Source organism: Flavobacterium sp. 22659 (assembly GCF_052044235.1).
GTDB lineage: Bacteria > Bacteroidota > Bacteroidia > Flavobacteriales > Flavobacteriaceae > Flavobacterium > Flavobacterium johnsoniae.
On the sequence record NZ_JBQEMU010000018.1, the window covers coordinates 1 to 115,343 of the forward strand.

The window sequence follows — 115,343 nt, forward strand, 5'->3', positions numbered from 1 at the left end:
TAGACTGCACCCAAAAGTTTAGACAAATTAATAATTAAGTTTTATAATAATGAGCTCGATATTGTATCGGGCTCATTCCTTTTAGATTAAGTTTAATCCTGTCATTATTATAATAATTTATATACTCGATAATCTCTTGTTTCAATTGATTAATGGAAGTGTATTTTTTTAGATAAAACAACTCTGATTTTAATATTCCAAAGAAGTTTTCAATTATCGCATTATCAAGACAATTGCCTTTTCTGGACATGCTTTGCATAATTCCTTTTTTCTTTAATAAATGCTGATATTGTATCATTTGATACTGCCATCCTTGGTCAGAATGCAGAGTCAGATTAGTATTATCGGGTATTTTTTTAAATGCTTTTTCAAGCATATTTAAAACTTGATTAAACACTGGTCTTTGCGATAATTCATAGCTAATTATCTCTCCATTAAACAGATCGATTATCGGCGATAAGTACAATTTATTGCCAGAAACATTAAATTCAGTCACATCGGTTGCCCATTTTTGATTAGGTATATCAGCCTTAAAATTGCGCTGCAGTAGATTAGGGGCTATTTTTCCCTGCTCTCCTTTATACGATCTGTACTTCTTGATTCTGATTAGACTTTTTAATCCTAAAAATTTCATTAATCGAAGCACTGTTTTGTGATTAATTAAAATCCCCTCTTTTTTGAGTAATAGAGTAATACGTCTATATCCTAACCTGCCCTTATGATAATTGTAAATCTGTTTAATTAAATCTTTTATCTCTTGATATTTATCGATTACCTGACCTTTCTTTTCATAGTAATAATACGTACTTCTAACCATGTTCATACAATTTAGCAAAAGATCTAAATCATACTTATGCCTTAATTCCATTATGGTTTGAGCTTTTTGTTTTGATTGGCTTGCTCGGCTTGAACTAAGGCGTTGAACTTTTTTAGAATTTCGTTCTCAGCGCGCAGGTACTCTAACTCCTTTAAGAGTTCCTCTTCCCTGGTTAAAGGTTTGTCTGTTTTTCGTTGCTTTCTCTTAAAATTCATAACTGCTGGTCTGCCACGTGATTTAAGTTCTAAGCCTGCCAAATCATCTTTTGCATATTTTCTTTGCCAGCTAATTATGGTTGACTGCGCTGGAATTTTGAAAATCAAGCAGGCTTCATCCAAAGATAAAGACTTATTTTCAATGGTTTGTATTACTTTTAATTTAAAGTCTGCAGTATAAACTTTATTTTTCTGCCTTGGTAAAAGACCTTCAATTCCAAATTCATTATAGCGGCTAATCCAGCATGTAAGGTTGCTTTCAGCTATCTTGTTTGCTCTAGCTGTGCCTTTAACCGAGTTATGCCTTTTCATAACTTCTTCTACACAACGAAGTTTAAATTCACAATTGTACTTGACTTTTCTTTCCATAAAAATGCCCCCAAATAGTGTCTAACTTTTTGGGGGCAGTTCACTTCGAGATCTCTTTTTTATTTGTGTTCACGAACGAACGTTTAAGTTACTTTATATTGTATGTGATTTTACACGATTAGTTATTCTTACCATGTCATTTTGCAATTCTGCAATTCGTAATCTTAATTCATTATCATCAAATCCTATATTTAAATTTAAAGAGGAATTAAGGTTGTGAATTAGTTCATTTTGATAAAGATATTTTTTTGCAAAATAATCAGCATGGAATTCATTTTCAAGCTGAATTTGGTTGTTTGTATTATCTAAATCATTTAGATTAATTTTTCTTAAGGAAGCTTGAAATGGATTTAATTTTTCTCCATATTCATTTACAATATGACCAATTTCATGTAATATAACCGCTGTAAGATTTGCATCATATCTTGAACATAATTCTTCATTTACAATTATTAAATGAATAATATTATCGTTATGAAAAAAAGATTGTGTTATTCCATAGCTTTTATTAGCTACTGGCGAAATTCTTCCAGGATAGTTTTGTATTGCGTCAGCATAATTAATAATAAAAGTTTGATCTGTTATAATAGGTATATTTTCTTCAAATTCAATATTATTAACGAGATTGATTGAGGTACTTAGATTTTCCGATATTGTTGTATCAATTAAATATTGCATTTATTTTTATTTTTATAATTACACTTTAGTGTTTGTAATGCTAATAATTAATTCTCTTGCTAGTGCGAACTTGTCGCTTGTGTCTGTTTTAATTGGGGTGTGAATTTCTTTGTGTTCACGAGTGAGGGAATAATAATTATCTTCTATTTTCTTTATATGCGATTCCTACTTTTTTTGTTGTTTGATCTATAAAATAATCATGATTAAAAGAATAAATCTCAATACAGTTGTCTTTAATAACATGTAAATGATTTTCATAGAAATGTGATCTTGGGTACACTCTCCATTTTGTAATTGGTCCCGGAATTTTAAGAACCTCTTCATTGCTAAAAATTATTATTAGTGAGTTTTCGCATTCTACAATTGTTCCAAAATAGGATGTTCCACCGCCTATAACTTTTCCATCCCAAGAATTTATATTTAATTTATATACAGATGAGAAATAATCTTCTCCATTTTTAATCTTTGCGTAATTATTAAAGCGAACAATTTGAAAATCTTGTGTAGTTGCTCTGTAAACTTTATCTTCAACCGCCCAGCTTAACAAATGCTTTTTATTATTATCGAATATTTTTTCCTCTGGTATATCTTCTAAATATTTTCTTCTGAATCTTGGTCTGTTAGATAAACTCATTAATGATAAATCATCATCATCATCATCATCATCATCATCATAATCATTGATAACGTTTTGATTTTTAAGTTCATATAACGACATGAATGATTTGTCAATTAATGAAGAATTGTAAATACTCTGATAAGCATAATTTGCAAAAGAAGAATGTTTTGAACTTATCAATTTAGGAGTTTTTCGATTCCATGTCTTAAAATTATTAATATCCAATTCAAACAATCCCTCACTACCTCCTGATAAAGATAATTGAGGATATTTGTTAGCCTTGAGAGATAATAAATTACAATCCCAAATTTTATTCGGTTTTGAGCTTACAGGATATTTTTTTTCTTTTCGGTGTGCAGAAGATTGAAAAAGTCCTTTTTCAGTAATGAAGTACAAATTATTGGAATAAATTTCTGTATCAGTTGGTAAATACTTTCCAGGTGTTTCTTGTTGACCATACAAAAACGAATTTGATTTTTTTTCAGAAATATGGTAAATTTCCTTGAAAAGTAAATTAAATTTGTTTATTAATAATTGGTTAAACTCTTGATCTTCGAAAAGCATTTTTAAATTATTCTTGTATAAAAAGTTTCCGTCTAAAAAACAAAATTGAAGAGCAATTTTGTCGTTATGATTTTTTGATAAAGAATAAACCATTTCTGACCAATTAAATACTTTAAGTTCACCATTAAATGTCCATAAGTATAGCCTGTCACGGTATATTTGACAATCTAGATAATCTCCATCTATTGAAATTTTTATAGGTTGCATGTTTTTCCTTGTCGTATTTTTAGAATTTGATGTTTTTCAATAACTTGGTTTGTGCGCCAAGTTCTTAATATGTCAATGCTTGGACGATCTTGTGGATTTCTTGCAAAATCGGCTGGATAGCCATGCCATATTTTTACTTCATTTTTATCAACGAATTTGGCAATTTTTAAAATCTCTTTATGACCATTTATTCCTAAATCAGTGAAATTGTTAGCGGTTTTTAAATATCCCCAAGCTAGTCCTTTGTTTTCTAAATATTTGTTTATTTGAGCATTTTTAAAACAAGCTAATTCTTCATGCGTTGAAATAATCCATTTAGCTTTATCTTTCTGTGTTCTACGATGTGCTGATGAAAATATATATTTAACTTTAAAATCTTCAAGTTTATTAGTAGTTTTAATTTCTACTTCAGTTTCAACATCTAAATTATGTTTTGTCATGAATAGAGCGTCTATTTTAATGATTTTATCAACTCGTTTATTTCATTATTCTTTCTCAAATATATGTATTTTTTCTTACCAATTTTTACGGATTTCCGTACTTGATATTTTTTATTTGTTAAATCAAAATAATTTTAGTTTAATGCAATAAAAAAAGCGAGTAAAAAACTTTTTACTCGCTTTAATCATTTATCGTATGTTTTTTACCCCAAAAAAGCTTTCACCTCCTCATAAGTCCCAATCTTCGTACTAACTTTCTCCTCATTAATAACACTCTCAATTTGAGCAGGAATGGGAAGCGTAATTCCTAGAGCAGGTTCAACAACATCTAAAAACTTAATAGGATGTGCTGTTTCTAAGAAAATACCAATTGCGTTAGGGTGTTTTTCTAGTTCTTTTTTCAAACCTAAATAACCCACAGCGCCGTGTGGTTCTGCGATATAACCGTCCGTGTTATAAATTTTCTTTAGAGCTTCAAGAGTTTCTTCATCGGTATAGCTATAAGAAGAAAAGTCTTTTTCGAAAGCTTTTAAGTCGTTGTTGTACAATTCCTGAATTCTGATAAAGTTGCTTGGGTTTCCAACGTCCATGGCGTTAGAGATTGTCGCTTTAGAAGGTTTTGGGTCGTATTTTCCGTTTTCTAAGAATCTTGGCACGGTGTCGTTTACGTTTGTAGAAGCTACAAAATGTTCAATTGGCAAACCTAATTTCTTTGCCATAATTCCGGCGCAGATATTTCCGAAGTTTCCGCTTGGGCAAGAGAAAACTAAAGGTTTATTTTGACTTTTCAACGCTTTGTAAGCAAAGAAGAAATAAAACATTTGTGGTAACCAGCGCGCAATATTAATAGAATTTGCAGAAGTCAGGTTTTTGTGCGCCAAAGTTTCGTCTAAAAACGCTTTTTTCACCATATCCTGACAATCGTCAAAAACACCGTCTACTTCAAGCGCTTTAATGTTTTGCCCTAAAGTAGTCAATTGTTTTTCCTGAATATCGCTCACTTTTCCAGACGGATATAAAATGACAACATCAACGCCGTCAACGCCAAGAAATCCGCTTGCAACAGCTCCGCCTGTATCTCCAGAAGTGGCTACTAAAACAGTGTTTTTAGCGTCTTTTTTGTCTTTATTGAAATAACCCAAACAACGTGACATAAAACGCGCTCCAACGTCTTTAAAAGCCATTGTTGGTCCGTGGAATAATTCTAATGAGTAGATTCCGTTTTCGACTTTCACAACCGGGAAATCAAAGACTAAAGTTTCGGCAATGATTTCTTTTAGTTTTTCTGCTGGAATTTCGTCACCAACAAATTGTTTGATTGCTTCAAAAGCGATTTCTTCGTGGCTTAAACTTTCGATTTTATCAAAAAAAGAAGGATCAAGCGGTGTGATGCTTTCTGGGAAATATAATCCTTTGTCAGTTGCTAATCCTTGTATAACAGCTTCCTGAAAAGAAACTTTTGGTGCATTATGGTTTAAACTGTAGTATTTCATTTTTTTGTGGCTTTAAGCTTTAGGCTTTAGGCATTAGGCTTTTTTATGGCTTTAAGCTATAAGCATTAGGCTTTATGCTTTTTCCTTATGCGTTTGGCTGTTTTAGCTAATTGCTTTTTCTTTTTTTTGTTTTCAATATTTTCTGCAAAGATTTTAAGCTTATTGCTTAAAGCCTATTGCTTACAGCGTGCTATAGCACACGGACGCCGTCTGGGTTAATTTTCGAAACGTGAATTTCATACGGTAAATTCATTTTTTCGTAAACGTCGCTCATGGCTTTTGCGATTTGGTCGGCGGTTTCTTTTCCTCTGCTTAAAGCGAAAATAGACGGACCAGAACCTGAAATTCCAGAACCTAAAGCGCCGTTTTCGTAAGCCGTTTGTTTAATTTGGTCGAACCCTGGAATTAAAACACTTCTTAAAGGCTCAACGATTTCGTCATGAAGCGAACGTCCGATTAATTCGTAATCTTTTGTGTAAAGACCTGCAACCAATCCGCCGACATTTCCCCATTGCATAATGGCGCTTTTTAGGGAAACATTTTGTTTTAAAACCGAACGAGCGTCAGAAGTTTTCAACTCAATTTGCGGGTGAACCACTGTTGCGTACAATTCTTCTGGGCTATCAATTCTGATAATATCAAGCGGAGCATAACTTCTTACCAGCGTAAATCCGCCTAAAAGGGCAGGAGCAACGTTGTCGGCATGCGCGTTTCCGCTGGCTAATTTCTCGCCCTGCATCGCAAACTGAACCAGATCTTTACGAGAATAAGGTCTTCCCAATAATTCATTAATTCCGAAAACCGCTCCGGCAGAACTTGCAGCACTGCTTCCAATACCGCTTCCGGCTTTAATGTTTTTATAAATTTCGATTTCGAATCCAAAATCCAATTCGTCCAAAGTTTCAAGCATTGCCAAAGCCGCAACTCCAGAAACGTTTTTCTCGGTTTCCAAAGGCAGATCGGCACCCACAATTTTAGTGATTCGAACTCCTTTTTGATCGACTTTTCGAACAATCATTTCATCGCCCGCATTGTCTAAGCAAAGTCCCAATACGTCAAATCCGCATGAGAGATTGGCAATTGTAGCGGGACAGAATAATTTTATTTCCATTTTTTGTTGTTTCAGGTTTCAGGTTTAAAGTTTCACGTTGCCAAACTTTGTGAGCTTAACCGCAAGGTTCGCAAGGTTTTTTCGCAAAGTTCACAAGAAAAAACAAAGCTTTGCGAACCTTGCGTTCCCGATAGCTATCGGGATTGCGTACTTTGCGGTTAAACTTCAAACCAGAAACAAAAATTTATATATTACCTATTCGAATAACGTCAGCAAAAATTCCTGATGCTGTAACCGCTGCTCCGGCACCGGCTCCTTTGATTAATAAAGGCTGATCTACGTAACGATCTGTGTAGAAAAGCACGATATTGTCTTTTCCTTCTAAATTGTAGAAAGGATGCTCTTTTGGGATGAATTGCAGACCTACGCTTGCTTTTCCGTTTTCGAATTGCGCCACGTATTTCAATCTTGAATCTTTGGCTAAAGCTTCTTTATAAATACCTTCAAAATGAGCAGCATGTTTGATTAACGATGCGAAGAAATCTTCGTTGTTTGTTGTTGCTAAACATTCTGCAGGCAGGAACGATTCGTTTGCAATGGCATCAATATCCATTTCGTAACCGCTTTCACGAATTAGAATCAGGATTTTACGCGCTACGTCAATTCCGCTTAAGTCAATTTTTGGATCTGGTTCTGTGAATCCTTGAACTCCGGCTTCTTTTACCACGTCGTGGAAAGAATTATTTTCGTCAAAATTGTTGAAAATAAAGTTCAAACTTCCTGATAAAACTGCCTGAATTTTATGCACTTTATCGCCAGAAGCAATAAGGTTTTTTACGGTGTCAATAATTGGTAATCCCGCACCAACATTCGTTTCAAACAAGAAAGGAGCGTTGTATTGACGAGATAGATTTTTTAATTTTTTATAATTGTCGTAAGCAGATGAACAAGCAATTTTATTACAAGTTACAACCGCAATACTTTCTTTTAAGAATTTCTCGTACATTTCAGAAACGCTTGCATTTGCAGTAATATCTACAAAAATACTGTTACGTAAATTCAGTTCTTTTGCACGGGCGATAAATTCTGCCGCAACTGCATTTTCTCCTTTTTCTAAAGTCGACTGCCAGTCTTTTAAAGAGATTCCGTCTTCATCAAAAATCATTTTTCTTGAGTTTGATAAAGCAATTACGCGAACATTAATTTTTAAAACATCTTTTAAAAATTTTCTTTGGTTGTGAATCTGCTCTATGAATTTTTCTCCAACATTTCCAACTCCCATTACAAATAAGTTGAGCTGTTTTGTGTTTTCTTCAAAGAAGTTTTCGTGAAGAGTATTCAGTGCTTTTTTAACGTCTCTTTCGTTAATTACAGTCGAAATATTTCTTTCAGAAGCACCTTGTGCAATTGCACGAATGTTTACGTTGTTTTTTCCTAAAGTACTGAACATTCTTCCGCTCAATCCCTGGTGATTTTTCATGTTTTCACCCACCAAAGCAATAATGCAAAGGTCTTTTTCTACATAACAAGGATCGATTTTGTTTTGCGAAATTTCGATTTCAAAAGCTCTGTTAATTGCAGCTTCGGCTTTATCAGCATCAGAATTCAGGATTCCGATACAAATTGAATGCTCAGAAGAAGCCTGAGTAATAAAAATCACGTTGATTTTTTCCTGAGACAATACTTCAAACAAACGTCTTGAAGAACCCGCAACTCCAATCATTCCCGGACCTTCAAGAGTTACAAGTGAAATATTGTCGATATGGCTGATTCCTTTTACAACGGTATCTTTTGATACAACAGTGTCAGAAATCAAAGTTCCCTCAGCTTCTGGTTCAAAAGTATTTTTGATTAAAATAGGAATGTTTTTTCTTAAAACCGGCTGAATTGTTGGCGGATATAAAACTTTTGCTCCAAAATGCGACAATTCCATCGCTTCCTGATAAGAGATATTTGCAATTGGCTGTGCTTGTTTTACGATTTTTGGGTTTGCAGTAAACATTCCGTTTACATCTGTCCAAATTTCCAATTGTTCGGCATCTAAAGCTCCAGCTATAATTGAAGCAGTATAATCAGAACCGCCGCGTCCTAAAGTCGAAGTAATTCCGTCTAAAGTCTGTGCAATAAATCCCGGTAGAATATTGATTTTTGCTTTATTTTCAGCAAAATATTCTTTAATCAGCTGATTTGAAACTTCAAAATTAACAGCTGCTTTTCCAAAATTATTATCAGTTTTAATTAACTCACGGCTGTCTTTATAAACGGCATCTTTTTCAGTTTGCTGAAATGCCTGAGCAATGATGAATGATGAAAGTAATTCTCCAAAACTTAAAATAGTATCGGCAGTTCTTGGAGACAATTCGCCTAATAAGAAACAACCGTCTAATAAAGTTTCTAAATGGTTAATAATTCTTTTTACATGGCTTAAAAGACTGCTTTGTTCACTTACGGGAATTAGTTCTTTTAAAGTATCAAGGTGTTTTTTCTCGATTTCGGCAACAACTTCTCTAAAGCTTTCATCGTTTGCCGCTGCTTTTGCTGCTGCAGATTGAAGCAGATCGGTCACTTTGCTCAGTGCAGAAACTACAACAACAAGTTTATCATTTGCAGCTTTTTGATTAACAATTTCGAGAACAAGTTTTATATTTTGAGCATTGGCTACAGAAGTTCCGCCAAATTTTAATACTTTCATTTTGTGATATTTTTTAATAAGGTGCAATTTTGAGTAACAAAGGTTCAAAGGTTATTAGCTGTGAACTGAAACTGAAAACTGCGGCTATTTTTTTTCTTTTCTAAATGTTTTTCATGTATCCAATAACTCTCTTCTTTCAAGAAAAAAGTATAGGTAACCTAGGATTATATGTAAAAATGTATACCCCTAAGGGGTAGTAGTTGTTGTAGTAGAAATTGTGGCAGCAGCAATTGCAGCTCCTGTTTGAGCTGTAATAATTGTAGATTGATATTTTATGCTGTTACTTTTCATTTTGGTTTTCCAAAAGTACAGCTTTTTATAAAAGTTAAAAACTTCAAAAGCCTTTTTACGAATATTTTAATAATTCAAACCTCTGCAATTCAATATTGAGCATTTGTTAAAATTAGATATGTTAAGTTGAGTTTTTAATATATTTCGGAATTCATTTATTAAAGAAACAGGATTGGCAGTGTTTTGATTTTTAATAAAAACTGCCGGAAAAAGCACTAGCTGACACCATTTTACTATTGTTAAAAAAATAAAAGTATAGAAATGTGCAGGTTAAATTTTTAATTATTGTGATAAAATGTTGCTTTTTAATGTTGATTTGTTGAATTTTGACGTTTTAAAATTTGAAATCATCATGAGAGAAATCCATTATATAAGTACAGAAACGATAACTTTAGAAACACTTCACGAAATTTTATCAAATAATAAAACACTTGAACTGTCTGAAGAAGCTAAAGTAAACGTTCAAAAATGCCGTGATTATTTAGATAAAAAAATGGCAACGCATACAGCGCCCATTTATGGTATTAATACTGGTTTTGGATCTCTTTACAGTGTAAAAATCTCGAATGAAAATTTATCTAAACTTCAGGAAAACCTTGTAAAATCTCATGCCTGCGGAACAGGGGAGGAAGTTCCTGCTGAAATTGTAAAAATGATGCTTTTGCTAAAGATTCAATCTTTAAGCTACGGGCATTCTGGAATTCAGTTAATTACATTACAGCGTTTGGTTGATTTTTATAATAATGATGTTTTACCCATAATTTATACTCAGGGTTCACTTGGAGCTTCTGGCGATTTAGCGCCTTTAGCACATTTATCTTTGCCTTTAATTGGTGAAGGAAAAGTGTTTTTTGAAGGAAAAAAAACAGATTCAGCAGAAGTTTTAAAACATTTTGACTGGGAACCAATTATTTTACAGTCAAAAGAAGGTTTGGCTTTATTGAACGGAACTCAGTTTATGAGTGCTTATGGCGCTCATATTTTGATCAAAGCATATAAATATTCGTATCTGGCAGATTTAATTGGAACCATTTCTTTAGAAGGTTTTGATGGAAGAATCGAGCCTTTTAACGAATTGATACATTATATTCGTCCGCACAAAGGACAGATCGTAACGGCGCAGCGAATTACAGAGTTTTTAGACGGAAGCGAAATCATTGCTCAGGAAAAGAAACACGTTCAGGATCCGTATTCTTTCCGTTGTATGCCTCAGGTTCACGGCGCTTCAAAAGATGCAATTGATTATGTTCGAAAAGTATTCAAAACAGAAATCAACTCAGTAACCGATAATCCTAATATATTTATTGAAGCCGATCAGATTATTTCAGGCGGTAATTTCCACGGTCAGCCTTTGGCTTTGGCTTTAGATTTTATGGCGATTGCTTTGGCAGAATTAGGAAGTATTTCTGAAAGAAGAACGTATCAGTTAATTTCTGGATTGCGTAACCTTCCTGCATTTTTAGTTGATAATCCGGGATTAAATTCTGGATTTATGATTCCGCAGTATACTGCTGCAAGTATTGCCAGCCAGAACAAACAATTGGCAACTCCTGCCAGTATTGACAGTATTGTTTCGAGTAACGGACAAGAAGATCACGTAAGCATGGGAGCAAACGGCGCAACAAAAGCCTTACGAATTTTAGATAATTTAGAGCGTATTTTAGCAATCGAATTATTAAATGCTTCGCAGGCAATTGCCTACAGAGAGCCTTTAAAATCAAGTGATTTTATTGAAATGTTTTTAAGCAGTTACAGAGAAGTAGTGCCTTTGGTAAAAGAAGACAGAATCTTACATAATGATATAGAAAACACAGTGTTATTCCTGGAGAGTTTCCAAATAGAAAACGATTTGTTAACAATGGCTTAACATTGCAAAGTATTAATGGAAGTAATTTTGCGCTATCAAAAATATAAAAATGTCAATAAACAGTATTTTCCAATTTTTAGTGCCGAAAGACAAGAAATTCTTTCCACTTTTTGAAGAAGCTTCAAGCAATTTAATTGAATTAGCTTCTAACTTACACGAAGCTGTAAACCTTCCATTAAAAGAAAGAGAAATTCTTTTTCAAAAGATTGACGAATTAGAACAAAAAGGCGAAGACATTACACGTCAGACCAATTTGGAATTAAGCAGAAACTTTATTACTCCATTTGATAGAGAGGATATTCATACATTAATTACTTCTATTGATAACGTTGCTGATTACCTTCATGGTGCAGCAAGCCGTATGAGATTATATCAGGTTGATAAGATTACAAAATCTATCAGAAAAATGACAGAGATTAATCTTGAAGCTTGTCAAAACATTGACAGTGCGGTAAAAGAGTTAAGAAATTTACAGAATTTTAAAATCATTAAAGATGCTTGTGCCAGAATTAATAAACTGGAGAACAAATCTGATAATGTTTATAATAAAGCAGTTTTTGAAATTTTTGAAAACGAAACAGATGCTAAAAACATCATTAAATATAAAGAAGTTTTATCTGTTTTAGAATCAGCAACAGACAAATGTAAAAGTGTTGCAAACATACTAGAATCTATTTCTGTAAAACATTCTTAATTCAATTTTTCAATCTGAAGTTATAACTTTATGACGCTACTTATATTAATTATAGTATTAGCCTTAATTTTTGATTACATCAATGGTTTTCATGATGCGGCAAATGCTATAGCGACTGTTGTTGCAACAAAGGTTTTAACACCTTTTCAGGCGGTTGTCTGGGCAGCATTTTTTAACTTTTTGGCTTATTGGGTTTTCGGATTTGGTGTTGCAGATACTGTTGCCAAAACTGCGCACACCATGGAAATTAACCTGGTTGTAATTCTCGCTGGAGTAATTGCAGCAATCTGCTGGAACTTATTGACTTGGTGGTTAGGAATTCCTTCAAGTTCTTCACATACATTAATTGGAGGTTTTGCCGGAGCAGCTGTTGCACACGCAATCGCAGTTCACGGTTTTTCTGGTTATGTTGGAGAAGACGGCGCAACACATTATTGGTATGAAATTGTAAGCTGGTATAAGGCAGGAAAAGATGGTGCAATGCCCTCCGGAGTCCTTATTATTATTGCTTTTATAGTTCTTGCGCCATTATTAGGAGCTTTGGCTTCATATTTAATTTCTATTTGGTTATTAAATGCTTCTCGAAAAAGTATTGGTCCTAAAATTTTTACTGGAGCATTAATGATTGCTACAATCGTATTTGTATACTATCAGATGATTCCTTATTCAGAGATTGATAAACCAAGATTTGATTCTCATTTTTGGAGTGTTGCTTTTGAAGCCCACAATATTAAATGGTTTTTAGTTGCTTTCATTGTCTTGACAGTTAGTGGTTTTTGTTTAATATTCAGTAGCTTAAACCTTCATCAGGCTGATGCTGCTTTGAAAAAAATGCAATTATTATCTTCTGCGGCGTTTAGTTTAGGACACGGAGGAAATGATTCTCAAAAAGTAATGGGAATTATTGCTGCAGCAGTTGCTGTTTATATCAATACTAATCATGGAGTACATATGGATGCCTGGTTAGATGTTGTTCTGCCAAATGAAGATTTAGGTGTTAAAGGACAAATGCCAAGCTGGATTCCATTAGCATGTTATTCTGCAATTGCAGCCGGAACCTTAAGCGGTGGATGGAAAATTGTAAAAACAATGGGATCTAAAATCACAAAAGTAAGTTCGTTTGAAGGTGTTGCGGCTGAAACTGCAGGAGCTTTGACACTTTACTTTACAGAGCATTTAAAAATTCCGGTAAGTACAACGCATACTATTACAGGATCTATTATTGGTGTTGGATTAACAAAACGTGTATCTGCAGTTCGCTGGGGAGTTACGGTAAGTTTAGTCTGGGCCTGGATTTTAACTATTCCAATTTCGGCTATATTAGCAGGTTTGGTTTATTTTATACTAAGCGTATTTATCTCATAATATGAATATTGTAAAATGTGATATATAATCACATTTTAAAAAATATCTTAAAGCCGATTTCAATTTGAAATCGGCTTTTTTGTTTGTATTCATAGATAAATATTTTGTCTTAAAATGAAAGTTTAAAAACTTTTAGCGGATATTTTAAAAATGAAATAAAAAGACCTTTGCAAAAAAATATGAGCAGTAATAAACTTTGATTTACGGCTCAATTATGTAATATAAAACAAAATACAAATGCAAAGAATTAATCGTTTCGCGGCTTCAGTTGCTGCTTTAATGTTTATGGGGATCACTTTTTGTTCATGTGATAATAAGCCAGATGATAAAAGAAAGGTTTATTTGCTGGAAGATAAAAAGAAAGTTACTGATACTCCAGATCAAAAAACAGATTCTATTTCTTATTTCTTAAAAGAGTGTGTAAACAGAACACTAACAGGTATTAAGACGGATGAATTAAAATATTTTTCAAAAGAAAAAAACGATACAGTTCTGGTAATTGTTAAAGTTGGAGATATGAAAGATATTGAAAAATCATCCAGAAAAGAATTATTGTTTGCTGTTGAAGACTGCCTAAAAGCGGTCGACTATTTTAAAGATAAGAAGATTTATATTGATGTTGAAGGAAGATTTAATACGTTATTAGTAAAAACACCGGTAAAAGCTGATTTGGACGGTAAATTTGCAGATAGTGATTTGATTTTACCATTTTACGGAAAAAATATAATTCCTAATAAAGAAACTAAGTAATTTAGCGAATTTAATTTACTCGTTTTAATAAAATATGAATTCTGAAACAACATATCAAATACAAAGAATCAAGAAGAAGCTGCTTTTAGCAAAAGAAATTGATAAGGATTTAGAAGTTTTTGGAGCAGATAGTCATGTATATGTTCTAAGTGAAACGGCAGCTGTTGATGATATTTTTGAATTTGAAAAAAAGTACAATGTTTCTCTTCCAGATTGTTATAGGGCTTTTTTACTGCACATAGGAAATGGCGGGATATCCTATCAAAATTCTGCAGCGGGGCCTGGTTATGGGATATTTCCTTTTGGTGAAAATGTTGATGAATTTGTTTATTCTAATCCAGAGAATTGTTTGAGTCAGGATTGTTTCATTTATCCAAAAATGAGTGATGAATTTTGGGAAGAATCAATCAAAAATATTGAGGAGAACGATGATATTTCCGAGGAAGATTTTGAAGCTGAACTAGGCAGGATATTTGCGGGAATTTTGCCTCTTGGAACAGAAGGCTGTACTTACTATTATGGTCTTGTTTTAAATGGAAAATTTAAAGGAAGGGTTGTAAATGTAGATTTAGACAGACAGAAACCTTTTTTTGCTTTTGAGTCTAATTTTTTAGATTGGTACGAACGCTGGTTAGACGGAATTACAGCAGAAACAGTAATAGATGAAAAAGATTTGTTTAATTATACTTTGGGTGGATCTACAGCACATATTTTAGATGTATTTGTTACTGCAGAAGATGAGGAAACAAAATTAGAATGTTTACAAGGTCTTTTAAAAAAGAAAAAGATTGATTCTCAAACATTAGATATTTTAGAAAAAGAATATAGTTTAAGTGCAGATAAAATCCAGAAAAAACTTCTTCAAATACTTGTAAAGTTCGATTATAACCGCGCATATCCTTATTTAATAGATTGGGTTCAAAAAGATTTATTAAGTGTTTTTCAATTTGTATACTGGTATGCAAAAGACAGAAGTCTTGACTGGCTGGACGTAATTAAAGAAAATGCTTCAAAAATTAACGACGATGAGACTTTTAACTTCTGTACGTATTTATTAAAAGAAACAGGTACTGATTATAGTTCAGTTATAATCTCATTTACTTCGCATAAAAATGCCGCAATACGAGTAACTGCCTTTTTTGCGCTTGGGCAGTTAAAAAATAAGGTTGATTATTTAGAAACTTTTATTTTAGGTTTAAATGATGAAGCAAACAGAGTTGTTCATATTACATTACAAGCTTTAGAAGGTATCAACAACAAAAAGCTTTTGCAGCATTATAAAAATATTGCTGTACGATTTCCAAAAGAACAAGATTATATTTTAATAAATTTAAATCATAGACTTAAAGCTTTTGGATTAACGAATGAAACAATAAAAGAAATAGATCCTGATAACTATTAAACAAAAGCCGATTTCAAATTAGAAATCGGCTTTTTTGATGTCTGCAATTAAAACTTTTGAAGATTTTTATGATTGTGTTTTCGCTTATAATGCGATTGCTTAAGATGTTTTTGATCTGCAGAAATAACACTTATTGTTCCATCCATTTCCAGCATAGCAAGTTTGATGTCGGTAAGATGTTCTAAACCGTGTTCGCGTGCCGCTTCCTTTAATTCTTCGTGCGAAATATCTAGTCTGCTCAAAGCTTTGAAATCTAATACTCCGTCATGAATTAAAACTTCGGGTTTGTCAAGTATCAAATCGCCTAAGATTTTGGATCTCTTTGTTAGTTTTTTAATGGCAAAGTTAATTACAAATAAAACTAAAGCGGCAACCAAACCGCCAACAAGGCTAGTGTCTGGACCCACCATTGCGTTTTGAACAGAATTGCTGATTAGTAAAATCAGAATAATATCGGCAGTATTTAATTGTGAAAGTTCTTTTTTACCGAAAATGCGAAGAGCAATTGTCATGAAAAAATAAACGGCAACACTTCTAAAAATAATATCTAAATAAGGAAATGGCATAACTTTTTATTTTAAAGTTAAATAAAAAAGCTTTGTCAAAGGTTTTAAACTTTGACAAAGCAGCTAAATTATTTTGAGATGATTAAGTTAAAATGAACTTAATTATAGTTTGAAATTTTTCTCAATCGCTTTAATCATTTCTCCGGCAACGTCTTTGTTTGTTGCGCCCTCAATTCCTTCAAGTCCTGGAGAAGAGTTTACTTCAAGCAATAATGGTCCTTTTGAAGAACGAATAATATCAACTCCGGCTACTTTTAAATCCATTGCTTTTGCGGCTTTTATGGCAATCTTTTTTTCTTCGGCCGTTACTTTGATTACAGATGCTGTTCCGCCAAGATGTATATTAGCTCTAAATTCGCCCGGCATTGCTTCGCGCTGAATAGCGGCAACTACTTTTCCATCGATTACAAAACAGCGTATATCTTTTCCGTTTGCTTCTTTAATAAATTCCTGAACTAAGATATTGGCATTTAAACTTTTAAAAGCATTGATTACACTTTCGGCGGCTTTTTTGGTTTCGGCTAAAACAACGCCTTTTCCTTGTGTTCCTTCTAATAATTTTACAATTAGAGGTGAACCGCCCACCATTTTAATTAAATTGTCTGTATCAAGCGGAGAATTGGCAAATCCTGTAGTTGGAATATCAATTCCGCTGTTTAAAAGAAGTTGTAAAGAATATAATTTATCTCTGGATTGTGTAATGGCTGTGGCAGAATTTAAAACAAAAACCTTCAAAGCTTCAAACTGACGTGTTAATGCACATCCGTAAAAAGTAATACTCGGACGGATTCTTGGAATAATAGCGTCAAATTCGTTTAGGATTTTTCCGCCTCGGTAGTGAATTTCAGGTTTTTTAGCATCAAGTTTCATGTAACATTCCTTTATGTTGAGGAAATGCATTTCGTGGCCGCGCATTTCGCCGGCTTCCATAATACGTTTATTACTGTATAATTCAGGATTACTGGCCAAAAGACCAATTCTTAAACCTGTAGTTGCTTTTTCAGAGTTTTGGTATAATTCTTTTAAAGTTTCCGGAGAAGGCTGTCCTAAAAGGTATTTTTGTTCAGGATCTACCAAAACTCTTCCGCTCATGGCCTCGCGTCCAAGAAGCATACGGAAACCCATCGAATCACGATTGGTCAAAGTCATTTCAATCGGCCATTTTGCATCGCCAATTTTTAAATGCGTCTGAATAACATAACGATGTTCTCTGTAACCGCTTGAACTTTTTACAATTCGTTTATCAACAAGCGGGGCTTCACAGTGAATAATGGTTTTAATGTTATTTTGAATTGGGTTAATATCAAATTTTACCCAATTAGCATCATTTTTTATAAAAGGAGCAATATTGATTGCATGCATTGCCGAAGTTTTGGCACCAGAATCGACACGAGCTTTAATTGTCGGGATTCCAAGTTCTGGAAATGAGCACCATTCTTCACTGCCTAAAATGACTTTGTTTTGAAGCATATTTTGTTTTTTATTATAGAATTTGAATTCAAAAATAGCTATTTGCTTTTACTAAAGATAGTGATTTTTGCAAAAAAAATACCCGTTATGTTATGAAAACGTAACGGGTAAATTATTTTTGTTATAAATTTTAACTAATTTATTGATTAGTCGGCTCTTCGGCTTTATGAATTTCTACTGATAGTTCTTGCGAATCATCTTTTAGATCCATCATAATTTCATCACCTGAATGTATTTTTGAAGTGATGATTTCTTCAGCCAGCAAATCTTCAACATATTTCTGAATTGCTCTTTTAAGCGGTCTTGCTCCAAACTGTTTGTCGAAACCTTTTTCAGCAATAAAAGCTTTTGCTTTGTCAGTTAAGCTTAACTTGTAGCCTAACTCTGCAATACGAGAATATAGTTTTTTCAATTCAATTTCGATAATCAAATCGATATCAGCTTTTTCTAGTGCATTAAATACAATTACGTCATCAATTCTGTTTAAGAATTCAGGAGCAAAAGTTTTCTTTAATGCATTTTCGATAATGCTTTTTGAGTTTTCATCTGCCTGAGCTGTTCTTGCTGCAGTCCCGAATCCAACACCTTGTCCAAAATCTTTTAACTGACGAGCACCAACGTTAGAAGTCATGATAATGATAGTGTTTTTAAAGTCAATTTTACGACCTAAACTATCCGTTAAATATCCGTCATCTAAAACCTGAAGCATCATATTGAATACATCTGGGTGTGCTTTTTCGATCTCATCTAAAAGAACTACACAATATGGTTTTCTACGAACTTTCTCAGTCAATTGTCCGCCTTCTTCGTACCCAACATATCCCGGAGGCGCTCCAACTAAACGAGAGATAGCAAATTTTTCCATGTATTCACTCATGTCGATACGAACCAATGCATCTTCAGAATCGAATAATTCTTTTGCTAATACTTTTGCCAGCTGTGTTTTACCAACACCAGTCTGACCTAAGAAAATAAACGAACCAATTGGTTTGTTTGGATCTTTAAGTCCGGCTCTGTTACGCTGAATAGAACGTGCAATTTTAAGAACGGCATCATTTTGACCAATTACTTTGTTCTGAATTAATTCAGGTAATTTGGCTAATTTATTGCTTTCTGTCTGTGCAATTCTGTTTACAGGAATTCCGGTCATCATCGAAACAACATCGGCTACATTATCTTCTGTAACTTCAATTCTGTTGTTTTTAGAATCTTCTTCCCATTGTTCTTGTGCAGCAGCAAGATCTTTTTCTATGCGTTTTTCGTCATCGCGAAGTTTGGCAGCTTCTTCATATTTTTGTTTTTTAACTACCATATTCTTCATTTCGCGAACTTCTTCTAACTGACGCTCTAAATCTAAAATTTGTTTAGGAACATCAATATTAGTAATGTGAACACGAGATCCGGCTTCGTCAAGAGCATCAATCGCTTTGTCTGGTAAGAAACGCTCAGACATATAACGATCTGTAAGTTTAACACAGGCTTCAATAGCTTCTTGTGTATAAGTTACATTGTGGTGATCTTCGTATTTGTCTTTTACGTTATTTAAAATAGCGATTGTTTCTTCAACAGAAGTTGGTTCTACAATAACTTTTTGGAAACGTCTTTCTAATGCACCGTCTTTTTCAATATATTGTCTGTACTCATCAAGAGTAGTTGCACCAATACATTGGATTTCACCTCTTGCTAAAGCAGGTTTAAACATGTTAGATGCATCAAGCGAACCTGTTGCACCTCCAGCTCCTACAATAGTATGGATTTCATCAATAAAAAGAATGATATCGTCGTTTTTCTCAAGCTCGTTCATAACGGCTTTCATTCTTTCCTCAAATTGTCCTCTGTATTTTGTTCCGGCAACTAAACTAGCCAGATCCAGAGTAACAACACGTTTGTGGAAAAGAATACGTGATACTTTCTTTTGAATGATACGTAATGCAAGTCCTTCTGCAATAGCAGATTTACCAACCCCGGGTTCTCCAATAAGAAGAGGGTTGTTCTTTTTTCTTCGGCTTAAAATCTGCGAAACACGTTCAATTTCTTTTTCGCGTCCCACAACAGGATCTAGTTTGCCTTCCTCAGCCATTTCTGTTAAATCTCTCCCAAAATTATCTAAAACCGGAGTCTTAGATTTTTTGTTTGACTTATTGGCGGGATTATTAAAACTACTTTCCTTTAAACTGTCATCTTGTCCTGAATCGTCATTATACGATTCGTTTCTTGGCAAGTTTTCTAAGAATTCTTCTTCGTTTGGCGTCATATTTAAATATTGTTCTTTAGCCACGTCATAATCTATTTTAAGTTTATTCAGCAGCTTGGTTGTTGGATCGTTTTCGTTTCGTAAGATACACAGAAGCAGGTGAGCAGTGCTTATCGACGAGCTTTGAAATACTTTAGCTTCAAGAAAAGTGGTCTTCAGGGCTCTTTCGGCCTGTCGGGTAAGATGAAGGTTTTTCTTTTCTGTATTTACCTCAACGCTGTGATTTGCCGGGCTCAGTATTTCTACTTTCCTGCGTAAATGATCTAAATCAACTGCTAGGTTATTAAGTATATGAATAGCTTTTCCGTTACCATCTCTTAATATGCCCAGCATAAGATGTTCTGTACCAATAAAGTCGTGTCCTAAACGAAGGGCTTCTTCCTTACTGTACGTAATAACATCTTTTACTCTTGGTGAAAAATTATCATCCATAATATATAATTGGTAGTGTAAATTTAATTATTTACTGGTTGAAAAACAAAAATCATACCTATCGAGATCTGCTGTCAGCTAATTGACAAAAAAAATAACAATAAAAGCGTTAAAAAACGCTTAATTTATTAACTAAAAGCGAAACTAAAGTTGTTAATAAATCATTTAAATAAGTGTAAGGAAATAGCTGAAAAAATTTTAAAAAAACGTATCTTGGCACGCTTTGAAACTAATATAATTATTTAAACATAACAACTTATGTCTGAAGGAGAAAAGTTAATTCCTATTAACATTGAAGATGAAATGAAATCAGCTTACATCGATTATTCGATGTCAGTAATTGTATCGAGAGCGCTTCCTGATGTTAGAGATGGCTTGAAACCAGTACATCGAAGAGTACTTTATGGAATGTATGATTTAGGTGTAACTTCAAGATCTGCCCATAAAAAATCTGCGAGAATTGTGGGAGAGGTTCTGGGTAAGTACCACCCGCATGGAGATACTTCTGTTTATGATGCAATGGTGCGTATGGCACAGGAATGGAGTATGCGTTATTTATTAGTGGATGGTCAGGGTAACTTTGGGTCTGTTGATGGTGACAGTCCGGCAGCGATGCGTTATACTGAGGCCAGAATGCGCAAAATTTCAGAAGAAATTATGGCAGATATCGAAAAAGAAACAGTTGATTTTCAATTGAACTTTGACGATACAATATATGAACCAAAAGTAATGCCTACAAGAGTTCCTACTTTATTAGTAAATGGAGCTACCGGTATTGCAGTTGGTATGGCAACCAATATGCCGCCACACAATTTAACGGAAGTAATCAATGGTACTTTAGCTTATCTTGATAATAATGATATCGAAGTAGATGAGTTAATGACTCATATTAAAGCTCCTGATTTCCCAACGGGAGGTATCATTTATGGTTACGAAGGTGTTCGTGAAGCTTTTAAAACAGGTAGAGGGCGTATTGTAATGCGTGCTAAAGTTGGTTTTGAAGAAGTTGAAGGAAGAGAATCTATCATTGTTACCGAAATTCCATATCAGGTTAACAAAGCCGAAATGATTAAACGTACGGCAGATTTAGTTAACGAGAAAAAAATTGAAGGTATTGCTAATATCCGTGACGAATCGGATAGAAATGGTATGCGTATCGTTTATATCCTAAAACGTGACGCTACACCAAACGTAGTTTTAAATACCTTATATAAGTATACTCAATTACAATCTTCTTTTAGTGTAAATAATATTGCATTAGTAAAAGGACGTCCTCAATTATTGAATCTAAAAGACATGATTCACTATTTTATTGAGCACCGTCATGATGTAGTAGTAAGAAGAACGCAGTTTGAATTGCGTAAAGCAGAAGAAAGAGCGCATATTTTAGAAGGTTTAATTATTGCTTCTGATAATATTGACGAAGTAATTGCGTTAATTAGAGGTTCTAAAAACACAGATGAAGCAAGAGAGAAATTAATCGAAAGATTTAAATTGTCAGATATTCAGGCTCGTGCAATTGTTGAAATGCGTCTGCGTCAGTTAACAGGTCTGGAGCAGGACAAATTAAGAGCTGAGTATGATGAATTGATGAAATTAATCGAGCATTTAAAAGCTTTACTTGCAGATGTTAATCTTAGAATCGACTTGATTAAAGAAGAACTTACTGAAATTCGTGATAAATACGGAGACGATCGTCGTTCTCAAATCGAATATTCTGGTGGAGATGTAAGCATCGAAGATTTAATTGCCGATGAAAATGTAGTAATTACAATTTCGCATGCAGGTTATATTAAGCGTACAAACTTATCAGAATACAAAACTCAGAATAGAGGAGGAGTTGGTCAAAAAAGTGCAGGAACAAGAGATCAGGATTTCTTAGAGCATATGTTCGTTGCAACAAACCACCAGTACATGATGTTCTTTACTCAAAAAGGAAAATGTTTCTGGATGCGTGTTTATGAAATTCCGGAAGGAAGTAAAACGGCAAAAGGAAGAGCAATTCAAAACCTTATCAATATCGAAAGTGATGATAAAGTAAAAGCTTTCATTTGTACACAAGATTTAAAAGACAAAGATTATATCAATACTCATAACCTTGTAATGGTAACAAAACAAGGACAGGTTAAGAAAACTTCTTTAGAGAAATATTCTAAACCTCGTGCTAATGGAGTTGCCGCTATTACTATTAAAGAAGGAGATGAATTACTTGAAGCAAAATTAACAGATGGAGAAAGCCAAATTATCCTGGCAGTTAAATCTGGTAAATTGGTTCGTTTTGAAGAAACAAAAACACGTCCGATGGGAAGAACAGCTTCTGGAGTTCGTGGAATTACTTTAAAAGACGATACTGATGAAGTAATTGGTATGGTTACTGTTGGTAAAAATGATGTCGCTGATTCTCAAATTTTAGTTGTAACCGAAAACGGATACGGAAAACGTACAAAATTAGTTGATGATGATGGTGAAGACGTTTACAGAATTACAAACCGTGGCGGTAAAGGAGTTAAAACCTTAAATATTACAGATAAAACAGGAAAACTGATTTCTATTAATGCTGTAACAGATTCAGATGATTTAATGATTATCAACAAATCTGGATTGACAATTAGAATGGCAATTGAGGATTTACGTGTTATGGGACGTGCTACTCAAGGTGTTAGATTGATTAACCTGAAAGGAAAAGATTCTATTGCGGCTGTTACAAAAGTAATGAAAGATGACGCCGAAGAAGTTGTAGTTGACGAAGATGGTAACGTTGTAGAATCTGCTATTGAAAGAGTTAAACCGGATCTTGATGAAGTTCTTGAAGATGATGGAACTGCTGACGATGACGATGACGACTCTGATGATGTAGTTGAAGACGAAGACGATTCAGAAGAAGAATCTGAGGAATAAATTTAAATTAGTCCACAAGAAAATTAAATTAAATATACAAATTGAACATTATGAAAAGTAAATATGTTATACTAGCATCAGCATTACTGATTTCTGTAGCTACATTTGCTCAAAAAGATCAAATTAAAAATGCAGAAAAAGCGTTAAAAAGCGGTGATGCACAAGGAGCTCTTGCACAATTAAAAGATGCAGAGAACTTAATTGTAAATGCAAAAGATACTGAGCAGGCACAGTACTATTTCGTACAAGGAAATGCGTATTTAGACCTTGCAAACAAAAAAGTTGAAGAAAGCAAAAATTTAAGTGCTGCTGCTGACAGCTACAAAAAATTAATTGATGTTGAAAAAGCTTCTGGAAAACAGAAATATTCAACTCAGGCTGCAGCATCTATAACAAACATCAAAGGATTATTAATTAATTCTGCTATTGCTGATACTCAGGCTAACAAGCATTCAGAAGGAGCTAAGAAATTGTATGATGCTTATTTGTTAGACAAAAACGATACAATTAATCTTTATTATGCAGCTTCTACAGCTGTAAATGCTCAGGATTTTGATACTGCGCTTCCTATGTATGAAGAGTTAAAAAAATTAAACTATTCTGGAAAAGGAACTTTATACTTAGCAGTAAACAAAGCAAATAATAACGAAGATAACTTCGCTAATGCAAAAGAAAGAGATTTAGCTGTAAAATTAGGAACTCACGAAAAACCTAAAACAGAAGCTATTCCTTCAAAAAGAGGAGAAATCTACAAAAACCTGGCTTTGATTTTAGTTCAAAAAGGAAAAATTGAAGAAGCTAAGAAAGCAATTGCAGATGCAAGAAAAACAAATCCAGATGACAGCTCTTTAATTCTTACTGAAGCTAATTTATATCTTGAAACAAAAGACTACGATCAGTACAAAAAATTAGTTGGAGAGGCTTTACAAAAAGACCCAAACAATGCTGATTTAGTATTTAATTTAGGTGTATTGAGTGCAAATGCAAAAAACAATGCTGATGCTGAGAAATACTACTTAAAAGCAATCGAAATTAACCCTAACTACACAAATGCTTATTTAAATCTTGCTGCATTAAAATTAGAAGCTGAGAAACCAATCATTGATGAAATGAATAAATTAGGTACATCAGCTAAAGATATGAAGCGTTACGATGTATTAAAAGCACAAAGAGAAGATGTTTTTAAAGGTGTTATTCCTTACCTTAAAAAAGCAAATGAGTTAGATCCTAAAAATGATGATGTTGCAAAAACATTATTAGGAGTTTACAAAGCGTTAGAAATGACAGCTGAGGCAAAAGCTCTAAAAGCTACAATGAACCAATAATATTGGCTGTAATAATAAAAAAAACCATTCACACTGTGAATGGTTTTTTTTATGCCTTATAATTACTTTTTAGCTCACTAATGAAGCAGATAAAGTAATTGTTGTGTTTAGAAGTTTTGAAATCGGGCAGATTTCTTTTGCTTTAGCTGCTGTTTTTTCAAATTCTTCTGCTGATATAGAAGGCACTTTTCCTTTTAAATCTAAATGGATTAAAGTAATCGAACCGTCTTCAAAAGTTACTGTAGCTTCTGTAGAGAGATCATCAGCAGTAAAACCTGCTTCGTTAAGCAAGAAGCTTAATTGCATCGTAAAACAGCCTGAATGAGCCGCAGCAACCAATTCTTCAGGGTTAGTTCCAACTCCGTCAGCAAATCTTGTTTTAAAAGATAATTGAGCGTTATCTAAAGTTGTACTCTGAGTACTTATAGTTCCTTTTCCTTCCATGCCGGTTCCTTTCCAGTTGGCATTTGCTTTTCTTGTAAATTTCATTGTCTTTTAATTTAAAAATTAATATTAAATGTTATTTGTTGTTAATAGTGGTAACTCAAATATAATCAATATTTTGCAGAATAGTTTTATAGAATTTAATTAGAATGTTAAGTTTGGTGTTGAAATAGCGTGAAGGTTTAACCGTAAAGTACGCAAGGTTTTTTCTATAGCTGAATTCTATTAAAACGCAAAGTTCGCAAAGCTAATTAATAAAAAGCTTTGCGAACTTTGCGGTAAAATGCACACATAAAAAAAACTGCAATGAAAATTCACTGCAGTTCTTATATTTTAATTACTCCTGACCTAAGTTTCGTAATTGTTTCAATTTGTCTTTCCAAACCTCAAGGCTTTCTTTGTGAATAGCAATGTTTTTGCGTACTTCTGTAACAATTGAATTCTCTTTTTTAGCATTTTTAGTGTTGGTAAAGAACTGAATGTTATTTTCTAATTGGAAAATTTCATTCTGTACTTCTTCAATTTTACGCATAATAAAGATTTTTTCATTATCTAATTTGCGTGTATCGTTACTGTCAGATAAAGAATCTATTCTGTTGGTAAAACGCATCATTTCAGATTCTTTTTTGCTTAAACTTAGTTTTTCAAAAAGAGCATCTAAAATTTTATTGAATTTACCTTCAATATGACGTCTGGAAAAAGGAACTTTTCCATAACCTTTCCAGATTTCAATATGCTGTTTAATTGCATCAAGATCTGTTTTATGATCTCCAGTTAACTGGTAAGCTCTTAAAGTCTCTAAATATGCTTTTTTATTATCAAAAGCAGCAACCTCATCAGCGTTTTCTTCTGATTTGTGTTCTTTTAATTTATCAAAATAATGATTGCAGGCATCTTTAAACTCTTTCCAGATTTTATCTGAATATTTCTTAGGAACGTGTCCAATTTGTTTCCATTCTTCCTGAATTTGTTTCATTACTGGAGTAGTAGAACCAAAATCAGTGCTTTCCTGTAATTCTTTAGCTTTTGCAACAAGAGCCATTTTCTTGTTCAAATTATCGTTTTGATCTTTTTTGATGTCTTTATAAAACGAGTTTTTGAATGCGTTGAAATTTCTAACCGCAGTTTTAAAGGCAGCCCAGGTTTCTTCGTTTACTTCTGAAGGAACTTTTCCTGCTGCAAAAAAATCATTTCGTAAAGCTTCAACTTTTTGAATCTGAACCAGCCATTGAGAATGAGAATTCACTTTTTCAGTTCCTAAAACCTCAATTTTAGCAATGATTTCTTTTTTAGCCTCAAGATTTTGCTGTTCGTTAGCTCTTTGGCTTTCAAATAAAACTTCTCTCTTATCGTGGATTTTTTTAGTCAGTTCGCTGAATTTATTCCAGATAGAATCACGATGTTCTTTTGAAACCGGACCAATGTCTTCTTTCCATAAACGGTGTAAATCTTGTAATTCGCGGAAAGCTTTATTTACATCAGTTTCATTTACAAGTTCTTCAACTCTTGCAATGATTTTTTGTTTTTGATCAAGATTGTGTTTAAAATCTAAATCGCGGGCTTCACGATCTAAATGCAGATAATCATAGAAATTTTCTACATGAAAGTGATAATTATTCCAAACGTGATTGTACTTGTCTTTTGGAATTGCTCCTGCATTTTTCCATCTTTCTCTTAAATCGTTAAAATGTTTAAGAGTATCTTTTATGTTTTCCTGCGGATTTATAAGTTCTTTTAGTTCCTCAACAATCGCAAGTCTGTTTTCCAGATTTGATTTTAGATTGGTTTGTAAATGCTTAAAGTGTGCATTTCTTTTCTCTCTAAAAACATTATAATATTCATCAAATTTTGATTTTAAAGGAGAATGATACTCAAACTCTTCGTTTGGATCTTCTTTAGATGCATTAAATTCATCTCTTTTTTCATCTAAAAAATGATTGTATTGTAGTAAAAATGATTTTTTGATTTCTTCAATATGATCTTTTACAGACATAATTTTGTCTATATTGATCAGCTTTTTAAGTTCATCAACAAGAGCATCTAAAGAAAAAGTATGATAGTCCTTCATAGGAATGTCATGACGTTCTTTTAGTGTCTCATCTTCGCTTTCTTCAGCATTTGAATTTGTTATGGCATCTAATGCATTTTGATGATCTGGCTGTTCTGTTTCAACGGTTTCTGCTGCTGTGTTTTCAACAGCTGCTTCAGCTTTTTCAGAATCTGAGTTTTCAATTGCATTACTTTGCGTAGAATCGCTTATTTCGATTCCTGATTTTCCGTCTGCTTCTTGCAGGTTATCATTCTTTTCTTCTAACATTTTTAAATGTATAAGGTTTTTACTTTAAACAGTGCGAAAGATAGTAAAGGTGTTTCTAACTACAAAATAAATCGTTTGTTTATGCAGTATTTTACGATAAAATTCTTATTCATAATAGAATAATGCATATAGATATATAAAATTTTATCCCTTTTTTAGAAGAAATAGAAATTTCAAATCATTACATTTTTTAGTAATTAACTAAAATAAAATCATGTTTTTTGAACGTTTTTCTGATTTTCTGCTTAGAATAAAATCAAAATTCCTGCCTCTAATCCGTAATTGTATGTTTTTTGGCCTCCAAATGCAATGCTGGGATGAATGTAAATTAAATTATCCGGAGTAATTTTTCTTCCAAATTCTAAAAATGCATTGTTTTGATATCCTTTTACAGTGTTATTATACCGAAATGCAGCATCGACAGCAATCCAGTTTCTTCCAAAAAACCATAGAATAACATTTTCAAATGCCGTTACATTTATATCATTTCGGCTGCTTGAACCCGCAAAACTTGTTTGGTACTCAAGAGACGAAATCCATAAATACTTTTTTGATTGTAAATAACGGCCATAAAAAACGGTGGGAATAAAAACCCATTTTCCACTTCCAAAACTGGGATCAGAGGCTGAATTTGAAACAACTCTTGCTCTCAAAGCAATGCCGTTATTTCTTTCCATATACGGAATAAAACTTATCCCGGCGCTGACGTCGCCAATTCCGGTTTTATTATCAGAATTAGTATTTGCAGATATTAAAGGAAGATCAAAACGAAGGTTCCAGGCTTTATTTCCTATTGGATAAAGGAAACGCGTAATTGAGTAGTATTGTATGATCCATTTTCAGTATCTAAATACTCATTAAAAAATAAAATAGTTTTTAGAAAATAATGATATCTGGCTTCTGAAAATGGATTATTGTATTGAATAGTATCTTGTGCTTTAACAGCAGATGAAAAAAGAAAAATTATGCAGAAGTAAAATTGTAATATTTTCATAACTATCTACAAATGAGTAGACTAATTTACGAAAATTACTTTAACTTATTGAAAATCAGCTTTTTTATTTGTTCCAGATCTTCCAGGCTTTCTCTGCCTGAAAAATAAGCATATCGTATCCGTTTTTGATTACTGCGCCTCTTTCTTTTGCATTTTTTAGAAATTGAGTTTCTGCAGGATTGTAAATCAAATCGTAAGCAATATGTTTTTCTGTAAAAAACTCATAAGGCAGATCCGGACAGGCTTCTACGTTAGGACTTGTGCCAACAGGAGTACAGTTAATGATAATTTGAAAATTATCAAAAGTTGTTGCGTTGATTAAATTATAATCGATAATATTTTCTTTGGCTTCTCTTGAAACAAAAGTGTATGGAATATCAAGTTCATCAAGCGCAAAAGCAACACCTTTTGAAGCGCCTCCGGTTCCTAAAATCAAAGCTTTTTTATGGTGTGGCTCCAATAATGGTTTTAATGATTTTTTAAAACCGTAATAATCGGTGTTGTAGCCTTTTAATTTTCCGTTTTTGGTAAATTTAATAGTATTTACAGCACCAATTAAAGCCGCTTTTTTTGAAAGTTTATCTAGAAAAGGAATAATTTGCTCTTTGTATGGAATTGTAACATTTAAACCTTTCAAATCAGGATTGTTTTTCAATAATCCGGTAAAATGGCTGATTTCAGAAATATCGAAGTTTTCGTAGCTGTTGCCGGCGAAAATTTCATCGTTAAATTTTTCTGTAAAATAACCTTTTGAAAATGAGTAACTAATATTACGGCCCAATAAGCCAAATCTTCTCTTTAAAACTCCAATCATTCTTATTTTCTGTGTTTTTCGATATAATTTCTAACTGTCTTTTTTGTCCATACTACAGGGAATAAATCTTCGATAAGGATATAATTATCAAAGTTTAAACGCAAACCATTACTTAAGTGGAATTTTGCTTTTGTATTGTCCTGAATCATGAAATATAGTCCTGCTAAACGATATTCGATTTCGTTTTCTTCCGGAAAATATTCTGAAGCTTGTAATAAGGTTTGAATAGCACTTTCAAATTCTCCTAAAAACTGCAGTATATCAACCCAGTATAACCAGGTATCAAGCGCATAATCTCCAAATTCTACTGCTTTTCTGTATCCAAATTCAGCCTCTTCAAAAAAGTTCATTTGTTTGTTGATCGTTGCATAACGTTTCCAATACAAACGGTTTTGATTGTCAATTGCTAATGCTTTATTGACAAAAAATAAGGCTTTTTGAAAGTTTTTCTGGCGAACATGGAAATCAGTAATTGCGATCCAGCCTTTATCTAAAAGCGGGTCTTCGTGAACAGTCTGGTTGTAATATTGAAGTGCTTTTACGGCATTTCCCAGTTTTTCATAACATTTTCCTATACGAAGTAAAGCATAAGATGTTGCGTCGTCTAATTCGATTGTACGATTATAACTTTCAATTGCTTCATTGTATTTTTTAAGACGCTCATAAGCTTTTGCTTTTTCCATAAAAGCGCCCAAAAATTCATCATCAATTAAAGTTGCGTAATCAAAAGCACGTATCGCTTCCTCATATTCTTTTACTCCATAGTGAAGTCTGCCAAGCTGATGCCAGGCAATTTCGCTGTAAGGATTTTTGTTAATGTAGTCGTTTAAATATACAATAGCCTCTTTGTTTTGATCTAAAAACTCAAAACAATACACTACGTTATATAAGGCAGATTGATCTTCAAAATCTTCTTCAAGACATTTAATGAAGCTTTCCTTTGCCAGTTCAAGATTATCCATAAAAAGATATTCCATTCCAATTAAGTTGTACACGTCAGCATAATCATCTGTATACTGCAGAGCAATTTTAAGTAATTCTACAGCTTTTTCGTGTTGATCTCTTTTAGAACAGATATTGGCTTTCTGGATATAAATTTCCTCGTTGTTAGGTTCAATTGCATACAACTCGTTTAAAAGCTTCTCAGCGATTTCAAGTTTGTCTTCGTAAACCAGCATTTCTACTTGTACTAATTTTAAGCCCGTAGATTTTGGATGCTGATCTAATGCAAGTTTTAAGGCCTTTTTTGCTAAATTAGCCTTGCCTATATCTAAATAATGAAGAATAATTTCTTCAAATTCTTCAGAATCAAAAAAGAGTACTTTGTTAGTTTTTAACATCGACTCAAATTTTGATAAGGATAGGTTATAATCTTCTTCTTCGTTGCTTAATTGCATACTTTGTTTTATTTGAAATTAGCCTGTTATAAATTTAGGCAACCATATTATTGATGCGGGGAAGGCAAATTAATTGTTTTGAACAATTTAATTAACAATAAGGACAGAATTTTTATTCTGTTTTTAGATTTAATCTTTTGATTTTTAAAAGATTAATTTGGTTGATATTAAGCTTGCTGTTTTCTCATTATTTCGTCCATAACTTCTAAAATTATAGAACAGCCTTCCTTTATTTCTTCTTCGGAAATGGTTAATGGCGGTGTTATTCGAATTGCACATCCTTCAAACAAAAGCCAGAACAGTATTAAACCTTTATCTTGACAATTTAAAATCACTTCATTGGTTATATCTGCTGTTTCGGTCATTGCGGCCAGCATTAATCCTTTTCCTCTAACTTCTTTTATCAAAGGATGTACCAAAAGCGATCTGAACAGTTTTTCCTTTTCCAGCGCTTCGTTCATTAAATTTGTTTCAGTTAATTCCTGCAAAGTAGCCAGGCAAGCTGACGCAATGACAGGATGGCCTCCAAAAGTGGTTATATGACCTAATTTTGGATTTTCTGTTAAAAGGTCCATTTTTTCTGCCGAAGCTGTAAAAGCTCCAACCGGCATACCGCCTCCCATACCTTTTCCCATAACCACAATATCTGGAATAACATCATAGTTTTGAAAACCAAAAAGCTTTCCTGTTCTTCCAAAACCCGGCTGAATTTCATCAACAATCATCAAGGCTCCAACTTCATCACAACGCTTGCGGACTTTTTGCAGAAAGTTATTTTCCGGCTGAATAAATCCGGCACCTCCCTGAATGGTTTCAAGAAGAATTGCTGCGGTTCTGGTTGTTATTTTTTCAAGATCGGCTTCGTTGTTAAAAGTAATAAAATCTACATCCGGAAGCAAAGGTCTAAAAGCTTGTTTGCGTTCTTCAAATCCCATTACGCTCATAGAACCCATTGTGTTTCCATGATAAGCATTGTGACATGAAATAAGCTGACTGCGTCCTGTTGTTCTTTTAGCGAGTTTTAAAGCACCTTCTATCGCTTCTGTACCCGAATTGACTAAATAGGTTTTATTTAAAGATTCCGGCAGGAGAGAGGCCATTAATTTGCAATATTGCACAGCCGGACTTTGCGAATATTCTCCGTAAACCATTACATGCGAATATTTGTCTAACTGGTCTTTTATTGCCTGATTTACTCTCGGGTGCTGATGCCCTAGCGTGCAAGCAGAAACTCCGGCAACAAAATCTAAATATTTTTTATTGTTTGTATCGTATATGTAAGATCCAACAGCGTGCGAAACTTCCATTCCTAAAGGATAAGGAGAAGTTTGTGCCTGGTATTTTATAAAATCTGGGTTCATTTTTTTAAGGTTCAAAGTAGCAAAGGTACTAAGGTTCTGAGGTTTTTTGTTTCAGGTTCTGTAAACAGAGAATGAAAATTGTACTGAATACTTAAAACTGCGACTAATTCTACCGCAAAGATCGAAAAGATTTATGCAAGGTTTGTAAGCTTAAAATTAAGATTACATTTTAATTGCAAGATCTTAATGTTAGACAAACTGAAAACTGTGACTGCGGCTCAAAACTAAAAAAAACTACTTCTTTTTATCTTTTGCTTCTGTCTTTGGCGCCGGTTTTTTCTTGTCGTAATTCAAAGTTTCTTTCCTTACTTTCAGCGGAACATTTTTGTTTTTCTCTTCCTGTTCTTTGCCTTCTTTTATTAATTTTTCATTCAGTTCATTATCTTCTTCTGTAAAAATATCATCTTTCGATTTTATTCTTTCATCGCCGCGCCAGACAAAACCACGCAGTTTACGGGCATTTTCAGGCAAATCGGTTTCCGGATAAATATCGCCGTCAACTTTATTAAAGAAAGTAATAGTTTCAATTAGGTTATTTTCTAAAATCAAATTGATTTTACTGCTCACATTTTTATTAATCCCGATAAGTTCATTATCGTCGTTCCGCATAAAATAGACGACTTCGGTATTTTTGATAACGTCGACATCATGGAGTTTCCCTTCTTTAAACTTTCCAAATAAATTGATGCCCTTGACCTGATTATAACCTGTTCCGAGTGTATCCTTCGATATTATAAAAGTGTTATTGAGGACTTTTAAAGAGTCTAATTTCTTAGTATTATTATCGCCTATTAAATGCATTATATCTCCGGTAATTTGACTTTCTCCGTTCCAGATAATTGGATTTCCAATTAGTTTAGTTAATGCCGTTTTTGAGTTTGAATGTATCGAATCGCATTTTCCGCTCATATCCGTTTTATAGAAACGAACATTATTAAAAGCTCTTAAAATTCGTTCGCCTTCTTTTCCGGTTACCATCAGTTTTTTTCCGTGAATGTAAACCGAGTCATTTTCAACTAAATTAATGGCAACAGCTCTTTTGGTAACAAACATCGAATCTTTCAGTTTGAAAATTTCTGCATAATGCCCTTTTACGATACCTTTATTTATAGAATCGGTTATTTTTACATTTCGCGTTGCCGAAGCAAATTCGGTATTTCGGTTGTAATATAAACTATCGCCTTCAATAAGCCTGTCATCATATTTTATATACGATTTCCGTAAAAAATGCGCGAGATTCTTCTTAGTGTCATAAAAACCTCTTTCGGTATAAATATAATTGGCTTTACTCGTAATAGTCGATGGACCAAGTAAATAAGTATGCCCAGAATTGCTGTAATAATCTAAATGATTTGATTTAATAACATATTTTGGGTTTGTAATCGTAACTTCAGTCAGGAATTGAAACTTTTTTTCTGCTGCAAAATATCTTCCTGATTTACTCACTAAAGTATTTTCTTTGTTTACGATTGTTCCTTTTGTGTTATAATAAGCCTGCTGAATATTACGGTCAAAATGAATGGTATCTGTTTGCAAAGTAGCGTCAGGAGAAGTCATAACGGCATCTCCGGTTGCAAAAGCCTGCTTTAAATTACCACTGTATTCAGCATATTTACTGTTCAAAAACAAAGTATCACCTTGTACCAGCTGTACATTTCCAAAAGCTTTTAGATAATTTTCTCCTTCAAAAATATAAGCTTTATTACATGTCAGAACGATTCCGTCGTGATCTACTTTTACATTACCGCTCAAAAGCACTGCACCCGGCACCAAAGGTTCGTTACGTTCAAAATTATCGGCATGTTCTACATGAATCTGTTTCGGAGCAGTTTTTGCTGGTTTTGCTGCTTGCGCAAAAGTAGATTGGACGCTTAAAACAAGCACGCAAAATATAAAAAAGAGTAATTTCTTCAAGTGATTAAATTTTTGTCAAATTTATGAAAAAGGATACAACCTTAGATTGTTATTAGCATTAATTTATATTTTTAGGTTTAGAGGCGCAAAGAGGTAAAATTTCAAAGGCAGAAATTGATTTTTTTTGCATTTTTAAGACATTTAAAAAAGCTTTGTTCTTTTGAAACTCTGCTTCTCTGCACCTTAAAATTTATCAACAAAACCCTGAACTCTTACGTTGTAGTTCACGATTTCTGAATCAGGAAAAAACAAATCAGGTTTACTGTATTCTGAGTTTTAAAAAATAAACTAAATTTAAGAATTGGTTTTGGATTAAACTTTCATTTCCATATCGTTAAGTTAGATTAAAAAATATGATAAAAAGTAAATTTGTTGCCACAGGAATAGCTGTGACAATGTTGTTTTCGGCTTGTAAAACAAAAGATTTAAAAATGAGTGAAGTAAAACAGGAAAATTCAAAAGAACAAAAAGTTGTAGTTTATCAGGTTTTTACCCGTTTGTTTGGAAATAAAAATAAAACCAATAAACCTTGGGGAACAATTGAGGAAAACGGAGTTGGAAAGTTTAATGATTTTACAGATAAAGCACTTCACGAAATTAAAGATTTAGGTGTAACTCATATTTGGTACACTGGTGTGCCTCATCACGCTTTGGTTCGGGATTATACAGCTTATGGAATTTCAAATGACGATCCCGAAGTAGTAAAAGGACGTGCAGGTTCGCCTTATGCCGTAAAAGATTATTACAATGTAAACCCGGATTTGGCTGTAAATCCTGTAAACCGACTTCAGGAATTTGAAGATTTAATTGCACGTACGCACAAAGCAGGATTGAAATTGCTTATTGATATTGTTCCCAATCATATTGCGAGAAAATACGAAGGGAAAAACAATCCTGAAGGTGTAAAAGATTTTGGTGCCGATGATGATATAACGGTTGAATATAAAAGAGATAATAATTTCTACTATATTCCAAATTCGCATTTTGAAATTCCTGAAGGAGATATTCCATTAAATGGAGAAAAAAATGCTCTTGTTGATGGTGTTTTTGATGAAAATCCGGCAAAATGGACAGGAAACGGCTCACGAAAAGTAAAACCGGATCAAAACGATTGGTATGAAACCGTAAAAGTAAATTACGGCGTTCGCCCAGACGGAACTAAAGATTTTCCTGAACTTCCGGCAGGTTTTGATCAAAAATCATACAAAGAACATTTTGCTTTTTGGCAGGATAAAGATGTTCCTGATTCGTGGAAAAAGTTTAAATCGATCGCTTTGTACTGGACCGCGAAAGGTGTTGATGGTTTTCGTTACGATATGGCCGAAATGGTTCCGTATGAGTTTTGGAGTTATATGAACTCGGCAGTCAAAATGAAAAATCCTGATGCATTTTTACTCGCAGAAGTTTATAATCCTAATGAATATCGCAATTATATTCGTTTAGGAAAAATGGATTATTTGTATGATAAAGTAGAAACGTACGACAAATTGAAAGATATCATTCGCGGAAAATCGTCTCCTGATGAATTATCAGATATTCAAAAAGGAATGGCGGATATCGAACATCATATGCTTCATTTTTTAGACAATCATGACGAACAGCGTTTGGCTTCGCCGGAATTTGCTGGAACACCAGAAAGAGGAAAACCTTTAATGGTTGTTTCGACAACTTTAAGTAGTTCGCCAACGATGGTGTATTTTGGGCAGGAAGTAGGAGAGGCCGGAAATGAAAATGCCGGTTTTGGAACGCGTTCCAGAACTTCGATTTTTGATTATATTGGAGTACCAAGTCATCAAAAATGGATGAATGAAGGTAAATTTGACGGCGGACAATTGTCTGATTCTGAAAAAGCTTTGCGTGATTTTTATAAACGATTGTTGAATTTTTCTCTAAAAAGTTCGGCTTTAATGGGAAGTTTTCAGGAAATCCAATCCGTTAACCGTCAAAATACGGCTGGTTACGACGAATTAATTTATTCTTATGTTCGCTGGTCTGAAAACCAAAAGTTAATTGTTACAGCTAATTTCTCTTCAGAAAAAACAAGCGAGTTTGATTTAAAGATTCCTGTCGATGTCATTTTAAAATGGAATTTAAAAGATGGAGAATATCAGCTTACAGATCAATTGTACAAAACAACTTCGGTAAAACTAATTGTGAAAAATGGAGAAGGGAGCGCCAGAATAAAAATCCTGCCTTCTGAATCGTTTATTTTTGAATTGCAATAAACAAAAATTGAGATATAAAAAAAGCTGATACAATTTGTATCAGCTTTTTTTGTTTTATACTTTCTTAACCTTTTTGAGGGCTTCGATATAATATTCGTTTACTTTTTCCCAATTTATATGTTCGTAAAAAGCATCAATATAACTTCCTTTTCTGTTTTGATAATCCAGATAATAAGCATGTTCCCATAAGTCGATGCCTAAAATTGGCGTTCCCGGAATCAAAGCGTTTTTCATCAGCGGGTTATCCTGATCTTCGGTAGTAGTAATTTGAAGTTTTCCGTATCTGTCAACCACTAACCAAACCCAGCCTGAACCAAATTGTTTTTCGGCTTGACCTTTAAACTGCGTTGTAAGATTGTTAAACGAACCAAATTCTTTATTAATTGAGCCGGAAAGCGTATCTTTTGGTGTCTGCTCTTTTGGTGTCAGAATATTAAAATAGAGAGTATGATTGTAATACCCTCCTGCATTCTGACGCAGTTTTGCATTGTTTAGATCTAATTTCTTTAAAATATCCTCAATTGGCATATTTTCAAACTCAGTCGAAACAATAGCTTTGTTAAAATTATTGGTATACGACAAATAGTGTTTAGAATAATGCGTCTCCATTGTAAGAGATCGTAAAGCAGGGCTTAGTCCGTCATAAGCAAAAGGCAGTTTGGTAAGTTCAAAAGAACCCGGATCTGCTTTTACATCATTTGGTGACCCAATTACTATTTTTTCTTCCTTCGTCGGAAGAGGAACTTCTACAACTTCAGTCAGTTTGTTATTATCATTGCAGGAAAATAATAATATGAATGAAGGTAAAATGCTGAAAAGAACAATGATTTTCTTCATAATATTAATTTATTTTGATGTTAGCGAATTGATAATTTCTATGTAATTTTCTTTAGCTTCATCTGTCGATAAATGACTAATCTGCATCCAGGCATTAGTTTTAAAAGCATTTCTTAAATCAAAATTCTCCGACTGATTGTAAACAGCAGTTCCAAAAGTGGCCTGTTTGTAAAATGCATAAAGTCTTAGCTGCACATCTTGCGGCAGCGAGGCCTGAGTCATATTCATTGCAATCTCTACAGCCTCAGAAAAACGTTTATCTAAATCTTTGTCTGCCATTTATGCTTTTGTAGCAATAATAGTTTTACCGCCAATTGCTTTTTGTCCTAAAACAACATTTATTGGTGTACCTAAAGGTAAAAATAAATCTACTCTCGATCCAAATTTAATAAATCCTGCATCAGTTCCTTGTACAACCTGCATTCCTTCTTTAGCATAATTTACAATTCGTCGTGCCAAAGCTCCTGCAATTTGTCTGTAAAGAATAGCGCCAAAAGTATCATTTTCGATAACTACAGTCGTTCTTTCATTTTCTTCGCTGGCTTTTGGGTGCCATGCAACCAAAAATTTTCCAGGATGATATTTACTGAATTTTATAATTCCGTCCATCGCATAACGTGTAACGTGAACGTTGATTGGCGACATAAAGATAGAAACCTGTAAACGTTTATCTTTAAAATATTCACCTTCGTAAACTTCTTCAATAACTACAACTTTTCCATCTACCGGAGCAAGAACATGCTCGATATTTCTGACAGCGATTCTTTTAGGATTTCTAAAAAATTGCAGAATGATAATTAAAATTACTAAAGCAAAAATCTGCACTAGTTTTTGCAGCCAATAGATATCAATAAACTGGTCAGCTAATAAAACCACAACAACAGTGAAAATTACACCTAATAAAATAGACGGGCCTCCTTCTTTATGAAACATAATATAAAATTTGATAAAATAAAAATATAATTGGTGCTACAAATATAACACTATCTAATCGATCTAGTATACCTCCGTGTCCGGGCATAATTGAGCCGCTGTCTTTTACGCCGGCAATTCTTTTAAATTTTGATTCGATCAAATCGCCAATCGTTCCAAAAATACTCACGATTAAAGCAATAATGGTCCATATTAAGATTGATTTGCTGCTAAAAGCCGGATTAGGCTGTATGTAAAATTTTGAAATTAAAAAGCCTGCAAAAGCTGCGAAAATCATTCCGCCTACAAATCCTTCTATCGTTTTTTTAGGAGAAACACGTTCAAATAATTTGTGTTTTCCCATAGATTTTCCAACTAAATAAGCAAAAGTGTCGTTTGTCCAGATTAGAACAAACAGTCCTAAAATAATTTTCGGATTATAATCGTTGGTTCCAAAGGAAATTTTGACAATAAAAATAAATGGAAGTGTAATATATCCTAAAAGGTATAAGTATTTTGAAGAGATGCTTACTTTTTGAACTGAATCATAAAATAAGAATATGATGCATTTAATAGATACTACAAGTGTAATTGCTAATAATACAAGGTCTAATTGCTGAATATTGGTTTCTAAACTTATATTCGATTGAAATGTCTGGTTTAGATAAGCAGCAGTTTGTTTGTTGTAATGACTTATGAGAATTACAATGCTGTACAGTAAAGTGCCAAATAAAATAGAGAAGACCTTATTCAGGTTTACGATATTCGAAAACTCATAAATAGTAATGATTAGAAAAATACCAAAAAGAAGGATGAAGCTCTCAGTAGAAAACAGGATTGAAGTTAACAACAGAGCAATATAAACAGCACCAGAAATGGTTCTCTTAAGCGTTTCGTTCATCTTAAAGATCTTCTAAGAGCAGTAAATAAAGGTTTTTGGCAACACTTCCGTACTGCGTAAAATCTTCTTCTTTTGCTTTTTCGAAATATTTTATTGTAGTGATATTAGTTGGGATATCTCTATCGTATTTGCGTTTTATGGCGCTTAAGCCATCGCTTTTCATTGGGAGAATCTGGCTTGTTGTAGCAATAATTACAATATTTGCCGGTAAATCGTTTGGTTTGTTTTGTCTGATTTGTTTAGATGAAAACAAAATAGAACCTTCGTCTGCAATTAAATTTTCGCAGCTTGCCAATAAAAATTTTGGATGAGAAGGAGCAATGTAAAATAATTTGTTTTCTTCGAGTAAATGAAAAAGAGCCGACTCGTAGCATAAAACTTCGTTTTCAAACCAGTCGTTTTCTTCTAGAATATTTTCGAATTGTTCTGCAACTTCCTGCGTGTTTTCACAATACAAAAATTTACCGCCATTTTTCTTAAAGTTGAAAATGAATTGTTCGTCTAAAGATAAATGACTATTCGGGACAGGAGTTCCTGCGTATTCACTTTCGTGCTCTTCGTCAGAAGCAGATTCGCCGGAACCAAATATTTTTTTAAAAAAATTCATTTTTTATATGAAATACTTTACATGTTAATTGAAAACGTTCAAAGATAAAAAAATCTTAATTCAAAAGCCTGTTTTGAATTAAGATTTTAAAAAATATTACATATTTATTGAGTAATTTACGAAACGACCTCTTCTAAATTTTTATCCCAGGTACGTTTTCCGAAAATTGTTTCAAGATCATCTTTAAAGATTACTTCTTTTTCGATTAAGATATCAGCAAGCTGATTTAATTTATCTTTGTTTTCTTCAAGAATTTCAATAGCTCTCTGGTATTGGCCTTCAATTAATTCTGAAATTTCAGCATCAATAATTTTTGCTGTTTCATCAGAATAAGGTTTAGAGAAATTATATTCGCTTTGTCCTGTTGAATCATAATAAGTAACGTTTCCAATTTTATCATTTAAACCGTAAATAGTTACCATTGCACGAGCCTGACGCGTTACTTTTTCTAAATCGCTTAATGCACCAGTTGAAATTCTGTCAAAAGTTACTTTTTCTGCAGCTCTTCCGCCCATAGTTGCACACATTTCGTCCAGCATTTGGTCTGTTCTTACGATTTGTCTTTCTTCTGGTAAATACCATGCAGCTCCTAAACTTTGTCCGCGAGGAACAATTGTTACTTTAATAAGCGGTGCAGCGTGCTCTAACATCCAGCTTACAGTTGCGTGACCTGCTTCGTGAATTGCAATTGCTCTTTTCTCTTCTGGAGTAATGATTTTGTTTTTCTTTTCAAGACCGCCAATAATTCTGTCAACAGCATCAAGAAAATCTTGTTTGTCTACAGCAGGTTTGTTATTACGAGCCGCGATAAGTGCAGCTTCGTTACAAACGTTAGCAATATCAGCACCAGAGAATCCCGGAGTTTGTTTAGCTAAGAAATCAAGATCAAGACCTTCAACTTTTTTGATAGGAGCTAAGTGAACTTTAAAAATTTCAGCTCTTTCGCGAATGTCTGGTAAGTCAACAAAAATTTGTCTGTCAAAACGTCCTGCACGCATTAAAGCTTTGTCAAGAACGTCGGCTCTGTTTGTTGCAGCTAAAACAATTACGTTAGAGTTTGTACCAAAACCGTCCATTTCTGTTAGTAACTGGTTCAAAGTGTTTTCTCTTTCGTCGTTTCCGCCAGACATATTGCTTTTTCCTCTTGCTCTACCAACTGCATCGATCTCGTCGATGAAAATGATAGCAGGAGATTTTTCTTTTGCCTGTTTAAACAAATCACGTACACGTGATGCTCCAACTCCCACAAACATTTCAACGAAATCAGAACCTGATAACGAGAAGAAAGGCACTTGTGCTTCGCCGGCAACAGCTTTTGCTAATAAAGTTTTACCAGTTCCCGGAGGTCCTACAAGTAAAGCTCCTTTAGGAATTTTACCTCCAAGATTTGTATATTTTTCTGGGTTTTTAAGGAATTCTACAATTTCCTGAATTTCTTCTTTTGCACCTTCTAAACCAGCTACATCTTTAAAAGTAGTTTTGATATCAGTTTTTTCATCAAAAAGTTTAGCTTTCGATTTTCCGATATTGAAAATCTGTCCGCCTCCGCCAGCGCCTCCGCCAGACATTTTACGCATAATGAAAATCCATACACCAATAATGATGATGATAGGAAGTAAGCTGATTAAAATATCGCTCCAGTTGTTTTTCTGGATGAAATTGAAGTCTTTTAATTTTCCTTCGTTAACCGCTTTTTCAAGTTTAGTTTGAAAAATCTGGTCGTTACCAATTTCTAAAGTATAGTGAGGGCCTTTGTTAGCTCTGTCAAAAATATCTTTTGCAACTTTTTTATTAGCTGGGTCTTTAAGTGCGGCAGCATTTAAATATACCTCAGCTTCAGCTTTATTATAAACGATAACTTTTTCAATTTGTCCTTTTTCTAATAAAGTATTGAATTTAGAAGAAGTCAATTGAGCAGGTTCGCTTAAGTTAGATCCTCCGGTAGCAAAACTTATAAATAAAAAAACTAAAAGTATTGCGGTATATATTAACCAGGGACTTATTTTAAATTTACTCGGATTTGGATTATTATCTTTAGCCATTTAGAAAAATTTTTCTTTAGTATTTGTTTTCGATTGTAGTTATTTTGGCGTCACCCCAAAGGCTTTCGATATTGTAATATTCACGAATGTGTTTTTGGAAAACATGTACCACAATATGCACATAATCCATAAGAACCCATTCTGCATTATCGGTTCCTTCTACGTGCCATGGTTTATCTTTTAAGTCTTTAGATACTGTTTTTTGAATTGAGTTTACAATGGCGTTAACTTGGGTGTTTGAGCTACCGTTGCAAATGACAAAATAGTCACAAACTGCTGTGTCTATATCTCTTAAGTCAAGAATGTCAATATCATTTCCTTTTACTTCCTCAATCCCTTTGATTATGTTCGCCAATAGAACATCATTATTAATAGTCTTTTTCGCCATGAATTATTTTATATGAATTTGTAAAGTTACCAAATTTTGTGATTATTTTTGAACCTTAACAAAATATTAAATTAAGATATTTAAATTATTTAATGAAACTAATCAAACTCGATGCCATAGATTCTACAAATGATTTCCTAAAATCAATGTCAAGTCAGGATGAACAGGAGAATTTTACAGTGGTAACGGCTGAAAATCAGACAAAAGGCAAGGGGCAAATGGGCGCTGTTTGGAAATCTGAAACTGGTAAAAACTTAATTATGAGTGTATTGGTAAAGGATTTTCTTTTTGATAATGAAAAGGTTTTTAACTTGAATATTATCGTTTCGTTATCTGTTTTAGAAGTTTTAAAATCTTTAAATATTCCTGATTTATGTATAAAATGGCCAAACGACATTATGTCATACAATAAGAAAATTGGTGGCATACTTATAGAAAATACTCTAAAAAGTGATGGCAGAATCGTGTCAGTTGTCGGTATTGGGCTTAATATTAATCAAACCAATTATACTGAACTGCCAAATGCTTCTTCGCTGGCTGTAATTTCCGGAAAAACTTTTGATAAGAACGCTTTGGTTGTTTCTATAGTTGAAAAAATGAAAGAAAAAATCGAATTGTGGCAGACTAATACGGCAGTTTTTTGGGAAGATTATTTCAATTCACTTTTCAAAAAAGGAGTTCCAATGCCGTTTAAAAATCTCCAGAATACAAACTTTATGGGGATTATTCAGGGTGTTTCTCCGGTAGGGAAACTGCAGGTTTTACTTGAAGATGATTCAGTTGCTGAGTTTGAGATTAAAGAGATTCAGATGCTTTATTGAGAAGTGGCAAAGTGGCAAAGTAACAAAGTGACAAAGGTTTTTTATTCTTTGTATTAAGAGTAACAAAGGGACAAAGTAACAAAGGGGCAGAGGTTTTTTAGTTCTTTATATTGAGAGTTACAAAGAGGCAAAGTAACAAAGGAGCAAAGGTTTTTTGTTCTGGGTTGAGGGTTTAAACGTCTTGTTTGTCATTTCGACGAAGGAGACTCGAGCGATAGCGAACAGGCGAAGCAGATCTTCGCAAGCAGCTCTACAATCTAAATCACTAATTTTTGTCGAGTTTTTTACTAAGATCTGCTTTGTTTGTTAACTATGACTAAAACTCTTTACAGACTTTGCGGTAAAAAAAAATGCCCGACAAATTCGGACATTTCAATTTATAATTCACAATTAATAATCTACCATTATTAAAGTTTGTGCATATTGTTTGCTAAAGTTTCAATAAACTTACCAATTGGACCTTTAACCATCATTGCCATCATAGCGTTAAATTCGCCTTCGAAGAACAATTGTACGGCACTTTCTGAGTCAGAAACGCTGTCGATGTTTGATGTTAAAGTAAACGGAAGTTTATCACTTGCAGCACCCAGAACGATTTTGTTTGGAGCTGTTTTGTCTTTCATTTTTAATTTGATTTCCGGCATGCCTTTCAATCCAAAAATAAAAGAGTCTTCGCCAGTAACCTCAAATTTTGCAATGTTATCCGGCATTAATTTTTCAAAATTCTTAACATCAGTCAATTGATCGAATAAATCCTGTGCTGATTTCTGAACAGTAACTTTTGGACTTTCTAAGTTCATATAATATTTTTTAATTTTTATTTAACCGCAAAGGGCGCAAGGTTTTTTACTAAGTTATGTATAATTGCGCAAAGTTCGCAAAGTTGAAACTTTAAATAAACTCCAAAATCCAAAAAGAGCGCAGCGATTTTTTAGACAATCAACAATCAACAATCAACAATCAACAATCAACAATCAACAATCAACAATCAACAATCAACAATTTTATTCCTGTCCCCAAGTCGATGGGCTTACGCTCCATTCTTGTAATGTAGACTGCTGGTCTTCTGTAATGTATTGTTTTTGAACGGCTAAATCTAAAAGATTTTCGTAGTTGCTTAATGTGAATAAATCAACATTGGCTTCTTTGAAGTTTTCTTCGGCAACGCCAAAACCATAAGTAAAAACGGCAGCCATTCCTTTAATGTTGGCACCTTCGTTTCTTAAAGCTTCTACAGCTAATAAACTGCTTTTTCCAGTGCTGATTAAATCTTCAACCACGACAACATTTTGTCCTTTTTGTAAAAAACCTTCAACTTGGTTTTGTCTTCCGTGTTTTTTTGGTTCCGGACGTACGTATACGAATGGAAGTCCTAGGCTTTCGGCAACCAAAATCCCAACTCCAATGGCTCCAGTGGCAACACCGGCAATAACATCAGGTTTTCCAAATTGTTTTTCGATGTTCTTCGCAAACTCGTCGCGAACGTAGTTTCTAATGCTGGGAAATGAAAGAATTAACCTATTATCGCAATAAATAGGAGATTTCCATCCAGAAGCCCATGTAAAAGGATTTTCTGGATTCAATTTAATTGCATTTATTTGCAAAAGCAATTCAGCTGTTTTTTCGGCAGTATCTTTATTAAAAATCATAGTACAAATGTATAAAGTTTTTGTAAACGACAAACCACTTTTTTTGACAAATGAAATCTCGAAAGAAACAGATTTCCAATTGTTCTTGTTGGAGAGTATTGATATCGAACAGCTTATAGTTAAAATTTTTCAAAATAAAATTCAAAAAGCCATTTTATATCATCCCGACGAAAGTGAAATAATGAAAACCCTTAAGGCCAAAATTCCGGTAAATAAAGCGGGCGGAGGCTTTGTGTATAATAAGAAAGGCGAGGTTTTATTTATCTTTAGAAACGGAAAATGGGACCTGCCAAAAGGCGGCATCGAAAAAGGGGAAGACATTGAAGCGACGGCTATGCGTGAGGTAGAGGAGGAGACAGGGGTAAACAAGCTTCGTATTACGAGTAAACTTCAAAAAACCTATCATATCTTTAAACGTAACGGAAAATACAAACTTAAAATCACACATTGGTTCGAAATGTTTTCTGATTTTGAAGGAACGCCACACGGGCAGATTGAAGAAGGAATCGAAAAAGTGGCGTGGTTAAATCCTGAACAGATTAAAGAGGCTTTGACGAACTCTTATGAAAATATTAAGCTGTTGTTTGAGGAGAAAGAAAAACCAATGGAAAAGCTTGCTTCGCCTATTGCGTATCGATCTGGGCCAGAATCTAAATAACGAGTAATTTTTAAAATAGAAATTTAATATTTCGTGTATTAAAAATCGTACTTTTGTTTGTAAGCAAAAAATTGATTGTAATACGTTTTGATGGTAGGATACAATTTAATTTTGTTTTTTACCAGTTACTTGATATTGCTATTAATATTATCTTTGAATTATGAGCACATTTACAAAACCAAGCCATATAGGGCGAAAAATAAGCCGAATTCGTGAACTTCGTGACATGAAGCAAGAAGCTTTGGCACAGGCTTTAGGTACGAGCCAGCAGACTATTTCTGCTTTGGAAAATAGTGAAGAAATTGATGATGAAAAGCTAAAACAAATTGCAAAAGCCTTAGGAGTAAGTGTTGAAGCTCTGAAAAACTTTTCAGAAGAAGCAGCTATTAATTATTTCAATAATTTTTATGATAATAGTGGAAGTAACGGGTCTAACTTCGGTACCAATAATACCTGTAATTTTAATCCACTAGATAAATTAGTCGAAGCTTACGAAGAAAATAAAAAGCTTTACGAACGTTTGGTTCAAGCTGAAAAAGATAAAGTGGAGTATTTAGAAAAAATATTGAAGAATAAATAAGTTTTTTGTTCTTTCTGAAATTTAAAAAAGCCTAATAAAAATTGTTTTTATTAGGCTTTTTTGTTGTTAAGAGCTTCAGTATTTTATTAATTGGATTTTGCAATTTAGCATGTGCTATTCTTTTGTGAAATATTACAGTTCAATTGGCGATCTTAAGTATTTAATTGAATGTTCAAAATTTAAGTTATCTGAAAAAATAATTATTTCATTGCCAATTTTATTTGATGTTGATTGAGATATGTCAAATAAATACATTGAATAATTTTTATAAAGATTTTTTATAAAATCATTGTTATCATAAGAAAGAATGAAATCTTTTTTATATGAATAAAGAAAATTAAAAAGCTCCTCATGATTTTTTTCTTTATAAAAATTAAGATATAATTCTGATCCTTTTTTAAAATATGGTGGATCTAAATATGTGAATACTGATTGTAAATTTTTTAACGAATGTAAAAAATCTAGTGCATCTAAATTACTAAAATGAATTACATCACGTTTTGTAGCTAATAGCTTAATTTTTTCAATTAATTTAATTTTATTAAAACGTGCATCGATCTTATATTTGCCATCTTGTTTTTTTCCGCCGATTACACCTCCCTTAATAACACCAGAAACGTTACATCTATTTAAAAAGAAAGTCGCTTTTGCTATTTCTAATTGGTTATAAGAATCTGGATATTGAAGTACTTTTTTAAAATAAAACCAGTTTTCCATATTTATGTTCAAACCTTGAATCCAATCGCAAAAAATATCTGTTTCATTTAATATTGTTTTCCAAAAAGAATAAATGAAATAATCAAAATCATTTAAATAAATTTCTTTTACAACATTTTCGAAAAGAAGTTTTAACGCAAGGCCACAACCGCCAGCATAAGGTTCAGCATAAATCTTATTTGTATAAGTATTCTCTTTGATTAGATTTGAAACAAAAGGGAACAAGGTGTTTTTTCCACCTGGATATCTAAGTGGTGAATAAAAAAAACTTTTTTTTTGAGTCTCTAACAAAGTATTAATTTTTAAAATTTTCTACAAAATTATCAAATTCGGCTATAAATTCATCGTAAATAACTTTATTCTTTTGAATCCATACATTTATAATTTTGGTACAATTATTTCCCCAATATTCTTTTTGTGTATTAAACCATATTTTAGCTTTTTGACGATCTAATCTTATGTCATTAATCGAATATTCATGAAAACACAACTGTTTATTATAATCATTAAATAAGTTATTCCACATAGAGGAAGCTTCTGGTTCATTAAAAAGCATTTCAGCTAATAATCGTTCTGGAGAGTCATCACCAGGAAGTAACAATATGTTTTTAAAATTCTTTATTACTCGTAAGCTGCTTGGTTCATTTCTCACGTCCCCATCCAAACAAATAATACTTTGAGGGAAATTGAATCCTGGAATTTTTTTTCGAACTAGCTCTATATAATTCGAACACCCCATAGTACATTGAAGAAAATTTAAATTTGTTTTTTTAGTTTTTATTAATCCCTTTAAAAAAATCTCTCCTTCTTTATCTTCTGTAAAAGTATTTATCTTTAGATCTTTTTTTTGTGTAGACAAGCTTACATTTAATCTGTTCTGAATGAAATTAAAAGTTGGATTTTCTATTACTTTAATATTTAAGTCAACTTTTTGAAGATAAATTACTTTAATCTGATTAGATTGTTTTGGGTCTTGCTGGATAATGCAAGCTGTTTCTAATAAATTTAATGAATGTGTAGTAAAGATTATTTGTATATTATATTTAGATGAAAATTTACGTAAATATTCTAACAATTTTATTTGTGAAGCTGGATATAGCGTAGTATCGATCTCGTCAATTACAAGGATTCCTTTTGAGTATTCTTTAGGATATTTCTCTTTTAATCTTTTGAAAGATAAAACTGCGAGTAATATTTTTCCAAGATTATCTTGGCCAGCCGAATTCATATTCCAATCATAAAATTTAGTATTTACTCCTAAAGTGTTTTTTTGTTTACTTTCTAAATAATTAAATTCATCTATCTCAAGATCAGGAATTATTAAAATTTTATTATGCCATTCATTTAAGAGTTTAATTTCGTCTACAGTTAGAGAAATATTATTGCTTTGCGCAAGTGAGCTGTCTTCACCAATTGGAAATAATCTAGATAAGCTAAGGTAAATCACAGGATATTGTAAATAACCTGAGCCTTTTGATCGATCTCCTTTTTTCCAAAATCTTATTTCTTGAGTCTTTGCATCACGTACAATACTTTCAACTGTGAAGTCAGGATTTTCAGAATCATTTGTATTTAATGTCCAAGAATGAGTTTTTGCTTTGTCAAAAGATTTAGATAATTTAAATTTTTCAGAAAATGAAGATTTATAATTTCCACCACATAGTGGTTTTTCATTAGCAAGTGGGTTGTTTTTATCTGTAATAGAAAATGGTTGACTTAATAAACCTAAAATGGTTGTTTTTTGAGTTCCATTTTGTCCTGCGATAACAGTAATGTTTTCTCCCAGCTCAAATTCAATATTATCAAAACCTCTAAATTTTTCGACTTGTATTTTATTTATTAGCATTCATATTTCCTTAAAATTAATACTCATTTCCACTAAATTTGTAAATATATGTAATATAATTCTTTTTAAATAAATTAAAATTCCAAATTAAATTGTAAATCAAAAATAGTATTAGTGATAAAATAAAAAATACGGAAAACCATAAATAAAGTTAATATTTTAGTCAAACTATAACAATCTACAAAACACGATAAACAGGATACTGCATATGCGCCTTTTCATAATAAACAGAATGCTTGTAAATCCAGTCTAATTGTGCTTCGGCGTTTTTAGCAAACTCGCGGTCGTTTTGTTTTTTAGTTTCTAATTCTGCTTTTAGAGCTGGATTTTCTTTTAAAAGTTGTCCGGCAGTATCTTCAAAAATATATTCTGAGTAATGTTCTTTTTGCTGTAAAATAGGGTCGAAGAAATTCCAGTTAAAAAATGAATCTACGCCTTCTGGTTCAAAAGCTTCTACGAGATATTTTACGCCTTTTTGGTTCGTTGGCACGATGTAATCACCTTTGGGGAAAGCCATTTTAACGATTTTAGAAGTTACGGTTGTGTTTCTGTGCAAATAATGTCCTTCGTAAGCAGATGGAACGGTTTTAAAATCGGCAATTCTGTAGCTTTCGACTTCTATAATCGTATCGTTTTTAATTTGTTTAAACGAGATATTGTTGTTTTTCAAAAGGCCAATAATATTCCAATATCCTCTCGGAACAATATATGCCGTAGGAATCACGACTTCTTTAACCGATTTAAATTCTTTGATGTACGGAACGTCTTTTTTGTACGGTTTTGTTCTGTCGTAATACAAACGATTTCCAGTTGTAGCGTCACTTTTTTTATAACCCGCTTCATAACCTAAAAACGAAAAAGTAGTCGCTTTTGTGCTGTCCATTTCCCATTTTAAAGTGTATGATTTTTTAGGCTGATATTGCTCTAAATTTTTTACTCTTAAATTTTTAATTTTTTGATAATTTGCATCGGTAAAATCCAAAGTCGATTTCATGTATTCGTAGGTCATTTTTACACGTTCGGCATATTTTTTCAGCATGTGCGTTTCGACCACAAAACCAATCGTATTAAATAATGAAGTGTAACCCGTTGTATATCGCGGACTATCGACAAACTGCCCAAAACCTTTGTCTGGCGTATCTTTAAACGAATCGACATAAGGCGTCGTTTCGATTTTCTTTTTCTGAAGATCTTTTACCAAAGCCGGCATCATTTCGTTATTCATAAAATCGCCCAAAATGGTTCCCAATTTATTATGCTGTGTCATGATATACGTCAATTTGTATTGATAATCAGAACCGTTGCTTACGTGATTGTCGATAAAAACATCGGCATTTATTTTCTGGAAAATCTCCACAAAACTTTTTGTATTTCGCGTATCCGATTTCATTAAATCTCGGTTCAAATCGTAGTTTCTGGCATTTCCTCTAAAACCATAAATTTCTGGTCCGTCTTGGTTGGCACGCGTTGTCGAATTTCGGTTTAAAGCACCGCCAATATTATAAACCGGAATGGTAACCAAAACGGTATTTTTTGGTGATTTCATTTTTCCTGTTGCCAAATCTCTGTAAAACTGCATGGTTGCGTCGATTCCGTCCGGTTCTCCCGCGTGGATTCCGTTATTAACGAATAAAACCGCTTTTGTTTTCTGAATTTTATCAAAATCAAACTCCTTGTCAGGATTGAAAGTAATCATGTGCAGAGGCTCTCCAGAATCTGTCAGTCCCATTTCTTTTATCTGAATCGTTGGAAAATCAGCTGCAAGCATTTTAAAATAAGCAATTGTTTCCTGATACGAAGCAGATTGATTTCCGTTTCCTTTCTCAAAAAAGGTATCGTATTTTTTATTGTTTTGAGCGGAAATAGTGATGGTAAAAAGTGAAAAGAGAAATGTAAAAAGTTTCATGGTTTTGGTTTTTTGATGATCAAATATAATAGTTTTATTTGTTTAAAGTTTCAGGTTTCAAGTTTGATGTGCGTGGTGTTTTTTAACCGCAAAGAGCGCAAAGGTTTACGCAAAGTTCGCAAAGTTTATGTTCAAGGCATTGCGAACTTTGCGTTTTTATAAAACCTAGTATATATAATTCCTTGCGCTCTTTGCGGTTAAAAATAAACTTGAAACCTGAAACAAGAAAAACTTGAAACAACTTTTTTGACTACTTTTGCAAAATGAATAAAAATCACCATTCCAACAATATACTTTCGAATTTAGGGATTCAGAGCCTGAACGAAATGCAGGAAACTGCTCAGGATGTAATTCTAAACGATAATAACGTTTTACTGCTTTCGCCAACGGGATCAGGAAAAACGCTGGCATTTTTGCTTCCGGTTTTAGAATTATTACAGCCTGAAATTCTTTCGGTTCAATGTTTAATTTTGGTTCCGTCGCGCGAATTGGGACTTCAGATTGAACAGGTTTGGAAGAAAATGGGAACGCAGTACAAAGTAAACATTTGCTATGGCGGACACTCTATTGATACTGAAATCAAAAATTTAAGCAATCCTCCGGCAGTTTTAATTGGAACGCCTGGAAGAATTGCCGATCATATTGACAGAGAAACTTTTAGAACCGATAAAATTCAGACTTTAATTTTAGATGAGTTTGATAAATCTTTGCAGTTAGGGTTTCACGAGCAGATGTCTTTTATTATTGGCAGATTACCAAAAGTTAATAAACGAGTTTTGGTTTCGGCAACTTCTGATATTGAAATTCCAAAATATACACGAGTGGTAAACCCGACAGTTTTGGATTTTATTCCGGAAGAAGAGGAGAAAGCAAATCTTTCTATGAAAATGATTGTTTCGCCAGGTAAAGATAAATTAGAAAGCTTGTTTAATTTAATCTGCTCTTTAAAATCAGAGTCGGCTATTATTTTCTGCAATCATCGTGATGCTGCAGAACGCATCAGCGACACTTTAAACGAAAAAGGCATTTATGCTACTTATTATCACGGCGGAATGGATCAGGACGAACGTGAGCGCGCTTTGATTCAGTTTAGAAACGGAAGCATCAGCTATCTCATTACAACAGATCTTGCTGCACGCGGACTGGATATTCCTGAAATGAAGCATGTTATTCATTATCATTTACCTTTAAAAGAAGACGAGTTTACGCATCGTAACGGACGTACAGCACGTATGCAGGCAACAGGAACGGCTTATATTATTGTTCACGAAAGTGAGAAAAAACTAGATTATATCGATTATGATATGCAGGTTTTAGATGTTAAAAATATAACGTCGCTGCCTAAACCTCCGCAATTTCAAACTATATACATTAGCGGCGGTAAAAAGACAAAATTGAATAAGTTTGATATCGTAGGTTTCTTTTCTCAAAAAGGGAAATTAGAAAAAGACGATTTAGGACTTATCGAAGTAAAAGATTTTGTTTCGTTTGCAGCAGTAAAATTCGGTAAGGTAAAAGATCTGCTGAAAGCGGTAAAAGATGAAAAAATGAAGGGTAAAAAATTTAAAATTGAAGTTGCCCGCAACGTTATAAAGAAAGAAGAAGATAAAAATAAGAAATTTTAGCCTTTTTGAGATAGCTGTACAGAGTTATGGTTTGGTTTATGTGCTTGTAAATCAGTTTTTTATAATTTACTGAAGAAGATTAACAATTTTGTGTTAAAAAAATAATGATTTGATAGGTGTTTTTTCAATATTTCTGTGTTTTTTTGTTGCAGTAAAATTGTAACCCCAAATTCACTATGAAAAAGATTATTACCATTGCCATTTTGTTCTTTAGTTTTGTTTCGTTTGCGCAAATTAAAGTTATTGAAACAGTTCCTGTAGAAAAATTAGGAAAAGTAAATAATAACTACATTCAGAAAATTGGAGACGAATATACAGTGTATTACACTAGTATTTTAAACGATGATGATTCTTCACCTTTAAGAAAATTTAGTTTCAAAAATGTTAATAATGATTATACTAATCTTTACAACATTATCGTAGGTGGTTTTACAGCTGCTCCGTTATATGACATTAAATTAGAATTGCCAAACAACTACATCTGGTTACACTACACAGGAAACGTTGTTCCAGACAAAGCTACAGTTCAGTTCATGGTTTCCAGCAAAGACAGAGATTCTGCTACAAACAGCGTTTCTGAGCCATTCGTAAAAGATCAAATCAATAAATTATTCCAAAAATAATTCTTTTTTAGGTTCAAAGCCTCAGAGAAACAAAGGGACAAAGTTTTTTTTAACATATCTCTTATTAGTATAAAAAAAAGCTGCTCATATTGAGCAGCTTTTTTTATTTTAGGTAAAGGTTCAGAGGTTTAATTTCAATTTAAAACTTTGAACCTTTGTTACTTTGTCTCTCAAAAACTATATCTTTTTCACATACTGCGTAATAATCACAATCTGCTGTCCATCAACTTTTCCTTCGATGTATTCAGCGTTTTCGTGGTCTAAACGAATATTACGAACAGCAGTTCCTTGTTTGGCAACCATGCTTGATCCTTTTACTTTTAGATCTTTAATTAAAACTACGGAATCTCCGTGTTGTAAAACCACGCCGTTACTGTCGCGGTGAACCAGTTTATTTTCGTCATCTTCTCCTTCTCCTGTAGCTTTTGCCCATTCAAGAGTATCTTCGTCTAAATACATCATATCAAGCAATTCCTGAGGCCATCCTGCAGCACGTAAACGGCTCAACATTCTCCAGGCTGTAACCTGAACCGGAATATTTTCGTTCCACATACTGTCATTAAGACATCTCCAGTGATTTAAATCGACATTGTCAGGGTTTTCAATTTGGTCAATACAGGTGTTACAGGCAAATACAGCTTCATCAATGCCTCCTTTTTTAGTTGGAAGTACTTGATAAACTTTTAAATTTTCTTCAGCGCCGCAAAGCTCACATTTAGATCCGCTTCGTTTGCTTAATTCTCTTTCGATACTCATTGTTTGGTGTTTATTTTAAAAATGCGAAATTACTTATAATTTGCTTCGCTGGCAAATTTATGCTTTTGATTGTTGTATATGTGATTGCTTCGTGTCTCGCAATGACTTTTAGAGTGTTTATTTCTTAACCCGAACCGCATCCGGAACCAGCATTTCATATTCGCCTCCATGACGCAATACATCGCGCACAATGCTCGAACTGATAAAAGAGGTACTTGCAGCTGTCAATAAGAAAACTGTTTCTATTTTAGAAAGTTTTCTGTTGGTATGTGCAATTGCTTTTTCAAATTCGAAATCGGCTGGGTTGCGCAGACCTCTTAAAATGAAATGAGCTTTTTGCTTTTTAGCCAAATCAATGGTTAAACCTTCATAAGTTATTACCGAAACTTTTGGTTCGTCTTTAAAAGTTTCTTCAATAAAGCGTTTTCTTTCTTCTAATGAAAACATGTATTTTTTTTCGGCGTTTACACCAATAGCAATTACAATTTCATCAAATAAAGGGATTCCTCTTTTGATAATATCTTCGTGTCCAAGTGTAATAGGATCAAACGATCCTGGAAATATGGCTTTTCTCATTTTTTTTTGAGGTTCTAAGGTTCTGAGATTCTAAGTTGCTGTCCCGATAGTTATCGGATTAAGCTTTGCTTTTGGAATTTGGATTTTTATTTTAGGTTATTCTAAGAGTTTTGATTGCCGGAACCCATTCGTCTTTATGGCAGATTTCGCAGCTTGCGGTTCCTTTTTTTACTTCTTCTGTATGACCGCAGAAAGTGCAGGCATAAATTCCGTCAGTTGCAATTATTTTACTTTTTTCATTAAATAAACCGGGTAAAATAGGCAGTCCGTGTTTCACTTCTTTATCTTCATAGAAAAACACACTTATTTCACCGCTTGGTTCTATAAAAGCATGTTTTACCTGTCCTAAATGTTCGATTGATTTTACGCGGAGTTCAGAGAAAAATTCGTCCTGAGCCAGCGTTTCTTTTTTAAAACTCGATACAGAAAACTTACCGTCGTTGATTAAGCATTCGGTTTTGCCTTCTATAAACTCTTCAAATTTTTTGCTCTTTCCCGTAAGCCATGTTACAGAACGATAAAGGGTAATAATTACCAAAAAAACAATTGCCGCAGGCACGATTCCAACATCTTCATAAAACATTGGGTCGCCCGCAGCAGAACCTAATGCAATGATGATTACAGTTTCGAAAATCGATAATTGTTTTACGCCTCGTTTGCCGGCTAGTTTTAGCGTTAACAGTAAAATAGTGAACATTACCGCCGAACGAAATATTACTTCCAGAAGAAAAACCTCTGGCAGTTCATTAAAAAAGAGTCTATTCCATTCGAAGATTTCTTTCATTTTTTTTAAGGTGCTAAGGTTCTAAGCTGCTAAGATTCTAAGGTTTTGATTTTACTTTGTAAGTCTGATATTTATAGGTTTAAAAAATAAGGTGCTAAGATCTTATAACCTTAGCACCTTAGTATCTTAGCACCTTTATGCAAGCGCTAATTCAATAGCATTTGTAAATAAATCTTCCAGAGAAATTCCGGCTGCTTTTGCTTGCTGCGGAATCAAACTTTCGGTTGTTAAACCCGGAATAGTGTTCATTTCAAGCATATACGGTTCGTTGTCTACAATGATGAATTCGCTTCGTGAGAATCCTTTCATTTTTAAAACTTCGTAAGCACGTTTTGCAGTTTCTCCCACTTTTTGAGTCAGCTCGTCTGAGATTCTTGCTGGTGTGATTTCTTGTGATTTTCCTTCATATTTTGCCTCGTAATCAAAGAAATCATTGTCTGAAACAATTTCTGTAATTGGCAATACTTTGATTTCGCCTTTGTAATTGATTACGCCGACAGAAACTTCAGTTCCGTCAAGGAAACTTTCGATGATGATTTCGTTATCTTCTTTATATGCAACTTCAATTGCAATTGGAAGTTCGGCCTCAGATTTTACTTTAGAAATTCCGAAACTAGAACCCGCTTTGTTTGGTTTTACGAAACACGGAAGTCCAACTTTTTTAACGATTTCGGCAGTATTGATTTCGTCGCCTTTGTTTAAGTAATAAGAAATTGCCGTTTTGATTCCGTATGGTTTTAAAACCGATAATAAATCTCTTTTATTAAATGTTAATGCCGATTGGTAATAATCGCATGAAGACTGCGGTAATCCAATTAATTCAAAATAAGCCTGCATTAATCCATCTTCGCCCGGAGTTCCGTGAATGGCATTGAAAACGCAGTCAAAAGTAATTTTTTCACCGTTTACCGTTACAGAAAAATCGTTTCTGTCAATTGGAAATTCGGCGTCATTTGCGTCTACATAAACCCATTTCTCTTTAAAGATATGAATTCGGAATCCGTTGTATTTTGTTTTGTCAAGATATTGGTACACAACGTTTCCGCTGATAAGCGAAATTTTGTATTCGCTTGAATATCCGCCCATGATGATGGCAATGTTTTTCATTGACTTTTATTTATTTGTTTAATCGTTAATTTGTTTATTTTTTCTGCGCATTACACAAATCGCCGCAAATTGTTTTTTTTCAATCGGTTTATATCTGTGTCATCTGTGTGCCAATTACATTGAGCGCTCTCTAAGCTTGCGTTCCTGAAAAAGACTTTCCTGTTTTAAACAAAATTATCATTTTTTTTGAAATGAAATACTTTATCTTTGCGTTCATCTAAAAATAAATTTATGAGTTTACGTAAGTATTTAACCAGCCGTGTGTTTTTTTTACAAGTGTTAGGTGCAGCTGCTATTATTGCTGTTTTAGGATATTTGTTTATGCATTGGCTGACGTTTACAACTGATCACGGACACGAAATTGCGGTTCCGAATCTGTCCAGATTAACTGAAGAACAAGTTGAACAAAAACTAGACGAACTGGACTTAGATTATGTGCTTTTGGATAGTGTTGATTACAGAAGTGAATATCCGAAATTTAGTGTTGTAGAGCAGGACCCGCTGCCGGGAACTAAAGTAAAAGTAGGAAGAAAAATATACATTAAAATTAATTCGTCTGGATTCTCATCTGTTAAGATTCCTGATTTAATTGAAAAAACATATCGTGAAGCGGTTCCAACTTTAAAAGCTTTAGGACTTGAACCGGGAACTATTACGTATATTCCAAATCTTGGAAAAGATATGGTTCTTGAAATGCGTTACAAAGGCAGAAATTTAAAAGTAGGAGACCGTGTATTGAAAGCATCTAAAATTGATTTGGTTTTAGGTGACGGAAAAGCGAGTTATGTAGATGACAGCCAGGCAGACAGTACGACAGTGCCTGTAGAAACCCCACAAGATGAACAATAATATTGAAGAAAATTTAGATCTGGAAGACGAATTATTTGAGCATTACAGATTTGAAGTCCCAAAAGGTCAGGCGTTTTTGCGTATTGACAAATATTTAATGTATTTGATTCCAAATGCCACACGAAATAAAATTCAGAATGCGGCAACAGACGGAAATATTTTTGTAAATGATATTCCGGTAAAATCAAATTACAAAGTAAAACCTTTTGATGTGATAACGATTATGTTGTCGCATCCGCCATTTGAAAATCATATTCTTCCAGAAGATATTCCGTTGAATATTGTATATGAAGATGATGCTCTTTTGCTGATTAATAAAGAGCCGGGAATGGTTGTGCATCCTGGTCACGGAAATTATACAGGAACTCTTGTAAATGCTTTGGCGCATCATTTTGATAATCTGCCAATGAACAGCAGTGAACGTCCTGGTCTGGTTCACAGAATTGATAAAGATACTTCTGGACTTTTGGTTGTGGCCAAAACCGAAGCAGCAATGACGCATTTGGCAAAACAATTTGAAGCCAAAACAACGGAACGTGAATATATTGCCCTTGTTTGGGGAAATGTTGTAGCAGACAGCGGTACAATTGAAGGAAATCTTGCCAGACATTTAAAAGACCGCATGCAGATGGCAGTTTTCGCTGATCCTGAGATTGGAAAACCTGCTATTACGCATTATAAAGTTTTGGAACGTTTTGGTTACGTAACTTTGATTTCCTGCAAATTAGAAACGGGTAGAACACACCAGATTCGCGCGCACATGAAACATATCGGGCATCCTTTATTTAATGATGAACGTTACGGCGGTCATTTGATTTTGAAAGGAACCACGTTTACAAAGTACAAACAGTTTATTGAAAATTGTTTTAAAGCATTACCGCGTCAGGCACTGCATGCTAAAACACTTGGATTCGTTCATCCAAATACGGGAGAATTAATGCGTTTTGATACAGAACTGCCTCAGGATTTTCAGGATTGTATTGAAAAATGGCGCACGTATGTGAAGTCACATAATACAGAAGATGATAATTAGATAATTAGATAATTTGTCAATTAGAAAATTAGAAAATTTCTTAATATTAAAAAAGCTCCCGATTGGGAGCTTTTTTTGTTTTTTACCATTAAGAATTAAGTTAGTTAAGTATACTTAATTAAACGAAATACCTTAATTACCTTAATGTCTTAATGGTAAACCTAAACTATTTTTTTACAGCATTTTAATGCTTAAATCAATTATTTTGACTTCGCCGTTGGTAAGGAAACCCAGTTTTCCTTTTTGACTTAAATTGCTTTTTTCAAGAGAATATTCCAGTGTTGTTTTGTTATCTACAGAAAAAAACAACTGATTATTTTGTACTTTAATTTTTATCGTATACCATTTGTTATTCTGTAATTCCAGATTTTTTTTAAACAATGTTGGTCCGCCACGTTTGCCGTATTCGTCACTGTTTTTGTGGTAAACGCCTTTTCCTATTACAATGTTTTGATCAATTTGATAAAGATAGGTTCTAATGTAATTTTCTTTATCTGAGTTTAACATGACTTCAAACAAAGATTCTTTGGTCATATTGACTTTAAAATTAATCTCATAATTTTTTGGAAGCTGTTTTTTAGACATCACAACACCCCAATGAGACGGGCCTCCGTTACCGATTAAAGTATCGTTTTTGCGAATCCATTCGTTTGAATTGATGCTCCAGTTTGATTTTAATTCTCCAGAATCTGAAAGCTTATATTCTTTCTTTACTGTTGAAATTGTGCCGGAACATGAAAACAGTAAAAACTGCAGGATCAATATTCCAATTATTTTGAGTTTCATTATGTTTTAATTTAATTCTGAATGGTATTTTATGTTACCAATTGATCCTGTTGGTGCTGGCAAAAGTTCAAATACCGAAGTAGGAGCGAGACCTTGTTCTATTCTGTGAGAAACATATAAAATCGTAACCTTTGTCTGCTGCTTTATGGTATTGATAAGCTGAATTACCAAATCGACATTTTCGTCGTCTAAACCTTCTACAGGTTCGTCCAGAATTAATAAAGGCGGATGTTTTAAAACGGCACGAACAATTAAGGCAACTCTTTGCTGTCCCAGTGTTAAATCTATAAAACGTTTTTTTCTTAAATGACTCATTTCAATTACCTCAAGCCATTGCGAAACTATATTTTGTTGATGTGTTGTAGGCTCAGTGTAAAGCCCGATTTGATCGAAAAATCCAGAAAGAATCATTTGCTCCACAGTGTGGCCTTTTTGAAATAAATCCATCATAGAAGTTGTATAAATTCCGATTTGCTTTTTAATATCCCAGACACTTTCTCCTGTGCCTTTTTTTCTTCCAAACAAATACAAATTCTGTCCAAATCCTTTTGGATTATCTCCTGTAATTAAGGATAAAATTGTGCTTTTTCCTGAACCATTCGGGCCGATTAACTGCCAGAATTCACCTTGTTTTATAGTCCACGAAATATTGTCTATAATTTTTCTTTCATCATAACTAACTGAAACATTTTCCAGTTTTATTAATACACTTTCGTGAAAAGAATGCGGTTCAATCGCTTTTGGAATTGCCGTTGTATTTAAGGTTTTAAAATGATTTTCTGCTTTTGAAATTGGGTGAAACTCAAAAGTATTATCTTTAATTAGTGCTTTATTAGGTACAAATTCAAGAACATCAACCACACGGTTTAAAAGCTGAATTATGGCAATATCGTGGGTTAAATCTTTTAAAGAATCGGCTAAAATTACTCTCGAAGCCTGATCTAGATGATCAAAAGGATTATCAAAAATGATAAAATCCGGTTTTTGATTGATGCAGTATTTTAAAAATTCTTTTTTGCGTTCTCCAGATGAAAAAGTGCGTAACTGCCTGTGCGATTCCGGAGAAGCTTCTACACTGTCGTATTGGTATTCTTTTTCAATGAATTTTTCGATTGCGATATCAGAGAACAAAATCCCTTTTTGATTATTAAAAACGGTTAATTCTCCTTTTGCTTCGCCGTTAAGTATGCTGTCTATAAAAGCTTTTTTATTTACCTGATTAGATAAAAGTATATCCCAGTGCTGCATTTTTGTATTTTCTATTTTTTAAACTGTTTTAAGCATTTGTAACACATAGTAACATAGCTTTTTGAAACTTAAATAAAGGCGTTTCACTTGCATTAACAAACATAGTTTGCTATGTGTTAGAAGCGTGCTTCTTTTTATGCTCTTTTATACACAATAAAAATCTATGTGTGTTATAAAAAGAGATTATTATTTTTCCTTAGTTGCCATTTCGCGGTCATTTCTGGACCATTCGCTCCATGAACCTACATAAAGTTTCGGAATTTCAATTCCGGCATAATCCATTGCTAAAAGCGTATGACAGGCCGTAACACCTGAACCGCAATGTACGATTATATTTTCGGATAGTTTATTTTCTAAAACAGAGTTGTATTTTTCGGCTAAAATTTCTGCTGGTTTAAAAAGACCGTTTTCATCCAGGTTTTCACTAAACGGAACATTTACAGCTCCAGGAATATGTCCGGCGATTAAATCTAAAGGTTCTGTAAGTCCGTCAAAACGATTTTTATCTCTCACATCGATTACGATATTCTCGCTGTTGTTTCGAACTTTTTCTACTTCTTCAATATCGGCGGTTTTTAATTTCCATTCTGAAACGGGATATTTTTCGGCCGCTTCAAAAGTTTCAATTTCTGTACTCACAGGAAAACCCGCTTTTACAGCTTCTTGTAAACCTCCATTTACAACCTGAACTTTTTCGTGTCCTGCAGCTCTCAGCATCCACCAGAATCTTGAAGCTGCGTTTGAACCGTTTTTATCATCGTAAATTATAATATGAGAAGAAGGTGAAATGCCAAGCTTAGAAAGTACATCAGAAAATTTAGAAAAAGACGGCAGCGGATGTCTTCCGCCATTTGCCGGATCTTCAACTGCTGCTAAATCTTTATTTAAATCAACATAACGAGCACCTTTTAAATGCTCTTTATTATAGTTTTCTTCGGCATTAATTCCTGCTCTGGCATCGATTAAAATGATTTCTGACGGATTTAATTTTAATAATTCGTCTGTATTGATGATAGAAGAAAGTTTTACAGCCATTTTATTTAATTTTTTTAGAATTTCCCAGCCAAAGCAATTCATTAAGAATTAATTGGTTTTGTATTTTATTATCAAAAGTGTACGAAAGTGTTTTATTGGTTTTGCCTTCGTAATCAATATCATTATGCCCCATATTTACATAGAACATTTTATATTTTGTATTGGTCCAAACTACAGGAAAATAGCCGCTGTGCCAGATTTCGTGTGCTTTTGGCCCGGTTCCTAAAGGAAAACTGCTTTCGTCTATTGCCAAAAGAATTTTTATATCCGGATTTTTGGTTAAATCATTGCTCCATCTGTACCATTCGTTTGGTGCCGAAGTAAAAGTTTTAGGAAGGTTTTTAGTTGCCGGATGCTGGTTTTCGACTCTTAAAACCGCCGATGTTGGTTTCCATGTATTACTTCCATATTCGCCGGAACCCAAAAATGTATTGTGATACCAATCCCAATTTTGCGGATAACTTGAATCTTTTAAAGCAAAGGCAGAAAAATGGAATCCGATAAATCCGCCGCCATTTTCCATATATTTTTGAAAAGCTTCACGCTGTTCCGGAGCTTCGGGTCTTGTATCTAAAAACAGAACAACCTGATAATTTGCTAAAAATCTTGCATTTAAATTATTCCAATTGCTTGTAGAATCGTAAACAAAATGATTTTCCTGAGCAATTTTTGGAAACCACTTATTGGCTTCATGCACAAAACTTACATGTGCCTGATCGTTTTTGGCAGTGTAAAAAGCAATTACCTTAAACTTCGTTTTTTCTTTTTTATGTTGAGAAAATCCTGTAAAACAAACTAAAAAAAGCATCAAAAAGATACTTTTTTTAGCAGTTGAATAAATTGAATTAAAATTTGTCATTTTAGAATTTATTCTGGAATTTTCTCGATTAAAATTTCATTTTCAGCACTGTCAAAATACGTGCAGGTCATTTCGATAATATCTACCCTCCATTTTGCAATACCGCATTGTCCTGCATGATTACAGAAAGTTAAGTAATCAGTTTCGCCCTGCTGATGTTTTACAAGAAATTCAATAAAAAGCTCTTTATTGACTGTTGCAGCAATTGAAATAGGATTATATTTTTCGTCAGATGTAACGATATAGCCATTTACGCCATAATATTCAACGTGTCCGTCATTCACAAAAGTGTCATAACCTTTTACACCCAGAATAATTAAATCTTGTATATAATTTGGAAAATCAGCACCGCTTTTTACTTTAGAATGTGCTTCTTTGATTTGGTCGATTGTAAACATATTATTTTAATTTTTAGATTAGTTGTATATAGGTTTTCAGTGCAATTTCTTTGCAGCGAAAAAATTTATTGTTTCAAAAATACGATTAATGGTTTTATAAATTGATCGAAAGATTCAATGTGAGGTAAATGTCCTGTGTTGGGAATTTCCACTAATTTCGAATTGGGAATTGCTTTTTGAGTTTTTTTGCCCAGTTCAGCATAGTTTCCCATTGTTTTTCTCACTTCCTCAGAAACTAATGGTTTTCCAATTGCGGTTTTATCTCTTGTTCCGATGATTAAAAGCGTTGGACTTTTGATGTTTTTAAATTCGTATAAAACAGGCTGCGTAAAAATCATATCATACATCAAAGCCGAATTCCAGGCTACTTTATTGTAATCCGGAGCTGTCGTCCAGCCGGCGCCGAGTTCTGCCCATTTTTGGTAATCAGCATTCCATTTTCCGTCATAATAATTTTCCATTTGGTATTTTTTGATGCCTTCGTAATTTTGCTTTAATTCAGATTCATACCACCAATCGACTGGTTTATATGGAACGACAAGTTTCCAGTCTTCAAGACCAATTGGGTTTTCGAGAACTAATTTTTCGGCTGTTTCAGGATACATCAAAGTAAATCTTGCGGCTAACATTCCGCCCATAGAATGGCCTAAAATGGTAGTTTTTGCAATGCCTAAATGATCGAGTAATTTTTTAGTGTTTTCTGCAAACTGCTGAAATGTATATTGAAAATTATCCGGTTTTGATGATTTTCCAAAACCAATCTGATCCGGAACAATAACACGAAAACCTTCTTTTGTAAGTGCTTTTATTGTAGTTTCCCAATAAGCACCGTTAAAGTTTTTTCCGTGAAAAAGAACGATGTTTTTATTGTTGTAATTATCGGGTTTTATATCCATATACGCCATTTTTAAATTTTGACGCTGCAGGTTTAATTCAAGAAACTGAACCGGAAATGGATAATCGTAATTTGTTAAATTTATGTCTAACGATTTTATTTTTTCTTTCTGAGAGATAGAAAACAGCGGTAACAAAAGTATTAATGCCTGAATAATTTTCATTTTGACGCTTTTTTTGGGTTAAGAATTATAAAATTACGTCATGCATTTTTAAAAGCAAGAATTTAAATCTTAAAATTATCAGAAAAAATGTGAATCTACTTTTTAAGCGTTACAACTCGCTGCGGATATGGAATATCGATTCCTGCTTCATCAAAACGTTTTTTGATACTTTGCAGTAAATCACAGTACATCACAAAACCATCTGTAGAATTTTTTGCCCAGGCCCACGCTTTTAAAGTTACGCTCGAATCTGCCAGAGCCACAACTCTTGCTGTTACCAAAGATGTTTTTGCTTTTTTATTTTCGGCAGTTCTGGTATCAATAAAAAGCGGATGTCTGGCAATTTCATCTTGCATTATTTCAAGGGCTTTTTCAACATCAGATTCGTAACCAATTCCTATTTCGATTATTTTACAGCATTTGGTGTCATGCATATTGGTATTTACAATAATTTGAGCGCTGATAACAGAGTTTGGAATTATAATTCGGTTGTTTTCGGCATCTTTTAAAACGACTTGCCTTAGGTTGATATCTTCTACAGTACCTACAAAATTGTTGATCGTGATTTTATCGTTAATTCTAAAAGGTTTAAAGATTACCAAAAAAATACCGCTCACAATATTACTCAAAGCCTGCTGCGAAGCCAGACCGGCAACTAAGGAAATAACTCCGGCACCCGCTAAAAATGAATGCCCAATGATTTTAAATTCTGGAATTTGAATTAAAGCAAAAGCAAAACCCAGAATATAAATTACAGTTATAATTAAATGCTTTAAGAACTTAAATCCCGTGGCATCATATTCTTTATTAGTTAGTTTTCGGTATAAAAAATAACGTAACAATTTGTCTGTTACTGCTCCCAGAATAATGGTTGTAATGGCGATTATAAAAATAATGATGCCTATTCTAAAGTCTTTTGCAAAGTCGAACATACCTTTTTACTATTTTAAATTGATGCTTAACAAAGTTATTGTTATTAGAGAAAATACGCAGTATCAAAGTAATAATTTTAAGATTGAAATAACTCAATTGAGCTAGACTGCCTAAAATTATTTATAATCTTTATTGTGTTAAAAATATGATTTAAATTTAAAAAAGCATCTGCGAGCTTCAGTTACATTATTTGAATTTAAATGAAATTTCTATTTCAGTTTTAATAATGTAAAATATTGATAATTAGAATTGTAAAACAGGATTGAACAGGACAGTCTCATTTGGTCTAATGGCTAATTTGGTTATAACTATTTAACCATTATAACCAAATCACTATGAGAAAAACTACCTCAAGTTTTAAGCTTATGCTTAAAATTTTTATGAATTGCTGGCTGATTGTATCTGCTGGAAATGTAAAAGCCCAGACTCTGGCATTTCCGGAAGCAACGGGTTTCGGCCGATTTACAACCGGAGCGCGCGGTGCTGCAAATCCGCAGATTTATTTAGTAACCAATTTAAATGACAGCGGTCCGGGCTCATTTCGCGATGCTGTGAGTCAGGAAGGAAGATTCGTGATTTTTAAAGTGGGCGGTATCGTAAACCTCCAGACTCAGGTTGTGGTTGCCGCTAATACCACAATTGCCGGTCAAACGGCAACAGGCGAAGGAATTGTATTTTTAGGCCCAAGAGTAACCTTTACGGGAGCGAGTAATACAATTGCCCGATATCTTCGTATTCGATACGGCGGAACGGCTCAAAATCAAGATGCATCCGGATTGGCAAACGGCGCCAATATGATTTTTGATCACATGACTTTTACCTGGGGAACCGATGAAGTTTTTTCAATTAACTGGGATAACAAAGGTTTAAGTCCGGATAATATTACGATTCAAAATTCGATCATAGGGCAGGGACTGCATCGACATAATCATTCGGCAGGAGGATTGATTCAGCCTTCAGGCGGAAAAATAAGTTTAATAGGCAATTTATACATCTGTAATAAAACCCGAAACAACAAAATTAAGGGGATTAATGAGTTCGTAAACAATGTAGTTTACAATTGGGGAAATTACGGAAACACCTACGGACACACAGAGTCTGGCGATGCTTATATTATGGGCGGCGATTCTGCCGGAAGTTCAGATGCAAATATTATCAATAATTATTTCATTGGTGGTCCTAATACAAGCAATACCGTTTCTACGCCTTTTAATCGCGGAAATGATAATTTCTCGTTGTACGGATCTGGAAATTATTTTGATAATAATAAAGACGGAGTACTGAATGGAACTCTGGTTCCGGCAGATTTAACAGGATACCCAACAGGAAATGCCTCGACCATTCTTTCTGCGCCGTATGATTATCCAATGAAAAACACCACTTTAACGGCTCAGGATGCTTATAATAAAATTGTTTCGAGTGTTGGAGCGTCATATCCAAGAAGAGATCAGGTTGACAATTTGATGATTTCTGATTTGATGTCTAAAGGAACAACAGCAGCGTATGTGTATGTACAGACAGATTTAACAACGCAATTCGGTTTTACAAACGGAGGCGCAGGACATGTTTACGGCGCGCCGTCACCTTTAGATTCAGATAATGACGGAATGCCGGATGCTTGGGAAGATGCTAACGGATTGGATAAAAATAATAGTGCCGATGCTTTGGCTGTAAGTACATCGCATTCGCCGTATTTTAATATTGAAGTTTACATTAACGGTTTAACGAATGTAACTCCGCCAGATTTTATTATTCCGCCTTCAAATGTCAATTTTACTAATGTGGTTTCGACTGAAATTCCGCCATTGAGTTCGTTTACTATAAATTGGAATGATAATGCAGGAAACGAAACCAATTATGTTTTAGAACGTTCTTTAAACGAAACTGATTTTACGGTTTTAAGTACTTTAGGAGCAAATGTAACGACTTACAATGAAGTAAATTTAGTACCGAATACGCAGTATTTTTATCGTGTAAAAGCAATAAATGCGACAGAATCATCCGTTTATACTCAAGTTGTTTCTGTAACCACACCGCCAATTCCGTCGGCGCCAGCCAAAGTAACAAATCCAACGCCCGTTAGCGCTGTTTCGAATGTAGAATTATCAAACGGTAATTTGACTTTAAAGTGGAGCGGAAGTTCTAATACCACAACATATTCTGTTTATTTTGGAACAAATATTTCAAGCCTGAATAAGCTGGCAGATGTGCCGTATTCGGCCAGCCCATCGTATCAGGTTACAGGTTTAAATTCGGCTGTAAATTATTATTGGAGAGTAGATGCGGTAAATGCTAAAGGAACAGCAACAGGCGATGTTTGGAGTTTTAGCGCCTTAACGCCAAGTCTTGTTGGTCATTGGCCGTTTAAGGAAGCTGCACTTCAGGGAGAAGAAATTGCAGATATTTCGAGTTATGCCAATCATGGAATTTTAGATCCTGATTTTGATAATGCAAATGTAAGAGTAGCAGGAAAAGCCAATAATGCGATCAATTTTTCGACTTCTGCCAATAACAAATCGATGGTAAATATTCCAAATCAGGATTATTTATTGTTTGATAAAAACTCGTTTACAGTTTCATTTTGGATGAAAGCCTCACCAGCTTTACTGCCAAGTTCTTCTGCCACGAGTATTTATGTTTTGTGCAAAGGTTCTTTTACCAAAAACACAACAACAGGTGCTACGGGAAGAAGATATAATGTTGAAATTAAAGGCGGGCTTTTGCGTTTTGCAATTGATGATGATAAAACGAAAAAAGAAGTAACTACGGCTGCAGCCAAATATTTTACAGACGAATGGGTGAATGTTGTGATTATGAGAGATATTCCGGCGCATAAAATCAGGATTTATACAAACGGTGTTTTTTCTGCCGAATTGGATGAAACAGCCGTAACCGGAATTTCTGAAGAAACGGATTTGATTATTGGAAATATCGGCGAAATTGAGTTAACATCGGGAACGGCTTCAGCGCCCTACAAAGGACAATTTGATGAATTACAGATTTTTAATTATCCTCTAAATCCCACAGAAGTTGCGGCCTTGTTTACACAGGATTTTTTAAGCACAAATAAATTTAATCAGGGAAAAAGTATCGTAAAAGTATATCCAAATCCGGTGAAAGATCAAATATTTATTACTGTTCCGGATCATACATTTGCATCGGCAACCGCTTCATTAAGTGATATTACAGGAAAAACGATTATTAAAGAAAAAATCATTTCTGATGAAAACGGAGTTTTTACTTTGAATGTTGGAAATAGAAAAATAACCGGACTTTATATTTTGAATATTTCGGGAGAAAATTTCAGCAGTAATTTTAAAGTTTTAGCCGAATAAACAGCAGAAAAAAATCCAAAAACATAACTCTAAATTATGTTTTTGGATTTTATATTTTGATACTTTTTATAACTTAAAGTCCAACAAAATCATCGCTTTTTGGAAAAATACTTAAAGCCTGAATCGCGATTTCAGGAGTTGGAGAAGCCAGTTTTCTTAGTTTTGTGTCCATCCATGCTCCATCGACAGTAATGGTGGCGCAAAGTGTGTCGTCTTCTCTTCTAAACTCATGAATAATTGACCAGCGGGAAGCATCGGCCTTCATTTTTGATGTTTTAGTATGAATGAAAATTTTGTCTGAAAGTTTTAATTCTTTTCTAAAAACACATTCTTCTCTAAATAAAACCGGTCCAAAACCCTGCGTTTGCATTACTTTTAAAGTTAATCCTAATTCTTCAAGGATTTCAATACGATGTTGTGCGCCAAAATCGTAATAAGCGCTGTGGCGAACGTGAAAATTGGGATCAAGATCTGACCAGCGAAAAGATATTTCTTTTATAAATGATGCCATTTTGTAGTTGTAATTTTAATGAGAATCGAAATTACGAATAAAAAATAAACGAATAGCATGAAATTACTATGCATGCATATTTTTTTTCTTTCTAACTTTTCTAAGATTCTATTTGTTCTGGTTTAGAGTTTAATTTTTTAACAATAAACGGAAGTGTAAGTCCCTGCCCAATAAGCGTAAAAAGCACTACGGCGACAGAAATAAAGATAATCGCATTACGTTCAGGAAACGGATTTCCGTCTTCAAGAAACCTTGGAAGCCCAATGGCAATGGCAAGTGATACAATACCGCGCATTCCTGACCATCCTAAAATTATACTGTTCTTAAAGTCTAAAAGAGCATCTTCACTGATTTTTCTTCTTCCTTTTCGATTTTTTTGAAACGCTTTTTGAAGATTAATTTTTTGAAGAAATATCCTTACGAATCGTATCAATAAGGCAACGATGGTTATAATGAATGCGTAGCCAATATAAGGCAATATCATATCATCGTCAATGTCTTTTAATACATATCTAAAATTAAGTCCAATCAGGATAAAGATTAATCCGTTTAATAAAAAGATGATAATATCCCATAAACTTCGGGAACTGTTCTTTAAACTTTCAGGGAATATTTTTTTGCTGAAACGCGCAATTGCCAACCCGGAAATAACCACGGCAATAACTCCGGAAACATGTAAATGCTCTGCAATTAAATAAGTTACAAAAGGCATTAAAAGCATGAAACTAATCGTGACATTTGAATTTTTGTGGACTTTTTTCAAAATAACTGCCAGAATTTTTGACATTACAAATCCTACCAGAAAACCTCCTCCTAATAATAAAATAAACTGCAGTGCTGCCTGCCAGATTATAAAAGCAGATCCCAGTACGGCTGCAACAGCAAATCTGTAAGCTACTAATGCCGAAGCATCATTTATCAAACTTTCGCCTTCGAGAATGGTAATGGTTTTATGAGATATTCCTAAGCCTTTTGTGATACTTACGGCGGCAACGGCATCGGTTGCAGAAAGAATAGCGCCGAGTACAAACGCAAGAGGCCAGGTTATATTAGGAATCATATAATGAGCCACAACAGCAATCCAGAATGTAGTGAGAAAAACTAAAGTTATGGCTAGTGTGCTTATCGTATTGATATTGGTTTTGAAATCTTTAGGTGAGATATTAAATGATGCATCATATAATAATGGAGGCAGAAACAATAAAAAAATAATTTCAGGATTGATTTCAATTTCGGTCATCGTTGGAATAAAACCAATGGCAATTCCCACAATTACTAAAAGAATAGGGTAGGGAAGTTTTGCTTTATCAGCAAAGGCAGATAGTCCGATAACAATGGCAAGTATAAATATAATGATGCTGTAATTTTCCATTTTTTAGATTTAGAAAAATGCTAATGTAATTAATTTCGGTATTTAATTAAAAATATTCTGATTTGATAAATGTAAAAATTCTAATGAAAATTATTGACTTAGCCCCGATAGAAGCGGCATCCTTTTATGGCGGTGTTCGCCATAAAAGATACAGCAGAGAGCGGGAAACAGCTCCTGAATAATGACATGGAAATTAGTATTATGCCACGAATGTCAGTCTTGAAAAATGTCATGTTGTCAGATGATTATTAATGTGTCAATACCAAAACTGACATTTTACTTTGGTTTTTTATATTGGCACAAAGATTGACTTATGCCACCTGAGTTATAAAAAATAAATCAAAATTAAATATATAAAAAATGGGTAAAATAATCGGAATTGACTTAGGTACGACGAACTCTTGTGTTTCTGTAATGGAAGGTAACGAAGCAGTTGTTATCCCTAATGCAGAAGGAAAAAGAACGACTCCATCTATCATCGCTTTTGTTGAAGGTGGCGAAATTAAAGTAGGGGATCCTGCAAAAAGACAAGCAGTAACGAATCCTACAAAAACGATTGCTTCTATTAAACGTTTTATGGGACACACTTTTGCTGAAACTCAAGATGAGGCAAAAAGAGTTCCTTACAGTGTTGTAAAAGGTGACAACAATACACCTCGTGTGGATATTGACGGTCGTTTATACACTGCTCAAGAATTGTCTGCAATGACACTTCAAAAAATGAAAAAAACTGCTGAAGACTATTTAGGTCAAACAGTAACTGAGGCAGTTATTACAGTTCCTGCTTACTTTAACGATGCTCAGCGTCAGGCTACAAAAGAAGCTGGTGAAATCGCTGGTCTTAAAGTTATGCGTATCATCAACGAGCCAACTGCTGCTGCACTTGCTTACGGATTAGATAAAAAAGGAAATGATCAAAAAATTGCTGTTTACGATTTAGGTGGAGGTACTTTTGATATCTCTGTTCTTGAATTAGGAGACGGTGTATTTGAAGTATTATCTACAAATGGTGATACTCACTTAGGTGGTGATGATTTTGACCAGGTTATTATTGACTGGTTAGCTGACGAATTCAAAACTGAAGAAGGTATTGATTTACGTTTAGATCCAATGTCATTACAGCGTTTAAAAGAAGCTGCTGAGAAAGCTAAGATTGAATTATCATCTTCTGCTGAAACAGAAATCAACTTACCATACGTAACTGCTACTGCTTCTGGACCAAAACACTTAGTGAAAAAATTATCTAGAGCTAAATTTGAGCAATTATCTGATACTTTAGTAAAACGTTCTATGGAGCCAGTTGCTAAAGCATTAAAAGATGCAGGTTTATCTACATCTGATATCGACGAAGTAATCCTTGTTGGAGGTTCTACTCGTATGCCAAGAATCGCTGACGAAGTTGAAAAATTCTTCGGTAAAAAAGCATCTAAAGGTGTTAACCCTGATGAGGTTGTTGCAATTGGAGCTGCTATTCAAGGTGGAGTTTTATCTGGAGATGTAAAAGATGTATTGTTACTTGACGTAACACCTCTTTCTTTAGGTATCGAAACTATGGGGGGTGTATTGACTAAATTAATCGAGTCTAACACAACTATCCCAACTAAAAAATCTCAAGTATTCTCTACTGCTGCTGATTCTCAACCATCTGTTGAAATCCACGTATTACAAGGAGAAAGAGCAATGGCTGCTGATAACAAAACTATCGGTCGTTTCCACTTAGACGGTATCCCGCCAGCACCAAGAGGAGTTCCTCAAATCGAAGTAACTTTCGATATTGATGCTAATGGTATCATCAAAGTTTCTGCAACTGACAAAGGAACTGGAAAATCTCACGATATCCGTATCGAAGCTTCTTCTGGTTTAACAGCTGAAGAAATCGAAAAAATGAAAAAAGACGCTGAAGCTAACGCTGATGCTGACAGAATTGCAAAAGAAAGAGCTGAGAAATTGAACGAAGCTGATAGTACTATCTTCCAAACTGAATCTCAATTGAAAGAATTAGGAGATAAATTAACAGACGATCAAAAAACAGCTATTGAATATGCTTTAACTGAATTGAGAATGGCTCACCAATCTCAAGATCTTGATGCAATCCAAAAAGGATTAGACAATGTAAATGCAGCTTGGAAAACAGCTACAGAAGCAATGTACGCTCAAGGTGGTGACCAAGGTCAACAAGCTGCTCCACAACAAGAGCAGTCAGGAGACAACGTTGAAGACGTTGAATTTGAAGAAGTAAAATAATTACTAGTATTAAATAATTAGTACAAAGTATTAAGATAGAAAACCGAGTCAGAAATGACTCGGTTTTTTTGTTTAACTTAATATAAAAGTAGTAAAAAGATTACTTTTTAAATCACCCCATTTTTTAAATCTTTCTGAGCAAACTGACAATTGTCATTTCTCATTCAGATTCTTTTTCGTAATATTACTATTGTAAATTTTTTTGAATGAGAAAGATCAAATACAAAAAGGGACGCAAGCTGCAGCATATTACATTAGAGTATACAGGCTCGCATAAAGAGCATGAAACCGAAATGCAGCTTTTCGTATATGATGATGCAGATGTTATTGAATATGATAAGTTTACGGTTTTAGCTTTGAATTCTTGTTTTGACTACACTAAAAATAATTGGTTAAATGTTCATGGTTTAAATGATATTAACTTACTTAAAACAATTGGCACGCATTTTAAGTTTGATGATTTTCTTTTAGCCGATATTTTAAACACAACCAAAAGAACCAAGTTAGAAGAACAGCAAAACGTTTTATTTTTCAATATAAAATCGCTCCTGCCTTCTGAATATTCAGATAATATAAGCGTTGAACAGATTAGTTTTATTCTGAAAGAAGGAATACTAATTTCGTTTCAGGAAAAACGAAGCGATTTCTTTACCCATATACGCGAACGACTTCGTACACATGCAGGAATTGTGAGAACAAAAAAAGTAGATTATCTCTTGTATTTACTTTTAGATGCCGTTATGGAAAACTTCTATATTACACTCGAAGATGAAGAAGACAAAATAGAAGAATTAATCAATTTGACTAAAAAAGATGCAAAGCCCGTTATTTTAGAAAAAATTGAAAATCACCGTGATAATTTAAACTTCTTAAAGCGTTCTATAATTCCACTTAGAGATTCATTGTATTATCTCAAAACGATTAAAGACGATGATGAAAACAACGGCTTAATTCAAAGAGAAACATTTAATTTCTTTGTCAGGCTGCATCAAAAGAGTTTAGAACTTTTAGAACAGATAGAATCGGATATGAGCGCATTGGAAAGTGCTTCTAATTTTTATTTTTCGGAACAAAGCCGAAAAATGAATGAAATTATGAAAACACTGACTATAATTTCAGCCATATTTATTCCGCTGACCTTTATTGTTGGAGTGTACGGAATGAACTTTGAAAACATGCCCGAACTCAAAACCCAAAACGGCTATTTTGTGGTCATGGGAATCATGTTTTTATTGGTAATAGCCCTAATCGTTTATTTCAAAAAACGACGTTGGTTTTAACGTTTGTTACAACTGTTGAACGATTTGATTTGTGTAAATTTGTTATTTAGAATAAATATAAATAATTATGAGTAAAGCAATATATATAGCCACTAGTGATTACAACAGTGGTAAATCAATTATCACACTCGGCTTAATGAGTATCTTGATTGGTAAAACGGCTAAAGTGGGTTATTTTAGGCCTATAATAGAAGATTTTGTTGATGGTGAGGTTGACAATCATATCGAAACCGTTTTGTCTTATTTTAACCTTGATATTGATTTTGAAGATGCTTATGCAATTACAAAAAGCAAATTGATCAAAAAGAAAAACAAAGGAAAAATAGGCGAGGTTCTGGATCTTATTATTGAAAAATACAAAAAACTCGAAGAACGTTTTGATTTTGTTTTGGTTGAGGGAACGAGTTTTACAGGCGAAGGAACTTCGATCGAATTGGATTTAAATGTTTTAATTGCTAAGAATCTGGGAATTCCAACCATAATTGTAGGTTCAGGAGTTGGTAAAACTTTAGAAGAACTTTTAGACAGTTTGTACTTAGTTTATGATTCTTTCAAAGTAAAAGAAGTAGAAGTCCTGTCAGTGTTTGCAAATAAAGTACAGCCGGAAAATATTGAATTGGTTACAAAAAGTCTGCAGAAGACTTTGCCTTCAAATGTTTTAATCAATACAATTCCGCTTATTTCGAGTTTGAATAACCCAACCATGCAGGAAATTGTAAACGAATTGAACGCCAAAGTTTTGTTTGGAGAGAACTATCTGAATAATGAAATTGGACATTACAGTGTTGGGGCAATGCAGCTTCATAATTATCTGGTTCATTTACACGATAATGCTCTCGTGATTACTCCGGGAGACCGTTCTGATATTATTTTAGGAGCTTTACAAGCCAATGAATCGGCTAATTATCCCACTATTTCGGGAATTATCTTAACCGGAAATATTGTTCCTGAGGAAAGTATTTTAAAACTTATTGAAGGACTTTCTGCAATTGTTCCTATTATTGCCGTTGATGGCGGTACTTATCATATTACAAATAAAATAGGATCGATTAAATCTGAGATTTATGCCAACAACACACATAAAATTGAAACCTCAATAACTACTTTTGAGAAATACGTTAATAACGACGCTTTATCCGAAAGATTAATCACTTTCCAGGCAGAAGGCATGACGCCGAAAATGTTTCAATACAATATGGTTAAAAGGGCTAAACAGCATAGAAAACATATTGTACTGCCAGAAGGAAATGATGACAGAATTATTACGGCTGCATCAAGATTGTTAGATATGGATGTGGTCGATATTTCGATTATTGGAGATAAAAAACAAATTGAAAACAAAGTTGTAGAACTAGGCATCACTTTAGATTTTTCAAAAGTAAACATCATCAACCCAATAGAATCTGAAATGTATGAAGATTATGCTAATACTTATTACGAGCTTAGAAAAGCTAAAAACGTAAGTATTACAATGGCAAGGGATTTAATGGAAGACGTTTCGTATTTTGGAACCATGATGGTTTATAAAGGCCATGCAGACGGAATGGTTTCGGGTGCAGCACATACCACACAGCATACCATTTTACCGGCATTGCAATTCATTAAAACCAAACCAAATTCATCTGTAGTTTCTTCAGTATTTTTTATGTGTTTAGAAGACCGTGTTTCTGTTTTTGGAGATTGTGCCATCAATCCAAACCCAACAGCCGAACAATTGGCAGAAATAGCTATTTCTTCGGCAGAATCAAGTTTAGCTTTTGGTATTGAACCAAAAATAGCTATGCTTTCATATTCTTCCGGTTCATCTGGAAAAGGAGATGAGGTAGACAAAGTAAGGACAGCTACAGCAATTGTAAAAGAAAAAAGACCAGATTTAAAAATCGAAGGTCCAATTCAGTACGATGCAGCAGTTGATTTAAGTGTTGGAAAAAGTAAAATGCCGGATTCAGAAGTGGCAGGACAAGCAAGCGTATTGATTTTTCCTGATTTAAATACCGGAAACAATACCTACAAAGCTGTTCAAAGAGAAACTGGAGCTTTAGCAATTGGACCAATGTTACAAGGCTTGAATAAACCTGTAAATGACTTAAGCCGAGGCTGTACAGTTGATGATATCATTAATACAGTCGTAATTACAGCGATTCAGGCACAGGGAATGTAAATAATTGTGAATTGTTAATGATAAATTATAAATTATACTTTGCTTTGAAAATTGCATTTATTTCAATTTGAATTCGTGATACAAAATATTAAAAATAAAAAGTTTTGAGTCTTTTTAGAAAACTCAGCACCTTAGAAACTTAGCATCTTAGAACCTAAAAAAGAAATGAAAATACTAATTATAAACTCAGGAAGTTCTTCAATTAAATATCAATTAATGGTAATGCCGGCAAATGAAGTAATTTGTTCAGGCATGATTGACAGAATTGGTTTAGAAACATCGAATATTACTTTTAAAACAGCTTCAAATTCATTTGAAGAAATACTGCCGGTTCCAACTCACAAAGTAGGATTGCAAAAAGTAGCCGATATGCTTCTGGATCCAGAAACGGGAGTAATTAAAACAACATCAGAAATTACCGCAGTAGGGCATAGAGTAGTTCACGGAGGAAGTTATTTTTCGAACACAACAGTTATTACCGAAGAAGTAAAAGAAAAAATTAAAGAACTTTCAGAACTGGCTCCTCTTCACAATCCGGCGCATTTAGTTGGAATAAACGTTGCCGAAGAAATTTTTGCTTCTGCAAAACAAGTAGCCGTTTTTGATACCGCTTTTCACCAGACAATTCCGGTTGAAGCTCATAAATATGCTATTCCTAATTTTCTTTTAACAGAACATAAAGTTCGCGTTTACGGCTTTCATGGAACAAGTCATAAATATGTTTCAGAAAAGGCAATTAATTATTTAGAAAAAGGTTCTAAAATCATTACCATTCATTTAGGAAACGGCTGTAGTATGACAGCTGTAAAAGACGGAAAAAGCATCGATACCACTATGGGGTTTTCACCAGCGAATGGTTTAGTTATGGGAACCCGTGCAGGTGATATAGATCAGTCTGTTATATTTTATATGGTAAAAAGCTTAGGTTATACACCAGATGAAGTCAATTCTATTTTATTAAAACAAAGCGGAATGCTTGGTCTTACAGGATATAGCGATCTTCGTGATATTGAATCTAAAGCATCAGAAGGCGATAAAGACTGCCAGCTGGCATTATTAATGAATGCTTACAGAATTAGAAAAACAATTGGTTCTTATGCCGCAGCTTTAAACGGATTAGATGCTATAGTATTTACAGCTGGAATTGGAGAAAATTCTTCGTTTATGCGTAATTTAATCTGCACAGATATGGATTATTTTGGAATTGAAATCGACAAAGAAAAGAATCAAATTCGTTCTAAAGAAATTAGAGAAATTAATACTCCAAATTCTATTGTAAAAATTCTGGTAGTGCCAACTGACGAAGAATTTGAAATTGCAAATCAGGTTTATCAATTATTAGAGAATTAATCTCTTAAAAATAAACTTTAACAATGGCAAAAATCATTGCAGTACTACTATTTTTTGTATTTCTTTTTCTTTCATTAATCCATGTTTATTGGGCTTTTGGAGGAAAATGGGGAACTGAAGGTGTTTATCCAACACCTGATGCACAAACTCCTCCAAAAAATCCAGGAATAGTGTCTACATTGATAGTTGCTGTTGGTTTGTTTGGTTTTGGTATTTTTTATTTAATAAAAGTCAGAATCGTTTCTGCAGTATTGCCGCTTTGGCTGGAAAAATATGGTCTTTGGATTTTAATGGCAATATTCACTGTAAGAGCAATCGGAGATTTCAAATATCTTGGGTTTTTCAAAAAAATAAAAAATACCAAATTCGGACAGAATGATACACATTATTTTGCTCCTTTATGCCTCATAATCGGTATTCTAACTTTGCTGATTGCTGTTACGGGCTAAATCTCATCTTGTTTTTAAAGCTGAAAATTAAATATTTGTGATTATCTTTGGATTTAAATCCGAATATCTTGAAATCGATACTTTTAAAATCAGTTTTCTTCTTTTTCATTGGTTTTCAAATCCAAGCACAAGAATTACTTCCTTTCGTAGAAAATTACAATAAATCAGATTATCAGGGCGACAATCAAATATGGAATGTTGCTCAGGGTAAAGATAAAGCGATGTATTTTGCCAATAATCACTATCTGCTTAGATATGATGGTGTTGTTTGGGAGAAATACTCACTTCCTAATAAAACCATTATTCGTTCGATATTAATTGAAGGTGATCGAATTTACTCCGGTTCTTATAAAGAATTTGGATATTGGTACCGCGAAAACGGAAAAATGCATTATGTTTCAATTACAAAAAACCTGCGCTTGTTTGATGAAAAAGATAATGAAGAAATCTGGAAAATTTTTAGATTCAATGGTTCACTCTATTTTCAGTCTTTTAACGATGTTTTTATTTATAATGGAAAACACATCAAAAAAATCAAGTTTCCATTCTTAATTTCCTATTGTTTTGTAGTAGACAATAATGTTTACGTGGCTTCTGTAGACAAAGGCCTCTTTAAAATGGATGGGTCAAAGATTTCAAATCCAAAAGGATGGGATATTTTAAAAAACACAGTTGTTCACGCAATCGAGAAATACAAAAACCAGACTTATATTTTTACGCAGAAGAAGGGAATCTATTTAGTCGAAAAAAATGGTTTAAAACCGTGGGATAATCCATTAAACGAAACTTTTAAGTCAAATGGAATTAATGTAGCGAAATTTATTAAAAACAATAAACTTGTCGTAGGTACAGGAAATAAAGGTGTCTTTATTTACGATTTCAATACAAATACGTTTAAAAATATCGACCGAAATAATGTTTTGATGAACAATTCTGTTCTAAGCATTGGTTTCGACAAAGAAGAAGATTTATGGCTGGGACTTGATAACGGAATTGCTCATGTCGAAATTAATTCGCCTATTTCCTTTTTTTATGACAATTCTGGTATTTTAGGATCTGTATATTCTGTAGCAACTATAGATAAAGGATACTTAATTGCTTCTAATCACGGAATTTTTGAATTCGATTCAGGAAATTTTAAAATGATGCCCGGTACACAAGGGCAAGGCTGGAATATTACTAAAATAGGAGAGAAATATATCATTGGTCATAATGACGGAACTTTTTGCTACGAAAAAGGAGCGCTCACTAAAATAAACAACATTAGCGGCGGTTGGAATTTATCTAAAAGCATGATAAATGAAACTTATTTTCAATCGACTTACAGCGGTGTTCTAGTATATAATGATGTTTCAAAACTTACACAGAGCATAAAAATTAATGATCTTTCAAAACCCATAAAATATGTTGCCCAAAATAAAAAAAATGAAATCTGGGCAGCCGATAATTACCGAGGTTTATACAGAGTTCTTTTTGATGATAATTTTAAAACCCAAAAAGTTGAGAATATCACACAGCAGAGTAAAATCGCAAATGATTTTGGTGTCAAAATTTTCGAATTTAGAAATGAAATACTTTTTCTAATTAATAATGTTTGGTACACGTTTAATTCTATTTCTAATAAATTAGAAGAAAATGAGTTATTCAATACCAATTTTAAAAACATTACTGATGTTGTAGCAATAGATAAAGATCATTTCATAGTGCTTCAGGAAGGTATTTTGTATCATATTTATTCTCATGACAACAAGTTTGTCTGGAATATGATTCAGGAGAAATATTATAAAGGAAAACTGATTAATGAAAATCTGAGAATTTTTAGAAGCCACAATCATTATTTAATGAATCTTGATGATGGTTTTATTTCACTTCAGCTGGGGTATGAAAATAAACAAAACAAAGGAGTAAAAGTTGAAGCTTATAATGAAAAAGAATTATTGCCAAATGAAGGTAAGATAAAACACAACACAGAACTTCGTGTAAATGTAATCTCCGGAATTTATGGTGCCAGTAAACCCAATTTGTTTTATCAGATTAATAAAGGAAAAAATTATATTCCGATTTCAAATGGTGCAATTGTCTTAAACAACTTAAGCAGCGGATCGCATTCTATTGTGATTTTTAAAAATGACGGGGCCAATTATGATAAAGTTTCCAGTTTTGATTTTAAAGTTGCGCAGCCTTGGTATTTTTCTTTTTGGATGATTTTCCTTTATCTGTTAGTAATAGGGGCAGTGTTATTTTTCTATTACAAATGGAATAAACTTCGTTATACCCAAAAATTAAAATTACAAGCCGAAGAATTAAAGCATCAGCGTGAAATTCTTGAAATGGAGCTGAAAAAAGAAAATGAATTAAATATTCAGGAATATGAAAAACACATTCTTGAACTTGAATTGCAAAGTAAATCTTCTGAAGTTGCAGGAAAATCTTTGTCTATTGCCAAACAAAGTGAAATGATCGAGAATATTCAAAATATTCTGGATTCTGAAAAAGATTTCAATAAACTTAAAAGTGAAATCAAAAAAGCAATTAAGATAAATGAAGTAAATAAACACGAATGGGAAATATTTGAAACCAACTTAAATCAAATTCATAACGAGTTTATTATAAATTTATCTAAAAAGTATCCTCAATTAACTCCAAAGGATATTAAACTGTGTGTTTATTTAAAAATGAATCTTTCTTCAAAAGAAATTGCACCTATGATGAACATCTCATTTAGAGGTGTAGAACTGCATAGATACCGCCTTAGAAAGAAGCTAAACCTGACTCAGGATGAAAACCTGTCAAAATTTTTATTAACTCTGTAAGATTTGGTTTTATTTTTTAAAGATTTTATATTTTTAATCATCAATTTTTACATAATTCTAATACATCATTACTACATCATAACGTTATGTTAATGAATTTTCTTTAACATTTATTGTGTTGATAATCATTGTAATAGCTTTGTTTTTTAACACAATGATGTAGCTGTGTAGTAGTGGTATTTGATGTACTACAACGTTGTAATTGCTTAATTTGGCTCTACTAACTTAAACGATTACAAACTGTATGAAAAATTTTATTTTTAGCTTATTTGTGCTCTTAATGCTTCCAGCATATATGTCTGGGCAGGCACAAGCGATTAAAGGAAAAGTAGTTGACAGCAGCGGAATGGGGATTCCGGGAGCAATCATTGCTTCATCTGACGCTAGAGCAACTGCTGATGCAGATTTCGACGGAAACTTTACAATTAATGCAAAACCAGGAGACATTTTAAAAATCTCTATGTTAGGCTTTGATTCAGTTTCTGTACCGGCAACTGCCGCACCAATGACAATTACTTTAAAAGAAGCAGGTGATACTGCCTTAAAAGAAGTTGTAGTAATTGGATACGGTACAAGAAAAAAGATTGACAATACTTCTGCTGTAAGTTCTCTAAAATCAGAGGAAATTACAAAAATGAAGGTGTCAAATGCAACTCAGGCTATTCAGGGGAAAGCAGCCGGGGTTCAAGTAACTTCTTCTAATACGCCTGGAGGAACACCTTCAGTAATTATCAGGGGGGTTGGTACAGCTTTAGGAGGAAGAAACCCTTTATATGTTGTGGATGGAATGCCAACTGACAACATCAATAACATTAACACAAATGATATTACTTCTTATGAAGTTCTAAAAGATGCCTCTGCACTTGCTATTTATGGTACTAGAGGTGCGAATGGTGTGATCATGATTACTACAAAAGCTGGTAAAGGTAAAATGACTATTGATTTTGATAGTTATAGTGGTTTTAAATCTGCTTTGAAAAAGGTGAAAATGGCTAATAGTGAGGAGTTTGCTCGTTATAGTAATGCCGCTTTTAACGATCCGGCTAAATTTTCTTTGAATCAGCCAATTAATACAAATTGGTATGATGAAATTACGCGCACAGGAACTTATTCAGAAAACAATCTCGCATTGTCTGGTTCATCAGAAAGTATTAAATACTTTTTAAGTGCAGGAAACTACCAAGAAAAAGGAATTTTGAATGGAACAGATTATTCTCGTACAACTATTAGAAGTAACAACGAGTATAAAATTTCTGAAAGACTTAAATTAAGCCAGAATTTTAGTGTGAGCTCAATAAAAAACACACCAAAACCATTATCTGCATTTACAACAGCTTACAGACAATCGCCAATCGTACCAGTGCGTTATGCTGATGGTAAATATGGTGTTCCTTTTGTAAATAATGGAGTTGCTGCAGAAACAGGTTCTCAATTTAATTCAGTTGGAAATCCAGTAAGTGCTATCGATTATAATAATGAAAAACAGCAAACTGTTATTTTACAAGGAGGTTTAAAATTAGATTTTGATATTACAAAATCATTAAAATTCACTTCCCAATTTAACGGAGAGTTTTATACTTATAAGCAATATAACTATGTTGACAATCTAGCTATTTGGTTAGCTGCAGACCCAAACAGAGTTGTAGATGCATACGATCCAAAAAGTAATATCAATACCTTAACAAGAAATAGAGATCAATATTTCAACTGGAACTTATCTAACTATTTTACTTATAATAAAGTGTTTGCTGAAATTCACGATGTTGAGGTGACTGCGGGTATTGAGGCAAACGTTATTGGTACAAGAGAAAAACTTGGTATTACTAGAAAAAATGTCGAAGCTAATTCTAATTACTGGGCATTAGACGGCGTTCCTTATGCTGCAAATGTTGTTGGTTATACAGATGTAGCATTAAATCAGCAAAAATTATCATCATATTTTGCACGTTTCCAATACAAATTAATGGACAGATATTTGTTTACAGGAACAGTAAGACGCGACGGATCTTCACAGTTTTCTGAAGGTAACCGTTGGGGAACTTTCCCATCATTTGGTGCTGGATGGATTGTAACGAAAGAAAATTTCTTAAGCAATGTAAAAGGTCTTGATTTATTAAAGATTAGAGGTTCTTGGGGTAGATTAGGAAATCAGAAAGTGCCTTTGAACAATCAGACTTTTACTTCAGGGTTAAATTATGGACCAGATTCAGGTTCAGGAATTACTGTTGACTCAGCTGTAGATCCAAACTTATCATGGGAAATTGTTGAAGAACTTTCAGCAGGTTTTGACATTGAAATGTTTAATAATAGATTAAAAGGATCTTTTGATGTTTATGATAAAAACACAACAAATGCCATTTTATATGTTTTACCATATTCAACTTCAGGACTTACTCAAAGAACTGCTACTCACGTAGGAGAGGTTTCAAACAAAGGTTATGAAATTGCTCTTCGTTGGGATGATAAAATCAATGATAATTTAAGTTACTGGGTTGGAGGTAATTTCTCTCACAACAAAAATAAATTAGCTAGTTTGAACAATCCTTCAATTGCTCCAATTGTAGCAGGAAATTTAGGGAACGGTCAGAATACTAAAATACTTGATATTACATCTGTTGGACAGCCAATAGGAAGTTTTTACATGTACGAATATGCAGGAATAGATCCAACAAATGGACAAATGTTATACTACAATGCAAGTGGTAATAAAGTTGCTCAAGGCGCTTTAAATGAAGTTAATGATAAAAAATATGTTGGTTCAGTTTTACCTACAGCAAACTACGGTGTAACATTAGGTTTAACATATAAAGCTATTGATTTTTCTGTTGACGGATATGGTACAGGAGGAGCAAAAGTCTACAATGGTAAAAAAGCACAGCGTTTTTCTGGAGAAAATGTAGAGGCTTCTTTAACTCGTGATTTCTGGACTCCAACAAACACAACGGCTTCAAATCCGGCTCCATTTAACCAAGTTCCTGTTGCTTCAACTTATTACTTAGAATCAGCTGACTTTTTTAGAATTAATAACATTACAGTTGGATACAAACTTCCTTTAAATGAAAATGGATTTATCAACTACTGTAGAATTTATGTAAATGCTGTAAATCCATTTATTACTCAAAAATTCTCAGGGTTTTCACCGGAAGCATTGGGAGACGGAGAATTAGTTACAGGTACTCAGGGAGTTGAGTTAGATGCTTACCCATCATTGAGATCATTTGTTATTGGAGCTAATTTAAAATTTTAATATTATGAAAAGAATATATATATCATTGTTTATACTTGCTGGACTCTTTTCAGGATGTTCAGATGATTTTTTAGATGTTGATCAGACGGATAAAATTCCTGTTGATGTAGAATATCTAAATACTGATAGTAAAGCTGCAGAATTGGTTACCTCTATTTACAACCAGTTTTTATCTTGGGACATGTCATCTTTTGGATGGAATGGGGTAACAAGTATTATTTCTGATGATGCAGATAAAGGTTCTGACCCAGGGGATACTGGTGCAGATAAGGATGTATTGGATGCATTAACTTACAATGCTTCAACTCCATCATTTGAAAGTGTTTGGAAAGCAAATTATGCCGGAATCAATAGATGTAATCAGGCATTAACGTATCTGCCGCAATTAGACAAAGTAACTCCTGCATTGAGAAATAGATTAATTGGCGAAGCAAAATTCATGAGAGCTTTCATGTACTTTACTTTAGTAAAAGGGTATGGTGCAGTCCCAATTGTTGACCGTTTAGCTAATATACCGTTAACACCAGAAGATAAAGAAATGCAGTTAACTCGTAGACCTGTCTCTGATGTTTATACTTTTATTGAAAAAGATTTAGCAGAAGCTGCTGAGGCGTTACCAGAAAAAAGCACTTATTCAGGAAATGACAAACAAAGAGTTTCAAAAGGTTCGGCTTATGCATTATTAGCAAAAGTAAATTTATACTTGAAAAACTGGCAGGCTGTAATTGATAATTGTGATAAAGTAACAGGCTATTCATTAGTTGCGGATTATTCTTCACAATTTAAATTAGAAGGTGAATTTGGTTCAGAATCAATTTTTGAAATCAACGGTGTTGGTTCACCAACTTCTGATCAAAAATTAGGAATTGGTAACTATACTGTATCTCAGGCACCAAGAGGTGCTGGAGGATGGGGCTGGGGTTTCAACACACCAACTCAAGGCCTTGCTAATGCTTACGAGCCAGGTGATGTTAGAAAAAATGCTACAATTATCTTTAGAGGTTCAGTTTTATATGATGGAAGAGTTGTGGCTTCAACAGTAACAAATCCGATGTACAACTACAAAGCATACTCATCAGATTTTTACAATCTTGAATTTACAGATACAAACCTAAGATATTTAAGATATGCTGAAGTTTTATTAATGAAAGCAGAAGCTCTTAATGAATTGGGGCAGACAAGTGCAGCAGTTCCGTTCTTAAACCAAGTAAGACACAGAGCTAATTTAGGTGATACCCCTGCAGTTTCGCAAGCAGATGTGAGAACCGCAATCTGGAAAGAAAGAAGGGTAGAACTTGCTTTTGAACATGACAGATGGTTTGATCTTGTTAGAACGGGTCAGGCGCAGGCAGCTATGGCGGCAGATGGAAAAACATTTGTGGTTGGAAAACATGAATTATGGCCTATACCAACATTTTTCATTAGAGAATCAGTGGGATATTCAACTCAAAACCCAGGCGGTTATTAATCAAAATCTTAAATCACTTTCTCCAGAATCATTCTGGAGGAAGTGATTATTTATTACAATCTCAAAATCTTTATAATGATTAGAATTTCAGTTTTATTTTTAGCTTTTGCTTTTTTTAGTTGTGGATCGAATGATAAGTCGAAAGAAAATGCACAGGAAAATACCTCTGGCGTTACAGCATTAACAGACGAACAGCTTTTAGACGCTGTTCAAAAACAAACTTTTAAATACTTCTGGGATTATGCAGAACCAAATTCTGGATTAGCCCGAGAACGTTATCATCCAGACGGAAATTATCCTGAAAATGATTCAAATATAGTTACAACAGGAGGTTCAGGGTTTGGATTAATGGCTCTTGTATCAGGAATGTCTCAAGGATATATTACTAAAGAGCAAGGTGTAGAACGTCTTAATAAAATTGCAGATTTTTTAGGCAAAGCAGATCGTTTTCACGGAGCATGGTCACATTGGATTGACGGAAATACAGGAAAAGTAAAACCTTTTGGAACCAAGGATAATGGCGGCGATTTAGTCGAAACTTCATTTTTGGTTGCAGGGATGATTACAGTTCGTGAATATCTTAAAGATGGTTCTGAAAAAGAAAAAGCTGTAGCACAAAAATTTGATGCACTTTGGAAAGGTGTTGACTGGCAATGGTATACAAACAACAAAAATGTGTTGTACTGGCACTGGTCACCAAACTACGCATGGCAGATGAATTTTCCTCTTCAAGGATATAACGAATGTCTGATCACTTACGTAATGGCAGCATCTTCACCAACTCATACAATCGATGCAAAGGCATATCATGAAGGATGGGCGAGAAGCGGAGGCATAGTTTCTTCAAAAACAAAATACAATATTCCGCTTATTTTAAAGCACAATGGAGCAGAAGAATTTGGAGGTCCGTTATTTTGGGCACATTATTCTTATGTAGGTTTAGATCCAAATCAGTTAACAGATAAATATGCAAACTACTGGGATTTAAATGTAAATCAGACTAAAATCAATTACGAGTATTGTGTTCAAAATCCAAATAAAAATGCAGGTTATGGACCAGATTATTGGGGTTTAACAGCATCATATTCAAGAAACCCTGATGGTTCTATTGGATATAATGCACACATGCCAAGCAACGATCAAGGTGTGATTTCTCCAACAGCAGCAATCAGTTCAATAGTGTACACACCAAAAGAATCGATGGCTTTAATCAGAAACTTATATGATAATCATAAAGACGAAACATGGGGAGATGCAGGTTTTTATGATGCACTTAGTTTAGGAAACAAATGGGCAGCAAAACGTTATCTGGCAATTGATCAAGGTCCAGAAGTAGTGATGATCGAAAATTACAGAACAGGTTTATTATGGAAACTATTCATGAATGCACCTGAAGTAAAACAAGGATTAACAAAACTTGGATTCAAATCTGGTAAATACGGAATTTAAGCTTCTATGAAAAATACATTAGCATTTTTATTTCTGTTACTTTCTATCGTTGTTTTTGGACAGACCGAAACAACAGGGAAAATCAATACAGTTATAATGTCTAAATATGAGCTTGGTTATGTCTTGCATAAACCGGCAAATACAAAAGAGAAAAAGCCTCTAATAGTTTTTATTTCTGGAGATGGAGAAAAAGGAACAGACCTTGAAAAAGTAAAAGTTCATGGTCCGTTAAAATATTTAAAAACGCATCAATTAGACGCCTATGTTCTGGCTCCGCAATGTAAGGAAGATGAGAACTGGGATATAGAATCGATTTATCAGCTGATTTTAAAAATTCAGAAAGAAAATAAAATCGATTCAGACAGAATATATGTTACTGGTTTGAGCTCAGGAGGCTGGGCTTCTTGGAATTTGGCTTTTGCACATCCGGATCTATTTGCAGCAAACGTACCTGTCGCTGGCTTTGTAGATTTAATTCAGTTAGAACACGCTTGTGAAATAGCCAATATTCCTACCAGAATTTTCCACGGATTATTAGATGATGTGGTAAACGTGAATTATGCAATCACGATTTACAAAGAATTAAAAAAGTGTAATGCAAAAGATGTAAAGCTTACCATTTTTGATGATGCAAATCATGACAGCTGGACAAAAGTGTATGATAATCAGGAAATCTACGATTGGATGTTCCAGCAGAAAAAAACAAATACAAACAAATAAATAAAATAGAATGAAAAACAAATTAGTCTTACTTTTTTTAGGATGCGCTGTTTTGGGTTACGCTCAAAAAAAGCCGGCTAAAAATACAGTGAAAATTAAACCAAAGTCTGAATTTGTGGCGGAGTTAATGTCAAAAATGACTTTAGACGAGAAATTGGGTCAGTTAAACCTGCCAACATCTGGTGATATTACCACAGGGCAGGCAAACAGCTCAAATGTGGCAAAAAACATTGCTGAAGGAAAAGTGGGTGGTTTGTTTAACATTAAATCAGTTCAAAAAATTAAAGAAGTACAGAAAATTGCGGTTGAAAAAAGCCGTTTAAAAATTCCGCTGCTTTTTGGTATGGACGTAATTCACGGTTACGAAACAACATTCCCAATTCCGTTAGGATTATCTTGTACCTGGGATATGGGCTTAATTGAAAGAAGTGCTCAGATTGCTGCAAAAGAAGCAAGTGCAGACGGTATCAACTGGACATTTTCTCCAATGGTTGATATTTCTCGTGATCCAAGATGGGGAAGAGTTTCTGAAGGTTCAGGAGAAGATCCATACTTAGGAAGCCAGATTGCAAAAGCAATGGTAAACGGATATCAGCAGCATGATCTTTCAAAAAACAATTCAATTTTAGCTTGTGTTAAGCACTTTGCATTATATGGAGCTCCAGAAGGCGGACGTGATTACAACACGGTTGATATGAGCCACATCAGAATGTTTAATGACTATTTCCCTCCTTACAAAGCGGCAGTTGATGCTGGTGTAGGTTCGGTTATGGCTTCTTTCAACGAAGTTGACGGAATTCCAGCAACTGGAAACAAATGGTTAATGACAGATGTTTTAAGAAAACAATGGGGGTTCAAAGGATTTGTAGTAACTGATTTTACAGGAATTCCTGAAATGATCGAACACGGAATGGGGAATCTTCAAGATGTTTCTGCTTTAGCATTAAATGCTGGGGTTGAAATGGATATGGTTGGAGAAGGTTTCTTAGGAACTTTGAAAAAATCTTTAGACGAAGGAAGAGTAAAAATCGAAACAATCGATAATGCTGTAAAACTTATTTTAGAAGCAAAATACGATTTAGGATTATTCCAGGACCCATACAAATATTGTGATGAGAAAAGAGCAAAAACTGAAATCTTCACAACTGACAGCAGAAAAGAAGCACGTGAAATTGCAGCACAATCTTTAGTGTTATTAAAAAACCAAAACCAGCTTTTACCACTTAAAAAATCTGGAACAATTGGTTTAATCGGACCATTGGCAGATGCAAAAGAAAACATGCCAGGAACCTGGAGTGTGGCTACAAAAATGGAAAATGCCGTTTCGTTATTGAGAGGTATTCAAGAATTTGCCGGAGCTGGAACTAAAGTTTTATATGCAAAAGGAAGCAATTTAGATTACGATGAAACTTTTGAAACCAATGCGACAATGTTTGGTAAAACATTACACCGTGATGCTCGTTCAAAAGAAGAATTATTAGCAGAAGCTTTAAAAGTTGCAGCACAGTCAGATGTGATTGTGGCAGCTTTAGGAGAATCTGCAGAAATGAGCGGAGAATCTAGCAGCCGTACAAACTTAGAAATTCCACAAGCGCAAAAAGATTTATTAAACGCTTTATTAAAAACAGGAAAACCAGTTGTTTTAGTTTTATTTGACGGACGTCCGTTAGTAATTACAGACGAAGAAAAAACAGTGCCGGCAATTTTAAATGCTTGGTTCGCAGGTACAGAAGCTGGTTATGCTATTGCTGATGTATTATTTGGAGATGTAAATCCTTCAGGAAAATTGACTTCAACTTTCCCAAGAAGTGTTGGGCAGCTGCCAATTTACTACGCGCACAAAAATACAGGAAGACCACTTTCTAATACAGAAGGTAAATTCGAAAAATTCAGATCAAATTATATTGACGAAAGAAACGAGCCTTTATTCCCATTCGGATTTGGTTTAAGCTATACGACTTTTGATTATTCAAACCTGAAAATTTCTTCTGATAAAATGAATCCATCTGGAAAATTGAAAGTAACAGTTGATGTAACTAATACAGGAAATTTTGACGGAAAAGAAACAGTTCAATTATATATTAGAGATTTAGTTGGTTCAGTAACAAGACCAGTTAGAGAATTAAAAGGTTTCCAAAAAATAGCACTTAAAAAAGGTGAAAAACAAACCGTAAGTTTTGATATTACGGTTGAAGATTTAAAATTTTATAACTCTGATTTGCAATTTGCAGCAGAGCCTGGACAGTTTGATATTTTCGTTGGAGGAAATTCAAATGCCGATAAGAAAGTTAGTTTTGAGTTAACTAAATAGTTGGTTTATTGATTAGTTAAAAGCCCTTCGTTTGGAGGGCTTTTTTTTAAACTGAAGAGCCATTTTTGTAATTTTTTAACTACGTTATAATGAATACTCTAAAAATATTTAGTGCAATATGTCTTATCGCTTTTTCATATTGCAATGCCCAAAAAAATGCGATAGTTGCTCATCGCGGCGCCTGGAAAAAAAATAATCTGCCTGAAAATTCTATTGCATCATTAAGACATGCAATAGATTTAAAATTGCCAGGATCAGAGTTTGATGTTTGGAGAACAGCAGATGATTCACTTGTAATCAATCATGATGCCCATTACAACAAACTGCTTATAGAAGAAACAAATTATGCAGATTTGATAAAGTTTAAACTTTCAAACGGAGAAAAACTCCCAACCCTTCACGAATACATTTCAGAAGGAATGCGAAATAACAAGCAGACACTTTTAGTTTGCGAAATTAAACCTTCGGAAATCAGTAAAGAAAGAGGACAAAAAACGGGTGTAGCAGCAGTCGAAACCATTAAAAAATTAAAAGCCAATAAAAACACCTGCTACATCAGTTTTGATTATGATATTCTAAAAAAAATCAGAGAAATTGATTCTAAAACTTCCCTGCAGTATTTAGAAGGAAATAAATCTCCAAAAGAAGTAAAAGCAGATAAAATTAATGGCGTTGATTATCATTATTCTGTTTTTCAAAAACATCCAGAATGGATACAGGAAGCAAAGGATAACAAAATTATTCTAAATGCCTGGACTGTTAACGATGCTAAAGATATGGATTGGATTATTGAGCATAAATTCAATTACATTACAACCAACGAGCCAGAACTTTTAAGTGAAAGATTAAAAGCAAAAAAGTAAGCTTTCAAACTTTACAAACAATCAACCATGAAAAATATATATAAACAACTTGCACTGCCTGTTTTATGGGTTTTGATATTTTTTAGTCAAAACCTTTCGGCACAAAATTCGGGTAAAACGGAATGGTTTGATCCATCAAAACCCGCAACAACTTATTGTAATCCAATTAACATAGGTTATAATTTCACGACACACAATCATAACGGAATTCCAGAATCACGCCGTTCAAGCGCCGATCCTGTAATTATAACTTATAAAGGCGAATATTATTTATTTGCAACCAATCAGGCAGGATTTTTTTGGAGTAAAGATATGTCAGACTGGAATTTTGTTTACGGAAGTTTTCAAAGACAGCCAGGCGACGATGACCAATGCGCGCCAGCGGCTTGGGTAGTAAATGACACTTTATTTTATGTAGGTTCAACCTGGAAAAGAGATCATCCAATTTGGAAAACTGCCGATCCAAAATCAGGAAGATGGACACGTCACGTAGATAAGGCAATGCTCCCAACATGGGATCCTGCTATTTTTCAGGATGATGATAAAAAAGTCTACATGTATTATGGTTCAAGCGGAAAATTGCCTTTAGTGGGCGTTGAAGTTGATTATAAAACTTGGCTTCCAAAAGGAAATCAGGCAGATTATGCAACATTGTACAAAGCGACAGAAGTTGAAGATATTCAAAAACCATACGGACAAATTAAAGAAGTTGCAATTTTAGAACCTTCTCAACACGGATGGGAACGTTTTGGACCAAACAATGATATGGAACCTGCACCTTGGGGGAATTTTATCGAAGGAGCCTGGATGACCAAACACAACGGAAAATATTACATGCAGTATGGTGCGCCGGCAACAGAATTTAAAGGTTATGCAAATGGAGTTCATGTTGGAGATAATCCGCTTGGGCCATTTACCTATCAAAAACACAACCCAATGTCTTATAAACCAGGCGGATTCGTAATTGGAGCCGGACACGGAAATACTTTTGCTGATAATTATGGAAATTATTGGAATACAGGAACCTGTAAAATTTCAATCAAAGATCGTTTTGAACGCCGTATAGATATGTTCCCGGCAGGATTTGATAAAGATGATGTAATGTATTCTATTACTGCTTATGGAGATTTCCCTATTGTATTGCCAACAAGCCAGCGCGACCAAACCAAAGGAGCTTCATCTGGCTGGATGCTGCTTTCGTATAAAAAGCCTGTAACTGTTTCTTCTTCTGAAGAATGTATGGAAGTAGAAACGCACAGAATGGATAACGGAGGGAAAAAAGTATATGAGAAATTCTGTTATGGGCCAGAAAACCTTACAGATGAAAATATTCAAACCTATTGGTCAGCTAAAACAAGTAATGCTGGCGAATGGCTGCAAATGGATTTAGGAAGACCGATGGAGATAAATGCGCTGCAGATTAATTATGCCGATCATAAAGCGACACAGTTTAATAAAGCAATGGATATTTATTACCAGTATAAAATATTCATGTCTGATGATGCTCAAAACTGGACTTTGGTGGTTGATAAATCCAGAAATGATAAAGATGCGCCTCATGACTATGTAGAACTTACAAAATCATTTAAAGCGCGTTATATTAAGATGGAAAACATTCATAATGCATCTGGATTATTTGCGATTTCTGATTTCAGGATTTTTGGAAACGGATTAGCAGCAAAACCAAAAGCTGTTGCTTCTTTTAAAGTAGACAGAAATAAAACCGATTCCAGAAACGCCATGATTTCTTGGAAAAAGCAAAATGATGCCGTTGGATACAATATTTATTACGGAATTGAACCAGATAAATTATACAACAGTATTATGGTTTACGGCGACAATTCTTATGACTTTAGAGGGTTAGATAAAGGAACAAAATACTATTTTACAATTGAGCCTTTTAATGAAAACGGAATAGGAACGAAAAATAAAATTATCGAAGTAAAATAGCTTTATTTTATTAAAAACATAAAAACTCTAATTATAAACTAACAGGTTTGTAATTAGAGTTTTTTTTTGAGAAAGGATATGGAAAAACTCTGACAATTTTATAGAATTTTTGTTTCTTTGTGAAATAAGCCAAGAAATTGGAAGAAACCCAAAATGCTAAAAAACTATGAAAAAAACAATTCTTTTAACTGCGTTAGTTTTAAACGGATTGACATTATTTGCGCAGTCAAATGATGAAAAAAACATCAAATTATTTTACAAAAAAGCTTTAACAGAAGCGAAATGTTATTCTTGGTTAGAATACCTTTCGAACGATATTGGAAGCCGTTTGTCTGGATCAAAAGGTGCTGCAGAAGCAGTAGAATACACTAAGAGACAATTAGAAAGCATTGGTCTGGATAAAGTATATTTACAAGAAGTTATGGTTCCTCACTGGGTACGCGGTGAAAAAGAAACTGCTTATATCTTAGACGGAAAAGTAAAAACTAATGTACCAATCTGCGCTTTAGGAGGATCTGTTGCAACTCCAAAAACAGGACTTACAGCAGAAATAATCGAAGTACAGGGAATTAAAGAATTAGCTGAACTTGGTGCTGATAAAGTAAAAGGAAAAATCGTGTTTTATAACAGACCAATGAATCCTGAAAACATTGAAACTTTTACATCATACGGTGCATGTGTAGACCAAAGATATGCCGGTGCTAAAGAAGCTGCAAAACTTGGAGCAGTAGGAACAATTGTTCGTTCTATGAATTTGCGTTTAGATGATTTCCCGCATACAGGAGCACAAAGCTATGGTGATTTACCAAAAGAACAATATATTCCAACTGCTGCAATTAGTACAAACGGAGCTGAATTGTTAAGTAAAACCTTGAAAGCAAATCCAGCTTTAAAATTTTATTTCAAACAGTCTTGCGAAACGCTGCCAGATGTATTATCGCATAACGTTGTTGGAGAATTAACAGGAACAGTAAGCCCTGAAAACATTATGGTTGTGGGCGGTCACTTAGATTCTTGGGATTTAGCTGATGGTTCTCATGATGATGGAGCAGGAGTAGTACAGAGTATGGAAGCAATTCGTATTCTTAAAAACCTAAACTACAAACCAAAGAATACAATTCGTGTAGTATTGTTTATGAATGAAGAAAACGGCGGAAAAGGCGGTGCTAAATACGAAGAAATTTCAAAGCAAAATAAAGAGAATCACATTTTTGCATTAGAAAGTGATTCAGGCGGATTTTCTCCAAGAGGATTTTCTATTGAAGCCGACGATGTTAATTTGAAAAAAATACAAGGATTTAAAGACTTTTTTGAGCCTTATTTAGTACACAGTTTTACAATTGGACACGCAGGTTCAGATATCAGTCATTTAACGTCTAAAGCGATCGTTAAAGCAGGTTTAAAACCAGATTCACAACGTTACTTTGATTACCACCACGCAGCAAACGATAAATTTGATGCCATTAACAAAAGAGAGTTAGAATTAGGTGCAGCAACAATGACGTCATTATTATATTTAATTGACCAAACCGGAATTGTTATTCCTGCAGCAAACTAAAATTTAAAAAATAGATTATAAAGAAAAAGCCGCGAGTTATACTTGCGGCTTTTTTTATTTCATAAAACTCAATTAATTTTCATCACCACCAGATAATACAAAAATGTAATAGGAACATTAGAAAGAATAATTAAAATCTTAAATCCAATATCTTTTCGATATTCCGGTAAATGAATAAATCTTTCGGTTAAATGAAAAAGCATAATCGAGTTAAGTACTATTCCAGATAACGCAAACGGCCATGCAATTACTAAAATATTCGGATTTTCATTTGAAATGATATAGAGCATAAACAAAAGTGTACTGATAATAAAAGTTCCAACAGCCAGTTCCGTAGATTGTTTTTCTTCAAAGTGTTTATTGTGTATTGTTTTCATGATCTTAAATATTAAAAGTTTGTTGAATAGATTGTATAGGCATTGAAAGCATTTTTGAAAAATCCAGATAATGAAATGAATGTGCTTGTTTCCCTCTTTTATACTGCTCAACGAAATACTTTATCTGTTTGGGATAAAAAAGAGTTCCGGATAAAATAACCATATACAAATACAAACTTCTTTTTCCATTTCCGAAAAGATAATACTGCATGCCGATTTCTTCATAAACAGAAATTCCCGTATTCGTAAGAACATGTATAATATCGTGATCTTCCAATTTCTCCTGAATATCAAAATGATTTTTATATAGAAAATTTCCTAATCCATATCCTAAACTATCTTTAGGAAAATGAAACAGCTGTTTTTTATCAATATTCCAGGGCTCGTTTTTCTTAAAATATTTTTGATACGGCTTTTTAGTCCATTCGTATAATTTTTCAATTAAATAATCTCTCATAGTTGTGTTAGTTAAAAGTTCTTTGAAATTCAAAGTATATAAATAAAATAAAAAAGCTAATCGGGTTTAGAATTAGCTTTTAACTGATTTCTTAATAATTGTCTATTACGGTTTTTAATAAATTTGAATCGGCTAGGTCAGAGGGAGCGACAACTTTTTCTTCAAGTGGAATATCATTGCCATAACGCTCTTTAAGAATTTTTTTGACTCTCGGATCTTCTAAATTAAAATCTTTCAATTCTCTTAGTTTTGATAGTTCAATACCTGCCGCATTTTTATAAATTTTCCAAACCAATTCAGAACAATAAATTCTATTATCAGTCCATTCAAAATAAGCATCATATTCTTTTCCGTCAAACTGCTGGCCGTAATTTTCCATTTTTTGAAGTACTTCCGGAGTCAAAACGGTTTCAGCATTTTTTAATCTCTTTACGACATATTTATTGTTTTTACCGTGCTGGATCCATTCATCAAATGGAGTAAGTTTTACAGGCTGCACAGCTTCAAAAACAAACCATTTCCCGTTGAGGTCAAAAATAATACCGCAATGCGAAAATTTAGAATTAGTAGCAATTCGAACGGCTTCGCATTGAGGAGACTGTGAAGTTTGAAATATAATATCACCGCTTTTAATTTTATCAGATCCAATATTTTCAGTTTTCTTTTTTGAAAATGGATTGTTTGGGAAAACCTTCACTGCGACAAATAATGCCAAACCAAAGCTTAGCACAAATGTGATGATTAGGAAAATGTATTTTTGCTTTTTCATATTTCAAATAAATATTAAAGTACTTTGAGTTGCAAAGTAAATAATAAAAAAAATAGTTACCAAATTAATGATAACTATTTTTAATATATTTTCTAACTGAAATTAGATTCTAAAGATTCCTCCAACAGCAATAATTCGTTGAAAATAAGTAAAATGCTGTGAAGCTTTATCTTCATTACTTGTTGTGGTTTTAATATCCTGCATGTTGATATAGCCTCCTTTTAATTCTCCCTGAACATAGAAATGTTTGAAAAAAGTAATATTTAGACCCGCTTTTGCAGAAACACCGTATCCAGAAACATGAAAATCATCATGACGTTCTTTACCTAAAAGAGTAGTATTTGTTTTTGGATATAAAATACCCGCTCCTAATCCTTCAGTTAAGTTAATCTGAACTTTATCAATATTTGGCAGCCCAAACCATTTAGAAACATCATCAAATCTGGCAACCTCAGTATTAATGTAATTTAAACCATCTGTATGTTCGTACATTAAAAAAGCAGGACCATTTGGATTAGTTACACCTTTGTCATAACCACCTTCTACAGCTCCATTTAAAGACATATCTACAGGTCTATTATTATAATATTCACTGTCGCCATTATAGATAGAAGCAGGGTCATCTGCTGGTAAATTAATATAACCATTAACTTTAGCGATTTGATTCTGTGCCATTACATATTTCATGTGGTCAACACCAATTGTTACACTGTAATGATCACTAAAGAAATAACCAAGTCTTAAATTGGTCTGAGGAATAGTCATATTTGCAGGATTAATATAATCTACATGCCATCCTTTTGGTTTGTCATGAGCAGACATATTTTCAACCGTAAAGTTGTAATCCTTACCACGGAAATTTACATCAGATTTTGAGTAACTTTCTCTGTTTCCGCCCCACATAACAAAGAATTTACCTTTGTTGTGAGCAGCGTATTTTTGTACTGGAATTTCTTCCTGAGCAAATGTGTTTAAAGAAACACAAGCCAGTAAGAAAAATAAAATTTTTGTTTTCAAAGAACTTAAGTATTATAAATTAAAAGGCATTTACAGTTTTTCTAATAGCCACTAATTTGTTCATTAAACCTTCAAAATAGTCTAAATGAAGCATATTAGCACCATCACTTTTTGCATTTGCAGGGTCAAAGTGTGTTTCGATAAAAATACCGTCAACACCTACAGCGATACCCGCTTTTGCTACTGTTTCGATCATGTCAGGTCTTCCGCCTGTAACACCAGCAGTCTGGTTTGGCTGCTGTAAAGAGTGTGTAACATCTAAAACCGTAGATGCATATTGCTGCATAGTAGGAATTCCTCTAAAATCAACAATCATATCCTGGTATCCAAACATAGTACCTCTGTCTGTAACCATAACGTTTTCGTTATTACAGTCTAAAACCTTTTGTACAGCATGTTTCATGCTTTCCGGACTCATAAACTGTCCTTTTTTAAGGTTTACTGTTTTCCCTGTATTAGCGGCAGCAACAACTAAATCTGTCTGACGAACTAAAAATGCAGGAATTTGTAAAACATCAACGTACTGTGCAGCCATATCGGCATCTTCATTTGTATGGATATCGGTAACAGTTGGAACGTGAAAAGTTTCTGAAACTTTTCTTAATATTTTTAAAGCCTTTTCATCTCCAATTCCAGAAAAACTATCAATTCTGGAACGGTTTGCTTTTTTAAAAGATCCTTTAAACACATAAGGGATTTGTAAGTTGTCGGTAATACCAACTAATTTTTCAGCAATTCTAAGAGCCATTTCTTCTCCTTCAATAGCGCAAGGCCCCGCCAATAAAAAGAAATTTCCGCTTTCAGTATGCTTGATTTGTGGAATATGTTGTAAGTTCATAAAATTATTTTTTTGCACTGCAAAGGTAGTCATGATTTATGAATAGCAGATGAAGATTTAAGATTATTTTAAGAACACGAATAGCTGACAGGGGGCTTAGCAGCAGTAACGAATTTCTAAAATTTCTTAAGAATGATTAAATGCTTTTTCCGGTGCAATATTAAAATATGAAAAGAAACTAATAAATGATATTTATCATGTTCTGCAGTTTTGCAGTTTACTGCTTTTTCAGACTTAGATTATACTGTGTTTCTTTTTGCTCTCCATCTTTTAATTAAAAATTGAATTACAATAATTATAATCAGTATAAAAATAAAAAAGAAGCAAGCCGCCGCCATTGCTACAAGCGGCATACCGCATCTTAGAGGATGCGGCTCATATTGTTTTGCAAGATTATAATCTGCAATATTAAAAGCAGCAAAAGAAAATATAATCTGAAGAAGAAAATTTATCCATGAAACAGGACTAAATTTTAAAGATGATGATTTATAGATTGAATAACTTCCTAATATTAATTGTGATAAAACTGGGAAAATAATAAGCAGTAAAGGCAGTATATTAAGCATTTTTATTTCAGATTAACTATAGTTTATTCTTGTAAATTTTACTCCTTTTTTAAAGTCAATCCCATCGGAACCATTAAAATTCCTTTTTCATAAATATTTAAATACAGCGTTACAGGTTTTTTCTGTCCTTCCCAGGTTAATTCATACACATTTAAAAATCCGGCGCCCATATCGCTTCTTTTTGTTGGAAAAGGGCAGCAGGTTTCTAAACGCTTATATGTGATTTTTTCTCCGTTTGGTCCGGCTAAAGCATTTAAAAAACGAACTTCGTTCGTTGCTTCGTCACGGGTATTTTTAAAAAATATATTTACAGGATAATCAGGATTATAACCATACTTTTTGTCTTTACTGAATAGTGAAATTACAAACGTATTGTTTTTATTTAAAACTAAATCAGGAGCATTATCGTCTACATTTTTTAAAGTCGATTTTGTGCTTATACAAGAAGCTGCAGTTATTAATAGAATAATGAAAAGAGCTGTTTTTTTCATGGTTGAGGTTTATTTTGGTCATGCAAATGTAAAAAAGGTTTTGCCACAGATTAAAAGATTAATAAGATTTTTAATCGTTAATCTAAATCTTTATCAAAAAGAGATTTATTCAGCCTTTTTTCCATTTAGTCTTAATATACCAATTACAATCAGATATTGTGCCACAAGATAGGTAAGCATAATAATAAATGAACTTTTTTTGAGCGGCATATAAAATTTATTGAGAGCCAAAATACTATCTGAAATTACAAAGAACAAAGCCCCAAAAAACACCAGCTGATTGGCTGGTGTTTTCCATATTAAAAGTCCGTTATAAGCAAACAAAAGCATTATTGAAATAACGCTCGCATATAAGATAACCGGAATTTTTAAATCGCCTAATGAAGGCAGTAAAACAGAAAGCATACCAATTAAATAAACGGCAATAAGAATACTTCCAAATATAAAAGTAATTGAATTTCGTTTGAATTTTTCTTTGGTCTGCCTGTTAAAAAGCACACAATACAGAATGTGGGAAATTAAAAAAGAAACTAATCCCAGAATGAAATAAATTTCGGCAATATCTGAAAAAAGCAGAATTACATCGCCAATCCAGGAAAAGAGTAATGCGGTTAAAAGTAAATTTTGAGTTGGAAATCTTTTAGAAAAATACACGCCTAAAATTAACAGCGGAATTAAAGCCGGTTTTAGGTAACAGTCTAAACTTTCATATCCCAGATATAAAAGAAGCAGATAAATAAAGCAGTATGCAGTATAAATTTTAAAAAATAGAATATTTTTCATTACGCGGTTTGTGAATTTATGGTTTGGTTTTGGTTAGTTTTGAAATCGACAGTTACAAAGTAAATCGTTATTAAAAAAGATACACTTAAATAACCTAAAATTATATAATTACTTAAAGAAAAAACGGTATTAAGACCAAACCAATCGCCGTAAAATAAAATTACGGCTGTCGCGAGAGACAATCTAAAACCTTCCCAGACAATGGCAAATCTGCTTTTATCCATTAGTTCAGAGCTGCTGTAAATGGTTATGAAAATAAAGAACCCGTAAACGAAAATATTAGGCAGGCCAATTTTGGCAATATTCTCAAATAAATAACTCACAAACAAAAGTGTAATTAAAATTTGGGCAACTGACCAATAAATGAGTTTTTGAGAATTTTGTGTGCCGTATTTTTCAAAATCAAATACATTTTCGATTTTGTTAACCGGATATTTTTCTTCGAAATTTTCAGGCCGCCATCCTGTTGGTTTAAACCAAATGGTTAGTTTATCTTTCCAGCTTTCGGCTCGCCAGGCGTCTTTTATTAATAAAGTTAAATGCTGAAAATTTATTTTTATCGGATTCCATGTATTGGCAGGTCTTGTGATTCCAAAAACCGGAGGAACATCGTCTAATTCTTCCTGAAAAGTTCCAAAAAGTTTATCCCAGAAAATAAATATCTGCGAATGGTTTTTATCTAAATATTCAGGATTTATGGCATGATGAACCCGATGATGCGAAGGCGTTACGAGAATTTTTTCTACAAATCCCATTTTTTTAATGTGTTTGGTATGATACCAAAACTGTAAAAATAAATGGAGCGGAAGTGTTATGGCAATTACAGAAGCCGGAACTCCTAACAATGCTGCAGGAATAAGCAGAAAAGTAAATAAATTAACCAGACTCGCTATAGGCTGGCGCAGCGCACAGGCAAGATTAAACTCTTCACTGCTGTGGTGAATGGCGTGTTTATTCCAAAAAAAGTTAATTTGATGTGCCAGTCGATGACTCCAATATCCGTAGAAATCAATAACAAAAAAGGCAATGATGTAAGATAGAACTGTGGCTTCCTGATGGAAAAATGCAATTTTAGAAACCATCCACTCATAAGAAAGAAAAGTAATACTGAGTCCTAAAACGTCTTTTACAGAATTGGCAATTCCGGAACTAATACTGGAAACGCTGTCAATTAATGGAGCAGTATCGTTCTTTTTGTAAATGCCGTAAAGTTTTTCAATTACAATTAGAACTAAAAAAACAGGCATTGCAATAATTAATATTTTACCATATTCTTCCATAAAAAAACATTCTATTTTATTTCAAATATAAAATAAAATAGAATGTTTTTTAAATTATTGGTAAATTAAACAATTTCAGCGCTTAGTCCAGCTTCCAAAAGTTGTGTACATTGAGGTTTAAGTTTTTCTATTGGGCCTGTTTTTACAGTGCATTTTCCGTTGTAATGTACAATTAAGGAACATTGTTCGGCTTGTTCTGCCGTATGGTCACAAACGCGCATTAAAGTATCAATAACGTGGTCAAATGTATTTACATCATCGTTATACATAATGATTTCATTATTGAACACAGCCGCTTCTTTCTCGCGGACTTTTTCTCTTACTTTCTCTTTAGTACTCATCTTATCTAGTTTTTGTACTTTGTAATTACTATCTAATTTACGTATTTTAATGAAACCCAGTTGTTTCTTTGTAACTTTTTAACATACGTCAAACCTTTTTCTGTGCATGAAGCATCGATAAACGGAATGTCTTCTTCATAAAAACCGCTGAATAAAATAATTCCTTTTGGATTTAAACTATCAACATAAGCCTGCATATCATTCAACAAAATGTTTCGGTTGATATTGGCAATAATTAAATCGTATTTTTTTCCTGCCAATAAAGCTGCGTCGCCCTCATAAACGGAGATGTGTTTGCAATTATTGCGTTCGGCATTTTCAATAGAATTTAAATAACACCAATTGTCAATATCAATTGCATCGATTGGTTCAGCGCCTTTCATTTCGGCTAAAATGGCTAAAATTGCAGTTCCGCAACCCATGTCAAGCGTTTTTAAACCTTTAATATCCATTTCCAGTAAATGCTGAATCATCATGTGAGTGGTTTCGTGATGTCCGGTTCCAAAACTCATTTTTGGTTCAATCACAATATCAAATTCTGCATTTGTTTTTTCATGAAAAGGAGCGCGAACGTGGCATTTACCGTCAACATCAATTGGCTCGAAATTCTTTTCCCATTCCTCGTTCCAGTTTACCTGATCGATTTCTTCAATTGTATATTCAATTTTAAACTCCTCAGATTGTAGAATATAAATATCATCCAGAATATTCTCATCCCATAAATCCTTTTTCACAAAAGCCGAAATTCCGTTTTCAGTTTCTGTAAAACTTTCAAACGCTTTTTCGCCCAATTCAGCCACTAAAATTTCAGAACCCAATTCTTTTGGCTCAATTGTAAAATGATATCCTAAATATATATTCGACATAAATAAAAATTTTTGCAAAGGTATGAATACAAAGCAAAAGTTGTTCATAAATAAATCATATTGTTATAAATTTTAATACTAATTTTGAACTATATTTTGTAAGTTTTTTATTATCATGAAAAATGCTTTTTTTGTTCTGCTTTTTGTCGTTTTAAGCTCGGGAAACCGTGAAAATGACCACAAAGTAATTCGTTCCTTTTGTTACTGGAAAACCAATCTTTACTTTCAGGAAGAAGACGATTCTCTGGTAAATAAACTAGATGTAAAACACATGTATGTTCGTTTTTTTGATGTTGATTATAATCCGTACTCAAAAGAACCGCTGCCTGTTGCCACTATTTGGGATATTTCGTTTAATAAAAGCAATCCCGAAATCACACCGAGTATTTTTATAACGAATGAAGTTGTTTTAAAATCAGATACGAAACAGTTAGACAGTCTGGCAGTCAGGATGGCAAAACGAATCGAACAGATTGGTAAAAAAATGAATGACACAAAAGCTGATATTATAGCTTCGAATATTGTGTACCCAAAAGATTATTATAAGCAAAAAGACTATAAACCTTTAAATTATGATTCGGTAAGATCTGCAGAATCAGCCAAATTAAAAGTTGCATTTAAAGAAATTCTAATAGACTGCGACTGGACCGAAAAATCTCAGAAGAATTATTTCTATTTATTAAAACAAATTAAAAGCCAGCTGCCATCTTCAAAAATAGCAGCAACCATAAGACTGTGGCAGTATAAATATGCTTCAAAAGCCGGAATTCCGCCGGTAGATAAGGGTTTGCTGATGTGCTATAATATTACAAAACCAGACGATTTACAGACTAAAAATTCTATTGCAACAAGCGAAGAATTAGCACAATATATTACGCATGGCGATTATAAACTCAAACTAGATATTGCACTGCCATTATACAGCTGGGCGGTTGCCTTTAGAGGAAATCAGTTTAAAGGTATTTTGTCTGATTATGCCCAGTTGATAAAGGATACAAGCAAAGTAAAGAAAACCTCAGATACCAAATATGTTTTACAGGATGATGTTTTAGTCGGGCAGACGTATCTTAGAAATGGTGATGAAATTAGAATTGAGAAAATTTCAGACAGCGAACTTGACAAGATGATTTCGATTATTAAAAACAAAATCCAGATTGATAATCAGACAAAAGTGACTTTTTTCTCTTTTGATAAAAAATACATAAACGATTATGGAACCGAAAATATCTCCAATTATTATGCGCGCTTTTAACAGTTTACTTTTAGTTTTAAGCGTTCAGTTTTCATTTGCGTGCGGATGGCAGGTTTCTCCTGAAACCAGCCGTTTGGCTTTGTTTAAAGCACAAAGAGAAGGTTTTTTTAAACTTACGCCATTTTACTACTCAGCAGATTATTATTACTCAACCAATACTGTTTCGGGTGTCGATCAGGAAAAGAATTGTTTAGAGTGGAAGAAAAAATTGGGTAATAATATAAATGCAGATGATGTTCATGTTATTTTATATGAAACAGATTCTGAACAGTTTCAAACTGCTTTTGAAAATAAGACATTGAAAACTGTATTTGCAAAAAATACATTTGTTGACGCTTTGCTGTTGTCTAAAAACAAAGCTTTTTTAAATTATATTTTACTGGCCAAAATGCTGGAATATAATAATGTTCAGGACACGAAATGGGAATCCTGGGGACAAATTAGAAGTAATTGGCAAAGCGGAAGTTATAATAGCAATGAACTGAAAGATAATCTTGATTTTGAGAAGAAAATAAAAAGTTCAAAGGATACCTTTTTAAAACAGCGTTATGCTTTTTTAGCACTTCGTTATTATTTTTATGCACAACAAAAGCAAGATGTTATTCAATTGTATAATACCTATTTTGCTTCTGAATCAAATACAATCCTGAAACCGTGGGCGTTGTATTATAATGCCTTATGTATTGATAATCTGCCTTTACAAAATTATTTACTTAGTAAAGTTTTTAATTCCTGCGAAGAAAAATCCTTTGCTGTGTTGCAGCATTACAATTGGAAATTGACCAACGAAACTTTGGCATTAGCCCAAAATGATGAAGAGCGAAGTGTTATTCTCGCTATTGAAAGTCTTAGAAATCCAGCTCCGGATTTAAAATCTATTAAAGAAATTTATGAATTAAGTCCAAACAGTTTGTTTTTGAGTTTTTTAATTGGAAGAGAAGTGAACAAACTCGAAGATTGGATTTTTACGCCTCAGTATACTAATGACGGGACTCCTTCAGTAACTTTTAGTTCTACAGATTGGTATGAAAATTACGCTAAAGCGAAAGAAGAAAATTTTAATAAAGATATTTTATACTTAAGAGAATTAGAATATTTTCTGATTTCGATTCGCGAACAAACTTCGGGCGAGCAGAAAGATTATATCACTGCAGCAATAGCCCAGCTATGTTTTATTGATGATCAGGTCGACGAAGGAAAAAAATATACTAATTTGATTTCTGATAAAGCCAATGCTTCAATACAAATGCAGAAAAATATTCAGCTGGCTTTGGTTTCATTAAAACAAGATGATTTAAAGGATGAAAAAGTTCAGAACCAGCTTTATACTTATTTTAATTCTGTAGAAAATCTGATAGAAACGGATCATGGATTATTTAAAAATTTATATAGTTTATACCGAATTGCAAGCAGTGATTTTTATAAAAAAGGAGATGTAGTTACAGCTGGTTTGCTTTCGATGAAATCGGATATTAAAAATGAAGGAGAATACTCTGCTTATAATAATCCGTACTTTTTTAGTTACATAGGCTATTTTGACCGAAATGCATCGGTAAAAGACATTGATCTTTTAATGGCTTTACAGCAGAAAACAAATAAAACGCCTTTTGAAAAATATATTTGTTCTGGAACAATTGCTCCAAATAGTAATTATTACAAAGATTTAAAAGGAACAATTGCTTTTAGAAACAATAATCTGGAATTGGCTTATGAAACTTTTTCAAGCATGCCTCAGGATTTTTGGGAAAAGAATTATGAGTACAAAACGTATTTAAATGAAAATCCCTTTACACCTAAAATTCTGCAAAAACAGGAAGAGCGTAAATTCGATTATCGTTTCAATAAAACTGATTTTATAGCCAAATTAATTCAGCTGAAAAAACAAAATACAGCAAGCAGTAATCTGCAATTAGCTCATGCGTATTTTAATGTTTCGTATTTAGGAAATTCATGGATGATGACATCTTATGATTGGAGTTCCGGCGCATCGTATACAGATTATGTTTACGGAGATAATACTGAGAATGAAAAGAAATACCAAAACGGTAATTATTACAATTTGAAAATGGCCAAAATGTATTATGAGAAAGCTTTAAAAATGTCTAAAAACAGCAACGAAAAAGCAATGGCCAGTTTAATGATTTTTGAATGCAATTATTACAATCATTATGCAGAGTTGATTACAGAGGAAGAAGAAGCCAAAAATCCTTTTAAAGCAGGCAAGGAGCTGGTTAATTTTTATTCGATTTACAAATCAACGTCAACGTTTAAAAAGTACAATTGCCCACTTTTGAAATCGTTTATCAATTAGTCAAAAGTCAAAAGTCAATGGAGAATATAAAAAAAGCGTTCGCATAGCGAACGCTTTTTTTATAAGAGGATTTCAAAATCTAAAATCTAAAATTAGATAGCAGTTACAATTGCTAAGAAATCGTCAGCTTTTAAAGCTGCACCACCAATTAAACCACCATCTACGTCTGGTTTAGAGAAGATTTCTTTAGCGTTTTCTGGTTTTACAGAACCACCGTATAAAATAGAAACTTCATCTGCGATTTCAGCTCCAAAAGCTTTGCGGATCGTTTCTCTGATAAATTCGTGCATTTCCTGAGCTTGTTCTGGTGAAGCAGTTTCTCCAGTTCCGATAGCCCAAACTGGTTCGTAAGCTAAAACAATTTTAGACCAAGATTCTTTTGCGATATGGAAAACTCCGTCACGTAATTGATTTTCAACAATGTTGAAGTGGTTTTCAGACTGACGGTCTTTTAATTCTTCTCCAAAACAGAAAATTACTGTCATATCGTGTTTTAAAGCTGTATCAACTTTGTTTGCGATTAAAGCATCAGTTTCGTGGAAAATAGCTCTACGCTCAGAGTGACCTAAGATTACAGTATTAACACCAATGCTTGTTAACATATCTGCAGAAATTTCTCCTGTAAAAGCACCGCCTTCAGCTTGGTGAACGTTTTGAGCAGAAACTCCAATAGTTGTATTTTTTAATTTAGCAGCAGCAGCTTGTAAGTTTACAAAAGTTGGCGCTACAATAACTTGTGCATTTGTTTTTGCTGGAATTTTAGCAATTAATTCGTTTAATAATTCTTCAGTCTGCGCTGCATTTTTATGCATTTTCCAGTTTCCTGCAACAATCGATTTTCTCATTTTGGTAGTTTTTGTTATTCTTTTAATTTTTTTGTTTGAATGAAGTAGATTAAAATAACAGCAATTTTAAAATTGCTGTTATTTCAAATTTATTTTAAGCTTTTAAGTGTTTCATTGATTTTGTCGAAATCAGTTTCGATAGCACGATATAAAACTATTTTTCCGGTTTTGTCAATAACAATATATCTCGGAATCCAGTCTAAGTCAATTGCTTTTCCAAAAACACCTTTCATACCGTCGTTCATCATAAAATGATCGCCTTTTAATTCGTGTTTTTCTATTCCAGCTTTCCATTTATCGGCTGTTTTATCAGCAGAAAGGAATAAATAAGAAACATCAGGATTGTTAGCTTGTAACTCTTTTAATTTTGGCATTGCTTTTACACAGTCGCCGCACCAGGAAGCCCAAACTTCGATAACTAAAGTTTTCCCTTTGTATTTTTTTAAAATGTTTTTAAAAGTAACCTGACCTCCGTCAAGGGTTAATAATTTTTCTGATAAAGCCTCTTTAGAAAAACTTGTTTTCTGAGCCTGAGAGCAAGAAAAGGTTATAAATGCAATAAAGATTAAAGCTATTTGTTTCATAGAATTAGTGATTTTCAACAAAGTTAAACAAACAAATTGAAAGCCAAATGCAGATTAACAAAATTTGAAGACTCGTTTGTTTTGTAACAAAACAGCCGTTTTAGGTTAGAAAAACCAGAATGAAATCGTAATAGTTGGGTGTAAAAATCAGTATTTTTTTGAAATGCTTTTTTTGAAAAGAGCGAAACTTTGAATTTTTTATTTTTAAAAGAAAAAAATAAAGTAAAAAAACGTCTGATTATTGAATTTTCAGGTAAATAAAAATCAAAAAAAAAGAGCTTAAAATTTTTAAGCTCTTTACCGTTTATAAGATATTTAAAATTAAATTTTAGTATTGATTAAAATTTTATAAATACCAGTTGTTTTGTCTAATTGAAATTCAGCATTTTTAATTTCGAATGAATTAATTCTGCTAAAACTGCAGCCTTTTTCACTTACTCTTTCAGCAGAAGCATGCAGTTCAAAAACACTTTTTCCCTGAATTGCTATAGAATAATTAAAGACTCCGGACTGCCAGCCTATAGAATTAATTACAAGATGATTTAAATCTTCATTTTTCATGTAAGTGTATTGTATCACTTTGTCTGTATCTAAATCTGTTACGGTTACGGCTTGTTTTGCATCAAAAGTTCCGTTTGTGTAAAGGTTCTCTCCAGAATCTTTATCTACAAATTCAAAAGAAAAATAAGGAGGCGGAGTAGTGCAGTTATTAGATTCACTTGTACAGCCTAAAGTTGTAATAAGTAATAAAATAAATGAAAATTTGATTAGTCTTTTCATAGGTTTGGATTTGTTTTTGGTTCAATTAAATGTAAGATTATTTTTCTTATATTAAAATTAAGATTTCGTTACAGAAAACTATTTTTAATTCAGTTCATAATTTCCATTTGCCCATTTTTTGCAAGGCACAATCCATTCGTCTAATGCTTTATATAAAAAGCCATGTTTTAAATTGGTATTTAATTCTATTTCCTTAAAATGATTTACTTTAAGCTTTGAAGTTTCTTTTCTTTTCACAGCCGAAACGCCATAAATATCTGATTTTTCATAAATCGTTAAAATATTACCGCAAAAATTAATATTAGGAATTTCTTCAATATCAACATCTCTAAAGCATCCTATAAAAACAAAATTAACATCAGGATTTGCTAAATAAGTCGAAACAAATTGTGCAATATAACCGCCTTTTGAAGTTCCAATAACGGTTATCTTACTAGGAGAAATTCCTTTTTTTAATAAGCTTTTAATTTGTTTTACAATTTTTTCGGCATAATCAGCAGCATTGGTGTTTTTCTTTCTCTTTTCACTAAAAACTATAAAGTTATCTTTTCTAAATGATGCTAATATTTCATTGTATTCTGCTTTTCCATATTCAGGATGTGCTGTGTTTAAATCATTTTCTTCAATAAATTTATTATGGAGAAAAAAGACATATCGCTGATCTTTATTGGGTGTTTTTTCCTGACTAAAAGCGGTAAAAGTATAAAGAGCAGTAAATAAAATGGTTAAAAGTAATTTTTGAGTTTGTTTCATAAAGGATAGTTTTTTTTCATAAAAAAAGTCCAATTTTAAAAAGGACTTTCATATTATATGTGATAACTTAAATTATAAATTCAAGTTAAAAGTGAGCTTATTGACTTCTTCTTGTTTATTAGATTCGATAACTTTTAAATTGTCTAATTTTTTATCAATCTTTACTTTAGAATTAAGCGAAGCACTTTTGTTTTCAGTTGAAACTTTTTTTATTGTAGTTTTCATAATTCTTTTCTTTTTATAATAAAACCCAAAAAATCGCCATTTGTTTTAAAAGGTACGCTGGTTACGTTTCCAAACTCATTTATTATTGCTCCAAAGATAACGAAAGTTTCGGATAATTCTTCTAAATTAATAGAGATTGCCCTTCTGTATAAACGTGTTCGTCCAAGTGTGCTGCCTTTAAAGAAGATCATTCTCTCAGGATATTTTTCAGTAAAAAGATAAACCGATTTGGCAACAGTAGCTAAAATTATATTCCGGTCTCCATTGTCTGTAATTGTTGAATCATCCAAAGTGTATTTTTTCTGAACTTCATTGTATATTAAATCTCCAAATGCCAGATTATATATTTCCTTAGATTGAGTAGCATTAAATGTTATGATTTTTGTTATTTCTCCATTTGGGCCAACACTTTTAAATTCAAAAATAGTTGTGTCAGTATTTCTATACAGATCATATTGTAAATGCTTCATTCGTTTAATTTGAATCTGCAAAAATATAAAATTAAGTAAAAAAAAAGCCACAATTTAAATTGCGGCTTTTTTGAATTTTATAATGGTATTAATTATAGACTATACGCAACATCTGATAGTTTTAAATCATCAACATCGTTGTAATGTAGTTTTTGAACAACAGTTCCTTTTTGTATTACAACAATACTAGGATTTGCTCTTTCGATTGTTTTTAAAGTTGTAGCATCGCAGAAATAGAAATCAACATCTAAGTTATATTCTTTTTTTGCTTTTGCGATTTCATCAGCTCCAGATGCAGTCATAGCAATAACTTTGTAACCTTTAGCTTTTGCATCTGCAGTAACTTTAGCCAGTTTTTTCATTCCGGCTGGGTCAGATTTAGTTAAATCATACGTTACAAAAACTAATAATTTTGGTTCTTTTAATAATTCATCTTTATAATCAGAATCATCTTTTGTCATTGTAAAATCATGAATTGGCGGTACATAACCTTCTGAAATAACTTTGTCTTTTCTATCTACAAACGTTGCGCCTTCTGGAATATTCATTAAATCTTTTTCGGTAAACTCTTTGTCAACTCCGTTTACTTTGTAAATGAAAATCATTTCAACAACTGACTTTGGCGCACCTTCAGGAATTTCCATTCCTTTTTCAATATTATTTCCAACTTTATACGGACGGAAATCTTTTATAGGATTATGATTTATAACCCAATATGCCATTAATGCAGATAAAATTACACTAAGATAAACTGCAAAATTCGTTTTTGAAGTTGAAAATAAAGGTTTTATCAGTTTTTGGTTGAAGAATAAAATCAAAATGAAGAATAGTAAAACTACATCTTTTGTAAATGACTGCCAAGGTGTTAAATGTAAGGCATCACCAAAACAGCCGCAATCTTTTACTACATCAAAATAAGCAGAATAGAAGGTAAGGAAAGTAAAGAAAACAATTAGAAGCAATAGAGCCCAAATTGTTTGTGTTGCTTTATAACCTACTAATAACATTACTCCTAAAACTACTTCTAATATTACCAGAACAATAGCCATACTTAGTGTAAACGGCTCTAAAAAAGGCATATTGAAAACAGGTTCACTAAAATACTCTGTAAGCTTGTAAGAGAAACCTACCGGGTCGTTCAATTTAATTAATCCGGAAATGATAAATAATACACCGACAAATAATCGGGAGAATTGGGTAATGATGTTTTTCATAAGTAATATTTAAATATTCAAATTCCAATATTAAACCTGGAATTTAGTTCCGATAGCTGTCGGGAGGAATTTCTATTTATTTATAGGATTTAGGATTAAAGCAAAAACAGAATAATTAATCATATCCTGATAATTAGCATCGATTCCTTCAGATACAATTGTTTTTCCTTTATTATCTTCAATTTGTTTTACGCGAAGCAGTTTTTGAAGAATCAAATCAGTTAATGAACTTACTCGCATATCGCGCCAGGCTTCGCCGTAATCGTGATTTTTAGCTTCCATTAAATCTTTGGTCAATTTTACTTTAGCATCGTATAATTCAGTTGCTTTTTCAACATCCAAATCCGGCTGATCTACAACGCCTAATTCAAGCTGAATCAAAGCCATGATAGAATAATTGATGATTCCGATAAATTCTCCTTTTTCGTCTTCGTCAACTTTACGGACTTCGTTTTCCTGTAAACTTCTAATTCGTTGTGCTTTTATAAAAATCTGATCTGTCAGCGACGGCAGTCTTAAAATTCTCCACGCACTGCCATAGTCTTTCATTTTATTGATAAACAGGGTTCGGCAAACCTCGATTACATTATCAAACTCTTGGGAAGTATTCTTCATTTATATGCTGTATATTTGCTAAAATTTCTTCAAAAATAAGGATAATTTTTTAAGAGTTTCAAGTTTACGGTTCGCTTTGTTTCAAGTTTTTTCTAAACAAAGTGTTAACGGCAGTAACTTGAAACTGAAAAAATGTTTCAAGTTCTCGAACTTACGCAATCTGCATCAACTTGAAACTTTGAACAATTAAAAACTTGAAACAAAATGTTTATTAACTGCAAAGGCGAACTTATAGATTTATCGATTCCTAAAGTAATGGGAATTTTAAACGTTACGCCGAATTCTTTCTTTGATGGAGGGAAATATAAAAACGAAGACGAAATTATTTCGCAAGTAGATAAAATGCTTTCTGAAGGCGCAGCATTTATCGATATTGGAGCCTATTCAAGCAAACCAAGCGCTGAATTTGTAACCGAACAAGAAGAAATCGACCGAATTGTTCCTGCAATTGAATTGATTTTAAAGCATTTTCCAAAAACATTATTATCTATTGACACTTTTAGGACTGAAGTCGCAAAAGCGAGTATCGAAAGCGGTGCGGCGATAATAAATGATATTGCGGCGGGCGAATTAGATGATAAAATGTTTGATGTTATCGCAAAATATAACGTTCCATATATCATGATGCACATGCGAGGAAATCCGCAGACGATGCAGAGTTTGACGCAATACGATGATATCATTAAAGAAATGCTTTTCTATTTTTCTGAAAAAGTAAAACAAGCAAGGTCATTAGGAATTAACGATTTAATATTAGATCCTGGTTTTGGTTTTGCTAAAACAACGGATCAGAATTATGAAGTAATGCAGAAAATGGAGCTTTTTAATCTTTTAGAATTACCTGTTTTAGCAGGAATTTCAAGAAAATCAATGATTTATAAAACGCTGGATATTACACCGCAAGAAGCTTTAAACGGAACAACGTTTCTAAATACCATTGCTTTGACAAAAGGCGCTAAAATTCTTCGTGTGCATGATGTAAAAGAAGCAGTGGAATGTGTTACTTTGTTTAATAAAATGAGTTAAAAAATATGAAATACTTCTCTATACTTATAATCTGCCTTTTGTTTTCCTGCGGAAAAAAAGAAGACGTTTTACTTCCAAAATCAAATATTTCAATTGTAAAAGATGTTCAAGATCATTCGCCGATTTATATTTTCTTTAAAAAAGAAGGAAAAGATACAATTGCCGATTTGAATAGAAAAAGTGCTATCATTTCAACCAATTGGATTTTAAATATCGACAAACGTTTGCCATTAAAAGTCGTAATTCCGGAGGTAATAAAAATGCAGGAAAAAAAGCGTAACGAGAAAATGCACCAAAACGAAGAATCTGAAAATTATTATTCTTACGCAGATTCTATTGGAAAGAATTTGGCTTTTCTGCCTTTTACGAAAGTGTTTTATAAAATGGAAAAACCAAGTAGAGAAAATTTTGTTGTTTACTTTAGAAAAGGGAAAAAACAAGTTTTCATGGGAAATAAAGAAATACAAATATCAGATATACTAAAGTATTTTTATAGTATTAAGTTTCAAAGAGTACCAGATTTAGTATTTTTCTTTGATAAGAACATGAGTTATGAAGAGTACATTCAGTATAAAATTCTACTGCAAAAAGATGTGACTCACAATCTTGATATACTTCCGGTAGAATTCATCTTCTAAACCTGAAACTATTGATGATGATAAGGTTCGTTGCGTAAAATTGTAAATCCGCGGTACAATTGTTCGATAAAAAATAAGCGAACCATTTGATGTGAAAATGTCATTAGCGAAAGCGAAACTTTTCCCTGTGCTTTTTTATAAACCGTTTCAGAAAATCCGTAAGGTCCGCCAATTACAAAAACCAGTGTTTTTACACCAGAATTCATTTTCTTTTGGAGTTCTTCTGAGAAACCAACACTAGAGAAGGTTTTTCCGTTTTCATCCAATAAAATAAGCTGATCAGTTGCCGAAAGTTTAGACAGAATCAGTTCGCCTTCTTTTTCCTTTTGCTGGCTTTCAGATAAGTTTTTTACGTTTTTAATGTCAGGAATTATTTCCAGATCAAATTTGATATAAAAGGACAAACGTTTGGTATAATCGTCAATCAAAGTTTGAAGCGATTTGTTATCTGTTTTGCCTATTGCTATAAGTTTGATATTCATTGTTTTTTTTTTTAGCCACAGATTTCACAGATTAAAAGAATTTTTAAATTGAGAATAATTTAATCTGTATAAATCTGTGAAATCTGTGGCAAATAAAATCTATTTTTTATTTTCAAAAACCGTTTCAAAATGTTCTACAATTGGAAAAGGTTCGTAATAATGATGTAAAATTTTCTTCCACTCTAAATATGCTTCAGAAGTTCTAAAACCTACTGTATGATCTTCAAGTGTATTCCAGTCGACCAACAAAAGATATTTGTTTTCAACCTCAAGACATTTTTCTAATCGATGTCCTAAATAACCGTCGATTGATGAAATATATTGACTTGCTTTTGCAAAATCAGCTTCAAATTGAGAGGCTAATTCTGGTTTTACATAAAGAAATGCTGCTTCTAGGATCATAATTTTATTTTTTTGCACGCAGATTTTACAGATTTGAGCAGATTTAATTTTTTAGATAAAAATCGGGACAAATCAGTTTAAATCTGTAAAATTTGCGTGAAATTAAATATTAGTTTTTAGAAAATTTCGATTCAAAAGTTTTAAAACGATTATCTAAATCTTTAATTAATTGTTTTTTTACCGATGCATCCTGAATAAAACTGTAATTGATGCTGTTGTAAACGTATTTTTTTATTGTTTCGTAACTTACATCAGGATATCTTTTTGCCAGTAAAACATATTGTTCTGTCATATTGCTTCTTAAAATTCCTGCATCGTCTGTACTGATCACAATTGGCACATTAAATTCTTTGTAAAGCGTAAACGGATGTCTGTTTTCTTTTACCTTCAAAATGAATTCGTTGCTCACTAAATTGATTTCAATCGGAATATTTTTTTGAGCCATATATTTCAATAAATCATACGAATTGGCTTCGTAAGCAATATCAACTCCATGACCAATTCTGTTGGCACCTGCAACATAAATCGCATCGTTAATGTGCCACGTTAATTCTTCTGGCTGAACCAATCCTAAAGTTAATTCACCCGCATGAAGCGTATATTTTACGTCTGGAAATTTAGAATGACAGTATTTAAACATTACCATGTGTAGCCAGTAATCTTTCATAGAAGTCTGCCCGTGTTCTGGAGAAACGATGTTTACACCGGCAGTCAGTTTACTTTCGCTTGACGAAATAAAAGCGATAACCAGGTTTTTGAATAAATCTACAGGTTCCATAAAACGAAGTACAAAGTTTTGATAACGCATGGTGAATTTTTCATCATCCATTTTTAAATCCTTGTGCAGTTTTGTTATGAAATTAGTATTGAAATCTTCAGCATATTTTTTAGCGTCTTTTTTCTGAAGTGATTTATACAAATCATCTAAAAGTTTCAGAACTGCTTTTTCGTCTTTTTGATCGGCAGATTGACGAAGTTTTGTATTGAAATCAGCTAAATCTGAAACATTCATATCGCATGGAATTGTAGATAATTGTGTTTCGATATAACTTACATTTTCGGCAATGGCACGTTTTTTCAATTCCAGCATTCCTTCTGCAAAATGACCTTGAATTGTAGGTTCGAATTTCATAAAAGAATCAAAAAACTGATCGTCACAAGGTACAGAGCCATTATAATCTTTTACCGACCAAGTCTGCATAATCTGCTGTTCGTAATAGTCTAGTTTTCCTTTGTTTTTAAGAGATGAGAAATTTTCCCAGTTTCCGTTTGCAGGTTTGGTTTTAGAAACTGCCATAGTTTCTAAATTCAAATAAAAGTCTTCTGCAATTGCTCTTTCTAAAAGAGGTTCTGCATAAACTGATCCTGAAAAATGGTGGTGTAAATCGCCTCCTTTTGGCATTTGTTGAAAAAAAGCTGTTAAGAGAGCTTCATTATTTCTGATTTTTTCTAAATAACTCTCAGCTGATTGAGAAAAGCCGATTTGTGTTATAAAAATACAGAAAAGCGTAATTATCCTTGTCATACTCTAAGTTTAAATTACATGCAAATATACGAGTTTCTGAGGAGATTTGAAAATTTTGTTTTTGAAGGGACAAAGGTTCAGAGAGGCGAAGGGACAAAGTTTAAAAAAAAATGCTTGCGAATATTAATAAAAAAGACGTACAAAGTACGTCTCTATAAAAACTTTGAACCTATGTTCCTTTGCAACTTTGTCACTTCAAGAAAAAAGTACATCACGAATTTCTTCAACTTTATCAAAAACACTTTTTGCGAAAGGACAAAGCGGAATAATTTTTAAGTTGTTTGCTCTTGCATAATCTACCGCTGCCATAACTAGTTTTTTGCCGACACCTTTTCCGTTAAAATCTGGACTAACTTCGGTATGATCGATAATAAATTTAGAATCTCCTGCCCAAGTGTAAGTCATTTTTCCAGCTTCTTTTCCGTCTTCTACGGCTTCAAAATATCCTCTTCTTGTATCGTTTATTTGTTGAATTTCCATTGTAATTATATTAATGTCGTTTTAATTTCGATTGAATGTGTCAGTGTTTTATGAATTGGACAGCTGTTTGCAATCGTCTCTAATCTACGTCTTTGTTCGTCGTCAACTTCGCCTATTACTTCGATTTTTCTGGTAAATGAGGTACAATTTCGCTCTGAATCTCTTTCAAAATCAATTTTTATATTGATTTCTTCGACGTTCCATTGTTTACGATTAATATACATTCGTAAAGTAATCAGAGTGCAAGAGGCTAAAGATGAAGCCAAAAGTTCTGTTGGGTTGAGTCCTAAGTTTTTGCCTCCCAGCTGCTGAGGTTCATCAGAAATTAAAACATTTCCGCTGGCAGATGTGATTTCTGTTCGATATAAACGTGTATCTATTTTTGCTGATATTGTATCCATAATTATTTAATTCTTGGTTCAGGTAATGGAACAAATTCAGTTTCTCCCGGAACTTTTGGGAAAGTTTGTTCTGTCCAGTCTTTTTTAGCTTTTTCGATGAGGTTTTTATCAGATGAAACGAAATTCCAAAATATAAAATGTTCTTCTGGAAATGGCTGTCCGCCGAAAATATATACCGTCGAATTTTCAGCGATTTCAAATTCACAAAGAGAAGCTTCAGTTGTAATTAAAATTTGTCTTGGATCATAAGTATGTTCGCCGTTTTTTATGCTTCCTTCTAAGATATACAAACCGCTTTCGCCGAATAAATCTTTTCCAATATTGATTTTCTTAGCTTCTTTACTTTTAATTTCTATGAAATACAACGGACTATAAACAGGAACTGGAGATTTTTTGCCAAAAGCTTCTCCTGCAATCAATTTATATGAAACGCCGTCTTCTTCCCAAGCTGGTATATCATCTGCTTCAACATGAGTGAAATTCGGATCCATTTGCTCCAATTCTTTTGGAAGCGCAACCCAAATCTGTAATCCGTGAAGCATTTTGTCTGAATGTCTTAAATACTCTGGAGTTCTTTCAGAGTGAACAATTCCTTTTCCCGCTGTCATCCAGTTTACAGCGCCTGGTTTTATTTCTAGTTCTGTTCCTAAACTGTCACGGTGCATAATGCTTCCTTCAAACAAAAAAGTAAGCGTAGAAAGTCCGATATGCGGATGCGGAGGAACGTCCATATTTTCATGGTCACTTAAATGTGCGGGTCCCATATGATCGATAAATACAAATGGCCCAACAGCTCTTTTTTCGCGGAAAGGCAATAAACGGCCTACCAAAAAGTTGCCAATATTGGCAGCACGTTCTTCGATAATTAAACTGATATTTGACATGTGGTATTTTTATTTGATTTGAAAACAAAATTACAGTTGTGATAGAAATCTGTAACTTAATTTAGATTAAGAAACTTGTTTTTGGATTTTTTTGAATTATAAAAGTAAGGAAAAACGTTGGTTAAGTTTTT

At 33.3% G+C, this 115,343-nt stretch carries 101 protein-coding genes; 34 read left to right on the forward strand and 67 right to left on the reverse strand.

Translation table 11 applies throughout. The features are described from left to right. Nucleotides 1-34: 34 nt before the first annotated feature. The 7 genes from ACTJIW_RS16895 to thrA all read right to left on the reverse strand — a co-directional run bounded on the left by ACTJIW_RS16895 (nt 35) and on the right by thrA (nt 9,145). Nucleotides 35-1,401 (reverse strand): IS3 family transposase gene (locus ACTJIW_RS16895; protein ID WP_440718436.1). Its coding sequence is split into 2 segments (ribosomal slippage): nt 35-933 and nt 933-1,401, totalling 1,368 coding nucleotides; the frame shifts between segments, so codons are not numbered across the junction. A gap of 93 nt (nt 1,402-1,494) precedes the next feature. Then, entirely contained in the window at nt 1,495-2,079 is a 585-nt protein-coding gene (locus ACTJIW_RS16900; RefSeq protein ID WP_440716073.1) for a hypothetical protein, read from the reverse strand. A gap of 136 nt (nt 2,080-2,215) precedes the next feature. Next, complete coding sequence (locus ACTJIW_RS16905; RefSeq protein ID WP_440716072.1) at nt 2,216-3,469, reverse strand: hypothetical protein; 1,254 nt, start codon at nt 3,467-3,469, stop codon at nt 2,216-2,218. After that, nucleotides 3,457-3,909 (reverse strand): hypothetical protein, encoded by a 453-nt coding sequence (locus tag ACTJIW_RS16910; protein ID WP_440716071.1) that lies wholly within the window; start codon nt 3,907-3,909, stop codon nt 3,457-3,459. Before ACTJIW_RS16910 ends, ACTJIW_RS16905 begins: the two co-directional genes overlap by 13 nt. A 203-nt stretch (nt 3,910-4,112) precedes the next feature. Next, complete coding sequence (thrC, locus tag ACTJIW_RS16915; protein ID WP_440716070.1) at nt 4,113-5,402, reverse strand: threonine synthase; 1,290 nt, start codon at nt 5,400-5,402, stop codon at nt 4,113-4,115. A 190-nt stretch (nt 5,403-5,592) separates the two neighbouring features. After that, nucleotides 5,593-6,513 carry a homoserine kinase gene (locus tag ACTJIW_RS16920; RefSeq protein ID WP_121361654.1) on the reverse strand — a complete coding sequence of 307 codons (921 nt, stop codon included), beginning with the start codon at nt 6,511-6,513 and terminating at the stop codon, nt 5,593-5,595. 184 nt (nt 6,514-6,697) lie between these two features. Then, nucleotides 6,698-9,145: a bifunctional aspartate kinase/homoserine dehydrogenase I gene (gene thrA / locus ACTJIW_RS16925; protein WP_440716069.1), complete on the reverse strand. Its 2,448-nt coding sequence runs from the start codon at nt 9,143-9,145 to the stop codon at nt 6,698-6,700. Between the two features lie 643 nt (nt 9,146-9,788). Here thrA and hutH point away from each other — a divergent pair. The 5 genes from hutH to ACTJIW_RS16950 all read left to right on the forward strand — a co-directional run bounded on the left by hutH (nt 9,789) and on the right by ACTJIW_RS16950 (nt 15,514). Then, complete coding sequence (gene hutH, locus ACTJIW_RS16930; protein WP_440716068.1) at nt 9,789-11,303, forward strand: histidine ammonia-lyase; 1,515 nt, start codon at nt 9,789-9,791, stop codon at nt 11,301-11,303. A gap of 49 nt (nt 11,304-11,352) precedes the next feature. Beyond that, the gene (locus ACTJIW_RS16935; protein WP_012024643.1) at nt 11,353-11,997 is read left to right on the forward strand and encodes a DUF47 domain-containing protein; all 645 of its coding nucleotides are present in this window, start codon (nt 11,353-11,355) and stop codon (nt 11,995-11,997) included. Nucleotides 11,998-12,027: 30 nt separating this feature from the next. Continuing rightward, the gene (locus tag ACTJIW_RS16940; RefSeq protein WP_440716067.1) at nt 12,028-13,362 is read left to right on the forward strand and encodes an anion permease; all 1,335 of its coding nucleotides are present in this window, start codon (nt 12,028-12,030) and stop codon (nt 13,360-13,362) included. Between the two features lie 237 nt (nt 13,363-13,599). Next, a complete protein-coding gene (locus tag ACTJIW_RS16945) occupies nt 13,600-14,112 on the forward strand; it encodes a hypothetical protein (protein ID WP_433810264.1) in 513 nt (170 codons plus the stop codon). A 34-nt stretch (nt 14,113-14,146) separates the two neighbouring features. Further along, nucleotides 14,147-15,514, forward strand: a complete 1,368-nt coding sequence (locus ACTJIW_RS16950) for an SMI1/KNR4 family protein (protein WP_440716066.1) — start codon at nt 14,147-14,149, stop codon at nt 15,512-15,514. 47 nt (nt 15,515-15,561) lie between these two features. Here the strand turns inward: ACTJIW_RS16950 and ACTJIW_RS16955 are convergent, their stop codons facing one another. From ACTJIW_RS16955 to ACTJIW_RS16965, 3 genes are all read right to left on the reverse strand, one after another. Then, a complete protein-coding gene (locus ACTJIW_RS16955) occupies nt 15,562-16,080 on the reverse strand; it encodes a DUF421 domain-containing protein (protein WP_440716065.1) in 519 nt (172 codons plus the stop codon). 102 nt (nt 16,081-16,182) lie between these two features. Further along, on the reverse strand, nt 16,183-17,550 hold the full coding sequence (rimK, locus tag ACTJIW_RS16960) for a 30S ribosomal protein S6--L-glutamate ligase (protein WP_012024648.1): 1,368 nt from the start codon (nt 17,548-17,550) through the stop codon (nt 16,183-16,185). Between the two features lie 139 nt (nt 17,551-17,689). Further along, a complete protein-coding gene (locus ACTJIW_RS16965; protein WP_073409774.1) occupies nt 17,690-20,236 on the reverse strand; it encodes an ATP-dependent Clp protease ATP-binding subunit in 2,547 nt (848 codons plus the stop codon). A 258-nt stretch (nt 20,237-20,494) separates the two neighbouring features. Between ACTJIW_RS16965 and gyrA the strand changes: the two genes are divergently transcribed. Then, nucleotides 20,495-23,134, forward strand: a complete 2,640-nt coding sequence (gyrA, locus tag ACTJIW_RS16970) for a DNA gyrase subunit A (protein WP_012024650.1) — start codon at nt 20,495-20,497, stop codon at nt 23,132-23,134. Nucleotides 23,135-23,184: 50 nt separating this feature from the next. Further along, entirely contained in the window at nt 23,185-24,459 is a 1,275-nt protein-coding gene (locus ACTJIW_RS16975) for a tetratricopeptide repeat protein (RefSeq protein ID WP_012024651.1), read from the forward strand. 69 nt (nt 24,460-24,528) lie between these two features. Here the strand turns inward: ACTJIW_RS16975 and ACTJIW_RS16980 are convergent, their stop codons facing one another. The 7 genes from ACTJIW_RS16980 to ACTJIW_RS17010 form a co-directional block, all read right to left on the reverse strand. After that, nucleotides 24,529-24,948 carry an OsmC family protein gene (locus ACTJIW_RS16980; RefSeq protein ID WP_012024652.1) on the reverse strand — a complete coding sequence of 140 codons (420 nt, stop codon included), beginning with the start codon at nt 24,946-24,948 and terminating at the stop codon, nt 24,529-24,531. A 292-nt stretch (nt 24,949-25,240) separates the two neighbouring features. After that, nucleotides 25,241-27,220, reverse strand: coding sequence for a DUF349 domain-containing protein (locus tag ACTJIW_RS16985; protein ID WP_012024653.1), 1,980 nt, complete (start codon nt 27,218-27,220; stop codon nt 25,241-25,243). Nucleotides 27,221-27,465: 245 nt separating this feature from the next. Next, the gene (locus ACTJIW_RS16990; protein ID WP_440716064.1) at nt 27,466-27,897 is read right to left on the reverse strand and encodes a hypothetical protein; all 432 of its coding nucleotides are present in this window, start codon (nt 27,895-27,897) and stop codon (nt 27,466-27,468) included. A 381-nt stretch (nt 27,898-28,278) separates the two neighbouring features. Beyond that, complete coding sequence (locus tag ACTJIW_RS16995; protein WP_121361648.1) at nt 28,279-29,028, reverse strand: shikimate dehydrogenase family protein; 750 nt, start codon at nt 29,026-29,028, stop codon at nt 28,279-28,281. 2 nt (nt 29,029-29,030) lie between these two features. Then, nucleotides 29,031-30,425 (reverse strand): tetratricopeptide repeat protein, encoded by a 1,395-nt coding sequence (locus tag ACTJIW_RS17000; RefSeq protein WP_012024656.1) that lies wholly within the window; start codon nt 30,423-30,425, stop codon nt 29,031-29,033. 167 nt (nt 30,426-30,592) lie between these two features. Next, nucleotides 30,593-31,786 carry an aspartate aminotransferase family protein gene (locus ACTJIW_RS17005; RefSeq protein WP_012024657.1) on the reverse strand — a complete coding sequence of 398 codons (1,194 nt, stop codon included), beginning with the start codon at nt 31,784-31,786 and terminating at the stop codon, nt 30,593-30,595. Nucleotides 31,787-32,020: 234 nt separating this feature from the next. Continuing rightward, on the reverse strand, nt 32,021-33,700 hold the full coding sequence (locus ACTJIW_RS17010; RefSeq protein WP_440716063.1) for an OstA-like protein: 1,680 nt from the start codon (nt 33,698-33,700) through the stop codon (nt 32,021-32,023). A gap of 353 nt (nt 33,701-34,053) precedes the next feature. On the opposite strand from ACTJIW_RS17010, the gene ACTJIW_RS17015 reads away from it, so the two are divergent. Next, nucleotides 34,054-35,925: an alpha-amylase family glycosyl hydrolase gene (locus tag ACTJIW_RS17015; RefSeq protein WP_440716062.1), complete on the forward strand. Its 1,872-nt coding sequence runs from the start codon at nt 34,054-34,056 to the stop codon at nt 35,923-35,925. Between the two features lie 54 nt (nt 35,926-35,979). On the opposite strand, the gene ACTJIW_RS17020 is transcribed toward ACTJIW_RS17015, so the two are convergent. The 7 genes from ACTJIW_RS17020 to rsfS all read right to left on the reverse strand — a co-directional run bounded on the left by ACTJIW_RS17020 (nt 35,980) and on the right by rsfS (nt 41,612). Beyond that, entirely contained in the window at nt 35,980-36,762 is a 783-nt protein-coding gene (locus tag ACTJIW_RS17020) for a superoxide dismutase (RefSeq protein WP_012024661.1), read from the reverse strand. 9 nt (nt 36,763-36,771) lie between these two features. Then, nucleotides 36,772-37,041 (reverse strand): acyl-CoA-binding protein, encoded by a 270-nt coding sequence (locus ACTJIW_RS17025; RefSeq protein WP_012024662.1) that lies wholly within the window; start codon nt 37,039-37,041, stop codon nt 36,772-36,774. After that, nucleotides 37,042-37,695 carry a phosphatidylserine decarboxylase family protein gene (locus ACTJIW_RS17030; protein WP_012024663.1) on the reverse strand — a complete coding sequence of 218 codons (654 nt, stop codon included), beginning with the start codon at nt 37,693-37,695 and terminating at the stop codon, nt 37,042-37,044. After that, a complete protein-coding gene (locus ACTJIW_RS17035) occupies nt 37,685-38,575 on the reverse strand; it encodes a phosphatidate cytidylyltransferase (RefSeq protein WP_012024664.1) in 891 nt (296 codons plus the stop codon). Before ACTJIW_RS17035 ends, ACTJIW_RS17030 begins: the two co-directional genes overlap by 11 nt. 1 nt (nt 38,576) lies before the next feature. Next, complete coding sequence (locus ACTJIW_RS17040) at nt 38,577-39,182, reverse strand: hypothetical protein (protein ID WP_012024665.1); 606 nt, start codon at nt 39,180-39,182, stop codon at nt 38,577-38,579. Nucleotides 39,183-39,298: 116 nt separating this feature from the next. Then, nucleotides 39,299-41,224 carry an ATP-dependent zinc metalloprotease FtsH gene (gene ftsH, locus ACTJIW_RS17045; protein ID WP_012024666.1) on the reverse strand — a complete coding sequence of 642 codons (1,926 nt, stop codon included), beginning with the start codon at nt 41,222-41,224 and terminating at the stop codon, nt 39,299-39,301. Between the two features lie 16 nt (nt 41,225-41,240). After that, complete coding sequence (rsfS, locus tag ACTJIW_RS17050; protein ID WP_012024667.1) at nt 41,241-41,612, reverse strand: ribosome silencing factor; 372 nt, start codon at nt 41,610-41,612, stop codon at nt 41,241-41,243. A gap of 92 nt (nt 41,613-41,704) precedes the next feature. Here rsfS and ACTJIW_RS17055 point away from each other — a divergent pair, with 92 nt between their 5' ends. Next, entirely contained in the window at nt 41,705-42,433 is a 729-nt protein-coding gene (locus ACTJIW_RS17055; protein ID WP_440716061.1) for a biotin--[acetyl-CoA-carboxylase] ligase, read from the forward strand. Nucleotides 42,434-42,840: 407 nt separating this feature from the next. On the opposite strand, the gene ACTJIW_RS17060 is transcribed toward ACTJIW_RS17055, so the two are convergent. Then, a complete protein-coding gene (locus tag ACTJIW_RS17060; protein WP_012024669.1) occupies nt 42,841-43,233 on the reverse strand; it encodes a hypothetical protein in 393 nt (130 codons plus the stop codon). 204 nt (nt 43,234-43,437) lie between these two features. Beyond that, nucleotides 43,438-44,082, reverse strand: a complete 645-nt coding sequence (gene pyrE / locus ACTJIW_RS17065; protein WP_012024670.1) for an orotate phosphoribosyltransferase — start codon at nt 44,080-44,082, stop codon at nt 43,438-43,440. A gap of 7 nt (nt 44,083-44,089) precedes the next feature. Here pyrE and ACTJIW_RS17070 point away from each other — a divergent pair, with 7 nt between their 5' ends. Together ACTJIW_RS17070 and ACTJIW_RS17075 are read left to right on the forward strand one after the other, a co-directional pair. Further along, entirely contained in the window at nt 44,090-44,740 is a 651-nt protein-coding gene (locus tag ACTJIW_RS17070; protein ID WP_274253051.1) for an NUDIX hydrolase, read from the forward strand. Nucleotides 44,741-44,900: 160 nt separating this feature from the next. Then, nucleotides 44,901-45,320, forward strand: coding sequence for a helix-turn-helix domain-containing protein (locus ACTJIW_RS17075; protein WP_121361644.1), 420 nt, complete (start codon nt 44,901-44,903; stop codon nt 45,318-45,320). Between the two features lie 132 nt (nt 45,321-45,452). Here ACTJIW_RS17075 and ACTJIW_RS17080 read toward each other — a convergent pair whose 3' ends face one another. The 3 genes from ACTJIW_RS17080 to ACTJIW_RS17090 all read right to left on the reverse strand — a co-directional run bounded on the left by ACTJIW_RS17080 (nt 45,453) and on the right by ACTJIW_RS17090 (nt 49,789). Continuing rightward, entirely contained in the window at nt 45,453-46,328 is an 876-nt protein-coding gene (locus ACTJIW_RS17080; RefSeq protein WP_440716060.1) for a DNA adenine methylase, read from the reverse strand. Between the two features lie 4 nt (nt 46,329-46,332). Further along, entirely contained in the window at nt 46,333-47,883 is a 1,551-nt protein-coding gene (locus tag ACTJIW_RS17085; RefSeq protein ID WP_440716059.1) for an AAA family ATPase, read from the reverse strand. A gap of 178 nt (nt 47,884-48,061) precedes the next feature. Continuing rightward, on the reverse strand, nt 48,062-49,789 hold the full coding sequence (locus ACTJIW_RS17090) for a M14 family metallopeptidase (RefSeq protein ID WP_440716058.1): 1,728 nt from the start codon (nt 49,787-49,789) through the stop codon (nt 48,062-48,064). Between the two features lie 263 nt (nt 49,790-50,052). Between ACTJIW_RS17090 and ACTJIW_RS17095 the strand changes: the two genes are divergently transcribed. Continuing rightward, entirely contained in the window at nt 50,053-51,414 is a 1,362-nt protein-coding gene (locus ACTJIW_RS17095; RefSeq protein WP_440716057.1) for a DEAD/DEAH box helicase, read from the forward strand. A 176-nt stretch (nt 51,415-51,590) separates the two neighbouring features. Beyond that, a complete protein-coding gene (locus ACTJIW_RS17100) occupies nt 51,591-52,037 on the forward strand; it encodes a hypothetical protein (RefSeq protein WP_012024680.1) in 447 nt (148 codons plus the stop codon). 177 nt (nt 52,038-52,214) lie between these two features. Here the strand turns inward: ACTJIW_RS17100 and ACTJIW_RS17105 are convergent, their stop codons facing one another. The 4 genes from ACTJIW_RS17105 to ACTJIW_RS17120 all read right to left on the reverse strand — a co-directional run bounded on the left by ACTJIW_RS17105 (nt 52,215) and on the right by ACTJIW_RS17120 (nt 55,260). Continuing rightward, nucleotides 52,215-52,793, reverse strand: a complete 579-nt coding sequence (locus ACTJIW_RS17105) for a PhnA domain-containing protein (RefSeq protein WP_073409147.1) — start codon at nt 52,791-52,793, stop codon at nt 52,215-52,217. Between the two features lie 117 nt (nt 52,794-52,910). Beyond that, nucleotides 52,911-53,369 carry a pantetheine-phosphate adenylyltransferase gene (gene coaD / locus ACTJIW_RS17110; protein ID WP_012024682.1) on the reverse strand — a complete coding sequence of 153 codons (459 nt, stop codon included), beginning with the start codon at nt 53,367-53,369 and terminating at the stop codon, nt 52,911-52,913. A 91-nt stretch (nt 53,370-53,460) separates the two neighbouring features. Continuing rightward, nucleotides 53,461-54,153: a YetF domain-containing protein gene (locus tag ACTJIW_RS17115; RefSeq protein ID WP_121361642.1), complete on the reverse strand. Its 693-nt coding sequence runs from the start codon at nt 54,151-54,153 to the stop codon at nt 53,461-53,463. 135 nt (nt 54,154-54,288) lie between these two features. Further along, nucleotides 54,289-55,260 carry a D-alanine--D-alanine ligase gene (locus ACTJIW_RS17120; protein ID WP_035648366.1) on the reverse strand — a complete coding sequence of 324 codons (972 nt, stop codon included), beginning with the start codon at nt 55,258-55,260 and terminating at the stop codon, nt 54,289-54,291. Between the two features lie 231 nt (nt 55,261-55,491). Between ACTJIW_RS17120 and ACTJIW_RS17125 the strand changes: the two genes are divergently transcribed. Both ACTJIW_RS17125 and ACTJIW_RS17130 read left to right on the forward strand, forming a co-directional pair. Next, entirely contained in the window at nt 55,492-56,109 is a 618-nt protein-coding gene (locus ACTJIW_RS17125; RefSeq protein WP_073409149.1) for a PASTA domain-containing protein, read from the forward strand. Continuing rightward, nucleotides 56,099-57,142 carry an RluA family pseudouridine synthase gene (locus ACTJIW_RS17130; RefSeq protein WP_274253061.1) on the forward strand — a complete coding sequence of 348 codons (1,044 nt, stop codon included), beginning with the start codon at nt 56,099-56,101 and terminating at the stop codon, nt 57,140-57,142. The genes ACTJIW_RS17125 and ACTJIW_RS17130 overlap by 11 nt, the downstream gene beginning before the upstream one ends. A gap of 174 nt (nt 57,143-57,316) precedes the next feature. Here the strand turns inward: ACTJIW_RS17130 and ACTJIW_RS17135 are convergent, their stop codons facing one another. The 7 genes from ACTJIW_RS17135 to ACTJIW_RS17165 all read right to left on the reverse strand — a co-directional run bounded on the left by ACTJIW_RS17135 (nt 57,317) and on the right by ACTJIW_RS17165 (nt 63,458). Further along, complete coding sequence (locus ACTJIW_RS17135; protein WP_440716056.1) at nt 57,317-57,928, reverse strand: family 16 glycoside hydrolase; 612 nt, start codon at nt 57,926-57,928, stop codon at nt 57,317-57,319. Between the two features lie 6 nt (nt 57,929-57,934). Continuing rightward, nucleotides 57,935-59,176: an ATP-binding cassette domain-containing protein gene (locus tag ACTJIW_RS17140; protein ID WP_440716055.1), complete on the reverse strand. Its 1,242-nt coding sequence runs from the start codon at nt 59,174-59,176 to the stop codon at nt 57,935-57,937. Between the two features lie 186 nt (nt 59,177-59,362). Beyond that, the gene (locus tag ACTJIW_RS17145) at nt 59,363-60,211 is read right to left on the reverse strand and encodes a sulfurtransferase (protein ID WP_440716054.1); all 849 of its coding nucleotides are present in this window, start codon (nt 60,209-60,211) and stop codon (nt 59,363-59,365) included. Nucleotide 60,212: 1 nt separating this feature from the next. Next, entirely contained in the window at nt 60,213-61,070 is an 858-nt protein-coding gene (locus tag ACTJIW_RS17150; RefSeq protein ID WP_440716053.1) for a ThuA domain-containing protein, read from the reverse strand. Between the two features lie 8 nt (nt 61,071-61,078). Further along, nucleotides 61,079-61,468 carry a DUF1398 domain-containing protein gene (locus ACTJIW_RS17155; RefSeq protein ID WP_274253066.1) on the reverse strand — a complete coding sequence of 130 codons (390 nt, stop codon included), beginning with the start codon at nt 61,466-61,468 and terminating at the stop codon, nt 61,079-61,081. A gap of 65 nt (nt 61,469-61,533) precedes the next feature. Beyond that, nucleotides 61,534-62,526 (reverse strand): alpha/beta fold hydrolase, encoded by a 993-nt coding sequence (locus tag ACTJIW_RS17160; protein ID WP_440716052.1) that lies wholly within the window; start codon nt 62,524-62,526, stop codon nt 61,534-61,536. 95 nt (nt 62,527-62,621) lie between these two features. Beyond that, nucleotides 62,622-63,458, reverse strand: coding sequence for a mechanosensitive ion channel family protein (locus ACTJIW_RS17165; RefSeq protein ID WP_440716051.1), 837 nt, complete (start codon nt 63,456-63,458; stop codon nt 62,622-62,624). Nucleotides 63,459-63,794: 336 nt separating this feature from the next. Between ACTJIW_RS17165 and ACTJIW_RS17170 the strand changes: the two genes are divergently transcribed. After that, nucleotides 63,795-66,794 carry a LamG-like jellyroll fold domain-containing protein gene (locus ACTJIW_RS17170; protein WP_440716050.1) on the forward strand — a complete coding sequence of 1,000 codons (3,000 nt, stop codon included), beginning with the start codon at nt 63,795-63,797 and terminating at the stop codon, nt 66,792-66,794. 73 nt (nt 66,795-66,867) lie between these two features. Here ACTJIW_RS17170 and ACTJIW_RS17175 read toward each other — a convergent pair whose 3' ends face one another. Together ACTJIW_RS17175 and ACTJIW_RS17180 are read right to left on the reverse strand one after the other, a co-directional pair. Further along, entirely contained in the window at nt 66,868-67,305 is a 438-nt protein-coding gene (locus tag ACTJIW_RS17175) for an acyl-CoA thioesterase (RefSeq protein ID WP_073409155.1), read from the reverse strand. Nucleotides 67,306-67,405: 100 nt separating this feature from the next. Further along, nucleotides 67,406-68,677, reverse strand: coding sequence for a Na+/H+ antiporter (locus tag ACTJIW_RS17180; RefSeq protein ID WP_440716049.1), 1,272 nt, complete (start codon nt 68,675-68,677; stop codon nt 67,406-67,408). Between the two features lie 360 nt (nt 68,678-69,037). Between ACTJIW_RS17180 and dnaK the strand changes: the two genes are divergently transcribed. The 14 genes from dnaK (at nt 69,038) to ACTJIW_RS17250 (ending at nt 92,540) form a co-directional block, all read left to right on the forward strand. Continuing rightward, nucleotides 69,038-70,921 carry a molecular chaperone DnaK gene (gene dnaK / locus ACTJIW_RS17185; protein WP_012024697.1) on the forward strand — a complete coding sequence of 628 codons (1,884 nt, stop codon included), beginning with the start codon at nt 69,038-69,040 and terminating at the stop codon, nt 70,919-70,921. Between the two features lie 206 nt (nt 70,922-71,127). Further along, nucleotides 71,128-72,201: a magnesium/cobalt transporter CorA gene (corA, locus tag ACTJIW_RS17190; protein ID WP_073409159.1), complete on the forward strand. Its 1,074-nt coding sequence runs from the start codon at nt 71,128-71,130 to the stop codon at nt 72,199-72,201. A 67-nt stretch (nt 72,202-72,268) separates the two neighbouring features. Next, nucleotides 72,269-74,362: a phosphate acetyltransferase gene (gene pta / locus ACTJIW_RS17195; protein ID WP_012025510.1), complete on the forward strand. Its 2,094-nt coding sequence runs from the start codon at nt 72,269-72,271 to the stop codon at nt 74,360-74,362. 165 nt (nt 74,363-74,527) lie between these two features. Next, nucleotides 74,528-75,712 (forward strand): acetate/propionate family kinase, encoded by a 1,185-nt coding sequence (locus ACTJIW_RS17200; RefSeq protein WP_440716048.1) that lies wholly within the window; start codon nt 74,528-74,530, stop codon nt 75,710-75,712. Nucleotides 75,713-75,735: 23 nt separating this feature from the next. Further along, on the forward strand, nt 75,736-76,161 hold the full coding sequence (locus ACTJIW_RS17205) for a DUF3995 domain-containing protein (RefSeq protein WP_440716047.1): 426 nt from the start codon (nt 75,736-75,738) through the stop codon (nt 76,159-76,161). Between the two features lie 68 nt (nt 76,162-76,229). After that, entirely contained in the window at nt 76,230-78,974 is a 2,745-nt protein-coding gene (locus ACTJIW_RS17210) for a LuxR C-terminal-related transcriptional regulator (protein ID WP_440716046.1), read from the forward strand. 244 nt (nt 78,975-79,218) lie between these two features. Further along, nucleotides 79,219-82,221 (forward strand): SusC/RagA family TonB-linked outer membrane protein, encoded by a 3,003-nt coding sequence (locus ACTJIW_RS17215; RefSeq protein WP_012025506.1) that lies wholly within the window; start codon nt 79,219-79,221, stop codon nt 82,219-82,221. 4 nt (nt 82,222-82,225) lie between these two features. Further along, on the forward strand, nt 82,226-83,689 hold the full coding sequence (locus ACTJIW_RS17220; protein ID WP_440716045.1) for a RagB/SusD family nutrient uptake outer membrane protein: 1,464 nt from the start codon (nt 82,226-82,228) through the stop codon (nt 83,687-83,689). Nucleotides 83,690-83,764: 75 nt separating this feature from the next. Further along, entirely contained in the window at nt 83,765-85,138 is a 1,374-nt protein-coding gene (locus ACTJIW_RS17225; protein WP_440716044.1) for a glucoamylase family protein, read from the forward strand. Nucleotides 85,139-85,144: 6 nt separating this feature from the next. Then, nucleotides 85,145-85,858, forward strand: coding sequence for a prolyl oligopeptidase family serine peptidase (locus ACTJIW_RS17230; protein ID WP_012025503.1), 714 nt, complete (start codon nt 85,145-85,147; stop codon nt 85,856-85,858). A gap of 10 nt (nt 85,859-85,868) precedes the next feature. Further along, the gene (gene bglX, locus ACTJIW_RS17235) at nt 85,869-88,169 is read left to right on the forward strand and encodes a beta-glucosidase BglX (RefSeq protein ID WP_440716043.1); all 2,301 of its coding nucleotides are present in this window, start codon (nt 85,869-85,871) and stop codon (nt 88,167-88,169) included. An 89-nt stretch (nt 88,170-88,258) separates the two neighbouring features. Next, entirely contained in the window at nt 88,259-89,032 is a 774-nt protein-coding gene (locus tag ACTJIW_RS17240; RefSeq protein ID WP_440716042.1) for a glycerophosphodiester phosphodiesterase family protein, read from the forward strand. Nucleotides 89,033-89,059: 27 nt separating this feature from the next. Then, a complete protein-coding gene (locus ACTJIW_RS17245; RefSeq protein WP_440716041.1) occupies nt 89,060-90,982 on the forward strand; it encodes a discoidin domain-containing protein in 1,923 nt (640 codons plus the stop codon). Between the two features lie 166 nt (nt 90,983-91,148). Further along, nucleotides 91,149-92,540, forward strand: a complete 1,392-nt coding sequence (locus ACTJIW_RS17250) for a M20/M25/M40 family metallo-hydrolase (RefSeq protein WP_073409169.1) — start codon at nt 91,149-91,151, stop codon at nt 92,538-92,540. A 68-nt stretch (nt 92,541-92,608) separates the two neighbouring features. Here the strand turns inward: ACTJIW_RS17250 and ACTJIW_RS17255 are convergent, their stop codons facing one another. The 11 genes from ACTJIW_RS17255 to prmA all read right to left on the reverse strand — a co-directional run bounded on the left by ACTJIW_RS17255 (nt 92,609) and on the right by prmA (nt 100,325). Further along, nucleotides 92,609-92,917 carry a hypothetical protein gene (locus ACTJIW_RS17255; protein WP_149207728.1) on the reverse strand — a complete coding sequence of 103 codons (309 nt, stop codon included), beginning with the start codon at nt 92,915-92,917 and terminating at the stop codon, nt 92,609-92,611. Between the two features lie 4 nt (nt 92,918-92,921). After that, entirely contained in the window at nt 92,922-93,374 is a 453-nt protein-coding gene (locus ACTJIW_RS17260; protein WP_149207727.1) for a Coq4 family protein, read from the reverse strand. A 91-nt stretch (nt 93,375-93,465) separates the two neighbouring features. Then, the gene (locus ACTJIW_RS17265) at nt 93,466-94,143 is read right to left on the reverse strand and encodes a YiiX family permuted papain-like enzyme (RefSeq protein ID WP_440716040.1); all 678 of its coding nucleotides are present in this window, start codon (nt 94,141-94,143) and stop codon (nt 93,466-93,468) included. A 102-nt stretch (nt 94,144-94,245) separates the two neighbouring features. After that, entirely contained in the window at nt 94,246-95,160 is a 915-nt protein-coding gene (locus ACTJIW_RS17270) for a hypothetical protein (protein WP_121361628.1), read from the reverse strand. A gap of 19 nt (nt 95,161-95,179) precedes the next feature. Next, nucleotides 95,180-95,998: a 3-deoxy-8-phosphooctulonate synthase gene (gene kdsA, locus ACTJIW_RS17275; RefSeq protein ID WP_044047846.1), complete on the reverse strand. Its 819-nt coding sequence runs from the start codon at nt 95,996-95,998 to the stop codon at nt 95,180-95,182. A 239-nt stretch (nt 95,999-96,237) separates the two neighbouring features. Further along, nucleotides 96,238-96,564: a hypothetical protein gene (locus ACTJIW_RS17280; RefSeq protein ID WP_440716039.1), complete on the reverse strand. Its 327-nt coding sequence runs from the start codon at nt 96,562-96,564 to the stop codon at nt 96,238-96,240. Nucleotides 96,565-96,602: 38 nt separating this feature from the next. Next, a complete protein-coding gene (locus tag ACTJIW_RS17285) occupies nt 96,603-97,055 on the reverse strand; it encodes a 2-dehydro-3-deoxyphosphooctonate aldolase (RefSeq protein ID WP_274253087.1) in 453 nt (150 codons plus the stop codon). Between the two features lie 105 nt (nt 97,056-97,160). Further along, nucleotides 97,161-97,838 (reverse strand): lysoplasmalogenase, encoded by a 678-nt coding sequence (locus ACTJIW_RS17290; protein ID WP_440716038.1) that lies wholly within the window; start codon nt 97,836-97,838, stop codon nt 97,161-97,163. After that, nucleotides 97,838-99,118 carry a sterol desaturase family protein gene (locus ACTJIW_RS17295; RefSeq protein WP_440716037.1) on the reverse strand — a complete coding sequence of 427 codons (1,281 nt, stop codon included), beginning with the start codon at nt 99,116-99,118 and terminating at the stop codon, nt 97,838-97,840. Before ACTJIW_RS17295 ends, ACTJIW_RS17290 begins: the two co-directional genes overlap by 1 nt. 65 nt (nt 99,119-99,183) lie before the next feature. After that, the gene (locus ACTJIW_RS17300; protein ID WP_012025489.1) at nt 99,184-99,459 is read right to left on the reverse strand and encodes an ATP-dependent Clp protease adaptor ClpS; all 276 of its coding nucleotides are present in this window, start codon (nt 99,457-99,459) and stop codon (nt 99,184-99,186) included. A 32-nt stretch (nt 99,460-99,491) separates the two neighbouring features. After that, nucleotides 99,492-100,325 (reverse strand): 50S ribosomal protein L11 methyltransferase, encoded by an 834-nt coding sequence (gene prmA, locus ACTJIW_RS17305; protein ID WP_440716036.1) that lies wholly within the window; start codon nt 100,323-100,325, stop codon nt 99,492-99,494. 115 nt (nt 100,326-100,440) lie between these two features. Here prmA and ACTJIW_RS17310 point away from each other — a divergent pair, with 115 nt between their 5' ends. Further along, complete coding sequence (locus tag ACTJIW_RS17310) at nt 100,441-101,577, forward strand: hypothetical protein (protein ID WP_440716035.1); 1,137 nt, start codon at nt 100,441-100,443, stop codon at nt 101,575-101,577. Beyond that, nucleotides 101,537-103,888, forward strand: a complete 2,352-nt coding sequence (locus ACTJIW_RS17315; RefSeq protein WP_440716034.1) for a hypothetical protein — start codon at nt 101,537-101,539, stop codon at nt 103,886-103,888. The genes ACTJIW_RS17310 and ACTJIW_RS17315 overlap by 41 nt, the downstream gene beginning before the upstream one ends. 92 nt (nt 103,889-103,980) lie before the next feature. On the opposite strand, the gene tpiA is transcribed toward ACTJIW_RS17315, so the two are convergent. The 8 genes from tpiA to ACTJIW_RS17355 form a co-directional block, all read right to left on the reverse strand. Then, nucleotides 103,981-104,733, reverse strand: a complete 753-nt coding sequence (tpiA, locus tag ACTJIW_RS17320; RefSeq protein WP_274253093.1) for a triose-phosphate isomerase — start codon at nt 104,731-104,733, stop codon at nt 103,981-103,983. 89 nt (nt 104,734-104,822) lie between these two features. Next, on the reverse strand, nt 104,823-105,317 hold the full coding sequence (locus tag ACTJIW_RS17325; RefSeq protein ID WP_012025484.1) for a TlpA family protein disulfide reductase: 495 nt from the start codon (nt 105,315-105,317) through the stop codon (nt 104,823-104,825). Between the two features lie 321 nt (nt 105,318-105,638). Then, a complete protein-coding gene (locus ACTJIW_RS17330) occupies nt 105,639-106,097 on the reverse strand; it encodes a hypothetical protein (RefSeq protein ID WP_440716033.1) in 459 nt (152 codons plus the stop codon). Nucleotides 106,098-106,181: 84 nt separating this feature from the next. After that, nucleotides 106,182-106,850, reverse strand: a complete 669-nt coding sequence (locus ACTJIW_RS17335) for an alpha/beta hydrolase (protein WP_440716032.1) — start codon at nt 106,848-106,850, stop codon at nt 106,182-106,184. 72 nt (nt 106,851-106,922) lie between these two features. Beyond that, nucleotides 106,923-107,075, reverse strand: coding sequence for a hypothetical protein (locus tag ACTJIW_RS17340; protein ID WP_187775448.1), 153 nt, complete (start codon nt 107,073-107,075; stop codon nt 106,923-106,925). Beyond that, complete coding sequence (locus ACTJIW_RS17345) at nt 107,072-107,545, reverse strand: DUF6934 family protein (protein WP_012025481.1); 474 nt, start codon at nt 107,543-107,545, stop codon at nt 107,072-107,074. Before ACTJIW_RS17345 ends, ACTJIW_RS17340 begins: the two co-directional genes overlap by 4 nt. Nucleotides 107,546-107,637: 92 nt before the next feature. Then, nucleotides 107,638-108,759, reverse strand: coding sequence for a BT_3928 family protein (locus ACTJIW_RS17350; RefSeq protein ID WP_012025480.1), 1,122 nt, complete (start codon nt 108,757-108,759; stop codon nt 107,638-107,640). 72 nt (nt 108,760-108,831) lie between these two features. Beyond that, a complete protein-coding gene (locus ACTJIW_RS17355) occupies nt 108,832-109,374 on the reverse strand; it encodes a DUF1599 domain-containing protein (RefSeq protein ID WP_073409187.1) in 543 nt (180 codons plus the stop codon). A gap of 204 nt (nt 109,375-109,578) precedes the next feature. Here ACTJIW_RS17355 and folP point away from each other — a divergent pair, with 204 nt between their 5' ends. Both folP and ACTJIW_RS17365 read left to right on the forward strand, forming a co-directional pair. Further along, nucleotides 109,579-110,400 (forward strand): dihydropteroate synthase, encoded by an 822-nt coding sequence (gene folP / locus ACTJIW_RS17360; RefSeq protein ID WP_440716031.1) that lies wholly within the window; start codon nt 109,579-109,581, stop codon nt 110,398-110,400. Nucleotides 110,401-110,405: 5 nt separating this feature from the next. Continuing rightward, nucleotides 110,406-111,038, forward strand: a complete 633-nt coding sequence (locus ACTJIW_RS17365; RefSeq protein WP_440716030.1) for a hypothetical protein — start codon at nt 110,406-110,408, stop codon at nt 111,036-111,038. 8 nt (nt 111,039-111,046) lie between these two features. Here ACTJIW_RS17365 and rlmH read toward each other — a convergent pair whose 3' ends face one another. The 6 genes from rlmH to ACTJIW_RS17395 all read right to left on the reverse strand — a co-directional run bounded on the left by rlmH (nt 111,047) and on the right by ACTJIW_RS17395 (nt 115,212). Next, nucleotides 111,047-111,520, reverse strand: coding sequence for a 23S rRNA (pseudouridine(1915)-N(3))-methyltransferase RlmH (gene rlmH, locus ACTJIW_RS17370; protein ID WP_035648259.1), 474 nt, complete (start codon nt 111,518-111,520; stop codon nt 111,047-111,049). Between the two features lie 99 nt (nt 111,521-111,619). Further along, complete coding sequence (locus ACTJIW_RS17375) at nt 111,620-111,922, reverse strand: antibiotic biosynthesis monooxygenase family protein (protein WP_073409190.1); 303 nt, start codon at nt 111,920-111,922, stop codon at nt 111,620-111,622. 109 nt (nt 111,923-112,031) lie between these two features. Further along, a complete protein-coding gene (locus tag ACTJIW_RS17380; RefSeq protein WP_440716029.1) occupies nt 112,032-113,447 on the reverse strand; it encodes an adenosine deaminase in 1,416 nt (471 codons plus the stop codon). A gap of 195 nt (nt 113,448-113,642) precedes the next feature. Further along, complete coding sequence (locus tag ACTJIW_RS17385) at nt 113,643-113,927, reverse strand: GNAT family N-acetyltransferase (RefSeq protein WP_440716028.1); 285 nt, start codon at nt 113,925-113,927, stop codon at nt 113,643-113,645. 5 nt (nt 113,928-113,932) lie between these two features. Then, the gene (locus ACTJIW_RS17390; RefSeq protein WP_440716027.1) at nt 113,933-114,328 is read right to left on the reverse strand and encodes an OsmC family protein; all 396 of its coding nucleotides are present in this window, start codon (nt 114,326-114,328) and stop codon (nt 113,933-113,935) included. Nucleotides 114,329-114,330: 2 nt separating this feature from the next. After that, a complete protein-coding gene (locus ACTJIW_RS17395) occupies nt 114,331-115,212 on the reverse strand; it encodes a pirin family protein (RefSeq protein ID WP_440716026.1) in 882 nt (293 codons plus the stop codon). Between the last annotated feature and the right edge of the window lie 131 nt (nt 115,213-115,343).

What these genes read in the sequence shown, in the direction of transcription:
- ACTJIW_RS16900 (WP_440716073.1), bottom strand. Translation starts at nt 2,079, where the DNA reads ATGCAATATTTAATTGATACAACAATATCGGAAAATCTAAGTACCTCA.
- ACTJIW_RS16905 (WP_440716072.1), bottom strand. Translation starts at nt 3,469, where the DNA reads ATGCAACCTATAAAAATTTCAATAGATGGAGATTATCTAGATTGTCAA.
- ACTJIW_RS16910 (WP_440716071.1), bottom strand. Translation starts at nt 3,909, where the DNA reads ATGACAAAACATAATTTAGATGTTGAAACTGAAGTAGAAATTAAAACT.
- thrC (WP_440716070.1), bottom strand. Translation starts at nt 5,402, where the DNA reads ATGAAATACTACAGTTTAAACCATAATGCACCAAAAGTTTCTTTTCAG.
- ACTJIW_RS16920 (WP_121361654.1), bottom strand. Translation starts at nt 6,513, where the DNA reads ATGGAAATAAAATTATTCTGTCCCGCTACAATTGCCAATCTCTCATGC.
- thrA (WP_440716069.1), bottom strand. Translation starts at nt 9,145, where the DNA reads ATGAAAGTATTAAAATTTGGCGGAACTTCTGTAGCCAATGCTCAAAAT.
- hutH (WP_440716068.1), top strand. Translation starts at nt 9,789, where the DNA reads ATGAGAGAAATCCATTATATAAGTACAGAAACGATAACTTTAGAAACA.
- ACTJIW_RS16935 (WP_012024643.1), top strand. Translation starts at nt 11,353, where the DNA reads ATGTCAATAAACAGTATTTTCCAATTTTTAGTGCCGAAAGACAAGAAA.
- ACTJIW_RS16940 (WP_440716067.1), top strand. Translation starts at nt 12,028, where the DNA reads ATGACGCTACTTATATTAATTATAGTATTAGCCTTAATTTTTGATTAC.
- ACTJIW_RS16945 (WP_433810264.1), top strand. Translation starts at nt 13,600, where the DNA reads ATGCAAAGAATTAATCGTTTCGCGGCTTCAGTTGCTGCTTTAATGTTT.
- ACTJIW_RS16950 (WP_440716066.1), top strand. Translation starts at nt 14,147, where the DNA reads ATGAATTCTGAAACAACATATCAAATACAAAGAATCAAGAAGAAGCTG.
- ACTJIW_RS16955 (WP_440716065.1), bottom strand. Translation starts at nt 16,080, where the DNA reads ATGCCATTTCCTTATTTAGATATTATTTTTAGAAGTGTTGCCGTTTAT.
- rimK (WP_012024648.1), bottom strand. Translation starts at nt 17,550, where the DNA reads ATGCTTCAAAACAAAGTCATTTTAGGCAGTGAAGAATGGTGCTCATTT.
- ACTJIW_RS16965 (WP_073409774.1), bottom strand. Translation starts at nt 20,236, where the DNA reads ATGGATGATAATTTTTCACCAAGAGTAAAAGATGTTATTACGTACAGT.
- gyrA (WP_012024650.1), top strand. Translation starts at nt 20,495, where the DNA reads ATGTCTGAAGGAGAAAAGTTAATTCCTATTAACATTGAAGATGAAATG.
- ACTJIW_RS16975 (WP_012024651.1), top strand. Translation starts at nt 23,185, where the DNA reads ATGAAAAGTAAATATGTTATACTAGCATCAGCATTACTGATTTCTGTA.
- ACTJIW_RS16980 (WP_012024652.1), bottom strand. Translation starts at nt 24,948, where the DNA reads ATGAAATTTACAAGAAAAGCAAATGCCAACTGGAAAGGAACCGGCATG.
- ACTJIW_RS16985 (WP_012024653.1), bottom strand. Translation starts at nt 27,220, where the DNA reads ATGTTAGAAGAAAAGAATGATAACCTGCAAGAAGCAGACGGAAAATCA.
- ACTJIW_RS16990 (WP_440716064.1), bottom strand. Translation starts at nt 27,897, where the DNA reads ATGGAAAGAAATAACGGCATTGCTTTGAGAGCAAGAGTTGTTTCAAAT.
- ACTJIW_RS16995 (WP_121361648.1), bottom strand. Translation starts at nt 29,028, where the DNA reads ATGATTGGAGTTTTAAAGAGAAGATTTGGCTTATTGGGCCGTAATATT.
- ACTJIW_RS17000 (WP_012024656.1), bottom strand. Translation starts at nt 30,425, where the DNA reads ATGCAATTAAGCAACGAAGAAGAAGATTATAACCTATCCTTATCAAAA.
- ACTJIW_RS17005 (WP_012024657.1), bottom strand. Translation starts at nt 31,786, where the DNA reads ATGAACCCAGATTTTATAAAATACCAGGCACAAACTTCTCCTTATCCT.
- ACTJIW_RS17015 (WP_440716062.1), top strand. Translation starts at nt 34,054, where the DNA reads ATGATAAAAAGTAAATTTGTTGCCACAGGAATAGCTGTGACAATGTTG.
- ACTJIW_RS17020 (WP_012024661.1), bottom strand. Translation starts at nt 36,762, where the DNA reads ATGAAGAAAATCATTGTTCTTTTCAGCATTTTACCTTCATTCATATTA.
- ACTJIW_RS17025 (WP_012024662.1), bottom strand. Translation starts at nt 37,041, where the DNA reads ATGGCAGACAAAGATTTAGATAAACGTTTTTCTGAGGCTGTAGAGATT.
- ACTJIW_RS17030 (WP_012024663.1), bottom strand. Translation starts at nt 37,695, where the DNA reads ATGTTTCATAAAGAAGGAGGCCCGTCTATTTTATTAGGTGTAATTTTC.
- ACTJIW_RS17035 (WP_012024664.1), bottom strand. Translation starts at nt 38,575, where the DNA reads ATGAACGAAACGCTTAAGAGAACCATTTCTGGTGCTGTTTATATTGCT.
- ACTJIW_RS17040 (WP_012024665.1), bottom strand. Translation starts at nt 39,182, where the DNA reads ATGAATTTTTTTAAAAAAATATTTGGTTCCGGCGAATCTGCTTCTGAC.
- ftsH (WP_012024666.1), bottom strand. Translation starts at nt 41,224, where the DNA reads ATGGCTAAAGATAATAATCCAAATCCGAGTAAATTTAAAATAAGTCCC.
- rsfS (WP_012024667.1), bottom strand. Translation starts at nt 41,612, where the DNA reads ATGGCGAAAAAGACTATTAATAATGATGTTCTATTGGCGAACATAATC.
- ACTJIW_RS17055 (WP_440716061.1), top strand. Translation starts at nt 41,705, where the DNA reads ATGAAACTAATCAAACTCGATGCCATAGATTCTACAAATGATTTCCTA.
- ACTJIW_RS17060 (WP_012024669.1), bottom strand. Translation starts at nt 43,233, where the DNA reads ATGAACTTAGAAAGTCCAAAAGTTACTGTTCAGAAATCAGCACAGGAT.
- pyrE (WP_012024670.1), bottom strand. Translation starts at nt 44,082, where the DNA reads ATGATTTTTAATAAAGATACTGCCGAAAAAACAGCTGAATTGCTTTTG.
- ACTJIW_RS17070 (WP_274253051.1), top strand. Translation starts at nt 44,090, where the DNA reads ATGTATAAAGTTTTTGTAAACGACAAACCACTTTTTTTGACAAATGAA.
- ACTJIW_RS17075 (WP_121361644.1), top strand. Translation starts at nt 44,901, where the DNA reads ATGAGCACATTTACAAAACCAAGCCATATAGGGCGAAAAATAAGCCGA.
- ACTJIW_RS17085 (WP_440716059.1), bottom strand. Translation starts at nt 47,883, where the DNA reads ATGCTAATAAATAAAATACAAGTCGAAAAATTTAGAGGTTTTGATAAT.
- ACTJIW_RS17090 (WP_440716058.1), bottom strand. Translation starts at nt 49,789, where the DNA reads ATGAAACTTTTTACATTTCTCTTTTCACTTTTTACCATCACTATTTCC.
- ACTJIW_RS17095 (WP_440716057.1), top strand. Translation starts at nt 50,053, where the DNA reads ATGAATAAAAATCACCATTCCAACAATATACTTTCGAATTTAGGGATT.
- ACTJIW_RS17100 (WP_012024680.1), top strand. Translation starts at nt 51,591, where the DNA reads ATGAAAAAGATTATTACCATTGCCATTTTGTTCTTTAGTTTTGTTTCG.
- ACTJIW_RS17105 (WP_073409147.1), bottom strand. Translation starts at nt 52,793, where the DNA reads ATGAGTATCGAAAGAGAATTAAGCAAACGAAGCGGATCTAAATGTGAG.
- coaD (WP_012024682.1), bottom strand. Translation starts at nt 53,369, where the DNA reads ATGAGAAAAGCCATATTTCCAGGATCGTTTGATCCTATTACACTTGGA.
- ACTJIW_RS17115 (WP_121361642.1), bottom strand. Translation starts at nt 54,153, where the DNA reads ATGAAAGAAATCTTCGAATGGAATAGACTCTTTTTTAATGAACTGCCA.
- ACTJIW_RS17120 (WP_035648366.1), bottom strand. Translation starts at nt 55,260, where the DNA reads ATGAAAAACATTGCCATCATCATGGGCGGATATTCAAGCGAATACAAA.
- ACTJIW_RS17125 (WP_073409149.1), top strand. Translation starts at nt 55,492, where the DNA reads ATGAGTTTACGTAAGTATTTAACCAGCCGTGTGTTTTTTTTACAAGTG.
- ACTJIW_RS17130 (WP_274253061.1), top strand. Translation starts at nt 56,099, where the DNA reads ATGAACAATAATATTGAAGAAAATTTAGATCTGGAAGACGAATTATTT.
- ACTJIW_RS17135 (WP_440716056.1), bottom strand. Translation starts at nt 57,928, where the DNA reads ATGAAACTCAAAATAATTGGAATATTGATCCTGCAGTTTTTACTGTTT.
- ACTJIW_RS17140 (WP_440716055.1), bottom strand. Translation starts at nt 59,176, where the DNA reads ATGCAGCACTGGGATATACTTTTATCTAATCAGGTAAATAAAAAAGCT.
- ACTJIW_RS17145 (WP_440716054.1), bottom strand. Translation starts at nt 60,211, where the DNA reads ATGGCTGTAAAACTTTCTTCTATCATCAATACAGACGAATTATTAAAA.
- ACTJIW_RS17150 (WP_440716053.1), bottom strand. Translation starts at nt 61,070, where the DNA reads ATGACAAATTTTAATTCAATTTATTCAACTGCTAAAAAAAGTATCTTT.
- ACTJIW_RS17155 (WP_274253066.1), bottom strand. Translation starts at nt 61,468, where the DNA reads ATGTTTACAATCGACCAAATCAAAGAAGCACATTCTAAAGTAAAAAGC.
- ACTJIW_RS17160 (WP_440716052.1), bottom strand. Translation starts at nt 62,526, where the DNA reads ATGAAAATTATTCAGGCATTAATACTTTTGTTACCGCTGTTTTCTATC.
- ACTJIW_RS17165 (WP_440716051.1), bottom strand. Translation starts at nt 63,458, where the DNA reads ATGTTCGACTTTGCAAAAGACTTTAGAATAGGCATCATTATTTTTATA.
- ACTJIW_RS17170 (WP_440716050.1), top strand. Translation starts at nt 63,795, where the DNA reads ATGAGAAAAACTACCTCAAGTTTTAAGCTTATGCTTAAAATTTTTATG.
- ACTJIW_RS17175 (WP_073409155.1), bottom strand. Translation starts at nt 67,305, where the DNA reads ATGGCATCATTTATAAAAGAAATATCTTTTCGCTGGTCAGATCTTGAT.
- ACTJIW_RS17180 (WP_440716049.1), bottom strand. Translation starts at nt 68,677, where the DNA reads ATGGAAAATTACAGCATCATTATATTTATACTTGCCATTGTTATCGGA.
- dnaK (WP_012024697.1), top strand. Translation starts at nt 69,038, where the DNA reads ATGGGTAAAATAATCGGAATTGACTTAGGTACGACGAACTCTTGTGTT.
- corA (WP_073409159.1), top strand. Translation starts at nt 71,128, where the DNA reads ATGAGAAAGATCAAATACAAAAAGGGACGCAAGCTGCAGCATATTACA.
- pta (WP_012025510.1), top strand. Translation starts at nt 72,269, where the DNA reads ATGAGTAAAGCAATATATATAGCCACTAGTGATTACAACAGTGGTAAA.
- ACTJIW_RS17200 (WP_440716048.1), top strand. Translation starts at nt 74,528, where the DNA reads ATGAAAATACTAATTATAAACTCAGGAAGTTCTTCAATTAAATATCAA.
- ACTJIW_RS17205 (WP_440716047.1), top strand. Translation starts at nt 75,736, where the DNA reads ATGGCAAAAATCATTGCAGTACTACTATTTTTTGTATTTCTTTTTCTT.
- ACTJIW_RS17215 (WP_012025506.1), top strand. Translation starts at nt 79,219, where the DNA reads ATGAAAAATTTTATTTTTAGCTTATTTGTGCTCTTAATGCTTCCAGCA.
- ACTJIW_RS17220 (WP_440716045.1), top strand. Translation starts at nt 82,226, where the DNA reads ATGAAAAGAATATATATATCATTGTTTATACTTGCTGGACTCTTTTCA.
- ACTJIW_RS17225 (WP_440716044.1), top strand. Translation starts at nt 83,765, where the DNA reads ATGATTAGAATTTCAGTTTTATTTTTAGCTTTTGCTTTTTTTAGTTGT.
- ACTJIW_RS17230 (WP_012025503.1), top strand. Translation starts at nt 85,145, where the DNA reads ATGAAAAATACATTAGCATTTTTATTTCTGTTACTTTCTATCGTTGTT.
- bglX (WP_440716043.1), top strand. Translation starts at nt 85,869, where the DNA reads ATGAAAAACAAATTAGTCTTACTTTTTTTAGGATGCGCTGTTTTGGGT.
- ACTJIW_RS17240 (WP_440716042.1), top strand. Translation starts at nt 88,259, where the DNA reads ATGAATACTCTAAAAATATTTAGTGCAATATGTCTTATCGCTTTTTCA.
- ACTJIW_RS17245 (WP_440716041.1), top strand. Translation starts at nt 89,060, where the DNA reads ATGAAAAATATATATAAACAACTTGCACTGCCTGTTTTATGGGTTTTG.
- ACTJIW_RS17250 (WP_073409169.1), top strand. Translation starts at nt 91,149, where the DNA reads ATGAAAAAAACAATTCTTTTAACTGCGTTAGTTTTAAACGGATTGACA.
- ACTJIW_RS17255 (WP_149207728.1), bottom strand. Translation starts at nt 92,917, where the DNA reads ATGAAAACAATACACAATAAACACTTTGAAGAAAAACAATCTACGGAA.
- ACTJIW_RS17260 (WP_149207727.1), bottom strand. Translation starts at nt 93,374, where the DNA reads ATGAGAGATTATTTAATTGAAAAATTATACGAATGGACTAAAAAGCCG.
- ACTJIW_RS17265 (WP_440716040.1), bottom strand. Translation starts at nt 94,143, where the DNA reads ATGAAAAAGCAAAAATACATTTTCCTAATCATCACATTTGTGCTAAGC.
- kdsA (WP_044047846.1), bottom strand. Translation starts at nt 95,998, where the DNA reads ATGAACTTACAACATATTCCACAAATCAAGCATACTGAAAGCGGAAAT.
- ACTJIW_RS17280 (WP_440716039.1), bottom strand. Translation starts at nt 96,564, where the DNA reads ATGCTTAATATACTGCCTTTACTGCTTATTATTTTCCCAGTTTTATCA.
- ACTJIW_RS17285 (WP_274253087.1), bottom strand. Translation starts at nt 97,055, where the DNA reads ATGAAAAAAACAGCTCTTTTCATTATTCTATTAATAACTGCAGCTTCT.
- ACTJIW_RS17290 (WP_440716038.1), bottom strand. Translation starts at nt 97,838, where the DNA reads ATGAAAAATATTCTATTTTTTAAAATTTATACTGCATACTGCTTTATT.
- ACTJIW_RS17295 (WP_440716037.1), bottom strand. Translation starts at nt 99,118, where the DNA reads ATGGAAGAATATGGTAAAATATTAATTATTGCAATGCCTGTTTTTTTA.
- ACTJIW_RS17300 (WP_012025489.1), bottom strand. Translation starts at nt 99,459, where the DNA reads ATGAGTACTAAAGAGAAAGTAAGAGAAAAAGTCCGCGAGAAAGAAGCG.
- prmA (WP_440716036.1), bottom strand. Translation starts at nt 100,325, where the DNA reads ATGTCGAATATATATTTAGGATATCATTTTACAATTGAGCCAAAAGAA.
- ACTJIW_RS17310 (WP_440716035.1), top strand. Translation starts at nt 100,441, where the DNA reads ATGAAAAATGCTTTTTTTGTTCTGCTTTTTGTCGTTTTAAGCTCGGGA.
- ACTJIW_RS17315 (WP_440716034.1), top strand. Translation starts at nt 101,537, where the DNA reads ATGGAACCGAAAATATCTCCAATTATTATGCGCGCTTTTAACAGTTTA.
- tpiA (WP_274253093.1), bottom strand. Translation starts at nt 104,733, where the DNA reads ATGAGAAAATCGATTGTTGCAGGAAACTGGAAAATGCATAAAAATGCA.
- ACTJIW_RS17325 (WP_012025484.1), bottom strand. Translation starts at nt 105,317, where the DNA reads ATGAAACAAATAGCTTTAATCTTTATTGCATTTATAACCTTTTCTTGC.
- ACTJIW_RS17330 (WP_440716033.1), bottom strand. Translation starts at nt 106,097, where the DNA reads ATGAAAAGACTAATCAAATTTTCATTTATTTTATTACTTATTACAACT.
- ACTJIW_RS17335 (WP_440716032.1), bottom strand. Translation starts at nt 106,850, where the DNA reads ATGAAACAAACTCAAAAATTACTTTTAACCATTTTATTTACTGCTCTT.
- ACTJIW_RS17340 (WP_187775448.1), bottom strand. Translation starts at nt 107,075, where the DNA reads ATGAAAACTACAATAAAAAAAGTTTCAACTGAAAACAAAAGTGCTTCG.
- ACTJIW_RS17345 (WP_012025481.1), bottom strand. Translation starts at nt 107,545, where the DNA reads ATGAAGCATTTACAATATGATCTGTATAGAAATACTGACACAACTATT.
- ACTJIW_RS17350 (WP_012025480.1), bottom strand. Translation starts at nt 108,759, where the DNA reads ATGAAAAACATCATTACCCAATTCTCCCGATTATTTGTCGGTGTATTA.
- ACTJIW_RS17355 (WP_073409187.1), bottom strand. Translation starts at nt 109,374, where the DNA reads ATGAAGAATACTTCCCAAGAGTTTGATAATGTAATCGAGGTTTGCCGA.
- folP (WP_440716031.1), top strand. Translation starts at nt 109,579, where the DNA reads ATGTTTATTAACTGCAAAGGCGAACTTATAGATTTATCGATTCCTAAA.
- ACTJIW_RS17365 (WP_440716030.1), top strand. Translation starts at nt 110,406, where the DNA reads ATGAAATACTTCTCTATACTTATAATCTGCCTTTTGTTTTCCTGCGGA.
- rlmH (WP_035648259.1), bottom strand. Translation starts at nt 111,520, where the DNA reads ATGAATATCAAACTTATAGCAATAGGCAAAACAGATAACAAATCGCTT.
- ACTJIW_RS17375 (WP_073409190.1), bottom strand. Translation starts at nt 111,922, where the DNA reads ATGATCCTAGAAGCAGCATTTCTTTATGTAAAACCAGAATTAGCCTCT.
- ACTJIW_RS17380 (WP_440716029.1), bottom strand. Translation starts at nt 113,447, where the DNA reads ATGACAAGGATAATTACGCTTTTCTGTATTTTTATAACACAAATCGGC.
- ACTJIW_RS17385 (WP_440716028.1), bottom strand. Translation starts at nt 113,927, where the DNA reads ATGGAAATTCAACAAATAAACGATACAAGAAGAGGATATTTTGAAGCC.
- ACTJIW_RS17390 (WP_440716027.1), bottom strand. Translation starts at nt 114,328, where the DNA reads ATGGATACAATATCAGCAAAAATAGATACACGTTTATATCGAACAGAA.
- ACTJIW_RS17395 (WP_440716026.1), bottom strand. Translation starts at nt 115,212, where the DNA reads ATGTCAAATATCAGTTTAATTATCGAAGAACGTGCTGCCAATATTGGC.